At 70.3% G+C, this 115343-nt stretch carries 79 protein-coding genes and 1 pseudogene (2 of these 80 running past the window's edge); 39 read left to right on the forward strand and 41 right to left on the reverse strand.

The features are described from left to right. Window positions 1-501, forward strand: partial view of a M1 family metallopeptidase gene (locus ABZ803_RS17500; RefSeq protein WP_357038712.1) — the end only. 909 nt of this gene lie to the left of the window's left edge; 501 of the gene's 1410 nt are visible here — the last part of the coding sequence; its start codon lies off the left edge, out of view; its stop codon occupies window positions 499-501. Here the strand turns inward: ABZ803_RS17500 and ABZ803_RS17505 are convergent. Continuing rightward, window positions 494-1333 carry a hypothetical protein gene (locus tag ABZ803_RS17505; protein WP_357038715.1) on the reverse strand — a complete coding sequence of 280 codons (840 nt, stop codon included), beginning with the start codon at window positions 1331-1333 and terminating at the stop codon, window positions 494-496. The genes ABZ803_RS17500 and ABZ803_RS17505 overlap by 8 nt on opposite strands. Window positions 1334-1627: 294 nt before the next feature. On the opposite strand from ABZ803_RS17505, the gene ABZ803_RS17510 reads away from it, so the two are divergent. Beyond that, window positions 1628-2152 carry a hypothetical protein gene (locus ABZ803_RS17510; protein ID WP_357038721.1) on the forward strand — a complete coding sequence of 175 codons (525 nt, stop codon included), beginning with the start codon at window positions 1628-1630 and terminating at the stop codon, window positions 2150-2152. A 6-nt stretch (window positions 2153-2158) separates the two neighbouring features. Here ABZ803_RS17510 and ABZ803_RS17515 read toward each other — a convergent pair whose 3' ends face one another. After that, window positions 2159-4453 (reverse strand): helicase-associated domain-containing protein, encoded by a 2295-nt coding sequence (locus tag ABZ803_RS17515; protein ID WP_357038724.1) that lies wholly within the window; start codon window positions 4451-4453, stop codon window positions 2159-2161. Between the two features lie 95 nt (window positions 4454-4548). Between ABZ803_RS17515 and ABZ803_RS17520 the strand changes: the two genes are divergently transcribed. Beyond that, window positions 4549-4737, forward strand: coding sequence for a hypothetical protein (locus tag ABZ803_RS17520; protein ID WP_039795086.1), 189 nt, complete (start codon window positions 4549-4551; stop codon window positions 4735-4737). A gap of 83 nt (window positions 4738-4820) precedes the next feature. Here the strand turns inward: ABZ803_RS17520 and ABZ803_RS17525 are convergent, their stop codons facing one another. Next, window positions 4821-5450 carry a resuscitation-promoting factor Rpf1 domain-containing protein gene (locus ABZ803_RS17525; protein WP_357038727.1) on the reverse strand — a complete coding sequence of 210 codons (630 nt, stop codon included), beginning with the start codon at window positions 5448-5450 and terminating at the stop codon, window positions 4821-4823. A gap of 409 nt (window positions 5451-5859) precedes the next feature. Further along, window positions 5860-6102 carry a hypothetical protein gene (locus ABZ803_RS17530; RefSeq protein ID WP_357038730.1) on the reverse strand — a complete coding sequence of 81 codons (243 nt, stop codon included), beginning with the start codon at window positions 6100-6102 and terminating at the stop codon, window positions 5860-5862. Window positions 6103-6286: 184 nt separating this feature from the next. Between ABZ803_RS17530 and ABZ803_RS17535 the strand changes: the two genes are divergently transcribed. Next, on the forward strand, window positions 6287-6706 hold the full coding sequence (locus ABZ803_RS17535) for a cold-shock protein (RefSeq protein ID WP_040864801.1): 420 nt from the start codon (window positions 6287-6289) through the stop codon (window positions 6704-6706). Between the two features lie 352 nt (window positions 6707-7058). On the opposite strand, the gene ABZ803_RS17540 is transcribed toward ABZ803_RS17535, so the two are convergent. From ABZ803_RS17540 to ABZ803_RS17555, 4 genes are all read right to left on the reverse strand, one after another. Then, window positions 7059-7211 carry a hypothetical protein gene (locus ABZ803_RS17540; RefSeq protein ID WP_357038733.1) on the reverse strand — a complete coding sequence of 51 codons (153 nt, stop codon included), beginning with the start codon at window positions 7209-7211 and terminating at the stop codon, window positions 7059-7061. Window positions 7212-7354: 143 nt separating this feature from the next. Then, the gene (locus tag ABZ803_RS17545) at window positions 7355-7936 is read right to left on the reverse strand and encodes a DUF2771 domain-containing protein (protein ID WP_062968519.1); all 582 of its coding nucleotides are present in this window, start codon (window positions 7934-7936) and stop codon (window positions 7355-7357) included. Then, window positions 7933-9846, reverse strand: a complete 1914-nt coding sequence (locus tag ABZ803_RS17550; protein ID WP_357038736.1) for an MFS transporter — start codon at window positions 9844-9846, stop codon at window positions 7933-7935. Before ABZ803_RS17550 ends, ABZ803_RS17545 begins: the two co-directional genes overlap by 4 nt. Window positions 9847-9939: 93 nt before the next feature. Further along, entirely contained in the window at window positions 9940-10713 is a 774-nt protein-coding gene (locus ABZ803_RS17555) for a glutaminyl-peptide cyclotransferase (protein WP_357038739.1), read from the reverse strand. A 47-nt stretch (window positions 10714-10760) separates the two neighbouring features. Here ABZ803_RS17555 and ABZ803_RS17560 point away from each other — a divergent pair. Together ABZ803_RS17560 and ABZ803_RS17565 are read left to right on the forward strand one after the other, a co-directional pair. Next, window positions 10761-11465: pseudogene (locus ABZ803_RS17560) on the forward strand (DUF3027 domain-containing protein); the annotation flags it as partial. Window positions 11466-12634: 1169 nt separating this feature from the next. Next, window positions 12635-15760 (forward strand): ATP-binding protein, encoded by a 3126-nt coding sequence (locus ABZ803_RS17565; protein ID WP_357038742.1) that lies wholly within the window; start codon window positions 12635-12637, stop codon window positions 15758-15760. 8 nt (window positions 15761-15768) lie between these two features. On the opposite strand, the gene ABZ803_RS17570 is transcribed toward ABZ803_RS17565, so the two are convergent. Next, window positions 15769-16386 (reverse strand): TetR/AcrR family transcriptional regulator, encoded by a 618-nt coding sequence (locus ABZ803_RS17570; RefSeq protein ID WP_210749991.1) that lies wholly within the window; start codon window positions 16384-16386, stop codon window positions 15769-15771. 126 nt (window positions 16387-16512) lie between these two features. Between ABZ803_RS17570 and ABZ803_RS17575 the strand changes: the two genes are divergently transcribed. Then, window positions 16513-18573, forward strand: coding sequence for a neutral/alkaline ceramidase (locus ABZ803_RS17575; protein WP_357038745.1), 2061 nt, complete (start codon window positions 16513-16515; stop codon window positions 18571-18573). 9 nt (window positions 18574-18582) lie between these two features. On the opposite strand, the gene ABZ803_RS17580 is transcribed toward ABZ803_RS17575, so the two are convergent. Then, window positions 18583-18822: a DUF2530 domain-containing protein gene (locus ABZ803_RS17580; protein WP_357038748.1), complete on the reverse strand. Its 240-nt coding sequence runs from the start codon at window positions 18820-18822 to the stop codon at window positions 18583-18585. A gap of 115 nt (window positions 18823-18937) precedes the next feature. On the opposite strand from ABZ803_RS17580, the gene ABZ803_RS17585 reads away from it, so the two are divergent. Continuing rightward, window positions 18938-19375 (forward strand): MarR family transcriptional regulator, encoded by a 438-nt coding sequence (locus ABZ803_RS17585; protein WP_043686798.1) that lies wholly within the window; start codon window positions 18938-18940, stop codon window positions 19373-19375. Window positions 19376-19416: 41 nt separating this feature from the next. On the opposite strand, the gene ABZ803_RS17590 is transcribed toward ABZ803_RS17585, so the two are convergent. The 3 genes from ABZ803_RS17590 to ABZ803_RS17600 form a co-directional block, all read right to left on the reverse strand. Beyond that, window positions 19417-19656, reverse strand: coding sequence for a hypothetical protein (locus ABZ803_RS17590; protein ID WP_157113866.1), 240 nt, complete (start codon window positions 19654-19656; stop codon window positions 19417-19419). A 162-nt stretch (window positions 19657-19818) separates the two neighbouring features. Further along, a complete protein-coding gene (locus tag ABZ803_RS17595; RefSeq protein ID WP_357038753.1) occupies window positions 19819-20220 on the reverse strand; it encodes a YccF domain-containing protein in 402 nt (133 codons plus the stop codon). Between the two features lie 43 nt (window positions 20221-20263). Beyond that, window positions 20264-21466, reverse strand: coding sequence for a GNAT family N-acetyltransferase (locus tag ABZ803_RS17600; RefSeq protein WP_357038756.1), 1203 nt, complete (start codon window positions 21464-21466; stop codon window positions 20264-20266). 112 nt (window positions 21467-21578) lie between these two features. Between ABZ803_RS17600 and ABZ803_RS17605 the strand changes: the two genes are divergently transcribed. Together ABZ803_RS17605 and ABZ803_RS17610 are read left to right on the forward strand one after the other, a co-directional pair. Next, window positions 21579-22382 (forward strand): RNA methyltransferase, encoded by an 804-nt coding sequence (locus ABZ803_RS17605; RefSeq protein ID WP_357038759.1) that lies wholly within the window; start codon window positions 21579-21581, stop codon window positions 22380-22382. Further along, window positions 22379-22669: a DUF2537 domain-containing protein gene (locus ABZ803_RS17610; RefSeq protein WP_281218069.1), complete on the forward strand. Its 291-nt coding sequence runs from the start codon at window positions 22379-22381 to the stop codon at window positions 22667-22669. Before ABZ803_RS17605 ends, ABZ803_RS17610 begins: the two co-directional genes overlap by 4 nt. Here ABZ803_RS17610 and ABZ803_RS17615 read toward each other — a convergent pair. The 3 genes from ABZ803_RS17615 to serC form a co-directional block, all read right to left on the reverse strand. After that, window positions 22666-23409, reverse strand: coding sequence for a hypothetical protein (locus tag ABZ803_RS17615; RefSeq protein ID WP_357038763.1), 744 nt, complete (start codon window positions 23407-23409; stop codon window positions 22666-22668). The two genes, ABZ803_RS17610 and ABZ803_RS17615, sit on opposite strands and share 4 nt — an antisense overlap. 293 nt (window positions 23410-23702) lie before the next feature. Further along, window positions 23703-24746 carry a septation protein SepH gene (gene sepH, locus ABZ803_RS17620; protein WP_357038766.1) on the reverse strand — a complete coding sequence of 348 codons (1044 nt, stop codon included), beginning with the start codon at window positions 24744-24746 and terminating at the stop codon, window positions 23703-23705. A gap of 210 nt (window positions 24747-24956) precedes the next feature. Beyond that, window positions 24957-26081, reverse strand: a complete 1125-nt coding sequence (gene serC / locus ABZ803_RS17625) for a phosphoserine transaminase (protein ID WP_357038769.1) — start codon at window positions 26079-26081, stop codon at window positions 24957-24959. Between the two features lie 64 nt (window positions 26082-26145). Here serC and ABZ803_RS17630 point away from each other — a divergent pair, with 64 nt between their 5' ends. After that, complete coding sequence (locus tag ABZ803_RS17630; RefSeq protein ID WP_357038772.1) at window positions 26146-26784, forward strand: hypothetical protein; 639 nt, start codon at window positions 26146-26148, stop codon at window positions 26782-26784. A gap of 24 nt (window positions 26785-26808) precedes the next feature. Here ABZ803_RS17630 and ABZ803_RS17635 read toward each other — a convergent pair whose 3' ends face one another. Together ABZ803_RS17635 and ABZ803_RS17640 are read right to left on the reverse strand one after the other, a co-directional pair. Next, window positions 26809-27060 (reverse strand): hypothetical protein, encoded by a 252-nt coding sequence (locus ABZ803_RS17635; RefSeq protein ID WP_357038775.1) that lies wholly within the window; start codon window positions 27058-27060, stop codon window positions 26809-26811. A 220-nt stretch (window positions 27061-27280) separates the two neighbouring features. Beyond that, window positions 27281-28429 (reverse strand): citrate synthase 2, encoded by a 1149-nt coding sequence (locus ABZ803_RS17640; protein WP_357038778.1) that lies wholly within the window; start codon window positions 28427-28429, stop codon window positions 27281-27283. A 121-nt stretch (window positions 28430-28550) separates the two neighbouring features. On the opposite strand from ABZ803_RS17640, the gene pdxH reads away from it, so the two are divergent. The 4 genes from pdxH to ABZ803_RS17660 all read left to right on the forward strand — a co-directional run bounded on the left by pdxH (window position 28551) and on the right by ABZ803_RS17660 (window position 32484). Further along, entirely contained in the window at window positions 28551-29243 is a 693-nt protein-coding gene (gene pdxH / locus ABZ803_RS17645; protein ID WP_357038781.1) for a pyridoxamine 5'-phosphate oxidase, read from the forward strand. Between the two features lie 68 nt (window positions 29244-29311). After that, window positions 29312-30592, forward strand: a complete 1281-nt coding sequence (locus ABZ803_RS17650) for an MFS transporter (protein WP_357038784.1) — start codon at window positions 29312-29314, stop codon at window positions 30590-30592. 181 nt (window positions 30593-30773) lie between these two features. Beyond that, entirely contained in the window at window positions 30774-32087 is a 1314-nt protein-coding gene (locus tag ABZ803_RS17655) for a citrate synthase (RefSeq protein WP_083864068.1), read from the forward strand. Window positions 32088-32124: 37 nt separating this feature from the next. Further along, entirely contained in the window at window positions 32125-32484 is a 360-nt protein-coding gene (locus ABZ803_RS17660) for an FKBP-type peptidyl-prolyl cis-trans isomerase (protein WP_357038787.1), read from the forward strand. A gap of 88 nt (window positions 32485-32572) precedes the next feature. Here the strand turns inward: ABZ803_RS17660 and ABZ803_RS17665 are convergent, their stop codons facing one another. The 6 genes from ABZ803_RS17665 to ABZ803_RS17690 form a co-directional block, all read right to left on the reverse strand. Beyond that, window positions 32573-33742 carry a hypothetical protein gene (locus ABZ803_RS17665; protein WP_357038790.1) on the reverse strand — a complete coding sequence of 390 codons (1170 nt, stop codon included), beginning with the start codon at window positions 33740-33742 and terminating at the stop codon, window positions 32573-32575. A 68-nt stretch (window positions 33743-33810) separates the two neighbouring features. Then, on the reverse strand, window positions 33811-34221 hold the full coding sequence (locus ABZ803_RS17670; protein WP_357038793.1) for a nuclear transport factor 2 family protein: 411 nt from the start codon (window positions 34219-34221) through the stop codon (window positions 33811-33813). 470 nt (window positions 34222-34691) lie between these two features. Further along, a complete protein-coding gene (locus ABZ803_RS17675) occupies window positions 34692-36062 on the reverse strand; it encodes a HAMP domain-containing sensor histidine kinase (protein WP_357038796.1) in 1371 nt (456 codons plus the stop codon). Continuing rightward, on the reverse strand, window positions 36059-36772 hold the full coding sequence (locus tag ABZ803_RS17680; RefSeq protein WP_357038799.1) for a response regulator transcription factor: 714 nt from the start codon (window positions 36770-36772) through the stop codon (window positions 36059-36061). Before ABZ803_RS17680 ends, ABZ803_RS17675 begins: the two co-directional genes overlap by 4 nt. Before the next feature lie 130 nt (window positions 36773-36902). Then, a complete protein-coding gene (locus ABZ803_RS17685; protein ID WP_357038801.1) occupies window positions 36903-37289 on the reverse strand; it encodes a hemophore-related protein in 387 nt (128 codons plus the stop codon). Between the two features lie 123 nt (window positions 37290-37412). Next, a complete protein-coding gene (locus tag ABZ803_RS17690) occupies window positions 37413-39476 on the reverse strand; it encodes an AMP-binding protein (RefSeq protein ID WP_357038804.1) in 2064 nt (687 codons plus the stop codon). A gap of 320 nt (window positions 39477-39796) precedes the next feature. On the opposite strand from ABZ803_RS17690, the gene ABZ803_RS17695 reads away from it, so the two are divergent. The 6 genes from ABZ803_RS17695 (at window position 39797) to ABZ803_RS17720 (ending at window position 47781) form a co-directional block, all read left to right on the forward strand. Further along, window positions 39797-43819 (forward strand): ATP-binding protein, encoded by a 4023-nt coding sequence (locus ABZ803_RS17695; RefSeq protein WP_357038807.1) that lies wholly within the window; start codon window positions 39797-39799, stop codon window positions 43817-43819. Continuing rightward, window positions 43816-44229, forward strand: coding sequence for a roadblock/LC7 domain-containing protein (locus ABZ803_RS17700; RefSeq protein WP_011207200.1), 414 nt, complete (start codon window positions 43816-43818; stop codon window positions 44227-44229). Before ABZ803_RS17695 ends, ABZ803_RS17700 begins: the two co-directional genes overlap by 4 nt. A gap of 7 nt (window positions 44230-44236) precedes the next feature. Continuing rightward, the gene (locus ABZ803_RS17705; protein ID WP_014981573.1) at window positions 44237-44611 is read left to right on the forward strand and encodes a DUF742 domain-containing protein; all 375 of its coding nucleotides are present in this window, start codon (window positions 44237-44239) and stop codon (window positions 44609-44611) included. After that, window positions 44592-45194: an ATP/GTP-binding protein gene (locus ABZ803_RS17710; RefSeq protein ID WP_174186021.1), complete on the forward strand. Its 603-nt coding sequence runs from the start codon at window positions 44592-44594 to the stop codon at window positions 45192-45194. Before ABZ803_RS17705 ends, ABZ803_RS17710 begins: the two co-directional genes overlap by 20 nt. Before the next feature lie 51 nt (window positions 45195-45245). Next, window positions 45246-46841 (forward strand): carboxyl transferase domain-containing protein, encoded by a 1596-nt coding sequence (locus tag ABZ803_RS17715; RefSeq protein ID WP_357038811.1) that lies wholly within the window; start codon window positions 45246-45248, stop codon window positions 46839-46841. Between the two features lie 82 nt (window positions 46842-46923). Continuing rightward, a complete protein-coding gene (locus ABZ803_RS17720; protein WP_357038814.1) occupies window positions 46924-47781 on the forward strand; it encodes an aldo/keto reductase in 858 nt (285 codons plus the stop codon). Window positions 47782-47800: 19 nt separating this feature from the next. Here ABZ803_RS17720 and ABZ803_RS17725 read toward each other — a convergent pair whose 3' ends face one another. Further along, a complete protein-coding gene (locus ABZ803_RS17725; RefSeq protein ID WP_357038816.1) occupies window positions 47801-48904 on the reverse strand; it encodes an NAD(P)-binding domain-containing protein in 1104 nt (367 codons plus the stop codon). An 89-nt stretch (window positions 48905-48993) separates the two neighbouring features. On the opposite strand from ABZ803_RS17725, the gene ABZ803_RS17730 reads away from it, so the two are divergent. From ABZ803_RS17730 to ABZ803_RS17750, 5 genes are read left to right on the forward strand one after another with little or no spacing between them, the layout of a single operon-like run. Next, a complete protein-coding gene (locus tag ABZ803_RS17730) occupies window positions 48994-49722 on the forward strand; it encodes an enoyl-CoA hydratase (protein WP_357038819.1) in 729 nt (242 codons plus the stop codon). Continuing rightward, window positions 49722-50864: an MBL fold metallo-hydrolase gene (locus tag ABZ803_RS17735; protein ID WP_357039004.1), complete on the forward strand. Its 1143-nt coding sequence runs from the start codon at window positions 49722-49724 to the stop codon at window positions 50862-50864. The genes ABZ803_RS17730 and ABZ803_RS17735 overlap by 1 nt, the downstream gene beginning before the upstream one ends. A 38-nt stretch (window positions 50865-50902) precedes the next feature. Continuing rightward, window positions 50903-51109, forward strand: a complete 207-nt coding sequence (locus tag ABZ803_RS17740) for an antitoxin (RefSeq protein WP_062968466.1) — start codon at window positions 50903-50905, stop codon at window positions 51107-51109. 46 nt (window positions 51110-51155) lie between these two features. Continuing rightward, entirely contained in the window at window positions 51156-53453 is a 2298-nt protein-coding gene (locus tag ABZ803_RS17745; RefSeq protein ID WP_357038822.1) for an ATP-dependent DNA ligase, read from the forward strand. A gap of 43 nt (window positions 53454-53496) precedes the next feature. Continuing rightward, window positions 53497-53673, forward strand: coding sequence for an antitoxin (locus ABZ803_RS17750; RefSeq protein ID WP_245549109.1), 177 nt, complete (start codon window positions 53497-53499; stop codon window positions 53671-53673). Between the two features lie 41 nt (window positions 53674-53714). On the opposite strand, the gene ABZ803_RS17755 is transcribed toward ABZ803_RS17750, so the two are convergent. Further along, window positions 53715-54359, reverse strand: a complete 645-nt coding sequence (locus ABZ803_RS17755; RefSeq protein ID WP_357038825.1) for an isochorismatase family cysteine hydrolase — start codon at window positions 54357-54359, stop codon at window positions 53715-53717. Window positions 54360-54609: 250 nt separating this feature from the next. Between ABZ803_RS17755 and ABZ803_RS17760 the strand changes: the two genes are divergently transcribed. Next, window positions 54610-55866, forward strand: coding sequence for a lipase family protein (locus tag ABZ803_RS17760; RefSeq protein WP_357038828.1), 1257 nt, complete (start codon window positions 54610-54612; stop codon window positions 55864-55866). Between the two features lie 287 nt (window positions 55867-56153). Here the strand turns inward: ABZ803_RS17760 and ABZ803_RS17765 are convergent, their stop codons facing one another. The 4 genes from ABZ803_RS17765 to ABZ803_RS17780 form a co-directional block, all read right to left on the reverse strand. Next, entirely contained in the window at window positions 56154-56807 is a 654-nt protein-coding gene (locus tag ABZ803_RS17765; RefSeq protein WP_062968458.1) for a hypothetical protein, read from the reverse strand. 675 nt (window positions 56808-57482) lie between these two features. Next, the gene (locus ABZ803_RS17770) at window positions 57483-58220 is read right to left on the reverse strand and encodes an energy-coupling factor transporter transmembrane protein EcfT (protein ID WP_357038831.1); all 738 of its coding nucleotides are present in this window, start codon (window positions 58218-58220) and stop codon (window positions 57483-57485) included. Beyond that, window positions 58220-60337, reverse strand: a complete 2118-nt coding sequence (locus ABZ803_RS17775; protein ID WP_357038834.1) for an ATP-binding cassette domain-containing protein — start codon at window positions 60335-60337, stop codon at window positions 58220-58222. Before ABZ803_RS17775 ends, ABZ803_RS17770 begins: the two co-directional genes overlap by 1 nt. A 75-nt stretch (window positions 60338-60412) precedes the next feature. Then, window positions 60413-61879 carry an NAD(P)/FAD-dependent oxidoreductase gene (locus ABZ803_RS17780; RefSeq protein ID WP_357038837.1) on the reverse strand — a complete coding sequence of 489 codons (1467 nt, stop codon included), beginning with the start codon at window positions 61877-61879 and terminating at the stop codon, window positions 60413-60415. An 85-nt stretch (window positions 61880-61964) separates the two neighbouring features. On the opposite strand from ABZ803_RS17780, the gene ABZ803_RS17785 reads away from it, so the two are divergent. Next, window positions 61965-63026 (forward strand): AraC family transcriptional regulator, encoded by a 1062-nt coding sequence (locus ABZ803_RS17785; protein WP_357038840.1) that lies wholly within the window; start codon window positions 61965-61967, stop codon window positions 63024-63026. Here ABZ803_RS17785 and ABZ803_RS17790 read toward each other — a convergent pair. The 3 genes from ABZ803_RS17790 to ABZ803_RS17800 all read right to left on the reverse strand — a co-directional run bounded on the left by ABZ803_RS17790 (window position 63023) and on the right by ABZ803_RS17800 (window position 65159). Continuing rightward, window positions 63023-63700 (reverse strand): hypothetical protein, encoded by a 678-nt coding sequence (locus tag ABZ803_RS17790; protein ID WP_062968449.1) that lies wholly within the window; start codon window positions 63698-63700, stop codon window positions 63023-63025. The genes ABZ803_RS17785 and ABZ803_RS17790 overlap by 4 nt on opposite strands. Window positions 63701-63767: 67 nt before the next feature. Next, a complete protein-coding gene (locus tag ABZ803_RS17795; RefSeq protein WP_357038843.1) occupies window positions 63768-64553 on the reverse strand; it encodes a metallophosphoesterase in 786 nt (261 codons plus the stop codon). Window positions 64554-64721: 168 nt separating this feature from the next. Then, window positions 64722-65159 carry a MarR family transcriptional regulator gene (locus tag ABZ803_RS17800; RefSeq protein ID WP_357038846.1) on the reverse strand — a complete coding sequence of 146 codons (438 nt, stop codon included), beginning with the start codon at window positions 65157-65159 and terminating at the stop codon, window positions 64722-64724. Between the two features lie 51 nt (window positions 65160-65210). On the opposite strand from ABZ803_RS17800, the gene ABZ803_RS17805 reads away from it, so the two are divergent. Continuing rightward, complete coding sequence (locus tag ABZ803_RS17805; RefSeq protein WP_357038849.1) at window positions 65211-65813, forward strand: TIGR03086 family metal-binding protein; 603 nt, start codon at window positions 65211-65213, stop codon at window positions 65811-65813. Between the two features lie 378 nt (window positions 65814-66191). Here ABZ803_RS17805 and ABZ803_RS17810 read toward each other — a convergent pair whose 3' ends face one another. The 6 genes from ABZ803_RS17810 to ABZ803_RS17835 all read right to left on the reverse strand — a co-directional run bounded on the left by ABZ803_RS17810 (window position 66192) and on the right by ABZ803_RS17835 (window position 71861). Then, the gene (locus ABZ803_RS17810; protein ID WP_357038852.1) at window positions 66192-66959 is read right to left on the reverse strand and encodes an RNA pseudouridine synthase; all 768 of its coding nucleotides are present in this window, start codon (window positions 66957-66959) and stop codon (window positions 66192-66194) included. 48 nt (window positions 66960-67007) lie between these two features. Further along, window positions 67008-68018, reverse strand: coding sequence for an adenylate/guanylate cyclase domain-containing protein (locus tag ABZ803_RS17815; protein ID WP_357038855.1), 1011 nt, complete (start codon window positions 68016-68018; stop codon window positions 67008-67010). A 193-nt stretch (window positions 68019-68211) separates the two neighbouring features. After that, complete coding sequence (locus tag ABZ803_RS17820) at window positions 68212-69489, reverse strand: epoxide hydrolase family protein (RefSeq protein ID WP_357038858.1); 1278 nt, start codon at window positions 69487-69489, stop codon at window positions 68212-68214. A 342-nt stretch (window positions 69490-69831) separates the two neighbouring features. Continuing rightward, complete coding sequence (locus ABZ803_RS17825) at window positions 69832-70788, reverse strand: type IV toxin-antitoxin system AbiEi family antitoxin domain-containing protein (RefSeq protein WP_357038861.1); 957 nt, start codon at window positions 70786-70788, stop codon at window positions 69832-69834. 87 nt (window positions 70789-70875) lie between these two features. Further along, window positions 70876-71499 carry a TetR/AcrR family transcriptional regulator gene (locus ABZ803_RS17830; RefSeq protein ID WP_040870187.1) on the reverse strand — a complete coding sequence of 208 codons (624 nt, stop codon included), beginning with the start codon at window positions 71497-71499 and terminating at the stop codon, window positions 70876-70878. Between the two features lie 5 nt (window positions 71500-71504). Then, complete coding sequence (locus ABZ803_RS17835; RefSeq protein ID WP_040870186.1) at window positions 71505-71861, reverse strand: SPW repeat protein; 357 nt, start codon at window positions 71859-71861, stop codon at window positions 71505-71507. Between the two features lie 217 nt (window positions 71862-72078). Between ABZ803_RS17835 and ABZ803_RS17840 the strand changes: the two genes are divergently transcribed. The 3 genes from ABZ803_RS17840 to ABZ803_RS17850 all read left to right on the forward strand — a co-directional run bounded on the left by ABZ803_RS17840 (window position 72079) and on the right by ABZ803_RS17850 (window position 75462). Then, window positions 72079-73275, forward strand: a complete 1197-nt coding sequence (locus ABZ803_RS17840) for an FAD/NAD(P)-binding oxidoreductase (protein ID WP_357038865.1) — start codon at window positions 72079-72081, stop codon at window positions 73273-73275. Window positions 73276-73538: 263 nt separating this feature from the next. Further along, window positions 73539-74300, forward strand: a complete 762-nt coding sequence (locus ABZ803_RS17845; RefSeq protein WP_357038868.1) for an aspartate/glutamate racemase family protein — start codon at window positions 73539-73541, stop codon at window positions 74298-74300. Window positions 74301-74724: 424 nt separating this feature from the next. Continuing rightward, the gene (locus ABZ803_RS17850; RefSeq protein ID WP_357038871.1) at window positions 74725-75462 is read left to right on the forward strand and encodes a DNA alkylation repair protein; all 738 of its coding nucleotides are present in this window, start codon (window positions 74725-74727) and stop codon (window positions 75460-75462) included. Between the two features lie 70 nt (window positions 75463-75532). Here ABZ803_RS17850 and ABZ803_RS17855 read toward each other — a convergent pair whose 3' ends face one another. After that, a complete protein-coding gene (locus ABZ803_RS17855; RefSeq protein ID WP_062968428.1) occupies window positions 75533-76588 on the reverse strand; it encodes a ferredoxin--NADP reductase in 1056 nt (351 codons plus the stop codon). A gap of 61 nt (window positions 76589-76649) precedes the next feature. Then, a complete protein-coding gene (gene mftR2 / locus ABZ803_RS17860) occupies window positions 76650-77288 on the reverse strand; it encodes a mycofactocin system transcriptional regulator MftR2 (protein WP_357038874.1) in 639 nt (212 codons plus the stop codon). A 400-nt stretch (window positions 77289-77688) separates the two neighbouring features. Between mftR2 and mftA the strand changes: the two genes are divergently transcribed. The 7 genes from mftA to ABZ803_RS17895 form a co-directional block, all read left to right on the forward strand. Continuing rightward, the gene (gene mftA, locus ABZ803_RS17865) at window positions 77689-77787 is read left to right on the forward strand and encodes a mycofactocin precursor MftA (protein ID WP_157107015.1); all 99 of its coding nucleotides are present in this window, start codon (window positions 77689-77691) and stop codon (window positions 77785-77787) included. 16 nt (window positions 77788-77803) lie between these two features. Further along, window positions 77804-79345 (forward strand): mycofactocin radical SAM maturase, encoded by a 1542-nt coding sequence (mftC, locus tag ABZ803_RS17870; protein ID WP_357038877.1) that lies wholly within the window; start codon window positions 77804-77806, stop codon window positions 79343-79345. A 231-nt stretch (window positions 79346-79576) separates the two neighbouring features. Further along, window positions 79577-80977: a mycofactocin biosynthesis glycosyltransferase MftF gene (gene mftF / locus ABZ803_RS17875; protein WP_357038880.1), complete on the forward strand. Its 1401-nt coding sequence runs from the start codon at window positions 79577-79579 to the stop codon at window positions 80975-80977. Window positions 80978-81033: 56 nt separating this feature from the next. Beyond that, a complete protein-coding gene (mftG, locus tag ABZ803_RS17880) occupies window positions 81034-82485 on the forward strand; it encodes a mycofactocin system GMC family oxidoreductase MftG (RefSeq protein ID WP_357038883.1) in 1452 nt (483 codons plus the stop codon). Between the two features lie 124 nt (window positions 82486-82609). Then, window positions 82610-83977, forward strand: a complete 1368-nt coding sequence (locus ABZ803_RS17885) for a GAF domain-containing protein (RefSeq protein ID WP_357038886.1) — start codon at window positions 82610-82612, stop codon at window positions 83975-83977. A 478-nt stretch (window positions 83978-84455) separates the two neighbouring features. Beyond that, complete coding sequence (locus ABZ803_RS17890; protein WP_357038889.1) at window positions 84456-102272, forward strand: non-ribosomal peptide synthase/polyketide synthase; 17817 nt, start codon at window positions 84456-84458, stop codon at window positions 102270-102272. Continuing rightward, a protein-coding gene (locus ABZ803_RS17895; protein ID WP_357038893.1) for a non-ribosomal peptide synthase/polyketide synthase crosses the window boundary here: on the forward strand, window positions 102272-115343 show its 5' portion. Its footprint extends 12203 nt past the window's final position; 13072 of the gene's 25275 nt are visible here — the first part of the coding sequence; its start codon is at window positions 102272-102274; its stop codon lies off the right edge, out of view. Before ABZ803_RS17890 ends, ABZ803_RS17895 begins: the two co-directional genes overlap by 1 nt.

Here is a 115343-nt window from a genome sequence, read left to right on the forward strand (position 1 = left end):
CCGAGGACCGATCTGCAGACCGTCGTGCACGAGATCGCGCACCAGTGGTGGGGCGACTGGGTGTCGGTGCGTCAGTGGTCGGACATCTGCCTGAACGAGTGCTTCGCCAGCTATACCGCCGACTACCTGTGGCCGGAGCGGGTAGAGGGCAAGAACGTCGACGACGACTACCGCGAGACCATCCGGGAATATCACGACAACGAGAGGTTCTGGAACATCCCGCTGGAGAACCCCGGCGCCGGGCGGGAGTTCACCTCCGTCTACTACCGCGGCCCGCTGTTCCTGCACGCGCTGCGCAGGCAGATCGGCGACGAGGTGTTCTTCACCGCCGTTCGGGACTTCCTCGCCGCGCACGCCTACGGCAACGCCTCGATTCCGGAGTTCCGCGCCTTCGTGCAGTCCCGATCGCCCATGGACCTGACCGGTTTCTTCCACGCGTGGCTGAACACCACCGCGCCGCCGCCGCAGGAATACTTGTTCCCGGGCGCTCTGCTCAGCTGATCCGTCCGTCCTCCGCGCGCTGCCGGGCCTTCGCGACCCTGCGTTCGGCCCGCTCCAGCTGCCGTCGCGCGGCGCGGAGTTCGTCCTCGGCCGACCGCTCGGCCGACTTGCGGAACTGCCGCTGCTGTTCGGCGTGCTCGAGCTCGTCGCGCAACGCGGCGATGCGTTCCTCGACCGAGGACAGTTCACCGGCGGCGTCCTCGAGGGCGGAGCGGGCCGATTCCTCCGTGGCGCGGGCGTTTTCGAGCGCGTCCTGGGCGTCCGCCAGTTCACGGCGTGCGCTGTCGTCCTGTTTCGGCCGCGCTGCCGCTCGCCCCGGTCGGGCGGCCGGTTCGGGGACCGGGACCAGATCGGGTCCGCTCGGCCCGAAGCCTTCGTAGCTCGCGGCCGTGACGAGCGTTCCCGCGCGCAGCCGCTCGGCCACCTCCGGCTCGGCGAGCGCCGCGGTCAACGTCTGGCCGACCTCCCGGACGACACCCTCGCCGACCGGATGCCCGTGCCCGGCGGCGAGCGCGCCCGCCTTCGCGGCGAGCGCGTTGACCAGTTGCTGTCGCTGCGCGGTCAGGTCACGCAACTCGTCGGCCGAGAGGTTGCGCTGAGCGGCGGCCAGGGCGGCGCCGAGGCGCAGCAAGGCCGCCACGTCGTCCGGCGCCGCCCGGGACAGCAGGTTCGCCGTCCACCCGGTCAGGGTGGGTTTGCGCAGCTTGCCGATGGCGGCCGCGAGCCGCTTGTCGCCCGCCTGCTTCGCCGCGGCCGCCCGGTCGGTGCGCGCGGCGACGAACTGCGCGGGCGGCAGCCCGTACAGGTCGCGCGCGACGTCCTCGAGCGTCATACTGCCCAAGCGTAACGACCCGGTCTCGGGCGACGACACACTCCGCATACCGGACAAGGGTCCAGTTGCATCGAATACGCGAAAGGCGTTGCTAGTGAATTACTCTGCGTTCCTGCTGCTCGGCCGTCTGCTTCCCAGCATCCTCGGATACGCGCTCATGGGGCTCTACGGCACGCACAGCATCTAGCGCGCTGCTCGAGGTCCCGCGGTGAGCTGATGCGGCCGTCCTGGTCGTGCGGGTATTCTCACCGCGTTCACGAGCCCGTGAACGTGTTCGGTGAGAGAGGTTTTCAGGTGAAGTTTCCAGGAGCGAGGCTGCTGGCACGGGTCGTGCTCGCCCTCGTCGCGGTGGCCGCCGTGGTGGTCACGGTGACCGGCTGTTCGTTGATCGGCGACGCGAGCAAGTCGGACACCGCCAAGGCCGGGGTCGGTGACTGCATCAACGTCATCGAGGGCTCCGCGGTCGATTCCAAGACCGAGCCGGTCGACTGCTCGTCGGACAAGGCCGTCTACAAGGTGGCGCAGTCCTACGACAAGAAGACCGACTGCGCTGCCGACTACACCTCCTACGAGGAGACCCTGGGCGGCGGCACCACCGCGTTCCTGTGCCTGGCGCCGAACTTCAAGGAAGGCAGCTGCTACAACGAGAGCAGCACGACCGGATACAAGCACGTCGACTGCGCGTCCTCGGACGCCACCTTCAAGGTGCTGAAGCGGATCGACGGCAAGGCCGACGAACTGCTCTGCGGCGAGGACGCCGACAGCTTCCGGCTCATCGAAACGGACCCCAAGGTCACCTTCTGCACGAGCAAGCCCTGACACCGATCATTCGAGCAGGGCGACCGACGCGATCCGGTGCAGTGTGAAGTGCCGGACCGCGCCGGTGACCGGGTCCAGCGCGTCCAGCTGCCCGTTGCCCACCTTCAACGGTTCCACCACCCGCTGCGTGGCGACCCCTTGGGCGTCGACGTAGCCGATGTTCACCGACCGCCGCACCCGCGCCGCGAGCTGGAGCAGGGCGAGGGTGGCGGCGGTGTTGGTCCGCGTGCCGTCCGGGCGCACCGCGTGACTCGAGCGGGCGCTGGCGGCGCGTTCGCCCGCGCGCAGCTCGGTGACGAGCGATTCCAGCTGTTCGGTGCTGGGCGGTGTCGGCCGATACGGCTGCCGCGCGGCGGGCCGCACCGAGATCCGGGCGCCCCGCGGGCGCAGATCCACGATCGCACCGGCCGAGTCCTCGCCCGCGGGCGCGAAACCCGCCGCGCGCAGCTGCTCGAGCAGTTCGCCCAACGGCGCCTGGGCGATGGCGACGGTCGGCGCGATGGATCGCAGTGCCAGCGTGCGCGCCACCGGCGCGGACAGCACCTGGGCCAGCAGCGCCGGGTCGTCGCTGCGGATGAACGACTGCGCCATGCCTGCGCGCAACTGACCGTGCCGCCGGGCCACGTCATCGATCAGATAGGTCAGTGCCTGCGGGATCGGTGTCCGGGAATGCTCGGCGAACAAGGCGTGCAGTTCGGCCGCCGTCAACCCGGCGTCCAGAGCGCGCCGCACCGAGGACTCGCCGATCCGGTACACCGTCGCCGCGCCCGCGGATTCGACATCGGCGACCAGGGCGACGCGGTGTTGTAGATCGGTGGTCAGCGGCCCGGGCGCGATCACCGTCAGATCCGCCTGCACCAGCACGTGATCCACCGGCTCCGGCAGCGCCGCCTCCATCTCCGCCTCGGCGTCGGCCACGCTGGTCGGCGCCGCGTGCAGCAGCGCCCGCGCCGCCGAGCCGAGCGCGCCGCGGCCGACGAAACCCAGCGCCGCCGCCTCGGCCAGGGTCTGCTCGACCACCTCCGGCCGGAAGTTCCTGCGCCTGCGCGGCTGTTGCCAAGCCAGCATCCGGCCGATATCCGCAGGGGTCAGTGCCGTGCCGGACGGGTACTCCGCGAGCAGGGCGAGGATCGCGCGCCGATCGCGCGGCGCGTTCGGCGTGCGCAGCTCCAGCGACAGCGCCGCGAGCGGCTTGTCGTTGGCGTCGCGCATGCCGATCATCCACGGCATGCGATCCAGATCCAGCCAGGTCAGTCCCAGCGCGGCCCAGCGCCGCGCGGGCGGCGATTCCAGCCAGGCGTCCACCAGCGGCGTCGGCGCCCAGAAGTCGTCGGTCGTATCGAAGTCGGGTGGAGGGTCCGGCAAACCCTTCTCGATCAGTTTCGCGGCCGCCAGCAGTTCGACCAGCAAACCCGCTCTCGGCTCGTCGACACCGGCCTGCTTGGCGATGCGGCGCAGCTCCCGCACGCCCAGGCCGCCCGCGCGCAAGGCGGGAGCGGGAACTCGGCCGAGCACGTCCAGCACAGCGGCGCAGTGCCGGAGCAACTCGCCGACCTCACCCGCCGCGACCGCGTTCACGTCGGCGGGCGTGTGTTTGGCGGGCTCCGGGTGCGGCGATGTCAGCGCGTGCGGGTGGGTGACCGGTTCTCGGCGCAGCACCTGGCCGACGGTGACCGGAAGTTCGACGGTCTCGTCATCGATCCAGTGCAGCAGCCTGCGCGCCAGCAGCCGCTGGATCGGCCGGTCGGCCGGAGTGCCGGGTGCGGCGTCCCTGGTGCGGCCGCGCGGCCCCGTCGCGGCCAGTTTGTCCAGCAGCGCCCGCTCGGCGGGTGCGAGTTCGGGAAGCGCGGCGACCACCTCGGGTTCGGTGAGGGCGTCGGGGATCTCGGTCGCGGTGCCGATCGGCCACGGCAACGCCTCGGCGGCCGCCGGGATCAGATGAAGCCCCTGCTCGGCGTCGAGCCAGACCAGCGCGCGAGCGGTCAGCCGCTCCAGCGCTTCGTCGATCGCGGCGGCCGATACCCGTTCGCTCAATTGCACATGCAGTTCGGCGCGCTGGAGCGGACCGCTGTCGGGATGCGTGGTGCCGTGTACGGCAAGGGTTTCCACGAGGGCGAATTCGAGGGTGTTCAAGTCCTCCGTGGCGCGCAGCACCGACGCGCGCTGTTCGGTGCGGGCGGCGAGCACGGCCATGGAGGAAGGCAGCGGCACGGCCAGGTCGGGCCGAAGCTGCAGCAGCGTCACGAGCTGGGCATCACTGCGGGCACCGAGCCATCCGGCAAGGGAGTCGGTCGCGGTCATCCGATCCAGCCTACGATGCTGGGCGATCGCCCGCCGGGGTCAGGCGGTGTGGGCCGCGGCGCATCCGCGCGGAGCGGTCGTGCCAAAATGGGTCCGTGGTGAACAAATCGAAGAAATCCTATGTCGACAACGGCTGGCCGAAGGTCGCCGACGGTGACCACGCGGTCACCGAGCTCTCTTCGGCCCGCTCCGGTGGCCTCTCGCCCTACGGCGAGGACACCGAGTTCCCGGTCCCCGCTGAGCAGTTGCCCTACATGCACCCGAACACGGTGATCAACCGCTGAGCGCGCGACCGGAACGTTCTCGGCTACGAAGAAGGGCCCCGCATCCTTGATGATGCGGGGCCCTTCTTGACGATGTGTGGCGATCAGGAGGGCAGCAGGCCCTTGTTCGCCTCGTAGAAGTTCACGATCGCGGGGTCGAGGGTGGCTCCGCTGGACTTGGCTGCGTTGAAGAAGTCGAGAGCTTCCTTGGGCACCTGGACGCCCTGGCTCTGCACCACCTCGAGGGCCCGGTCGACGGCCGAGAAGATCTGCTGCGAGCTGTCCGCCGGCGCGGCCTGTGCGGCCTGCGGCGCGGGGTTCCAGCGCGGGGTCTCGGCGGGGGCGGGCGCGGAGCGCTGTGAGGGCGCGCTGCTCAGGCCCAGCTTGGACGAGCAGGAGGGCCAAGCGCCCCAGCCCTGCGAGGCGAGCACCTTCTCGGCGACCGCGATCTGCTGCTCGCGGCTGGCCTGGTTGGCCGAGGCGGCGTACTCCTGGCCACCGTGGGCGCGCCAGGTGCTGGGCGAGAACTGCAGCCCGCCCTGGAAACCGTTGCCCGTGTTGATGCCCCAGTTGCCGCCGGCCTCGCACTGAGCGAGTCGATCCCAGTCGGAGTCGGGTGCCGCGCTGGCGTTGCCTGCGAGAGCCACACCGGCGGTGCCGATGATGGCGCCGGTGACGGCAACCTTGGCTACCGTGCGGCCGGTCGAGCTTGGCTTGCGATGGCGTCCACTCATATCGGGTTCGTCTTCCTCTCGACGCACCTGCGACGTCTTCGGTTCTGGTTCGGACTGAGAGGTCGTCCGTTCCGCCCTCGCCCCTACGTTTCCGTCGGGGGTTCCGGTACCCGCGGGGCGAGGCTCGGTGCGGCGGGCCGGTGGTCGCCGGGGTGTCCCGGCTGGATAAGACCGTACGACGAACCGCGGGAAAAATCACTATTTGGTAACCGGCGTGTACCAACGGGTCTCGACGCGGTATCGGATGGGTACGGCGGCTTCGCGCAGCTAGGAGTGGCCGCGACCGCATGCGGCGCGCGTCGCCAACCGCCCGTGACCTACTCGTAATGTGACGAGGATCACACGTCCGAATGGGTAACGATGGATCGGGTAACCGGTTTACGCCGGATCGGAGGCGTGGTCTCCGGTTCTACCGGGACCTGCGCCCCGAGCGCAGCGCGAACACGACCGCGAGCACGAACCCCAGCGGCGCGAGCATCGCCCCGAAGTAGAGCCACAGCCCGGGCTCGCCGTCGGTCAGCAACGGGATCGCGAAGATGACGACGATCGCCAGCAATCCCAGCGCGAACAGGGCGAGCGCGAGTCGCAGCAACCAGTCGCCGCGCCGCCGAGGGGCGCTGCCGGGCGGGGTCGGAGTGGATGGGTTCGTCACGGTTCGACGGTAAAACTGATGTGCTTGCGTTATTCGCACCGGGGTAGACTCGATGGCAATCGCGTCCTGCAATCGTGCTGGGCGCGTTCTTTTCGCACAGGAGGGCCGGTCGCGGGATCGGCCCGGTAGACAAATGTGCTCGGGCCGTAGGGGTCCGAGTTTCGATGACGAACGGGTGAGCGCAGTGCCGACCGGCAGGGTGAAGTGGTACGACGTCGAAAAGGGCTTCGGCTTCCTTTCCCAGGACGAGGGTGAGGACGTCTACGTCCGCTCGTCCGCGCTGCCCCAGGGTGTCGAGGGCCTCAAGCCCGGCCAGCGCGTCGAGTTCGGCATGGCCGCGGGCCGTCGCGGCCCCCAGGCGCTGAGTCTCAAGCTGCTCGAGGCGCCGCCGTCGGTCCGGCAGGGCCAGGAACGCAACGCGCGCAAGGAGCCTGCCGCGCGCAATCACACGCCGGACGAGTTGCACGGCATGGTCGAGGACATGATCACCTTGCTCGAGGCGAAGGTGCAGCCGGACCTGCGCAAGGGCAAGTACCCGGATCGCAAGACGGCGCAACGCATCTCGGAGGTCGTCCGCGCGGTCGCGCGCGAACTGGACCGGTAGTCCGCGCCGCTGCGCGACGCGCTGTGTCCGGCTCGACGCGAGCCGACCGGACGCGGACGCGCAGCGGCGGATCACCCACCGGGCAGTTTCCCGGGCGACGAGGGTGTCGACGAGATCGTCGATCTGCTCGGCCAATTCGGCCGCGCCGCCGTTGTGGGCGAGGTTGCGCGACTCGAGCGGGACCGTCACCGACCTGGCAGCAGGTCGTCAGCCGGTTCGTGACGAGGCTCGGCTCCTACCCGCTGGTGTATCGAGTCCTCGCGGGTCACGAACCCGGGTTGCTCGTCCGGCTGGTCGACGGCGTTGTGCCGCATCGCATTCGGCACGTGCTCGAGGCGTCGCCGCGCGCCGGTCAGTAGTCCGGGGACATCGCCGCGGATCTCGACCCGCGCGACACCGCCATCGCGCTGGAGGCCGTCTGCACCGCGGTCATCATCACCGTGGTGCAAGTCGGCGGCAGCGGTTCCTCCGAACGCATCGATGCCGTCGCACGCTTGGTGCGCACCGCGCTCACGGGAAGCGTCCGACATGAGGGTATTGCGGCCGCCCACCTGAACGGGGCACGCGCCGGTGATCGCTACGCCACGGGCGAACCGCCGTCGGTAGTGGACGGTGGCCGATCGTCGAAATCGGCGCCCGGCATCGCCGCTACGCCGTGCTGATCGACCAGGTGGCGTGCGGCACGTAGAACTCCCGGCCGGTTTCGTCGCGGGCGAGGATCGGCAACTGGAACTCGACGCCGATGAGGCGCAGATCTGGTTCCGGCTTGGAATCGATGGTCAGGGCCAGTGCGCGATCGGGGTAGTCGTTGCGGCTGATCACCTGGTCCACCTTCTCGCCGTTGGGCAGGAGATAGACCAGCTGGGCGAGCCAGGGCGCGTCGGCGACCTTCTTCGGGAGCGACAGCTGCAACGGGTAACCGGCGGGCACTTCCAGCTCGGCGGTGCGGCCGCGGTGGCAGTCCGGCGTATCGGGGGCGCAGTTCAGCGTCGTGAACACCGTGCCGGGCACGTTGTCCTCGGGCAGGATGCGGCAGTCCCGCATGGTCACCGCGCAGTAGCTGAACGGCCGCACGGTGACCGTCTTGCCGTGCGCGTATGCGGTGAGGGTGACGTCGGGTTCGTCGGCGTTGCGCACCAGCACCGCCAGAACGCCCGCGAAGGCGACGGTGAGCACGAGCAGGGCGGCCGCGACCAGCGCGGCGATCGTGCGTGCGTTGAGCTTGCTCACCAGATCGGGTCTCCTTGCCCTCGTTGAAAGCGTGTCGTGTCATCGCCGCGCGGAGCGGGACCCTGCGCGCGAGGTGCGCTCGCCGGGTATCCGTGCGGCCGGGACGGCACCTCTTGCTCCGCGTGCTGGGGACGGTTGCCACCGAGGCCGGGCAGTAGTGAGTGGCCGCGGAAGCTGAGGAAAGTCTGCACCAAGCCCAGCACGAGTATCGCGGTGACCACCGCGAAGCCCTTCCAGTATTCCGTCGGCAGCAGCACCCCGGCCGCGCCGCCGATGACCCAGCTCAGCTGCAGCACGGTCTCCGACCGCCCGAAACCCGAGGCGATCGACTCCGGCGGCAGATCGTCCTGGATGGAGGCGTCCAGCGACACCTTCGCCAGCGCGCTCGTCGCGGACGCCACCAGGGCGGCGGCCGTCGCGCCGAGCAGATTGTTCGTGAACGTCGCGAACAGCGCCACCAGCGCGCACGCCGCCGTGCAGCCGAGCACGATCAGCGCGGGTCTGCCGAGTTTGAGCCGGGCGCCCGTGGCATTGCCCGTGAAATTGCCGATGGCCGCGGCCGCGCCGACCGTGCCGAGCATGAGGGCCTGCTGCACCGGCCGGTGCTCGGTCGCCTTGGCGACGAACGCGACGTAGAAGGTGAGGAACCCGGTCAGCACGCGGATGGCGCCGTTGCCCCAGAGCCCGGTCACCACGGAGCGGCCGAGCGGCTGCCTGCGTTTGCGTGGCGGAACCGGCGACTCGTTGCCCGAGGAGAGCACCTCGGTGTGCGCGTCGGCGCCGTGATAGCTCAACGTCGCGGGCACCTCGCCCTCGGTGACCTCGACCCAGGACGGGATGCGCAGGCTCAGATACGTTCCCGCGCAGGCGATCAGCGCGGCGAAGACCAGAGCGCCGTTCGAGCCCGCGATCGCCGCGATCAGCCCGGCCAGCGCTCCGGCGCCCAAGGTGCCGCCGACCAGCCCGAACACCGTGAGACGGGAGTTGGTGCGGACCAGATCGATATCCGGTGGCAGGACCCGGGGCGTGACCGCGCTCTTGAGCACGGAGAACGATTTGCTGCCGATCATCATGCACAGCGCGAGCGGATACAGCGCCCAGCTGTCGAACTGGAAGATCAGCACCACCGCGACCACCGTGCGCACCGCGAACGAAGTTGCCAGCGCCAGGCGGCGACCGCGTTGCAGCCGATCGAGCATCGGGCCGATCAGCGGGGCGATCACCGCGAACGGCGCGATGGTGATCAGCAGGTACAGCGCGACGTTCGTCTTGCTCTCCGCGGTGGCGCTGGCGAAGAACAAGGTGTTGGCCAGGGCCACGGCGATGGCGGCGTCCAGGGCGAAGTTCGCCATGGTCGCGTAGGTGAGCGCTGTCAGACCCGACTTGTCCGCGCCGTCGGCCTTGGCCGCGCGCTGGAAGGTCGCGATGCCCTTCTCGGTGAGTTCCCTGCCGCGCATGGCGGCCACCCGCGTGACCGTGAGTTTGCGCGGCATTCGTCGCGTCCCGGAGGGAGCCGGGCTTTCGGGGGGCTCGACCGGATCCTGGCCTGCGGTCGCGGGGTAGTCGGGTTCGGCCGGGCCCGGTGGTTCGGTGTGACGATGCCGCTCGGGGCGGCGCGGGAAGACGCGGCGGGGCGCGCGCTCGGAGGCCGTCGGTTGCTCGGGGTCACTTCCGAGCGGGAGGGGTTTGGTGCGCGGCGGTTGCGCGGGGCGGGGCGCCTCACGGCGCGGATTCGGCTGGTCGTGCCGCTCGGAAGCCCGTCCGGGCCGCAGCGGCGGCAGCGGCCCGCGCCGTCTCGGCGGGTCGGGCGGCGGGTACCGGTCGAAACCGGGATGCCGATCGAACAGTGGGGACTCCTCGCCTTCCCACCGATCACGGTCGGGACCGGAAGGTTCGCGGGGAGTAGTCACGACTCCAATTCTGGCGTACTTCCGTGCTGGACGTTCACGCGCGCTCCGAGGCGGCGGCGGAAAGTGACCATCGTCGCGGACGCGCGAACGCGCTCAGGCGGGTGCGAAGCGGACCTCGAACATGGTGGGCCAGTTCTTGCCCGTGATCAGGAACCGGTCGGTGCCGGGCAGTTGGGCGATGCCGTTGAGGGCGTCGGCTTCGGCCCGCTCGGTCGCGGGAAGGAGACCGGCAGCGTCGGCGGTCCCGAGCACCGCGCCGGAGTCCGGGTCGATGCGCAGAATCGTGTCGGTGGGCCAGTCGTTGGCATAGACCGACCCGTCCGCCGCGCACTCGAGTTCGTTGAGGCGCGCGCCGTTGTGGCTGGTCAGTTCGATCGAGCCGGTCGGTGCGAAGGTTTCCGGATCACGGAAGGTGAGCCGGTCGGTGCCGTCGCTCATGATCAGCCGTCCGGCCCCGGCGCACAGCCCCCAGCCCTCGCCGTCGTAGCTCACCCGGCCGCGCTCGGCGAGCGTGGCCGGGTCCCGGGCGATGGCCACGCCGTCATGCCAGGTGAGCTGCCAGAGTGTCGCGCCGGCGAGGGTGATGCCCTCGCCGAAGTACGGGGCGGGCAACTCGGTCCTGGCCAGTTCCGCGCCGGTCGCCAGCCGGGACGCGCGCACACTCGACGCGCCCACCAGGCCGGTGCCCTCGTAGAGGATGTCGCCATCGATCTCCAGGCCTTGGGTGAACGCCTTCGGATCGTGCGGCCGGGTGCCGAGTACCTCGATGTTCATCCTGGGTGTCGACTCGTCGGCGGGGCCGCATCCACCCGCGACCAGCAGACCGACCAGCACACCGATGGCCAACGCACGCCGATTGCGCTTCATACGGCAAAATGTAGGCCGTGAGCGCAGTTTCTGTTTCGGAGTCCGGCGTGCGGCCGATTCTTGCCGATGCCGTCGACTTGGCCCGCCGTGCGCTCCTGGAGTTGGAGCCATCGGGTGTGGGCGCGCATCTCGGCGTGATCGCCGAGGACGAGAGCGCGGCGACCCACCGTTTCGCGGCCACGTTGCCCGGCTATCGCGGGTGGCAGTGGGCGGTCGTGGTGGCCGCCCCGCCCGGCGCGGGCCACGCGACGGTCAGCGAGTCGGCGCTGCTGCCCGGGCCCGAAGCCCTGGTCGCGCCCGAGTTCGTGCCCTGGGAGCAGCGAGTTCGCCCCGGGGACCTCGCGCCGGGCGACCTGCTCGCCCCGCCAGCGGGCGATCCGCGCCTGGTGCCGGGCTATGTCGCGACCGGCGATCCGGTGGTCGACGAAGTGGCCTACGAAATCGGTCTCGGCCGCACCAAGGTGCTGAGCAGGGAAGGACGCGAAGAGGCCGCCGAGCGCTGGTACGCCGAGCACGGTCCCGACACGGAGATGGCCAAGGCCGCGCCCGCCACCTGCGGCAGCTGCGGCTTCTATCTGCCACTGGCCGGGGCGCTGCGCGCCGCGTTCGGTGTCTGCGGCAACGTCATGGGCGCGGACGGGCAGGTCGTCCACGTGGCCTACGGCTGCGGCGCGCACTCGGATACCGAGATCCCCACCGGCGGCGGCTCCCCGCTCTACGAGGCGTACGACGACGCGGCCATCGAGTTGATCTCGCTCGAGACGGAAAGCTCTCGCACTCAACAGGATTCGGCCAAGACGGCATCCACGCGCGGCGAGCGGCGCCGTGCGGCTGCCGAGCGGGCAGAGAAGGCGACGGAGATCACCGAGGGCCGTACGGACTCGGGAACAGCCGAGGTCGCCGCACCCGCCCGGGGTACTGCGGTTGCCGGGGAGGCCGAAGTCGCCGAAGGTGCAGCGGTGGTAGGGGACGCTGCGGACGTCGAGAACGTGGGAGTCTCCCAGGGCTCTGCGGACATCGAGACCGCTCCTGTCGCCGGGGAATCCGCGGTAATCGAGGTTGCGGGGGCCGCTGCGGTCGGGGAGGACGCCGAGGGAATTGCGGTCGCTGAGGGCGTTGCGGGCGGGGAGGACGCCGAGGGCGTTGTAGTCGCGGAGGTCGCGGAGGACGTTGCGGGCGCTGCGGTCGCCGAGGGCGTTGTGGTCGCGGAGGACGCCGAGCGCGTTGCGGTTGCGGAGGGCGCTGAGGCCGCTGCGATCAGTGAGACGCCTGGGGTTGCCGAGAATGCCGTAGACGCCCAGGACGCTGCCCTCGCGCAGGACGCCACCGAGGTCCCCACCGAGCACGGCGTCGCGGAAGGACCTGCGGCTCTCGAGAGTGACAAGAACACCGCTGTAGCGGAGGAAAGCGCCACCGTCGAGGCTCCGAGTGCGCCCCCCGCCCAGCCCACCGACACGACGGCGGCTGTGACCGGGGCCGAAGTCGGCGCCGGCGCGGTCGGCGACATAGATCCCACCGATTCGAGCGTTCGGTCCTCGGTGCGTGCGACGCCCGGCGCCGACGGCATCGCCGAGCCGCCGACCGCTCACGGCACCACGCCGGCCGCTGATGCGGGTCCGGTGGGCGCCGCCGAGAACGAGTCGGACGCGGCTAGGGGTGACATCGACACCAGCCGGGCTCTCGGCACCGGCGATGAGGCGGACAGCGCTGCTGCTGCCGATGAAAGTGGTTCGGACAGCGTTTCCGCCGACGCGCCCAGCCGCCCGGAGTCCAGCGCTGCGGACGTGCCGGTCGCCGAGCAGGACAGCGGCGCGAGCACCGAGGACGCGCCGGAGGCCGGGGCACGGCCGGAGATCCAGTCATCGCCGCGCAACTGAGCGAGGCCGCCGATCCGTTCGGCACTTCGGCGCTGCGCGCGGCCGTGCTGGCCGCCTGGCGTGATTCGCCGACGCGGTTGCGGGAGGACGCGGCCACCGAGAGCGACTTGGTGCGCGCGGGCTACCGCGACCGGTTGCTGACCGAGTTGGCGCAGAACGCCGCCGACGCCGCGCGCAAGGCGGGCGTGGCAGGCGCCGTCGTCGTCCGGCTCGACGGTCGTGACCTCCACATCGGCAATACCGGTGCGCCGCTGGACGTCTCCGGTGTGCACGCGCTCACCGCTCTGCGCGCCTCGGGGAAACACGGCGACGGTTCGGTCGGCCGGTTCGGCGTCGGTTTCACCGCGGTACTCGCGGTGAGCGAGGACATCGAGCTCCGGTCTTCCTCCGGATCGCTGCGGTTCTCCCGCACCGAGACCCGGGAAGCTCTGAAAGACAACGAGATCCGGACACCCGCCGTCGAAGCGGGTGAATTCGATCCTCCGGTACTGCGGTTGGCCTGGCCGACCGAGGCGCGACCGGCGGCTGGTCTCGACACCGAGGTGGTGCTGCGGCTGCGCGCGGACGTCGACGCCGACGCGCTGCTGGCCGCCATGCGCGCCGAAGCCGTCGATCTGCTCCTGGAACTGCCCGCCCTGCACCGCATCCACGTCGGCGCGGACGAATTCGTCAGCAGTGCCGAGGACATGGGTGACGGCATGCACGAGGTCTACGTCGACGGCCCGGGCAGCGAGCAGCGAACCTGGTGGCAGTACCGCACCCCACGCGCTCGCTGGCTGCTGCCGGTGCGCGACGGCAGGCCGGTGGCGGCCACCCCCGATGTGCTGCGGGCGCCGACCAGGTCCGACGAGGAACTGTCGCTGCCCGCGCTGCTCGTCGCCGACATTCCGATGCAGCCGGATCGCCGCAGGTTGCTCCCCGGCGCCCGGCTCGCCGATTTGGCTCGTGGCTACGCCGATTTCGCTCGCGCCCTGCCACCACGCGACCGGCTCGTGCTCGTCCCCACGCCTGGTTTCGCCCGCAGCGAGGCCGATGGTCTGCTGCGCGAAGCGCTCCTGCGCGAATTGCAAACGCGGCCATGGCTGCCCGTAGTCGTCAGCCACCGGCGCACACACGAAGGCCTCGTCGACGCCGAGCCGCTCGCCGCGGACCTCCAGCCCCGCACCGCGGGCTACGCCGGATCGAACACCCTCGCTTCGCACGAAGCGGACGACATACTGCCGCATGAACAATCGCCCGCGGCCGACCCAGAAGCACGGGGCACACTCGACGGTGCGGGGCAGCATGCGTCGATCGACTCGTCAGACCTGCTCAGCACCGAGCCGCGCGGTATCCGGACTGCCGGGGCGGCTGATGTGCCCGGCGATGGTCCGCATACGGCGATGGAGTCGTCGGATCTGCCGAGCACCTGGACGGCCGAAGACCGGACCGCCGGACCGAGCGGCACTTCGGTGTCAGGCGAACCGATTCCGTTCGACATCACCCGGTCGCCGTCGGCCACCGGAGTGGCGCACCCACAGGACGTGGCCATCCCCACTCGCGCCCACGTCTTCACCGGTCTGACTCCGGAATTGGCCGCCCTGCTCGATGAGGTGGCCGGTCCGCTGGTGATCCCGGACCTCTCCGGGCGGACGCACGCCGAGGCCATGGGTGCGCTGGACGTGCACCGGCTCGGGTTGGCGCGGCTCGCGGAATTGTCCGGGGGCCTGGAGCGGCCGCCGAGCTGGTGGCGGCAGTTCTATGCCGCACTGGAGCCGTTCGTGGTGGATCTCCTCGCGGCGGAGGAACTGGGCGCGCTGGCGGTGCCGCTGGCCGACGGCAGGCTCGTCACCGGACCGCGCACCGTGGTGCTGGACGATCAGCTCGAGGTCGCGATCCCGGTGCACTGGGCCAGGCTGGCGCATCCCGAGGCCGCGCATCCCCTGCTGGCTCGGCTGGGCGCGCGGTCGGCCACCGCCGAGGATCTCCTGACCGACCCGGGCTTGCGCGCCGAGTTGGAGGATCACCCGGACGACCCCGACACCGCCGATGCCATCCTGCGTCTGGCCGCCCACGCGGCTCCGGAGGCACTGCCGTCCTGGCTGGGGCTGCTCGAACTGCCCGACACCGAGGGTGAAGCGCGACCGGCCGACGAACTGCTGCTGCCCGGCGCGCCGCTGCGCGATCTGCTCGTGCCCGACGCGCCGTTCGGCACGGTGGACCCGGAACTGGTCGAGCGCTACGGCGCGGACGCGTTGCGCGCCATCGGCGTCGGCTGGGATTTCGGTGTGATCACCGAGGCCGATCCCACCGGTCCGGACCACGATCTGGACGACGAGGAACACTGGTGGTCCACGCTGCCGGACGATCCGCCGGAGCTGGTCGCCGTGCGCGACCTCGACCTGGTCGACGATGCCGCCTGGTCGGAAGCGTTGCGGCAGTTGGCCGCCGCGCCCCGCACCCGTCGCCTGCTGGCCGACGCCGACGGCTACACCGCATGGTGGCTGCGCAGATACGCGCGGATCGACAGCACTCCGCTGGGACTGTTCCGTCATCCCGCCGACACCGAGTTCGACGGGCTGTTACCGGCATTCGCCGTCGCAGGCGTCGATCCGGACGCTTGCCGCGCGATCCTCGCCGACCCGGAGACGATCACCGACGAGCTGGCCGCCGCGCTGTTGGAGGCGCTCGCGGACCCATCGAGAACGCCATCGCCGGAGGTGGTTTCGCGCACGCACGCTCGTCTGGCGGCTGCCGTCGCCGCGGGCTTGCTCGATCTCACCGACCTGCGACCACCCGACCGGGTGCGCGCGCTCACCGGCGCCGTGGTCGATCCGGCGGACACGTTCGTCCTCGATCGCGCGTGGTTCGGATTGGCGGTACCGCCGGACCGGTTGGTGGCGGGCGAGACCGAAACCGCCTCGGCCCTGGCGGCTCTGCTCGACCTGCCGCTGGTGTCCGAGGCCGTTACCGCCGAGGTGGCCGATACCGGCCGCCGCACGAGTTGGGCGGCGGAGCCGCTGGGCGTCGTGCTGCGGCAGCTGTTCGCGTTGCCCCCGCAAGCGGGCGAGCTGGTCGTGCACCACGAATTGACGGTGCGGCTGAGCGGCGCGATCGAGGCCACGGTCGCGGTGCCCTGGTGGCAGACCGGCTCGGCCGTGCACGTCCGCGCGCCGCATCCGCGCGGCTGAGCGGGCGGCTACTGGGCGGCGTTCTCGGTGAGCATCTCGCTCAGCAGATCGAGCTGTGCGCGCACGCTCTCGCTGTCGTTGTCCACCAGCCAGCGCAGTACCACGCCGTCGATGACGTTGAGCGTGAACCGGCTCAGCGTCTGCACCGGGACCGACCAGCGCGTGCCGGTCGCGTCGCGCGCGTGCTCGAGGATGTCGGCGACCGTGGAGTCGTTGAAGTTGTACTGCTCGCGCGCGATCGCGAGTTTCGCCGGGGTTTGCTCGCCTTCGCGCAACGCGTAAGTGGTTGTTTCGTAAGTGAGCAGCTGCCGTTCCGGAGTGGCTTCAATGTTGAGCCACATGAGTTCCAGTCCCGCGCGGATCAATTTTTGAAGGGCTTCTTTTCCACTTCCGACGTCCTGCCATACCGTTTCGTTTGCGTCGACAGAATCGCGTAATTCCATCGACAACGCTTTGACCAGCTCGGTCATCAGCGCGTCCTTGTTTTCGAAACAGTAATGCACCACACCGAGCGAGACACCGGCCGCCTGAGCGACATCGCGGGTGGTCACGCCCGCAACGCCCTTTTTCTCGGCAAGGCCGATCGCGGCCTCGATAAGGTGGGCCCGTCGTTCTTCGACGCTCAATCGGGAGGACACCCAAGGGAGTTAAGCGCCCAGCGCCCGCGCAGTCAATTCACGGGCCGGAAAAATTTTGACTGGACGAGTGACCAGTTGTGTGGTTCGCTGCATCGGGACAGAAGGGAGACGGGTATGCCGGTGTCGCGTAGAACTGTTCTGGCTCGGACCGCGATCGGGTCGGCCACGCTCGCGGCCGCGACGGTGCCCGGGATGACCGACGCGCTCGCCGCTCCGGCGGCCGCAGCGCCGGAATCCGGCGGTTACGAGATCGGCGTCGGACTCTCCGACATCACCGGCCCGGCCGCCGAATGCGGGATGATGGGCTACTCCCAGCTCGAACAGCAGACCGCGGGCATCCACCTGCGCCCCCGGGCGCGGGCATTCGTCATCGGCAGCGCGGGGCGGCGGATCGTCTTCGTGGTCGCCGAGAACGGGATGATCTTCCAGTCCGTGCACCGCGGCGTGCTCACCGAATTGGCCCGGCGCTTCGGCGATCTGTACACCGAGCAGAACGTGCTGCTCACCTCGACGCATTCGCACGCGACGTGTGGCGGCTCCAGCAACGACTACGCCTACAACCTGTCCATCCTCGGTTTCCAGCAGCAGGTGTACGACGCCGAGGTGAACGGGATCGTCGAGGCGATCGCCGCCGCGCACGCCGATCTCGGGCCCGGCCGGCTCGCGCTCGGCCGTGCCGAACTGCGCAACGCGAGCGTGAACCGCTCGCGGGTGGCTTGGGAGCTCAATCCGCCTGCGGACAAACAACATTTCCCGGACGCCATCGACCCCGCCGTGACCACCCTCGTCCTGCGCAAGGGCGGGCGGATGGCGGGCGCGATCACCTGGTTCGCCACCCACAACACGTCGATGACCAACGCGAACCGGCTGATCAGCTCGGACAACAAGGGCTACGCCTCGTTCTCCGCCGAGCACATCGAGCACGGTGTGCGCTATCTGGACGGCGAGCCCGCGTTCGTCGCCGCCTTCGCGCAGACCAACGCCGGTGACATGTCCCCGAACCTGAATCTGCGCCAGGGCTCCGGGCCGACCGAGGACGAATTCGAGAACACCCGCATCCTGGGTGAGCGGCAGTACGCGGCGTCGAAAGACGCGGCGGCGCGGGCGCGGCAGATCTCCGGCCCGGTGGACGGGATGCTCTGCTACATCGATCTGGCGGACATCGCCGTGGACGGCCGTTTCACACCGGACGGCTTGCCGCGGCGCACCGCACCGGCCGCGGCGGGTGTCTCGCTGATCGCGGGCAGCGTCGAGGACGGTCCGGGCCTGCCCGGCGGCCCGATTCCGGAGGGTGTGCGCAATCCGTTTCTCGAGGCGCTCGGCGATCCCGCTCGGCCCGCGCCGGCCTGGCTGGCGGACGCGCAGGCGCCGAAAGCGATCGCGGTGCCGCTCGGCCTGCTGCCTCCGGTGGCCTGGGTGCCGAATGTGCTGCCGATCCAGCTCGTTCGCATCGGTGAGCTCTATTTGGCCGCCGCGGGAGGCGAATTCACCATCACGTCGGGTTTGCGTATCCGCCGCGCTGTCGCCGCGGCGCTGAACGTCCCGCTGGAGCAGGTGCTCATGCAGGGATACGCGAACGCCTACCACGAATACGTCACCACGCCCGAGGAATACGACTCCCAGCAGTACGAGGGCGCCTCGACGCTGTTCGGCCGCTACACCCTGTGCGCCTATCAGCAGGAGTTCACCCGGCTGGCCACGGCATTCGCCGCCCGCACGCCGGTGCCGCGCGGTCCGGCGCCGCGCGATGTGTCCCATCTGCAACCGAACTTCCAGCCGGGCGCCGGTCCGGACGCCGCCGTGCCGGGGCGCGGGTTCGGTGACGTACTGGTGCAGCCGAATCCGTCCTACGGCCCCGGCGACCGAGTGGTGGCCGAATTCGTCTCGGCGCACCCGAAGCACGACAACCGCCGCAACGGGACGTTCCTGGAAGTGCAGCGCAGGAATGCGTCCGGCGAGTGGGTACGAGTGGCCAACGAGGGCGAGTGGGCGGTGCGATACCACTGGAGCAAGCGCGGTCTCGCCGAGTCGATAGCCCGATTCACCTGGGACATCCCCCTCGATGCCGAGCCGGGACGTCATCGCTTCCGGCACTACGCGACCCGTCTCGATCCCGGTGGCGCGCTCTATCCGATCACCGGCACGACCGACGAATTCGAGATCGGCCGACCGTAAGCCGATCGGCTACAAACCGGTCTGCGCGCCTTTGTCCCCGCGCCGCGCGCCGCGCCGCTGAACCAGATAGATGACGAGCGCGATCAGTCCGACCACCAGCCCCATCAGGCAGACCGGCCGGGCCGGGGCCCACCGGTCGCCGCCCGCCCACACCACCACGGTGGCGATCAGCCACAACGCGCTGCCGACCGCGAGCACGGGGCGCGGATCGGTGAGGCGCGGTGGGAGTTGCGGGACTTTCTGCGTCACGAGCTCAGCCTAATCGGCCCGGTTGGAGGAGCTCCGCCGACCGCGCGGCGACGAGTGGTCCGCCAGTGGCCGGAAGCCGCGACCGGCCGCCCCCGGTCCCGTATCGTTTGCCACTGTGACAACGCCATCGGATGTCAGAGCCCTTGCTGGTGAGCTCTCGCTGGCGGTCGTTCGACTGACGCGACACCTGCGCGGCCGTCGTGCCGACTCGCAGATCTCGCTGACGCAACTCTCCGCGCTCGCCACCCTCGCGCGCGAGGGGGCGATGACGCCGGGCGCGCTCGCCGCGAAGGAACGCGTGCAGCCCCCCTCGATGACCCGCGTGATCGCCTCGCTCACCGACCTCGATCTGGTGGAACGCAACCCGCATCCCACCGATGGCCGTCAGATCATCGTCTCGCTGTCCCCGGCGGGCCGCGCGCTCATCGCCGATGAAGCCAGCGCGCGTGAGGCGTGGATGACCGAGCAGCTGTCGACGCTCACCGAGGAGCAGCTCGTCGTGCTGACCCGGGCGGTGGCGATCATGAAGCAGATCGTCGCGGAGTCCGAGTAGCGCAACGGAATTCATCGACTCGCCGCCGATGGCGGCCCGGATCAACGGTTGGTGCGGACGAGCCGGAGAATGATCCCGCCGCCCCACCACAGCAGGCCGCCCGCGATGGTCAGGCAGAGGACGAAGGCCGGATAGACCAGGACGCCGTAGTCGTCGGCCCATCGGGGCAGATGGGTGAGGCGAGCGCCCGCGCCGATGAGCAGCAGCAGCCCCAGGGTCACCGCGATCGGCGCGAGCGGGGCGGTCTCCGAGTCGGGCCTGCGGGCGGTGCGGTCGGTCATGGTGGAGCCCTCCTGTGCGGTCGGCTCGGCACCCGCTCGGGGCGCGATGGGCACTGGAAAAGATCAGTTACCTTCTAGCTAACATTCGCACGGAGATGTGATTTCGTTAACACTCTGTGATGCAGATCACACAACTGTCGCGGGGTAACAGGGTCGGCGCGGCTACCGTTCCCCGAACGGGCGGTCGCTGTCCACGATCTCCCGGCCCAGCGGGAACAGCGAAATCGGGATGAATTTCAGGTTGGCCCAGCCGAACGGGATACCGATGATCGAGACGAACAGCGGGATGCTGGTGAGCAGGTGCCCCAGCGCCAGCCACCAGCCCGCGACGATGAACCAGATGATGTTGCCGATCAGTGAGCCCGCGCCCGCACCCGGCTTCTCCACAGTGGTCCGCCCGAACGGCCACAGCACGTAGGCGGCGATCCGGAACGACGCGATGCCGAAGGGAATCGTGATGATCAGGATGAAGCAGATGATGCCGGCCAGGATGTAGCCCAGCGCCAGCCAGAACCCGGCGAAGACCAGCCACAGGATGTTGAGAACCAGCTGAATCGGCTTCATGAGACCAGCATGCCAGCCCGCGGCGCCTGTGCGGTGCGGGTCGTCAGAAGAACCAGCCGAGCATCGCGTCGCGTTCCGCGCGGAAGGCGTCGTCGAGTGCGCGGATGTGGGCGGAATCTTTGGCCCGCAACCGGTTCGCCGCCGCGAACACCCGCGCGGGATACGCGCCCAGATACATGCTGCCGAGCACGTCGATGCCGAGTTCGAGATCGGCCGCGCGATCGGTCGGTTCGCATTCCGCCTGCCCGTTCCGCACGCGCAGCGCGAACGTGCCGCCCGCGTTCCGGAACGGGTCGGTCACCGCGAGCGTCACATCCAGGTCGTCCGCGTAGCCGCGCGCCGTCAACGCCGCAGGGACGTCCATCAGGCGGAGCCACAGTCCGTCGTAGCGGGCGGTGGTGCGCACCAGCCGTGGATCGGTCAGCAGATAGGGCAGCGGGTCGTGGTCGGTGAGCACGGCATCCACCCGTCGTACCAGATCGAGGCCCAGCAGGGCCCGCCACAGAGCCGCGTGCGCTTCGGCGGTGACCGTCCGCAGTTCGACTACTTCCACCGTCCGCGCCCTGCCGTCAGCGTGGTACCGGTAGAGCGCGTAGCCGTCGGCGTGCTGGAGTCCGAACAGCGTGCTGCCGCCCTCGCGATAACGCTCGGGATCGTCGAACACGAGGTCCCAGGCCGCCGCCGGGCGCACTTGTGCGCCGGGCACCAGCCTGCGCCAGCGGTCGTAGATCGCTTCCGCGGCCGCGCGCAGGTCGGCAGGCGGCCGCAGCGTGACACCGCCGGGATCGGGCGTCGACGGAAGGAACGCCGCGAACCGGCGGTCGATGCCGACCGCGTTCTCCCGCGTCGCGGTGCCGTAGCCGAACCGGCCGTAGATGCCGCCTTCGCTCGCCGTGAACATGGTCAGTGGCAGGCCTGCCGCCTCGACGCGCCGGTGCTGCTCGGTGTACATGGCGCGCAGGATGCCGCGCCGCCGGTGCGTCGGCGCCACGCCGACGCCCGAGATGCCGCACACCCGCACGGTCCGCTCGCCGGGCACCGTCACCGTCATGGTGGTGGACTGCGTGACCCCGACGACCTCCCCTGCCTCGACCGCCAAGATCGAGTTCTCCACCGGGAACAGCAGCGGTGTCCCGCGCATCTCGGCCGGGTCGTAGCGGGTGCCGAACGAGGTCTCGACCAGCGTCGTGATCGCGGGCGCGTCGTCCGCGGTGGCCGACCGAACCGTGATTCCCGGGGAGGTCATGCCTCGACGATCCCACGTACGGGCAACCGCACGCACCGGATTATCCGTGGCTCGCGACCGCCGGGCGAACACCGATTCGGCCCGTGCCGCGGCCGCCCGGCAGGATGGAGCGGTGGCCGAAGTGATCGATATCGATGACCCCGCGGATTCCAGGGTCGACGACTTCCGTGATCTCAAGTCGGCCGACCGCAGGCCCGATCTGCCCGGGCGCAAGGGGCTGGTGATCGCCGAGGGCGTCGTGGTGGTCCAGCGGATGCTCGATTCGCGCTTCGCGCCCACCGCGCTGCTCGGCGTGGAGCGCAGGCGAGTCGAACTCGCCGACGATCTGACGGCCGTCGACGTGCCGTACTACCGCGCGACGGCCGAGGTGATGGCCGAGGTGGTCGGGTTCCACCTCAACCGCGGCGTGCTGGCCGTCGCCCGCCGCCCTGCCGAGCTCGGCATGGACGAGGTGCTCGAGAAGGCGCGCACCGTCGCGGTGCTCGAGGGCGTCAACGACCACGAGAACCTCGGCGCCATGTTCCGCAACGCGGCCGGACTGGGAGCCGACGCGATCCTGTTCGGCGACCGCTGTGCCGACCCGTTGTACCGCCGCGCCGTGCGGGTATCGATGGGGCATGTGCTGCGAGTTCCGTTCGCGTCCGTGCCGCAGTGGCCCGCCGGGCTGGATATACTGCGGCGCAAGGGATTCCAGATCATCGCTCTTACTCCCGATCCGTCGGCGGCGAATCTGGCGGCGGCGATGACGGGGGAGCGGGTGGCGCTGTTGCTCGGAGCCGAAGGACCGGGACTGACCGAGGAGGCCATGCGGGCCACCGACGTCCGCGCGCGCATTCCCATGACGCCCGGCACCGATTCGCTCAATGTCGCGACGGCGGCCGCGATGGCGTTATACGAGCGGGTGAGAACGGCGTGACCGGACCGTATCGCCCGTATCCGTCCTACCAGGACCCGACGCCCTGGGGTGCGGGGCTGACCGTGGCGGTGATGGTGGCGCTGCTGGCCGCGGTCGCGGTGTATTCGTTCGGGGCCGCGCTGGCCGAAGTGCACCCGTTGCTCGCGGTGGCGGTGAATCTGGTCGCGGTCGGCGGCGCCGCGCCCACCGCTTGGCGCTGGCGTTTCGCTCCGGTGACGCGGTGGGTGATCGGCGGCGGTGCGGCGGGTGTGCTGCTCGGATGGATCGTGCTGCTGCTCGGCGGCTAGCCGACGGGGTCGTGTCCGCGCAGCCAGCCGAACAGGCCGCGCCTGCGCGCCGGGTTGTGCGCCCCGCCATCGGCCCCGCTGTGCACCGGCGAATCGGGCACCGTGCCCTTGGCGTGCAGCGCGAACTTGCAGACGGGGATGTCGCCCGGCGCGAGCACGCCGGGCGCGGCCGGCTCGCGATAGTGGAACCCGAGCCATTCGTCGTTGGCCGCGTCGGCGAAGTCCGGCGGATCGAACGGCAGCGAATGCGGGTCGGGCAGTTCGCCCGCGCGCCGGCGCACCGGATGCTCGCCTGCCCAGTACGGCCGCTCCCACACCAGCGGAAGACCCTCGTCCTCCAGGATGCGCACCCGGGTCGAGCTGAACGACCTGCGGAATTCGCCGCGCTCCCAATGGGCGAACGCGCCCCAGCCGTGCTCGACGTCGAACGACACCAAGTAGGTGTGCTCCGAGGCAAGCGGGCGCACCAGCAACTCCGGGATCTCGGTCGGGTGGATGCGCGCGGACTGGGCCGAGCACAGCACCGTCACGCCGGGAAAGCAGCCGATGCACACCTCATCGGCGGCCGGGCCCGCGCAACCCGCGAGTGTGCCGACCATGACCGGCCGCACATCGCGGTCCTCGTGCAGTTGCTTCGCCAGTGCCAGTGCGGCCGCGGGATCCGGATTGTGGTTCGCGCGCAGTACCGTACGGGGATCGGGTGCGTCGACGTACCAGAGCGACCAAGCCTTGGATAGCATTCCGGCACCTCCCGATAGTCGCACGAATCAACTCCGCGAACTTCGAGCAACGCCCGGAGGCGCCGACCGGCGCACCGCTGCGGTGACCTGCCCGGCGCCGACGCACGTTGTCGACCACACCGAAAATTTACTCGCCCCGCACCGGTCGCGGTGCGGCTTCGCGCCGCGAACATCGGTTCGTGATCACAGTTTTCGCGAGCGCACGGGCGCTGCACGGAACTGTCCGGAACTCGAACACGCTCGCGCGTCCGGGATCGGTACTACCCGCAAGACCGGGCGTGGCGGGGAAGGGCTCAGTGACCCGAGCTGCGCACCCCGAGCAGCACGTCCTCCCAGGACGGCATCGGAGCCTTGCCGCGCTTGGCGCGACTCGGCTTCGCCGGAGCCTTGGCCGCGGGCTTCGCGGGCTCCTCGGTGGCGGCGGGCGCGGGCGCGGTGGGCTCCGCCGTGGCGGTCGCGGTGGTCGCGGCGCCGTTGGCGGGCACCGAGTTACCGGCAGCTGCGGGGGTCGCGGTACCGGCCGCGGCGGGAGCGGCGCCGGTGGCTGCCGCCGGGATCGCGGCGGCGCTACCGCCGGCCGCGACGGCCCGCTGCTCGTAGTATTCGTCCAGCGTGGGCTGACTCTGCCTGCTCGCCGTCCGGGTGGGCGGCGCAGCTGGGGCGGGGGCGGGACGCGGTTCGACCACCGGTTCCGGCTGCGGCGGGGCCGGTTCGGGTTCGGGAGGCACGATCGTCGCCAGCCCGCGCAGTGCGCGCCCGAAGTCCGGATCGATCAGATCGGAAGCCGGATCGTCGAGCGGTGAGACCGAGCCGCCATGCGCGTCCGGCTGGTAACGCCAGTGCGCGGCGATCTCGGAACGCCCGTTCTGCCACTGCAACTGGGCGACCCAGTAGCCCTTCTCGTCCTTCCAGGCGTCCCATTCGGCGCCCTCGATGTTGTGTCCGCGCGCGGTGAACGCGGCGGTGACGACATCGATAAGGGTGTCCACGGCGGGACCGTCGGGGCGGACCGGGTGCGCCTTCTGGGCGAGTTCGGCGGCGCGGGCTCGCTCCAGCAGGACCGGATAGGCGAATCGCTCGACGCGACTGGCCGGCATTCCGGATTCTTCGGTGACCTGTTCTACGGAGGCCCCTGCGCGAATACGGGCCTGGATATCGCGGGGACGCATAGTTGCTTCCATTTCGATCTCAATCTGGCCGAATCGGGCAAGGTCTCCGCGCGCGGCGGCTCGCAGTTTGTCGTCGGCGGGCAGCCGGAACTTCTGACCGGACTCGGTGTCGATACACACGATGTGCGTGGAGTCGGGCGTCACCCCGATCACTCGAAGTTCACGCACCGTTACCTCCTTATCGCGTCGACTCGCGACACCGCCCACTTTCCGAAACAGTAGTGCACATCTGAGATTAATGGGGCAGGACACGCGGCACGGAAATCTCCGGAGAGACGTCCGCGCCCCGCTAATCTGCTCTGTTTGCTCCGCTGCGCCTAATTCTGCGGCGTGTCGATCCCGGGCGTGTTGCGGCCGTCGGATCCGATTACACGGCGCTCAGCCGAGATTCTGCACGACCCAGTCGATGGCGCGGGTCAGCTGGCTGACGTCGTCGGGATCGATCGCCGGGAACATGCCGATGCGCAGCTGGTTCCGGCCCAGTTTGCGGTACGGCTCGGTGTCCACGATGCCGTTGGCGCGCAGAATCTTCGCCACCGCTGCCGCGTCGACCGAATCGGCGAAATCGATGGTGCCCACCACCTGCGAGCGGTGCGCCGGGTCGGTGACGTACGGAGTGGCGTACTCGCTCGACTCGGCCCAGGAGTACAGCCGCGACGACGAGTCCAGCGTGCGCTTGACCGCCCAGTCCAGGCCGCCGTTGCCGTTGAGCCATTCGATCTGGTCGGCGAACAGCAGCAGGGTGCCCAGCGCGGGGGTGTTGTAGGTCTGGTCCTTGGTGCTGTTGTCGATCGCGATCGGCAGCGACAGGAAATCGGGCGTCCAGCGGCCCGACGCCTTGATCTCCTCCACCCGGGCCAGCGCGGCCGGGCTCATCAACGCGACCCACAGGCCGCCGTCGGAGGCGAAGCACTTCTGCGGGGCGAAGTAGTAGACGTCGGCGTCGGTGATGGTCACCGGGAGGCCGCCCGCGCCGGAGGTGGCGTCGATGGCGATCAGCGCGTGGTCCGAGCCCGCCGGACGCCGGACCGGGATGGAGACACCGGTCGAGGTCTCGTTGTGCGCCCAGCCGATCAGGTCCGCCGACGGGTCCGACACCGGCTCCGGCGCGCTGCCGGGCTCGGACGAGACCACGATCGGATCGCCGATGAACGGGTTGCCCTTGGTCACCGCGGCGAACTTCGAGCTGAACTCACCGTTGGTCAGGTGCAGGGAACGCTCCCGGACCAGACCGAACGCGGCGGCGTCCCAGAACGCGGTGGTGCCGCCGTTGCCGAGCACCACCTCGTAGCCGTCCGGCAGGCCGAACAGCTCGCGCAAGCCCGAGCGCACGCGCGCCACCACGTCTTTGACCGGTTTCTGCCGATGCGAGGTTCCGAACACCGAGGCGCCGACGTTCACCAGCGACTGCAGCTGCTCCGGACGCACCTTGGAGGGGCCGCAACCGAACCGTCCGTCGGCGGGCTTGAGATCGTCGGGAATGGTCGGAAACGCAGAGGTCATGGCGAACAGGGTAGTCGGTGGTATCGCTGTGGCGACGCCCACACTCCGGCTAACGTAAGCGCCCATGAGCATGGCGTCAGCTAACTCGGGGTGGCGACTGCGCGAGCGGGCACGGAATTTCCGGCTGCGCGGTGCGACGGTCTCGGACGCGATGCGGCGGGAGTTGCTGATCCGGGGGGAGTCGGGGACCGCGACGATCCTCGGCGTGCGTCCGCGGCGCACCGAACCAGGGCACGTGTTCTGGGTGCGGGTGCAGCTGGCGGGGGAGTTCCCCTACGAGAGCAGGGTGCGGCAACGGGTGGCCGACGCGGATCTGGAATGGATGCGTGCGGGCGATGTCGTGTGCTGCCGGGTCGACCCCCGCGACCGTGATCGCCTCGTGCTGTACGTGCCCGACCTGGAGGAATCCGGCCGGGCGAGCATCGCGAAGATCCTCGCCGACGGCCGCCGCGCCGACGCCACCGTGCTCGCCGCCGCGCCGGTCGCGGCCGACTACTCCGGTCGCGACGACCCGGTGCTGCGTCTGGACCTCGAACTGCGCGCCTGGGACGAGGCCAAACCGTGGCGGGTGCGGCTGGTCCAGCCGGTGCCGTTGAACGCCATCCGTCTCGTCGACCTCGGCCAGCATCTGGAGGTCGCCTTCTTCGAGGTGGACCACGGCGAAACGGTCGCCGTCGACTGGATCGCATCCCTCGAGGAGTGAACCGCGGGCGAATCGGCCGAGCCGCTATGGATGCACGAAGGTGAAACCCATCGCGCGGATCTTCGGCAGCGCCGCGGCCATACCCTCCGCGGTTCTCGAACGCGGCCGGTGCATATGCGCCAGCGCAATACGCCCGGCGCGGCGGCATTCGTCGCCGCTTGCACTTCGGCGGCCGGCGCGGTCGCCGAAATCGGCGTTGATACCGAAACCGACCGGAGTTTCGCCCAATTCGTTGACGATGGACATCGCGACATCGCCGTAATGCGCGGTGCCCACGCGGAAGAATCGCGGCGGCGCGCCGGTCGGCGCGGCCAGCGACTCGTGGTCGGCCCACACTTCGTCGGCGGCCTCCCGCGCCGACCCGGTTCCCGCGATCCATAGGCTTCGCGGCCGTTCACCTCTGGCTCCCCTGGATGCCACGTGAGCCGGACGTGACAGCGGCACAACGTCTTCCGCGGTCACGCCCGGCTCGCGGCCGTGCGTGTGTGGCCTTCGGCTACGTGTGCGCGATGGTCGCCCAGCCCGCGACCTCTTCGGGCTTGCGGGGGCCAGGGCCGGTGTAGATGGCCGCCGGGCGCACCAGCTTGCCCAGCTGCTTCTGCTCCAGGATGTGCGCGCACCAGCCCGCGGTGCGGCCGCAGGTGAACATGGCGGGCATCATGTGCGCGGGCACCTCGGCGAAGTCCAGGATCACCGCGGCCCAGAACTCCACGTTGGTCTCGATGGCGCGGTCCGGACGACGCTCGCGCAGCTCCGCCAGGGCGGCCTGCTCGAGCGCGGCGGCGACCTCGTAGCGCGGCGCTGCCAGCCGCTTCGCGGTGGCGCGTAGGACGCGGGCGCGCGGGTCCTCGGCCCGGTAGACCCGGTGACCGAAGCCCATCAGCTTCTCCTTGCGGTCCAGGATGCCCTTGACCAGGGCTCGCGCGTCACCGGTCCGCTCGACCTCCTCGATCATCGGCAGCACCCGCGCGGGCGCGCCGCCGTGCAGCGGACCGGACATGGCGCCGATCGCGCCGGACAGCGCGGCCGCGACGTCGGCGCCGGTCGAGGCGATCACCCGGGAGGTGAAGGTGGAGGCGTTCATGCCGTGCTCGGCGGCGGAGACCCAGTAGGCGTCGATGGCCTCGGTGTGGCGCGGGTCGGGGTCACCCTTCCAGCGGGTCATGAAGCGCTCGGTGACCGTGGTGCACTCATCGATCTTCTTCTGCGGGACCGCGGGCTGGTAGATGCCGCGCGCGGACTGCGCGACGTAGGACAGCGCCATGACCGAGGCCCGGGCGAGGTTCTCGCGGGCGGTCTCGTCGTCGATGTCCAGCAGGGGCTGGTAGCCCCAGATCGGCGCGAGCATGGCCAGCCCGGCCTGCACGTCGACGCGCACGTCGCCGGTGTGCACCGGGAGCGGGAAGGGTTCGGCGGGCGGCAGGCCGCGCCCGAACGATCCGTCGACCAGCAGCGCCCACACGTCACCGAAGGTCACCCGGCCTTCGACCAGGTCCTCGATGTCGACGCCGCGATAGCGCAGCGCGCCGCCGTCCTTGTCGGGTTCGGCGATGTCGGTGGTGAACGCCACCACGCCCTCGAGGCCGCCGACGAAATCACTGGGGACGGTGGCCTGCCCACCGGAAACCGCGGGGCTGGTAGTCATGTCGCGACTCTCCTTGCACTTGGTTCACACGTTCTCGCCGATGGGAAGATGTCGGATTTGACGAGCACATGCCGATCATCAAAACCTTAGCTCGCTACTACCGGGGAGTAACGTCTGGCCCATGCGCGACCTGGACACTTCATCGGATCTGGCGGCCATGCGGGTCGACTACGGCGGCCTTCCGCACGGCGGCAACGACGACGTCGACCTGGACGAGACCTGGCTCGCCGGTGGCTGGGAGCCGTTGCTGCGGCACTGGATCGAACAGGCCACCGCGGTGGGCATCGCCGAACCCAACGCCATGGTGCTGGCCACGGTGTCGGTGGCCGACGGCACACCACGACCGGTCGCGCGGACCGTGCTGTGTAAAGGGCTCTCGCCGGAGGGTGTGATCTTCTACACCAATTACGACTCCGCCAAGGGCGCGCAGCTGACCGCCGTGCCGTACGCCGCGGTCACCTTCGGCTGGCCCGCGCTGGGCAGGCAGGTGCATCTGCGCGGCGCGGTCGAGCGCGTCCCCGCCGAGACGACGGCGGCGTACTGGCGTTCCAGGCCGCGCGACTCGCAGCTGGGCGCCTGGGCGTCGCGCCAGTCCCAGCCGATCGGCTCGCGCGCCGAACTGGATCGCACACTGGCCGAGGCGACCGCGCGGTTCGCCGATGTCGACGAGATCCCCGTACCGCCGCACTGGGGCGGCTTCCTGGTGCGTCCCGACGAGGTCGAGTTCTGGCAAGGGCGGCGCGGCAGGCTGCACAACCGCATCCGGGTGCGGATCGAGGACGGGACGACCACGGTCGAGCGCTTGCAACCCTGACGTATTCCCGGCGCGCCCGTGACAATTGTCGCGTCGAACCGGTCGCGACGACTGCGTACGCTGCGGCGGTGAAACTGCTCGCCGACATCACTCCGCTGCGAAATCCGGACTACCGACGCCTGTGGAGTTCGGGCATCGTCACCATGATCGGCGCGCAGCTGTCGGTGGTCGCGGTGCCGCAGCAGATCTTCCAGATCACCGGCAGTTCCGGCTACGTCGGACTGGCCGGGCTGTTCGGCTTGGTGCCGCTGATCGTGTTCGGCCTGTGGGGCGGCGCCCTCGCCGACGTACTGGACCGGCGCAGACTCCTGCTGATCACGAATTCGGGCACCGGGCTCACGGCGCTGGCCTTCTGGCTGCAAGCGGCGGCCGGGGTGCGGAACGTGTGGCTCGTGCTCGGCCTGTTCGCCGTGCAACAGGCGTTCTTCGCGGTGAACCAGCCCACCCGCAGCGCCACCATTCCCCGCCTGCTGCCCGAAGGCCAACTGGCCGCGGCGAATTCGCTGAACATGACGGTGATGCAGTTCGGCGCCATCGCCGGGCCGGTGCTGGCCGGTGCGCTCATTCCCGTGGTCGGCCTCGCCACGCTCTACCTGATCGACGCCGTCGCGCTGCTGGCCACCCTCTGGGCGGTGTGGCGGCTGCCCGCGCTGCCGCCAACCGGAACGGCGCGCCGCGCCGGATTCCGCACGGTGCTGGACGGTTTCGGCTACCTCGCCACGCAGCGGGTGCTGCTCGCGTCGTTCGCGGTGGACGTGATCGCGATGGTGTTCGGCATGCCGCGTGCGCTGTTCCCGCAGATCGCGCACGAGACCTTCGGTGACCCGGCGACCGGGGGTGTCGCACTCGGCCTGCTGTTCGCCTCGATGTCGGCGGGCGCGGTGCTCGGCGGGGTGTTCTCCGGCTGGATTCCGCGCATCCGCAGGCAGGGCCTCGCCGTACTGGTGTGCATCGCGCTGTGGGGGCTGGCCATGGTCGGCTTCGGCATCGCCGTCGGATGCACCGGCGACGGCCTCGCCCTCGGCGCGGGCTTGTGGATCGCGCTGGCCTGCTCGGCCTTCGGTGGCGCGGTGGACATGGTCTCGGCCGCGCTGCGGGTCACGATGCTGCAGACGGTGGCCACCGACGATCTGCGCGGGCGGTTGCAAGGGGTGTTCACCGTGGTCGTCGCGGGTGGCCCGCGCGTCGGTGATGTTGCCCACGGTTTCGCGGCTGCGAGCCTGGGTACAGCTGTTGCCGCTGCCGGTGGAGGCACGCTCGTGGTGGTGGGCGTGGTGCTCGCGGCGGTCGCGTTTCCGGCTTTCACCCGTTACCGTGTCGGGCGCGCTCACGCCGAAATCGCCGTGTGACGTGCACCGCGACCGCTCCGCTCCGTGCCTGCGGGACCTCACCGCGCCGGGATGTGTTTGTGAGCCGCCGCAGGACTACCCTCCGGTATTGTCCGCGTCGGTGAACGGCTAGCGTTGAGGCAAGCGCATCGTGTGCCGACCGCGCCGGTGCCTGTGGTTCTAGCCTGAGAGGGATCCTTCCGTGCCCGCTGAGAACATCATCAACGTCGACGACGACGCCAAGCCGGTCCTTTCCTACCCCGGCGGCGAGTTCCCGATGACGGTCACCAGGGCCGCCGAGGGCAACGACGGGATCGAGCTGGGAAAGCTGCTGGCCAGCACCGGGTACGTGACATACGACCCGGGTTTCATGAACACCGCCCCGACCAAGTCGGCGATCACCTACATCGACGGTGAGGCGGGCATCCTGCGCTACCGCGGCTACCCGATCGACCAGCTCGCGGGGGCCTCGACCTTCATCGAGGTCAGCTACCTGCTGATCTACGGCGAGCTGCCCACCCAGGCCCAGCTCGAGGACTTCACCGACCGCATCCGCAGGCACACCCTGCTGCACGAGGACCTGAAGCGGTTCTTCGACGGCTTCCCGCGCAACGCGCACCCGATGCCGGTGCTGTCCTCGGCGGTGAACGCGCTGTCGGCCTACTACCAGGACTCGCTGGACCCGCGCGACCCCGAACAGGTCGAGCTGTCCACCATCCGGCTGCTGGCCAAGCTGCCCACCATCGCGGCCTACTCCTACAAGAAGTCCGTGGGCCAGCCCTTCCTCTACCCGGACAACTCGCTGAGCCTGGTGGAGAACTTCCTGCGGATGACCTTCGGCTTCCCGGCCGAGCCCTACGAGGTGGACCCCGAGGTCGCAGCGGCGCTGGACATGCTGCTCATCCTGCACGCCGACCACGAGCAGAACTGCTCCACCTCGACCGTGCGCCTGGTCGGCTCGTCCGACGCCAACCTGTTCACCTCGGTGTCCGGCGGCATCAACGCGCTGTGGGGCCCGCTGCACGGCGGCGCGAACCAGGCCGTGCTGGAGATGCTCGACAGCATCAAGGCAGGCGGCAGCGACGTCAAGGAGTTCATCCGCAAGGTCAAGAACAAGGAAGACGGTGTGAAGCTCATGGGCTTCGGGCACCGCGTCTACCGCAACTACGACCCGCGCGCCTCGATCGCCAAGAAGCACGCCGACGCCATCCTGAGCAAGCTCGGCGGCCACGACGAGCTGTTCGACATCGCCCAGGCCCTGGAAGAGGCCGCGCTCACCGACGACTACTTCATCGAGCGCCGCCTGTACCCGAACGTCGACTTCTACACCGGCGTCATCTACAAGGCGATGGGCTTCCCGACCCGGATGTTCACCGTGCTGTTCGCCATGGGCCGACTCCCCGGCTGGATCGCGCACTGGCGTGAGATGCACAGCGAACCGCTGAAGATCGGCCGTCCGCGCCAGATCTACACCGGCTACGGCGCCCGCGACTACCGCGAGATCACCAATCGTTGACGAAATCCATCCATCACCTATCGAAGGGGATAGCCGAATGACCAAACCGGAGATCGAGTTCCAGGCAGGGCCCGCGCCCGCCGAGCTGGTGATCAAGGACATCATCGAGGGCGAAGGCAAGGAAGCCGTGCCCGGTGGCACCGTGGAAGTGCACTACGTGGGTGTCGAATTCGAATCCGGCGAAGAGTTCGACTCCTCCTGGAACCGCGGTGAGTCCATCACCTTCCCGCTGCGCGGCCTGATCCAGGGCTGGCAGGACGGCATCCCCGGGATGAAGGTCGGCGGTCGTCGTCAGCTGACCATCCCGCCGGAGCTGGCCTACGGCCCGGCGGGAGCCGGTCACCGGTTGTCCGGCAAGACCCTGGTCTTCGTGATCGACCTGCTGAACGCCAACTGATTCGGCGGCGCGGCACAGTGCCCGCCCGCGAATCGTGAGATGTATGGCCCGTGTTCCGCTGAGGAACACGGGCCATCGTCGTATCCGCCTATCGCCGGACGATCTCGACGGGGTCGGTGAGGGCGGAGGCCAGTGCGGATTGCTGGCTGCCGCTGCGCTGGGGGAGGGCGGCTACGGCCTGGTCGGTCTGGGTGTTGAGGTTGCGGACGATGCTCTGCAACTGGTTCACGCCGCCGGTGAGCCGGCCGATGGCGTCGACCAGCTGGGGGCCGCCCTGTTCGGCGAGCTGGGGTAGGCCCTCGGCGAGCTTCGCGCCCTCCGACAGTTGCGCGCTCGCACCGGTCAGGCGGTCGACGACGGTGCGAAGCAGAGTACCGAGATCGGTGTCCGGGTCGACCGCGCCGCCGACGAGCGAACCGAGGCCCGTCAGTTGAGAGCCCGCCTGCGCGGACACGCTGCGCAGCGCGTCCAATTTCCCGATGATGTCGGCCAGCGCCGGATCGTTCGCGAACGGCAGGGCACGCAACAGCGGCAGGATCTGGTCCAGACCGCCGCTCACCGTGTTCGCCGTGCGTTCCACCTGCGCGATCGTGACGCCGGTCGAGTCGAGGGCCGCGGCGAGCCGGCCGGCTTGCGCGGCGGCGCCGTCGACGGTGGAATTCAGCAGCGCGATGGCCGAAGTGAGCTGCGCCGAACCCGATCTGGCTGACTCGAGGAAGCCGAGCAGCTGGTCGGCGCCTGCGCTGAACTGGTCGGCCCCCGCGGCTGCCGCGCCGACGCCCGCGTCGAGCAGCTGGGCGGTGAACCGCACCTGGGACAGCTGGGTCCTGGCCTGGGTGACGGCGGTGAGGGCGGCGTCGACGCCCACCGCCCCGATCCGATGCGTCACCTCGGTTACCGCGCCGTGCACCAGGTCGGCGTCGGCGTCCTCGTTGGTGTCCACGGTGACCTCGGCCCGCTTCGGCTCGGGGCCGGCCAGGGTGCCCAGCGATTGCGTGAGATCGGCGGGCAGCGTGATGACCGCGGCGTAGTCGCCGGTGCTCGCCTCGCCCGGCGCGGCGGCGGTCCATTCGTAACCACCCGCGTCCTGCAACGCCTCGACCACGCGCGCACCAGTGGGCCCGGTATCGGCGTTGACCAGAGCGATTCCCGTCGGCCCCCGATCATTCCCGGTACACGCGGTGATTCCGGCGCCGAGGGCACCGGCCGAGAGGAGCGCGACGGCGAGAATGCCCCAGCGGGCCCGTTTTTCGATCACGTCGCAGACCATAAACGCGAGTTATGGCGCGCCCCTGGGCGTTTCTCTGAGGGTTGAGTAAGGGTCGATCAGTCCTTGCGCGTCCAGGCGAGCGTGATCCGTGTCTCGCGCAGCCGCCAGCCCGCGGGCGTGCGTACCACGGTGCAGGTCATGCGCAGTCCGCTGGTCTGATGGGGCGGTTGGCCGTCGCGGTAGAAGTACACGAACGAGTTCGCGGAGGCCGCGGCCCGGTCGCCGTCGACGTCCACCAGCAGGTCGGTGGTCGTGTGCTGGGTGAGTTCCCCTTCGACCTCGGACTGTCGCATGAATTCCACGACCTTGTCGATGCCGCGAACTCGGATTCGCGGCGAATGGACCTCCACATCGTCGGCGAAGACGGTGCCGGCGTCCGCCAACCGCTTCTCGTCGAGCAGGCGGGCGAAACGAGTGAACAGGTCGGCGATCTCGATGCGGTCGGCGAGCAGGGTATCGGTGGACATGACGGCCCTTTCGTTGGCGTTCCCAATGTTGGGATAACCAACTGTACAGCTAATAATTGGTTGCGCCAACTATTTCTTCGCGATAGTCGCACCCGTCGGCGTCTCTCATGCCGCAGTGCAGTGGCGTGGCAGGCCGCACAGCCGGCGAACTTCCTGGTCCAGGCCGCGTTGATGTACCCCGTCGAGCGGATCGCGCACACGGTCGATGATTCCGGCGTTGCCATCCGAATTTGCCGAGCATCCACCCTGCCGCGGTGGTCGGCCACCGTGTCGGCGAAGTCGCCTCGGCCTACGCCCCCAGCTCGTCGGCTCAGCTCCCGGTTTCGAGCGAAGCGAGACCGAGCATGTTCCGTTCGCGGCCCGGCTCGCGTCCGAGTGGCCGCCGCGTCCGCGACGAAGTCGCCAGCGGCGGCCACTCGGACGCGAGCCATAAAGGGGCCGCGAACACGCAGCGCCGCAGGCGCTGGAAATCAAACAGAGCCGGGCAGATCCAGGACCAAGCGGATTCCGCCGAGCGTGCCTTCGTCGAAATAGGCTCGGCCACCATGCAATTGGGCCTGCTGGGCCACAAGTGCCAAGCCGAGGCCCGAGCCGCCCTTGCTCGCCTGGCTGCCGCGGAAGAAGCGGTCGAACACGGCTTCGCGCTCCTCCGGCGGGATGCCGCGGCCGTTGTCGTCGATCGAGATCACGATGTGACCGCCCCGCCCGCGGTGCGCGGAGACCAGGGCCTCGGTGGCTCCGCCGTGTTTGACCGAGTTGGCCAAGGCGTTGTCCACCGCCAGTCGCAGCCCGGCGGGCAGGCCGCGGGTGACCAGTTCGGCGTCGGAATCGATGCGCACGGTGAGGCCGGGGAAATGCCGCATGGCGTCGTGTGCAGCCTGGTCGCACAGGTCGCCGACGTCGGTGGCCACGTGGTCGCGCTCGTTGGTCAGGTCGCCGGTGGCCAGCCGCTCCAGCGCCGCGAGCGTGGTCTCCACCCGGCCCTGGCTGCGTTGCAGGTCGTCGAGGATCTCGGCCCGCTGCGCCTCGTCCAGGTCGAGGGTGCGCAACACCTCGAGGTCGGTGCGCATCGCGGTGAGCGGGGTGCGCAGCTCGTGGGCGGACACGGCGGCGAAATCGCGGGCGGTCTCCAGTGCCGCGGCGGTCTGGGCATGCGCCTGGTCGACCCGCTGCAACATGGTGTTCACCGCGTCGGCCAGTTGCTCGGCCTCGTGCACGCCCGCGCCCTCCACCCGCGCCTGTGGATCGCGGGGATCGGGATACGCGCTGCGCGCGCCCACCTGCCGGGTGAGCCGCACGATCGGACGCACCGCCGCGCCCGCGAGCAACCAGCCCAGCCCCGCGGCGGCGGCGATGGCCAGCAGAGCGCCGCCGAGCACCCACCGTTGCTGCTCGGCGGTGGCCTCGGCGGCGCCCGCGGCGGGGATGCCGAGCGAGACCACCCGGCCCGCGGGTTGATTCTCGGTGGTGGTCAGGATCCGGTACGGGGTGCCGCTCACCGCGACGGTGCGCGAACCGGTCGGCTGCGAGGGCAGTTCGGTGGGTGTGCTCGCGACGACATCGCCGTTGTCCCGGACGGTCACGGCCATGTCGTTGTTCAGCCCGGTCAGGCTGATGAACCGGACCGCGAGCTGCGGCTCGATCAGCACGATCCGCGCCGCGACGGCGAGCTGCTGGTCGGACTGCTGCACGTTGTTGCGCTCGATGGCACGGATGCTGATCAGGCTGATCAGGGTAACGATGATGACCGCGCCCGCGGCCGCCGCGCCCGCGACCCGGGTGCGCAGCGAAAACGACCGGCGCCGACGGGGTTCCGGCGGTGCGGCGGCGGGCACGGTCATTTCGGTGCTCGGAGCACGAATCCGACGCCGCGGATCGTGTGCAGCAGCCTGGGAGTGCCGTCCACCTCGAGTTTGCGGCGCAGGTATCCGACGAAGACGTCCACCACGTTCGTGTCGGCGGCGAAGTCGTACCCCCACACCAGTTCCAGCAGACGCTCCCGGCTCAGCACCACGCCCACGTTCCTGGCCAGCGTGGACAACAGCTCGAATTCCCGCTTGGTGAGCTCGATCTCGCGGCCGTGCAGCAGCGCGCGATACCCCGCGACGTCCACCTCGAGCGGGCCGACGGTGACCGCGCCCGGTGTGGCGGGAGCGGGTGCGTCGGACCGTCTGCGCAGCAGCGCCCGGATCCGTACCACCAGCTCCCTCAACACGAACGGTTTGACCAGGTAATCGTCGGCGCCGGACTCCAGTCCGGAGATGCGGTCGTCCACCGACGCACGGGCGCTCAGCACACAGATCGGCACCTCGTTGCCCATGGCGCGCAAGGCGGTGACCACCCCGGCCCCGTCGAGCACGGGCATGTTCATGTCCAGCACGATGGCGTCGGGCGCGTTCTCGTTCACGCTGCGCAGCGCTTGCGCGCCGTCCCTGGCCACGAGGACTTGGAAGCCGGACAACCGCAGCCCGCGCTCGACCGAGGCGAGCACGTCCTCATCGTCGTCGACAACGAGGACCGTCGGATTCGGAGTCGAGGTCACGTCATCCATTCTGCTCCCCGCCTCCGGTGAAACCTCGCGTTGTGCGAGTCGGGCGCGCGGGCCAAGGGGTTCACATCCCGCGCGACGACCCGCCGGGGTGCCGGAGCGAACCCGGCGAGTCGTTCATGTCCGCGCGGGATCAGTAGCTGTGGCAGGTCTCGGCCACGACCCGGATCGTGTCGCGCAACTGCGCGGTCCGCGGGTCGTTCTCCGCCTGGCGCACCGCGTCCGGGTTCTCGTCGATGGCCCGCCGCAACTCGGCCCGGCGCTGCTCGACCGGCTGGTCGAACCTGCGCTGCAACTCGGCCTTCTGCCTCGGGTTCGCGTCGAGCACCGCGGCCAGCTGCGGCGCCTTGTCGTGCAGCGCCGCGTCGACCTGGGCGAACGAGCAGTCCGAGGTCAGCAGCGGCTCTGCGTATTCCATCGGGCCCGCGCCTGCGATGGCGGGGCTCAGGAACAACGTGACCGTGGCGAATCCACCTGCGGCGAGAGCGGCGACGGCGGGGCGGCCTACGGAACGTTTCATGATGTGTTGCCTCCAGATCATCGATTTGGTTTCGGGGCGGTCTCGAGGCTATTTCGAACGGTTGGCACCGATCTGAACATCCTCTGAGGAAACTCTGAGGACGTTGTACCGGCGATATGGAACCTAGGACGGCACAACCGGATCCACGCCGGGCGCCACCACGTCATCGGCGTTGTCGCTGTTGTCCTGCGCCGGGTCCCGCCACTCGGGACGCGCCGCGCGGATCTGCTGCTCCAGCGCCGCGAGCACGCCCGGGTCCTCGATGGTGGAGGGCACTTCGAACGTCTCACCGGAGGTGATCTGCCGGATGGTCTTACGCAGGATCTTGCCCGACCTGGTCTTGGGCAGCGCCGTCACGACGACGGCGTCGTGCAGCGTGGCGATGGCGCCGACCTGGGTGCGCACCCGCTCGATCAGCTCGTCGCGCAGGCGGTCCGGATCGATGTCGACACCGGACTTGAGCACCACGTAGGCCAGCGGCCGGTGCCCCTTGAGTTCGTCGGGCAGCCCGATCACGGCGCATTCGGCGACCGCCTCGTGCCCCGCGATGGCCGCCTCGATGCTTCCCGCCGAGAGCCGGTGCCCGGCCATATTGATCACGTCGTCGCTGCGGCCTAGGACATACAGGTAGCCGTCCTCGTCGAAGTAGCCGGAGTCGCCGGTGAGGTAGTGACCGGGATAGGCGGAGAGATAGGAGCGCTCGTAGCGGGCGTCGTCGCGCCAGAGTCCGGTCAGCGTGCCGGGCGGCAGCGGAAGGCCGATGACGATGTTGCCCTCGGTGTTCGGCGCCACCGCGTTGCCGGAGGAGTCGAGCACGCGTAGTCGGTAGCCGGGGATCGGTACCGAGGCCGAGCCCGGTTTGATCGGCAGGCGCTGTAGGCCGAGCGGGTTCGCGCAGATCGGCCAGCCGGTCTCGGTCTGCCACCAGTGATCCACCACGGGGCAGTCCGAGCGACCCGCGAGCAGGGTTTCCTCGGCCCAGGTGTAGGTGGCCGGATCCAGGCGTTCGCCCGCGCAGAACAGGGCGCGCAGTGAGGACAGGTCGTGGCGGTGGGCCAACTCGGCGCGCGGGTCCGCCTTGCGGATGGCGCGCAGCGCGGTCGGGGCGGTGAACAACACCTCGACCTTGTGCTTGTCGACCACCTCCCAGTACGCGCCAGCGTCCGGCGTTCCGACCGGCTTGCCTTCGTACAGCAGCGTGGTGGCTCCGACCAGCAGCGGCGCGTAGACGATGTAGGAGTGACCGACCACCCAGCCCACGTCGGAGGCGGCCCACATCACCTGCCCCGCGTGGATGTCGTAGATGTTGCGCATCGACCAGGCGAGGGCGACCGCGTGCCCGCCGTTGTCCCGGACCACGCCCTTCGGCTTACCGGTGGTGCCGGAGGTGTAGAGGATGTAGAGCGGATCGGTGGCGGCGACCGATACCGGATCGGCCGCGGGCGCGTCGCGCACCGCGTCGTCCCAGTCCAGCCACTGCGCGGCCACGGTCTGCGCCGAACTCGGCAGGTACTCGGTGGCGGGCTGCGGCGCGGGGAAAGGGATCGTGTCGAATTGCGGGCGCTGCTTGACGATCACCGTGCGCGGCGCGGTCGTCTCGGCGAGATCAAGCGCCTGCAACACGATGGGCGGGTATTCGATCTTCTTGCCCGGTTCCAGGCCGCCGGAGGCTGTGATGATCAGCACCGGCTCCGCGTCATCGATGCGGGCGGCCAGTTCCGGGGCCGCGAAGCCGCCGAACACCACCGAGTGGACCGCGCCGATGCGAGCGCAGGCCAGCATCGCGATCACCGCCTCGGGGATCATCGGCAGGTAGATCACCACCCGATCGCCCGCCGAGACGCCCAGCCGGGCCATCGCACCGGCGAACCGCGACACCTCGTCGAGCAGCTCGGCGTAGGTGTAGACGACGGTGGAGCCGATCATGGCCGAGTCGTAGATCAGGGCGGGCTGATCGGCGAGATCCGGAGCGCCGGGGGTGGTGGGGTGCACGTGCCGGTCGAGCGCGTTGAAGGAGGTGTTCAGGCGAGCGCCGGAGAACCACCTGGCCACCGGGCGGGCGCCGGTATCGACGATCTGCGCCGGAGGCACGTCCCAGTCGATCGCTTCGGCCGCGCCGGCCCAGAACTCGGCGGGATCCACCAAGCTGGTCTGATAGGCCGGTCGATACTCGTGCCGCACGTTCAACCCCGTGACTCCCTAGCCTCGCCTCGATGCCCGCCTCGATAGATCTGGTTGATTGTGGCAGACTTCACGCGACGCCCGGGTGGGTGCCGCTACCTTTGGTTTTGCCTGGAACCGGCAGGTCAATGATCGCGACATCACGCCCAGTCACCCAAGAAGTTATTGATCCGTTAGAATCTGATGTCACTTATTTGGGCCGTCGTAGACGCAATTTCTCGGCCAGCCGCAGCTCTCGGCCAGCTCCACCTGTCGAGCCAAGCACGCGAATGTGGAGGTTCGGTTGATGGCGCGTGGTAGAGGCCAGTTTGGAAAGTGAGTGGGAGATGCGTGACGCCGCTAGGTCCGGCAGCAGCCGCTGGGCTCTGGGCAACTGGGACCTGCGCTGGAAGGTGACGGCGGTGCTCGCCGTGCCTCTGGCGGTCGCGGTCGGGCTCGGCGTGTCCAGGATCTCATCGGAGTTCGCGGACTCGAACCGGCTCGCCGACATCTCGGAGAATGTCGCCGCGATCCCCTCGGTCACCGCGCTCAGCGCGCAGACCGCCACCACCGCGGGCTCGCAGATGATCTCGCTGGGCTCCAACCAGTCCGTGGTGACCGACCAGAACCTCGCGGATCTCGACAAGGCCATCGCCAATGCCGAGAAGGCGGTCACCAGGCTCGACGGCGTGCCCGGCGCGCGCACCGCCATCGACAGCATGCTCACCCAGGCCAAGGGCGTGCGTGCCCAGGGCAAATCGGTCTCCACCGGCCCGCCGTCGGACACTCTCGCCCTGATCGACCGCGTCCGCAGCGACAGCGTCCGGATCGTCGAGACCACGGTCGGCCAGGTCAGCGACACCGCCGTCGACGCCGCCAAACTGCGGCTGGTCGACTCGCTCAACACCCGTGCCACCCTGGTCAGCGAACTCGCCGCCTTCCCCGAGGTGCTGCGCTCCCAGCAGTCCGGCGTCCAGAACTTCCTCATCGCCTCCAACACCGAGCGCGCGCTGCTCAACGTGCTCGCGCATCGCTTCTCCGACGGCGACACCTCGATCGCCGACCTGCGCGCGGGCATCGACACCAGGATCGCGCTGTTGACCAGCCCGCAGGCGCAGGCGGGCCAGCTTCCCGTCGGCGACTTGAAGAAGTCGCTGACCGACAGCCTCGCGGTCTACGAGCATGTCGTCGGCAAGGCGACCAAGGACATCGACTCCGCGATGAACTCGCTGGTGACCACCGCCCAGCGCGACGCGTGGACCTACACCGCCGTCGTCATCGCGACCATCCTCGCCGCCCTCCTGCTCGCGGTCTTCGTGGCCCGCTCGATGATCGTCCCGCTGCACCGGCTGCGGTTGGCCGCGCTGCGCGTGGCCGAGAGCGACCTGCCGCACGAGGTCGCCCAGCTCCGCACCGGCGCCTCGCCGGAAGAGGTGCCGCTCGAGCCGATGCCGGTGCGCAGCACCGAGGAGATCGGCCAGCTGGCCCGCGCGGTCGACGACATCCACGGCCAGGCGCTGCGCCTGGCGAGTGACCAGGCGAAGATGCGTTCGCAGGTCAACGACATGTTCGAGACCCTGGCGCGGCGCTCGAAGTCGCTCGTCGACCATCAGCTCACCCTCATCGAGGCGATGGAGTACGACGAGAAGGACCCGCGCCTGCTGGAGAACCTCTTCCGGCTCGACCACCTCGCCGCCCGCATGCGCCGCAACGGCGACAACCTGCTGATTCTGGCCGGTACCAGGCAGCGCCGCGCCAAGTCCGCCCCGGTCGAGATCGCCGACGTGCTGCGTGCCGCGATCTCCGAGGTCGAGGACTACGAGCGCGTGAAGCTCGGCGCCACGCCGCGCGGTTCGCTGAAGGAACCCGCCGCCTCCGACCTCGCGCACCTCTTCGCCGAGTTGCTGGACAACGCGCTGCGCGCCTCGCCGCCGGAGACCGACGTCAAGTTCACCTTCGCGCAGGCGCACGATCAGGGCCTGCTCATCGAGGTGGCCGACCGCGGCATCGGTATGCCGCCCGCCGAGATGGCCGACATCAACCACCGCTTGGAGCAGACCGCCGAGCCGGGGCCGGACACGGCCCGCCACATGGGTCTGTTCGTGGTCGGCAGGCTCGCCGAGCGGCACGGCCTCACCGTGCGGCTGCGCCCGACCTTCGACACCGCGCGCGATCCCGGTGTCACGGTGACCGTGCACGTGCCGGTCGGCCTGATCGTCGCGGGCAAGCCGAGCGCGGCGCAGGCCGTCACCGCGCAGCCGCAGCCCGTCACCCCGCAGCCCTCGCCGCAGGCCGCCGCGCCGCAGCGTCCGTCGTCCATGCAGATGCGGGCCGTCACCCGGACTCCTGGGGGCAATGTCATGGTCACTGTCGATCCCGGGGTGAGCGGCCCGATTCCGGTGGCCGCCAAGCCCACCGGCACGCCCAGCGGTCCGATCCCCACCGGCCCCGGCGGACTGCCGCAGCGGCAGCCGGGTTCGGCGATGTCGTCGAGCGGTATGCGCTCGGAGGCGCAGCAGTCGGCGACCAGCCTGCGGCCCGCGCCAGGACAGCAGGCGCCGAGCGGTCCGCAGCGCGGCAAGCTGGCCGCGGCCAACCTGCCCAAGCGCAATCTCACCCCTGGCGGTCCGCCGCCGCGCCAGCCCGGTGGTCCCGCGGAGCAGTCCGGTTCGGGCCTGCCGCCGCGCGACCCGAACTCGGGCGAACTGCCCCTGCGTCAGCCGGGTGCCAATGGTGTGCCGCAGCCGAGCACCGGTCTGCCGCAGCGGCAGCCGGGCACCAACGGCGTGCCGCAGCGGGACGCGTCCAGCGGCCTGCCGCAGCGCGAAGCCGCTTCCGGCGGTCTGCCGCAGCGCGACCCGGCGAGCGGTCTGCCGCAGCGCGAGACCGGTCTGGGTGGTCTGCCGCCGCGGGAAAGCGGTTTGGGTGGTCTGCCGCAGCGTGAGTCCGCCGGTGGCCTTCCGCAGCGTGAGCCGGGTTCCACCGGTCTACCGTCGCGTGAGCCGGGTCCGACCGGCCTACCGCAGCGGCAGCCGGGTTCGAACGGTGCGCCGCAGCGTGACTCGGCCTCCGGTGGGTTGCCGCAGCGTGAGTCGGCTTTGGGCGGCTTGCCGCAGCGTGAGCCGGGATCGACCGGTTTGCCGTCGCGTGAGCCGGGATCGACCGGTTTGCCGTCGCGTGAGCCGGGTTCCACGGGTTTGCCGTCGCGTGAGTCGGCCTTGGGTGGTCTGCCGTCGCGTGAGCCGGGTTCCACCGGTTTGCCGTCGCGTGAGTCGGCCCTGGGTGGTCTGCCGTCACGTGAGCCGGGTTCGACCGGTCTGCCGCAGCGTGGCTCCGCCTCCGGTGGATTGCCGCAGCGTGAGTCGGCTCTGGGCGGCTTGCCGCAGCGTGAGCCGGGATCGACCGGTTTGCCGTCGCGTGAGCCGGGTTCCACCGGTTTGCCGTCGCGTGATTCGGCCCTGGGTGGTCTGCCGCAGCGGGAGCCCGGCTCGACCGGCCTGCCGCCGCGGCATCCGGCGCCCGACCTCCCGCAGCGCGACGCCGCGCCCGGTGGGCTGCCGCAGCGCGAACCCACCGGCGGTCTTCCGCAGCGGGATTCCGGCGCCCATCGCCTTTCGCAACGCGATTCCGTCAACGGCTTGCCGCAGCGTGAGCCGGGCTCCGGCGCGCTGCCCGCTGTGAACGGTCTGCCGCAACGGGATTCGGCTTCGAACGGTCTGCCGCAGCGTGAGGCGGGTGCGGTGAACGGTCTGCCGCAGCGTCCGCCCGCACCGTCGAGCCCGCCGCAGCGCGAGAGCGGGCTGACCGGTCTGCCGCAACGGCAGCCGGGCGCGCAAGCGCCGCAGCGCCAGCCGGTGCCGCCGGGTATCGCGCTGCCGCAACGTGGCCAGCACGCCGCGAGCGAAGAGCAGCCCGCCACCGCGCCGGGACGCGATCCGGGCAAGCACAGCTTCCGGTCCAACCCGGCCAAGACGGCCTCGTTCTTCCAGACCAGGTTGCAGCCCGCGGACGAGTCGGGTGCGTTGATGGGCGGAACGCCGATCTTCGCCGAGATGATGTCGGCGTGGCTGTCGGATCCCAACGCGGATCGGTCCCAGGTGGCCGCCTCCTTCGAATCGCCGGGTGACGAAGGTTGGCAAGCGGCTCGGCGTGCCAGCGAGGCGCAGCCCGAGACGAAAACGGCTGCCGGCTTGCCGCAACGCAATCCGGGCGGAAGGCTTGTCCCCGGCGGCGTAAGCGGTGCGGCGGATCGGGCGCCGCGCCGTGACCCAGAAACGATCAGGTCCAGCTTGAGTCGTCACCAGCAGGGCGTCCGGGATGGCCGCGCAATGAGAGCAATGAACCTAACCGGAGATAAAGGAGACCGATGAACCCCGATCTAGGTGGTACGAATCGTCAGCTGGATTGGCTGGTTTCGAACTTTGCCAACGAGGTTCCTGGCGTAGCCCATGCCGTCCTGGTCTCGGCGGACGGCCTACTCATGGCCGCGAGTGCCCAGCTGCCCGTCGACCGCGCCGAACAGCTCTCGGCCGTCACGGCCGGTCTGGCCAGCCTGTCGGTCGGCGTCTCGAATCTGTTCGAGGGCGGCACCGTGCTCCAGTCCGTCGTGGAGATGGAGCACGGCTACCTGCTACTCATGGCTGTCGGCGACGGTTCCTATCTCGCGGTGCTGACCAACACTTCGTGTGACATCGGTCAGGTCGGTTACGAGATGGCTCTGTTGGTCGAGCGTGTTGGCCAGACTGTTCAGGCCACGCCACGCGTCACGATGGGTTCCTGATGGTGGGATGGACATAGAAGATCACCGCGTGGGGAGCGCCGAGCCGAGCCTCGTACGCCCATACTCACTGACCGCAGGCCGTACCAGGCCCGCGGTCGAGTTGGCGTTGGAGGCTCTCGTCGCATCGCATCCGGTCGCCCTCGAGCGGCAGTTCGAACTGACCAACATCGAGACGTCAATCGTGGAGTTGTGCAGAGAATCGCCGTCCGTTGCCGAGGTAGCAGCCCGATTGGGCATCCCTATCGGGGTGGCCCGTGTGCTCGTGGCCGATTTGATCGAGGCCGGGCACGTACGCGTATCGGCGACTTTGAAAGACGATTCCAGCGACGATGAGCGTCGCGAGCTGATCGAAAGGGTTCTCAGTGGACTCCGGCGTATTTGATTCGACGGCGCAGGTCGACACCCGTACCAGCAAGCCGACATCGGCGAAGATCGTGGTCGCCGGTGGCTTCGGCGTCGGGAAGACCACGTTGGTCGGTGCTGTGTCGGAGATCGTTCCGCTGCGCACCGAGGCGTTGGTGACCAATGCCAGCGCCGGGATCGACAACCTGACCGGCATTCCGATGAAGTCGACCACCACGGTGGCGATGGACTTCGGCCGGATCAGTCTCGCCGACGATCTGGTGTTGTACCTGTTCGGCACGCCTGGCCAGTATCGGTTCTGGTTCATGTGGGACGACCTGATCCGTGGCGCCATCGGCGCCGTCGTGCTGGTCGACACCCGCAGGTTGGAGGACAGCTTCGCGGCCGTCGACTACTTCGAAGCGCGCGGCCTGCCGTTCCTGGTGGCGCTCAACGAATTCGACGACGCGCCGCGGTACCCGATCGAGGACATCCGGCAGGCGCTCGCCGTGCCCGCCGATGTGCCGATCCTGTCCATCGACGCGCGTCGTCGTGAGCCGGCCAAGCAGGCGCTGGTCGCGCTCACCGAGTACGCGCTGCGCAAGGTGATGCAGGGCTACTGAGTGCTCGCGCGGCTCGCCGGAGCACCGGGTAGGGCCGGATAGGCTCGCCCGGTGCGTACCTCGGCGCGAGAGTTGCTCGAGCAGCTGCTCGACACGGACTCGTTCGTCAGCTGGGATCGGCCGCCGGTGACGGTGGCCGCTTCCCCGCGGTACCGCGATGCCCTGCGAAAGGCGGCGGTCGCGGCGGGTACCGACGAATCGGTGCTCACCGGCGAAGGGCTGCTGCGCGGTCGCCGCGTGGCCGTGATCGCCTGCGAGTTCGGGTTCCTGGCCGGCTCGATCGGCGTGGCCGCGGCGGAGCGGATCGTCTCGGCGGTCGAGCGCGCCACCGAACTGGGACTGCCGCTGGTCGCTTCGCCGACCTCCGGTGGGACCAGGATGCAGGAGGGCACGGTCGCCTTCGTGCAGATGGTGAAGATCGCCGGTGCGGTGGCGGCCCACAAGTCGGCGGGTCATCCCTACGTGGTCTACCTCCGCAACCCGACGATGGGTGGCGTTTTCGCTTCCTGGGGCTCGTTGGGCCACATTACCTTCGCCGAGCCCGGTGCGCTCATCGGGTTTCTCGGCCCACGGGTCTATCAAGCGTTGTACGGCAGGCCTTTTCCGGAAGGCGTACAGACCGCGGAGAACTTGTATCGCCGCGGCGTCATCGACGGGGTCCTGACGATCCCGGTCTTCCGCCGCATCGCCCATCGCGCACTGAGCGTGTTCAGCGGCATCGAGCTGCCTGATTCCGCTGCGGCGCAGTCGAATTCCGAGCCGGTCGCAGAGCGGTCGCGGAGCTCGGTCGCGCCGGTCCATGCTCAGGATTCCGAAAGCGTTGAAGCAGAAAGACTTCGGCTGGATGAAGGGCGAAGCCACGCTGCGGACGATCGGGTGTGGCAGTCGGTCCTGATCTCCCGCCGTCCAGAGCGCCCCGGCATCCGGGAGCTCTTACGTCATGTGACGCAACGAGTTCCGCTCAGCGGCACCGGTCAGGGCGAGTCCGATCGCACCGCCGTGCTCGCCCTCGGTCGTTTCCGGGGCAGGCCGTGCGTGGTGTTCGGGCACGACCGGCGCGGCCAGCAGGGCGAGAACACCATGGGCCCGGCGGCGCTGCGTGAGGCGCGGCGCAGTATGGCGCTTGCTCGGGAGTTGCGGTTGCCGCTGGTGCTGGTCATCGACACGGTGGGCGCGGCACTGTCGAAGGAGGCGGAGGAGCGCGGACTGGCACCCGAGATCGCCCGCTGCATCGCCGATCTGGTGACGCTGGACACCCCGACCGTCTCGGTGCTGCTCGGCCAGGGCACCGGCGGCGGCGCGCTGGCGCTGCTGCCCGCCGACCGGGTGCTCGCCGCCACGCACGCGTGGCTCGCCCCGCTGCCGCCGGAAGGAGCGAGCGCCATCGTCTTCCGCGACACCGACCATGCTGCGGAATTGGCCGCGACACAACGGATCGGTGCCGCCGACCTGCTGGACGACGGCGTGGTGGACCGGATCGTGCCGGAGTTTCCCGACGCGGCGGACGAACCGGTGGACTTCGCCCGGCGGATGGTCGCCGCGATCGCGCACGAACTGGCGACCTTGCGCGCACGGCCGGAACCGGAGTTGCTCGCGGCGCGCCAAGCGCGGTACCGGCGGCTCGGTCTGCCCGGTATGACGGGCTGACCTCAGGTTTACCAGCAAATTGCAGGCCAACACACCAGAGCGCGTGATTGACGGTTCGCCGCCACACTTCTACCGTCGGAATGTGACCTTCAAAAGCGAGACCAGCACCGTTCCCTCGATCGTGCTGAACGACGGGAACGTGATCCCGCAGCTCGGCTTCGGCGTGTTCCAGGTACCCGCCGAGGACGTCTTCTCGGTCGTCACCACCGCGCTCGAGGTTGGCTACCGCAGCATCGACACCGCCGCGATCTACGGAAACGAGGAGGGCACCGGCCGGGCGATCCGGGAATACGGCCTGCCCCGCGACGAGATCTACGTCACCACCAAGCTGTGGAACTCCGACCAGGGCTACGATTCGACGCTGCGCGCGTTCGACGCCAGCATGCAGCGGCTCGGCCTCGACTACCTCGACCTCTACCTCATCCACTGGCCGGTGGCCGTGGCCGACCGCTTCGTGGACACCTTCCGCGCCTTCCAGGCGCTGAAGTCACAGGGCCGGGTGCGGTCGATCGGCGTCTCGAACTTCACGGTCGCGCACATCCGGCGGCTCATCGCCGAGACCGGTGAGATCCCGGTGGTGAACCAGATCGAGCTGCACCCCAGCTTGGCGCAGCGCGAACTGCGTGAGTTCCACGCCGCCAACGCGATCGCGACCGAGGCGTGGAGTCCGCTCGGACAGGGCACACTGCTCGACGATGCCACCATCGCCCGGGTGGCCGCCGAGGTCGGTCGCACGCCTGCGCAGGTGATCATCCGCTGGCATCTGCAACTGGGCAACGTCGTCATCCCGAAGTCGGTGACGCCGTCGCGGATCGCGGAGAACTTCGACGTGTTCGGCTTCGAGCTGACCGCGGAGCAGATGGACGCGATCAACGGCCTGGACAGCGGTTCACGCATCGGCGGGGACCCGGATACCCTCACGCTCGGGCTGATCGACTGACGACTCGGACCGCGCACCGTCAGCGCAGTCCGAGGTGCCGGGTGAGTTCCAGCGCCGCCGTGCGCCCCGCGCGATTGGCGCCCACGGTGCTGGCCGACGGCCCGTAGCCGATCAGATGGATGCGCGGATCGGCGGCTACCTGGGTGGCCAGCCGTCCCGCCATGGTGATGCCGCCGCCGGGCCCGCGCAGTCGCAGCGGCGCGAGGTGGTCGAGGGCGCTGCGGAAGCCGGTGGCCCACAGGATCACGTCCGCCTGCTGAAAGGTTCCGTCGGCCCACCGCACGCCGTCGGGCTCGATGCGCTCGAACATCGGCAGCCGGGTGAGCGCGCCGCGCGCTCGTGCCGCTCGTAACCGGTCGTCGAGCGGCAGCCCGGTGACCGAGACCACCGATCCCGGCGGCAGCCCACGCCGGACCCGGTCCTCGACCAGCGCGACCGCGGCTCGCCCCGCCTCTTCGGTGAACGGGCCCTCGCGGAAGCGCGGCGGTGTTCTCGTGACCCAGGTCGTCGTGGTGACCCGGGAGATCTCGTCGAGCAGCTGAACGGCCGATATGCCGCCGCCGACCACCACGACGTGCTTGCCCGCGAATTCCGCGGCACTGTGATAGTCGTGGGTGTGCAGCTGGCGACCGGTGAAAGTCTGCGCTCCGGGATAGTGCGGAACGAACGGATTCTCCCAGGTGCCGGTGCAGTTGATCAGGCCGCGAACCCGGATGAGGCCGGCCGCGTCGGTCTCCGCGCCGAGCACGGCGCCGCGCTCGGCCGGGTCGCCTTCCTCGGTGCGATCACAGACCACGGTGACCGATACCCGGCGGTGAACGCGCAGGTCGAACCGCTTCTCGTACAGCTCGTAGTAGTGCGGCACGGCGGATGCCGCGGGCGCGGACGACGAACCCGGTGGCAAGGTCTCGGCGAACGACATGCCGGGCAGGTCGTGCACCCGGTTGACCGTGTCCAGGGTGAGGGAGGGCCAGCGGAACTGCCACGCGCCGCCGGGCCCGGGGGAACGATCGACGAGCAGGAAGTGCCGTTCGGGCCGCAGCCCGAGGCGCTGGAGGTGATAACCGGCCGACAGTCCCGCCTGACCAGCGCCGATCACCAGGATGTCGAAGTCGGTCGGCACAGCCGGTGATCGTATCGCCCGGCGCGGAATGGGTAGTCCCCTGTGGCAGAGTGAAGAGATCAGACGGACCGTTCAGTCGGGGAGGTCGCATGCTCGGGGTCAGCCGGGACGGTGACGTGGTCACCATCGAACTTCAGCGGGAAGAGCGCCGCAACGCGCTCAACCACGAACTCGTGACGCTGCTGCGCGAGGCCGTGCTCGCCGCTGTCGCCGACCAGGCGCGAGTCATCGTGTTGACCGGGCGCGGCCCGGTCTTCAGTGCGGGCGCCGATCTGTCCGGGGTGTACTCCGGCGATTTCCTGTCCGAGTGGCTGGAAACGCTGCACACCATCGAATCCGCGCCGATCCCGGTGATTTCGGCGATCAACGGCGCCGCGATCGGGGCGGGCGTGCAGCTGGCGCTCGCTTCGGACCTGCGGGTGGTCTCGCCGGAGGCGTACATCGCCATTCCCGCGGCGAAACTGGGCATCAGCGTGGATCGGTGGACTGTGCGCAGATTGGTCGCCTTGATCGGCGGCGGTCCGGCGCGCACGGTGCTGCTGGGGGCCGAACAGATATCGGCCGTGGACGCCTACGCCTTCGGGTTCGCCAACCGGATCGGTACGGCGTCCGACGCGCAAGCCTGGGGCAAGCAGATCGCGGCATTGGCTCCGCTGTCCCTGCGGCATATGAAGCTGGTGCTCAATGATGACGGAACGCGTGATCCGGAGACCGCGCAGCAGCGCGCCGCGCTGGAGGCCGCGTGGACGAGCGAGGATGCCAAGGAGGGTCGTTTGGCCAGGCAGGAAAAGCGCGCCGCGAAATTCGTGGGGCGATGATGGACATCAGACGCATGGCGGGCGCCGCGGCGGGCACGCTCGGCATCACCTGGGTGGTCCGGGCGGTATGGGACATCCCTTCGGCGATGGGCGCTTCGATCTCGGCGATCCAGCCGTACGCGGTGGGCGCGGCGACCTATCGCGACCGCCAGTTCCACAACACCGAACCCAGTAGCCAGGTGGTGGCGGGTTCGGCTCCCTCGCTGCTGGTCTCGGCGTTGACCCAGCGCAACGCGGGCAGGCCGCGGCGCCCCATCCCGCTGCGGACGCCACAGCAGCCGACCGCGGCGTCCGCGCTCGCCGTCACCTGGTACGGCCACGCCACGACGTTGGTCGAGGTCGACGGGTACCGCATTCTCACCGATCCGGTGTGGAGCGAGCGAGTTTCGCCGTCGGCGCTGGTCGGGCCCGCGCGGATGCATCCGGTGCCGCAGCCGCTGGCCGACCTGCCCCCGATCGACGCGGTGCTCATCTCGCACGATCATTACGACCACCTGGACAAGTGGACCGTGCGGGAGCTGGTGGCACGCCAGAGCGCGCCGTTCCTGGTGCCGATCGGTATCGGCGCCCACTTGCGGCACTGGGGTGTGCCGGAGGATCGCATCGTCGAATTGGACTGGGGCGGTTCGGTGTCGCTCACCGAACTCGGCCGGGACCGCGACGGCGTGGATCTCGTGCTCACCTGCACGGAGGCGCGGCATTTCTCCGGGCGCGGCCTGCTGCGCAACACCACGTTGTGGGCCTCGTGGTCGATCGTCGGGCCGACGCGGCGCGCCTACTTCGGGGGCGACACCGGCTACACCAAGGCGTTCGCCGAGGCGGGCGCGGCGCTCGGTCCGTTCGACCTGACGCTGCTGCCGATCGGCGCCTACGACGAGCGCTGGCCGGATGTGCACATGAATCCCGAGGAGGCGGTCCGGGCACACGCCGATCTGTGCGGCGGGAATGCCGGTTACGGATTGCTGGTGCCCATTCACTGGGCCACCTTCAATCTCGCCTTCCACGGCTGGTCCGAGCCGGTCCGGCGCATGGTGGCCGCGGCGCGGGCGGCGGGCACCGAGGTCGCGGTGCCCGTGCCCGGGCAGCGTGTGGACCCGTCGAGTGCCCCACCTGCGGATTCTTGGTGGGAGAATGTGGAGTGAACGACTTCTGTTAGTTGGCGACAGGAAGGATCACGGCGATGAGTTTCGCGGATACGGTCAAGGGCCTGGTCGACAAGGGTAAGGACGCGGCGGCCAAGAACGCCGACAAGATCAATTCAGCGGTGGACAAGGCCGGTGACTTCATCGACCAGAAGACGCACGGCAAGTACACCGACAAGATCGCCAAGGGCAAGGAGGCCGCCAAGAAGGTGGTCCCGCCGGACCAGTCCGGACCGCACGCCTGAGCGAGCGGCGGAGACCACGACCGGTCTCCGCCGCTACACTTCGGATATGGTGGCCCGCCGCGAGTTCGGTGGTATCGAGGTTGACCTGAGCAACCTCGACAAGGTGTTGTACCCGGCCACCGGAACCACCAAAGGCGAAGTCATCGCCTACTATTCGGCGATCGCGCCTGCCATGCTGCCGCATGTCGCCGGGCGGGCGGTCACCCGCAAGCGCTGGCCCAACGGCGTCGACGAACCGTCCTTCTTCGAGAAGAATCTCCCGTCGCACGCCCCCTCCTGGATACAGCGGCGCACCCTGCGGCATTCCGATCGCAAGGTCGTCTACCCCCTGATCGATTCCGAGGCCGGGCTGGCCTGGCTCGCGCAGCAGGCCGCGCTGGAAGTGCATGTGCCGCAATGGCGTTTCGACGGCGACGAGATGGGCCCGGCCACCAGGCTGGTCTTCGATCTGGACCCCGGCGAGGGAGTCGGGCTCGCCGAATGCGCCGAGGTGGCGCTCGCGGTTCGCGAGATGGTCGAGGGCATCGGTCTGCGCACGTTCCCGGTGACCAGCGGCAGCAAGGGAATTCACCTCTACGTGCCGCTGGACCGCGAACTGAGTTCGGACGGCGCGTCCACCGTGGCGAAACAGGTGGCCACCAATCTGCAACGGCTGCGCACGAACCTGGTCACGGCGACGATGGCGAAGGCGGCTCGCGGCGGCAAGGTCTTCCTCGACTGGAGCCAGAACAACGCCGCCAAGACCACCATCGCGCCCTACTCGATGCGGGGGCGGCCGGAGCCGAACGTCGCCGCTCCACGCACCTGGAAAGAGATCGAGAACCGGAAGAAGCTGCGGCATCTGCGGTTCGACGAAGTACTCGCCAGATACCGGTCGGACGGTGATCTGCTCGTCGAACTGGATGCGCAAGCAGCGGGAAACGGCTCGTCCGCGGCGGGGGCGGGCCCGGACGCGTTGACGAAGTATCGATCGATGCGGGATCCGTCCCGCACGCCCGAGCCCGTTCCCGCGCAGCCACCCGCGCCGGGGGCGGACAACCGCTACGTCGTGCAGGAGCACCACGCACGGCGCCTGCACTGGGATGTGCGGCTGGAGCGCGACGGGGTCCTGGTGTCCTGGGCGGTGCCGAAGGGCCCGCCGACCTCTCCCGAGCAGAACCGCCTCGCCGTGCACACCGAGGACCATCCGATCGGGTATCTCGACTTCCACGGAGCCATCCCGAAGGGCGAGTACGGCGCGGGCGAGATGACGATCTGGGACTCCGGCACCTACGAGACCGAGAAGTGGCGCGACGACGAGGTCATCGTGCGATTCCACGGCGAGCGCCTCACCGGCCGGTACGCGCTGATCCAGACCAACGGCAACCAATGGTTGATGCATCTGATGCGGGAGGGGAACGGCGCCGAGGAACCGCACGTGCGGCAGCCGCCGGGCCGGATCATTCGTCCCGCCGACGGGCCCTCGCCGCTTCCGCGCGGCCTGTCGCCGATGCTCGCGACGCACGGTGACGTCGCCGATCTCGGCGCGGACGAGTGGTGCTTCGAGACGAAGTGGGACGGCTTCCGGCTGATCGCCGAGATCGACTCCGGCGCGATCACGTTGCACAGCCGGGCGGGCAACGTCGTGACCGACCGCTATCCGCGCATCGCGGCGCTGCGGCGGGAATTGTCCGGGCATCAGGTGGTGCTGGACGGCGAGGCCGTCGTCTTCGACGATCACGGCGTCGCGAACCTCGGCCTGCTGCAAGCCGACGCGGCGCGGGCGGTGTTCGTCGCGTTCGACGTGCTGTACCTGGACGGTACGTCGCTGCTGCGCAAAAGGTATTCCGATCGTCGCAGGGTGCTGGAGGCGCTCGCCGCGAACGCGCCGTCGATGGTGGTGCCGCCGCGACTGGACGGCTCCGGCGCCGAGGCCTTGCGCTACAGCCAGGAGCACGGGCTGGAAGGCGTGGTCGCGAAACGCAAGGATTCGGTGTATCTGCCGGGTAAGCGCGGGCATGCCTGGGTGAAGCAGCGCAACTGGCGCACTCAGCAGGTGCTGATCGGCGGGTGGCGGCGCAGCACGGCGCGAGAGTTCAAATCGCTGCTGGTCGGTATTCCGCACGACGGCAGGCTGGTCTACGTCGGACGGGTCGGCACCGGGTTCGACGACTCGGCCATGCGGGAACTGGCCGCGCGACTGCGCAAGCTGGAGCGCAAGACCTCGCCGTTCGACAACGACCTCACCGCCGAGGAACGCAAGGAGGCGGTGTGGGTGACGCCGAAACTCGGTGGCACCGTGCGGTTCATGAACTGGACCGAGACGGGCCGGTTGTGGCATCCGGCTTGGCTGGGCGCTGGGTAGGGTTGTCTCGCGGTTGTTCCCAGCGCGAAACGAGGAGTGCACGGTGGACTTCAAGAACCTGGCGGGTAAGGCGATGGACCTGGCCCAGAAGAACGCGGACAAGCTGGACGCGGTCATCGACAAGGCGGGCGACCTCGTCGACGAGAAGACGGGCGACAAGTTCACGAGCCAGGTCGACGCCGCCCAGGACGCGGCGAAGAAAGCCCTGCGGGAGAAGTGAGCGTCGAACGGGACCCGGTCGTGGCCGGGTCCCGTTCCGGGTCAGTTGCCGCCCGCGAGCAGCGGGGTGATGGTGGCGATATCGGTCACCAGCGCGTGGCCCTGGAATTCGAAATCCGCGTAGGCCCGAGCCATGGCCTCCTTGTCCCGGCCGCCGACCGCGTCGCTGATCACCACAGGGACGAACCCGAGATCGGTGGAATGCGTGACCGTGGGCGCGATGCCGATCTCCAGGGCGACGCCCGCGATCGCGTAGGCGCCGATGCGCAGATCGCGCAGCGTAGAGGCCAGCGGAGTCCCTTCGAAGGCCGACATCGACGTCTTGTCGAACACCACCTCGTCCGCGCGCGGCCGCAGCTCGGGAACCAGCTCGAATGCCGGGGTGTCGCGCTGCAGGATGAAGCGCACTTCGTCCACCGAATCCACCTGCTGCCAGCTCATGGCCATGCGCAGTGCGAATGCTCCGCTCAGCCGCTCCGGCAGGAAGAAATGGCGCAGGAAGATCACCGGGTAGCCACCCGAGCGCGCCGCGTCGACCACCCGAACCACCCGCTCGATGATCTCCGGGCCGTCCGGCAACTGGCTGAGCACGCCGACCTGCATGTCGTAGACGATCACCGCCATCCGATCGGGCGCGCACACGTCGGCGAGTCCCTCGGGGATGTCCAGTCCGTTGCCATGCCGCATGCTCGGGTGCTCCTTTTCGTTGCGCTCGCGCTGTGGGCGGGGTAACGCCGGACAGCTATTCGATTGCGCCAGGGACGTTTTGGCCAACACTGTAGCCAGCCCCGCGGACAGCGGCGGCGGTGGGTGTGACCTGCGATCGTCCGTTGCCGGGTCCGCCCGCCCCGCAGTACCGTTGAAGTCTGGAGGCCAGGTGAACCGGCGTCGACCGCACCGGGACACTCACCGCCTCGCCGGGACTGGGGAGGCCCTGATGAAGGATGTGCACGCAGCGCCCGTCACCGCGCGGGCGAGCAACCGCCCGGTGCGCACCGCGATCCTGGGGATCGCGCTGTCCGCGCTGATCGCTCTTGCCGCCGTTCCGGCGGCACACGCCGAGCTACCCTCGCCGGACCACGACCCGTTCTACGCGGCTCCCGCGGACCTCGAGCGCTACCCCAACGGCGCCGTGCTGGATTCCCGCCCGATCGCGTTGTTCGGGCTCCCTTTGCCTGTTTCGGCATGGCAGGTGAAGTATCGCAGCACCGACGCGAGCGACGATCCCGTGGCCGACGTGGCGACCGTGATGGTCCCCATGCTGCCGTGGTTCGGCCCGGGCGCCCGGCCCCTGCTGTCGTATCAGGTGCCCGAGGACAGTCTCGGCACGCGGTGCGCGCCGTCGTTCGCGCTGCGCGGCGGCTGGGACAGCGGCGCGGTGAACACCCTCATCGACACGCCGTTCATGGCGGAGGCACTGCGGCGCGGGTGGGCGGTGGTGGCCGGCGACTACGAGGGTCCGCGGTCCCGGTTCCTGGACGGGGTGAACTCCGGACACGGAGTACTGGACGGCATCCGGGCGGCCCGTGATCTTCCGCAGGCCGGGCTCGGGCCCGCGACGCCCATCGGCGCCTGGGGCTATTCGGGCGGCGCGTTCGCCACGCTGTGGGCGGCGCAGATGCAGCCGTGGTACGCGCCGGACGTCCGGTTCGCGGGCATCACCTCGGGTGGCGTTCCGGCGGACTGGCCCGCCATAGCGCGCGAGGCGGACGGCACCGTGCAGGCCGGGCTGGCGTTGCTGATCCTGTTCGCCATCGCGCGCAACGACCCCGGCAACGGCGTGCTGGCGTTGCTCAACGATCGGGGGCGCGCGGCGCTGGCCGAGAATGCCACCATGTGCGGGTCCGACCTGGTGCCGAAGTATGTCGGCGCGCGGGTCGACGACTTCGCCCTCGTCCCGGATCTGCTGTCGCATCCGGCTTTCCGCGCCGCGACCGACGCCCAGGAACTCGGCGGCAGTGCGCCGGAGACGCCGATGTACCTGTACCACAGCCGCACCGACGACGTGATTCCCGTGGCGGGCTTCACCGACCTGGTCGGCCGGTACTGCGCGCGGGGAGCGGCGATCACCTCGGTGCATTCGATGCTGCCCACCCACAATCCGGCGGCGATCGGTGAGGCGCCGGGCGCGATGAACTTTCTGGGCGACCGGTTCGCGGGTCTGCCGGTGGCCGCCGGATGCCGGGAGCGGTAAGGACGACCGGCTGATCGTGGGCGCTGGTCGGCGCGCACCGTATCCGTCGACCAATGTGGTTGCGTGAGGGCGGCGTTGATCTCGGAAGCCATCGACGGTGCGTCTTCGTCGACGGCGCGGGTGTATGACGGCGGTATTCGTGTCGGGGAGCCGCCGACGGTGCGGCACCGTATCCCGTCGGCGGCCGCGGATACGTCGGGCGCTTCGGGCGAACCATCAACTGTCCGCACAGACGAAAGCGCACCGAATCGCGGTCGATTCGGTGCGCGTAGCGCCAGGGGCACCGGTCAGTTCTGCGAACGCCCGGTGGTGTCCATCCACTTGGTGCTGCCGGGCGGGGCGGCCAGCGTGCTGATCAGATCGATACCGGCGATGATCAGGGCCGGTCCGCCGACGACGATGGTGCCGATGATGCCGCCGATACCCGCGCCGGCGAGCACGGTGGCAATACCGACGGGTCCGCCGATGATGCCCGTCAGACCGACGAGCGCTCCGATCACCGTGCCGATGAATCCGCCGACCGCGGTGGCGATGCCGAACTGCGAGAGGAAGGCGTCCATCGCGCGCTGGTTCTCGAACGGCGACGCGACCGGCGTGGCCGCGGGGCGCGCCTGCGCCGCGTCCTTGACGACGGTCAGCTCCAGCACCCGGCCCGCGTCCCGCACCACGTGCGACATCGGGTATTCGAGCCCGTCCTGCCGGAAGGCGAGCGGCAGCGTGACCGCGACCGCACCCGCCGCGTCCTTGATGTCGACGGCGTCGCCGCGCACCTCGAACGTGCCCGCGGTGAGCGTCGTGACGACCTTGTTCCCGATCAGCTCGGCTTGGTAGCCGATGTCCGGAACCGCTGTCGCGCCCGGTTCCGCGTGCGCGACAGCGGACCCCACCGTGAGCGCGGCGACCAGTGGCACGACAGCGGCAGTGACTTTCCGCAGAATCATTTCTCGGTTTCCAATCTTCATCAGGCTTCGAGCAATAGAGAACGCGGCGCACACCGAATTTCCTTCCCCCATCGGCGTGTACATCCGTGATGTGATCCAAAAGACAGTTACTTCCGAGTGATAACTGTACTGTGGCCGAAGGGGTTTGGGACACGAATTCAGAGGGTAATCTTCCGTCTTTGTCCAGCGACGCTGTTATAGCTTTCCGCTATTTATCGATCGAGCAATACCGGCGTTCGAAGGGGTCCGTTCGGGCTTCATTCGGGCGGTGGGGTGCGATCTTCGAATCGAAGCATTGCATCCGAAGCACGCGTACGCGGTGGTGCGCCGGGTGGAATCTCCAGCACGGCAGTGTCTTTCGCGACGCTCGGGACGCGTGTGAGGAGGGGCGCGGCGTGGCCGTGATCCGGGCGGCCGAGCCGTGGCGTGAGCAGGTGGCCGGGCGTCACCGGACTGAGTCGACGGCTACCGCTCCCGCCGAAGCACGGTACGTGAACCGCCGGCAGTGCGTTCCGCGTCATCGATCGGGTCTTATCTCGCGTGATGCCGGGCGGTCTGCAAATATTCGGCGAATCCGGGGCCGGAATTCCGCCCGTGAACAGCTAGGGGCCGCGACCGACCGGGACCCGGTTCTTCACCTGTTCCCGCTCGGCACCGTCACTTCCCTCGCGCGTATCAGAGCAGCGAGTGCAGTGCGACGGAGCCGAGGCAGACGCCGAAGACGAGCACGAGAGCGAGCGCGTCGCGCAGGCCGGGAGCGTTGGGATGGGCGGTGAGTTGCCCGGTGCCGCCGCGTGCGGTGATCGCCTCACCCAGTTCACCGGCCCGGCGGGTGGCCACCGCCATGGCCGCGGTGAGGATGTCGATGAGCGGGTTGTCGACCGCGCGGGCGAGCATACGGTCCTTGGGGCGGAGGCGACGGGCGGCACGCAGCACCCGGATCTCCTCCATGAGTAACGGCAGACCGCGGAGGGTGAGCGCGACGACGACAGCCCATTCGTCCACCGGCATCCTGAGCCTGCGCAACGGCGCGCCCAGTTTGGCGAGGGCGGGCGCGACGTCACCCATCGGTGTGGTCCACGCGATCAGGAACGAAGCGGTCACCAGGATGAGGGTGAAGATCGCGATCTGCGCGTAGCGCAGCACCGCCGCACCGCCGACGGGGACGGTGAGCAGGCCGCCGACGACGAACAGCGCCCAGAACCACCAGGGCGGGCGCGGCAGCGTGCCGAGCGGCAGTCGGGCGACGAAGCCCACGATCACCAGAAACCCCGTCATCACGGCGAGCACCGGCCAGGACGGCAGGAACATCAGCACCAGGCTGATCAGGAAAACGCCGATGATCTTGGTGCCCGCCCACAGCCGGTGCACCGGACTGGCGACGGGCACTTGACGCAGCAGAACGGTGCTCATCATCGACCTCCGTGCTCGAGCCGCCAGGCCGATTCACCGGGCGCGCGCAGTGCTCCGGAGTCGGCTCGCGCGGCCGCCTCGCTCGGCACCGGGGTGGCCGCCCACGCGGATTCCGCGCTCAGGATGCGTCCCGAGCGCAGGTGCACCGTGCGGTCGCACACCGCCGCCATATCGGCCACGTCGTGCGAGATGACGATCAGCGTCAAACCGGCATCCCGGAGCCGGGCCAGCAGTTCCACGATGTCGGCTCGGCCCTCGGGGTCGAGTCCGGCCAGCGGTTCGTCGAGCACGACCACTTGGGGATGGCTGGCCACGATCGCGGCCAGCACCACCCGTTTGGCCTGCCCGCCGCTGAGTTCCTCGATCGAGCGCGCGGCCAGCGACCGGTCCAGCCCGACCGCGTCCAGCGCGCGCCCGACCGCGCCGGAGCCGGTGGCGCGTCCGCCCCAGTCCGCGATCTCCGCGCCGACGGTCTGCTTCTGCAATTGCAGGCGGGAATGCTGGAACGCGAGCCCGACCCCGCCGATCTGCTTGCCGACCGGCTTCCCGCGCAGTTCGCACCGGCCGGAACTCGGTTCGATCAGGCCGGCCATGATCCAGGCCAGGGTGGACTTGCCGGAGCCGTTCCCGCCGACGACGAGCAGCGCTTCGCCCTGCCGGACGGACAGGTCGACGCCGTGCAGCGCGGGCGCCTCCCACGGCGTCGCGCGGTTGTAGGTGTGCCGGACATCGCGCAGTTCGAGGACCGGTTCACCCATCGGCCTGCGGCGCGCGGCGCGTGCCGGACGGGGCCACGCGGGCAGGTGCGCGACCGTCCGTCCACCGGACAGGTGCACGACCCGGTCCGCGGCCGCGGCATCGGCTTCGTGGTGGGTCACCAGGACCACCGCCATCGGGTGGCGTTTGGGCAGGCCCGCGAGCAGTTCCACCAGTTCCCCGCGTCCGTCCGGATCGATCATGGAGGTCGCCTCGTCGGCGATCAGCAGTGCGGGCCGCCGGGCCAGTGCCGCCGCGACCGCCAGCCGCTGCTGCTGACCGCCGGAGAGCGTCGCGGTCTCCTTGCCGCCCATTCCGGCCAGACCGACTTCGCTCAGCAGTCCTTCCACGTCGACCTCGGCGGCCAGGTCCGCGGACAATCCCCACACCACGTCGTCGGCGACGAGCACGCCGAGGGTCTGGCTCTCCGGTCGCTGCAACACCAGCGCCGTGCCGTCCAGCCGCCCCAGTCCGGCCGAGCCGGGCCGGCGCACCGACCCCGAGGTGGGCGGCAGACCGGCCAGCAACCGGGTCAGCGTGGACTTGCCCGAGCCGTTGTGCCCCACCACGGCGACGAATTCCCCGACCGCGACGGTGAGGTCGACGTCGCTGAGCGCGTCGCGACCGGCGCCGGGGTAGCGGAACCCGGCGTGTTGCAGCGTGACCGGCAGCGGCCCGACGGGCCGGTCGTCGAGCGGTGCGTCGAGCCGGTCCCGGCCGGGCAGCCAGTCGAGCCGGTCCAGAACCGAGCCCAGGACATACCAGGAGCACACCCCGGTGGCCATCATGCCTAGCGCGACGCCGCTGCCCAGCCACACCCACCACGAGCGCAGCACGGCGTCGGCCAGATCCGCCACGACCCGCCCGAGCGGGGTCACGCCCACCTGGGCGGCGAGATCCTGCAGGCCGCGCGCGCCGTTGCGGATGTTGTCGAAGACCAGCTCGCGCGCGCTCGACAGCACGAGCAGCGAACCGACGGCGAGCGCGGCCCACACCAGCCCGGTGAGCAGCGAGAGTCCCAGCACCGCGACGAGCCCGCCGCCGCGCCGCTTCACGGTGCCGATGATGCCGCCCATGGTGGCCGAGGCGACCAGCACCGTCGCCGACGCCATACCGGCCGCCACGAAGGTGACCAGCGTGGCGGCGATGGTCGCGGTGATCAGGGCGCGCGGCCGGAAGCGATGGGCGATCAGCCCGATCGGGACCGCCGCGACCAACTGCAGCGCGCCGGCGAACGGGATCACCGATCCGATGGTCACCAGCCCGACGGTGGCTCCACCGAGCACGGCGCCGGTGGCCAGCTCGATCGGACGCAGCGGCCCGCGCTGCTCCGATGCGCCCGGACGGGCCAGTTCATTCACAGCACAAGTCTGCCAGCCCGGCGGGCGGTGCCGGGTCGAGTCGAATCCGAGCCCGGCCGGCAGCCGTGCGATTCGTCACGAGACCGGGTCGAGGGTGTAGTGGCGGGGGTCGAAGCGCCGGGTGCGGCGGCGGTAGCTGGTCTGCGAGCCGGGCCAGTTGTTGGTGATGCGGCCCGCGGAATTGCGGTACCAGCTCGCGCAGAAGTTCCACGGGGTGCGGGCCAGGCGTTGCTGGAGCGCGGCGTTGTAGTCCTCCTCCAGGTCCGCCCGGACGTCGGCACAGTGGCCGGGGTGGTCGGCCAGCCACCGCACCGCCTGACGGATGTAGCGGGTCTGCGACTCGATCATGTAGATGATCGAGCCGACGCCGAGGTTGGTGTTCGGCCCGTAGACGAGGAAGAGGTTCGGGAAGTCGGGCACCGCGATGCCGTAGTACGCGTGCGCGCCGTCGGCCCAGGCGTCGGCCAGCCTGCGGCCCCCGCGACCGTAGACCTCCATCGGCCACAGGAACTCCGTGCCCTTGAAGCCGGTGCCGTAGATGATCACGTCCACCTCGTGCGTCGCACAGTCGGCGGTGCGTACGCCCCGCGGAGTGATCTCGCTGATGGCGGTGGTCTCCACCCGCACGTTCGGCTGGGTGAGCGCGGGGTAGTAGTCGTTGGAGAACAGCGCGCGTTTGCACCCGATGGGGTAGTCCGGGGTGAGCTTCGCGCGCAGCTGTGGATCCTCGACCTGCTCGGCCAGGTGCCGGGAGGCGATGCGGGCCACCCACCGGGCGATGGCGGGGACCTCGACCAGTCCGAGCGAGACGAACTCCGCGATCGACCACCACCCGAATCGTTCGGCCAGCAGCGCGCCGGGCATCCGCGCGAACAGGTTGTGCTGGATCGGCGAGTAGTCGGTGTCGAACTTGGGGATCACCCAGGCCGGTGTGCGCTGGAAAAGCGTGAGATGGGCGACCTCGGGCTGGATCTCGGGGATGTACTGGACAGCGCTCGCTCCGGTGCCGACGCAGGCGACGCGTTTGCCGCGGAGGTCGACGTCGTGGTCCCACTCGGCCGAATGGAACGACGGTCCCGCGAAGGTGTCGATGCCGGGTATGGCGGGCAGGGACGGACGCGACAGCTGACCCACCGCCGAGATCAGCACGTCCACGACGCGGCTGTCCCCGTCGGCGGTGCGGACGGTCCACCGGCCGGTGGCGTCGTCGAATTCGGCGTCGGTGACACTCGCGCCGAAGCGAATCGCCGACAGCACGCCGTGCCGCTCGGCGACGCCGCGCAGGTAGGCGTGGATGGCGGCACGCCCCGAGTACCGCTGCGGCCAGTCCGGCTTGGGTTCGAATGAATACGAGTACAGCGGTGAGGGGACGTCGCAGGCCGCGCCGGGGTAGGTGTTCTCCCGCCACACCCCGCCGAGGTCGGCGGCCCGTTCTAGCACGGTGATGTCGTCGAAGCCGCTGCGGCGCAACTCGATCGCCATGCCGATGCCGCCGAAGCCCGCGCCGATGATGAGGATCGACGGCCGACCGCGCGTTGTCATGTGAGACTCCTCACTCCGACCGTAGTTATCTCCACTGTAGGAGCCGCCGTGCCGTCGCATAGAGAAATTCGGCCATAATGTCCGCGTGGAGCGGGTACAGGATCCGGATATCCGCGATTGGAACTTTCCGCGCGGCGTGGCCAGCGTGGCGCTGATGGTCGGCTACGCGGCCGAACACGGCGTGCCCGCGGCGCGCATGCTGCACGGCACCGCGCTGACCGAGCAGCAACTGCGCGATCCGGACGCGCAGATCGATGCGCACACCGAACTGGCGGTCATCCGCAACCTCGTTCGCGAACTCGCCGGCCGTCCCGCGCTGGGCGTCGAGGTGGGGCGCCGCTACCGGATCACCACCTTCGGCATCTTCGGCTTCGCCTGCGTCAGCAGTCCGACGCTGGGGGAGGCGATCAGCTTCGCGCTGCGCTACCTGGACCTCAGCTTCACCTTCTGCCTACCGGTGGCCGAGTGGGGCGAGAACGAGTTCGTCGCGGTGGTGCACGACGAGTCGGTGCCGACGGATGTGCGTCAGTTCCTCGTCGAACGCGACGTCACCGCGATGCATCAGGTGATGAGCGATCTGCTCGGTACGCGCCTGCCGCTGACCAGGGCCGAATTCCGTTTTCCCGCACCGGGCTACGCCGATCGGATCGCGGACGTCACCCTCGTGGCACCGCGGTTCGACATGCCGCGCAACCTGTTCGCCATCGAACCCATGCTGCTGGAGCAGCCGTTGCCGCAGGCCAACGAGCACACCTGGGCGATGTGCCTGGCGCAGTGCCGGGAGTTGGTGCACCGCCGCAGGGCCCGTACGGGCATCGCGGCCGAGGTGCGCGAGCGCTTGGTCCCGCGCGGCGGCGCGGACGGGTTCGCCGCGCCGCCCGGCATCGACGCCGTGGCGAACGATCTCAACATGAGCACGCGCACGCTGCGCAGGCATCTCGACGCGGCGGGCACCAGCTATCGGGCGTTGCTGGACGAGGTGCGGCGTGCTCTGGCCGAGGAAATGCTCACCGCCACACCGCTGTCGGTGAGCGATGTCGCGATCCGCCTCGGTTACGCAGAAGCCTCGACGTTCATCTTCGCCTTCAAGCGGTGGACCGGTAACACCCCGGCCGCCTATCGCCGCGAACGCGTCGTCCGGCGCTAAGCCCCTTCGCCGCGGCCGCTGCGGCTGCCGGTGTAGGCCAGTTCGCGGATCTTGCCGATGGCTTTGGGGAACAACTCCACCTCGGCCGGGTGGTTGAGCATCGGATCGAAGTAATCCGTGCGGTGCTCGGCGGATTCGGCGGGCCGCAGCGTGATTTCGGCGACCCGCCAGGTGGGTCCGCCGAGACGGCCCGCGCTGAGGGTGAAGCTCACCAGATCCTCGTTGAGATGGGCTTGCATCGCCTCGAGCGACGCCGACGCGGGCTGCACACCGTCCGGCTCGGCGAAGAACCAGGTCGGCGCGGAGTTGCTGATCCGGTAGGGCATCAGGCAGCCGTAGCGCGCGCTGGCCCAGCCGCGCGCGGGGGTGATCACCAGCCGGCCCAGCGCTCCCTGCCCCGTCGTGGCCAGCGCGAAGTCCCAGGGCTCGTCGTCCCGATCGAGTACTCGGAACGCAAGGCCGAGCACGTCGGGCAGGCCGTTCGGTAGTCCGACGCCCTTGGACAGCCGCGCGATCACCGCGCGTTCGCCGCTGCCGAACAGCGGCTCGAACTCGGGTTCGGCGTGCAGACGACCGGCCAGGTGCAACCCGTTCGGGTGGAACACCCGCGCATGCCGGATCCGCGCTCCGGTCGCGAACGCGCTCTTCACCACTGCGGCTGGCAGGTCGACCATGGTGCATCCTCCCGGGTAGGCGTCTCGTGCCTCCCGATTGCCCCGGCTGGTGCCGGGTAAACCGCGCTCAAGCCGGTTGCACGCCGATCCGGCCGCCCATCGGAACCGTTCGGAAATGGGTGGTGAGCCGGTGATCGTCGCCGATAACGTGCAGCGAGATCGTCGGGTCCGGCGCGTAGTCCATGACGTGGTCGGGCAGGTCGAGTTCCCACTCGCCGCTGAGCACCGACGCGGTGCTCGGGCCGACCAGCAGCGGGCGTCCGCCGAAGGTGGTCGTCGCGGCGGAATGCGCGTGCCCGGTGAGCACGGCGACGATCCGGTCGTCACCCGCCACCAGGTCGGCGAGCCGCTGGGGATCGGCGAGGGAGATCCCGTCGACGATCGGGCTGTACAGGTGCGCGGGCGGGTGGTGCAGGGCGAGCAGGATCGGTTCGGCCGGGGGCGCGGCGTCGAGTACGCCGCTCAGCCAACGGTAGGTCTCCTCGGCGAGCCGTCCGCCGGGCTCCCCGGGAATGCTCGAATCCAAGAGCGCGAGGGTGAGATCACCGATTCGGTGCGAGCGGTTGATGGGGGCGTCGGAGGCGGGCTCGCCGAGTAAGGCGGTACGGAAGCCCGCGCGGTCGTCGTGGTTGCCGGGGATGGCGTACACCGGGATCTCGGTGTCGAACGCGAGCTTGGCCTCCGCGTACTGCTCGGCTTTGCCGGAATCGGTGATGTCGCCGGTCACGAGGATGGCGTCGGGCTTGTGGCGCAACCCGGCGAAGAACTCCATCACCCGCTGGACACGCTGGGCGTTGCGGGCGCCGAGATCGAAATGGGTGTCGCTGACCTGAGCCACCAGGATCATCGGCATTCGCTTTCGCTAGGGGTTCGCTGCATTGCGTCAGACTGTGCGCGCGCTGCGGCTGCCGCACGTCATCAGGCTAGTTGACCTGCGCATTACGAGTCGTCATGACGCTCGCCACCCTGTGAATGGTGCTCGGAGATGTGTGTCCCAGGACACAATGCGTGAGGTTCGCGGTCAGGATTTGGACTGCTCGGATACCGCGGCGGAGAGGGTGCGCAGGGCGCGCACGAACACTCGGCGGTCCTGGGCGGGGAGTTGCTCCAGCAGTTTCTCCTCGCCGGTTTGGATGTCGCGCTGGACGCGGTCGCGGAGGGCGCGGCCCTCGTCGGTCAGCGACACCAGGTTGACCCGCCGGTCGGACGGGTCCGGTTCGCGCCTGATCAGGCCCCGGCGCTGCAACTCGTCCAGCACGCCGATGATGCGGGTCTTGTCCGCGCCGATCGCCTTGGCCAGCGCCGCCTGGGTGTAGACCGGTTCCGCATCCAGGCCGAGCAGGACGGAGTAGCCCCACATGGAGAGTTCGTGGCGCTCCAGGATGGGCGTTTCCGCGGCGATGAGCGCCCGCACGAGCGGCACGATCATCGCGGCCAGATCGGGACGAGCGTTGGACATGGACCGACGATACTGCTTGGAAATTCGTAAGCTTAAGCATACGATAGGCGCATGCTTACTGATTCCCTGAAAGAATTGCGCGACCAGCACGCCCGGTCGGTTCGAGCGAGTGTCGAGGCCGTGGCCCGCGTGCGTCCCGATCAACTGGATTCCGGAACACCCTGCGCCGGCTGGCGCCTTCGTGACCTGCTGGAACACATGATCGCGCAGAATCACGGCTTCGCCGCCGCCGCGCGGGGCAGCGGCGATGCCGATGCCTGGGCCGTTCGCGCGTCCGACGATCCGGTCGCCGACTATCGCGCCTCGGCCGACGACGTGCTCGCGGGCTTCGCCGCGGAGGACGTCTTCGAGCGAGCACTGCTGCTGCCGGAAGTACTGCCCGATCGCGGCATCCCGGCCCACTTGGCGATCGGCTTCCACCTCGTGGACAGCGTCGTCCACGCCTGGGATGTAGCGCAATCGATCGGCGAAACCGTCACCCTCGATCCCGACGTGGCCGAAGCGGCGCTGCGCATCGCCCTCGCCGTCCCCGACGGGCCCGAACGCACCGCCCCCGGCGCAGCCTTCGCCCCGGCACTGTCCGTTCCGGAGGAAACCCCGACCCTCGATCAGATCCTCCTGCTCCTCGGCCGCTCCCCGAACTGGCCGAACTGACCCGCTGACGCGGATTTCCACTCGCGGCCGCGCGCCGACTCGACCGAATTCACCTGCTGATGCGGATCTTCGCTCCTCGGCACCGCGTCGAACTGACCTATCGACGTGGACCTCCACGCGGCTGCCCTTACCGGCTGTGTGGGATCCGGGCGTTGCCTGGGGATGACTGTGGACCGATCGCTAGCCGCCGTTCATCGCTCTGGGGTGAGCGGCGGGACGGTTGGTTTGCCCGAACCACCCCTCCCCGGGGGCAGCCGCCGGCAAGGTCGCGGCCGTACCAGCCGGAGACCGGGCACGGAGAAGGCAGGCACGAGGAAGCGGTTCGGCGGTCGACGATCAGGCGAGGAGGCCGTGGTCGGTGCGGAGGGGAAGGCGGCGCTAGCCGAGCGTCCGCAGCGAGTGGGCAGCGCGTTCGAGGGCGGCCGGTTCGGCGGGTGCGTCCAGCGGGCGCCAGAAATCGGGGTCCGGCTCGGCGGTCAACGTCAGTTCCGGCGGGGTGCGCCACGAGGCGGCGAGGCCGAGACGCCAAGAGTGCAGGTAGGTCCGGGCATGGGCGCCGGAGCGGTCGAACAACGGGTCGCCGACTATCGGGTGTCCGGTCCAGGCCAGGTGGACACGGATCTGGTGGCGGCGGCCGGTGACCGGGCGCAGCGCGAGAACGGTGTGCTCCGGGCCGCGCAGCACCGTCGCGAACCGGGTGAGCGAGGGATAGTTCTTGGCGGGCAGCAGGTCGGCGTCGTCGACGAACCATCGGCCCGCCTCGTGGCGGATGCTTTCGCGGGGCGCCGCGATCCGCACCCGGTTCTTGCGGCCCACGCTCAGCGGCAGATCGAATACGCCGGTATCGGGCAGGCCGGTGGCGGCCACGACGGCCAGATACGCCTTCCCGGCGGTCTGCTTGTTGAACTGCCTGGTCAGCTCGCCGTGCGCGCGCAGTTCCTTCGCGAACAGGATCAGGCCGGAGGTCACCTTGTCGATCCGGTGCACCGGATACAGCGTTTCCCCCGCTTCGGCGGCCAGTTCGACGAGGTCGGTGTCGTGGCGCTCGCCGGTGACGGAGATCCCGGCAGGTTTGTTCAGGGCCAGGATCGTCGCGTCCTCCTCGACGAGACAACGGGCGCGCAGCTGTGACCAGTCCTTGTCCACCGGACGAGCCTAGGGCGGCCGCCCCGGGCGGGCGGCACGCGGTCTCGGCTACCTGCCGTTCTTGTCGTTGCGGCGCAGCAGGTGCGGGCGCAGCCGGTTGAAGCCGCGCACCCGGACGCTGCGCAGGTGCCTGATGGCGAATGCCGGGTCGCCCTCCAGCGCGGCGGCGGCGTGGTCGTCGATCAGGACGGTGCCCGGCCGGGCGACGCCGGTGAGCCTGGAGGCGATGTTCACGACCGAGCCGTACAGGTCCCCGAAGCGTTGCAGGACCGGGCCGTAGGCGACAGCGACCCGCAGGTCCGGGGTGCCGCCGACCATCATGGTGGACTCCTGGATGGCCAGCGCGATGCGGGCGGCCTCGGTGGCGGTTTCCGTGGCGAACATGACTTCGTCGCCCACGTTCTTGATCACCCATCCGCCGTTCTCGGTGATGGCGGCGGTGGTGGTCGATTCGAACGCCTCCAGCAGCATGGACAGCTCGTCGGGATGCAGATGCCTGGTCAGCCTGGTGTAGCCGACCATGTCGGCGAAACCGACGGCCAGTTCCCGTACCGTCTCACCGGCGCTGGTCCCCGGGTCGAGTGAGCGCGACAGCGCCGCGGCGAGATGGCGCCGCCAGGCGTAGATGTTCAACTGCTCCAGCGTGGCGATGGCACCCTCGGTGGCGGTGCGCACCGCCTGCTCGGGGTCGGTACCGGGCTCGGCTCGGGCGATCCGCTCCTCGATCTCCGCCAGCACCAGGTCGACCTGCCATTCCGCCAGGCGTGCCATGCCCTGGCCGAGCGTGCGCACGGTCGCCGACTGTTGCTTGGTGTCGGCCGAGGACAACACGTTCAGCTGCTCGAAGTCGCGCACCGCCGCGACGTCGGCGTCGGCGTAGTCGACCGCTTCGTCGCCGATGCTCGACGGAAAACCGAGCGCGATCCACAATCGCTTGGTGAGCGCCGTCGTCGCCCCCGACTGCTCGGCGACCTCGGTGCGGTTGTACCGGCGCGCTCCGTCGAGCAGGTAGGACTCGACGACCGATCGCACCAACTCGGACCTCTCGGTGGGCACCATGATCGGTACCTTACGGGGCGAATCCGGTGAGCCGGCTTTCCTTGGGGCAGTTCACATACTCACCGCCCCGTCTTGGGTCCCGCGCCGCCGGTAGGCACATCTCGGTGACACCCGGAACCGGCGCCCAAGAGTGGTGCGGCCGGGTCCGCGTGTGCGCGCATGCCAGGGCGCGTCGGGTTGCGAACGACTTCGCTCAGCCCCTGATTCCGGACGTGGATGGGGTGCGCCCACGGAAGGTGCGGCGCAGATCCTCGACCCATCGGTCCGGTATCTCCCACGGGATGAAGTGACCACCTCGATCGTGAACGGTGAGGTTGACGTGGTTGTACCAATCGCCCCGGTCGCTGTCGACGAAGGCCTGCACACGACGGTCGGTGGTGACGCCGGGCGGGTTCTCGTAGCCGACGAAGGTGATGCCGGTGGGGGCCTCGATCGGGGGCTGCCGGTCGTGCGACGGCGTCCACGGATAGCGATTGTTGTTGGCGTAGGTGCGGATCGACGTGCCGATGGAATTGGTGACCCAGAAGATCATCGCGTGGGTGAGCAGGTCGTCCTTGTCGAAGACGGACTCGATGTCGCCGCCGTTGTCGCTCCAGCTCACCCAGCGTTGCAGGATCCAGGCGAGCAGCCCGGCGGGTGAGTCGGACAACCCGTAGGCGAGCGTGCTCGGTTCGAGCACATGTGCGGCCAGATGGACCGCGAAACGTCGTTCCAGTTCGATGATCCGGTCGCGCACGGCCGCCGGTATGCCCTCCGGGATGGGTCTGCCGCCACTGATGTCCCAGCCCCGGTCGCCGTCGAACAAGGTGAGTTTCTGGCCGGAGCCGATGTGGATGCCGTACAGCTCGTCGGCGTACTTGTGCCCGAGCTGCCCGGTGACCAGGGCGCCGACGTCGCAGCCCGCCGCGGCGTATTTCGTATGCCCGAGCGTCTCGGTCATGAGGAGGTGCCAGAGGTCGGCGACCTTCCAGAAGTTCATGTCCGGGTTGTGCGGCAGCGGTGCGGAGAAGCCGAATCCCGGAAACGACGGGACGATCACATCGAAGGTGTCGGCCGGGTCGCCACCGAATGCGGCGGGGTCGGCCAGCGGATCGACCACCTTCGCCCAATGCCAGAAGGTCCAGGGCCACCCATGGGTGAGGATCAGCGGCGTCGGGTCGGGCCCCACGCCCGGCTTCCGCATGAAATGCACCGGTACCCCGTCGACCTCGACGAAGTAGTGCGGATAGGCATTGATCGCGGCCTCGGCGGCACGCCAGTCGTAACCGGTGCGCCAGTACTCGACCAGTTCCTGTAGATAGCCTCGCGACACACCGTATGACCAGTCCTCGTTGCCCGCGTCGACCGGCCAGCGCGTCAGTTCCAGCCGTTGCCGAAGGTCGGCGAGCACGTTGTCGGATACCTGAATGGGTGTGGGGAGCAGCGGGAACGGCCGCGTCTCGACTCCACGCGCGGAAGGCTCGTGACTCACCGGACCAGTATGCTCCGGGCGTTTTCCGCGTTCGGCGCCACTGCGTGGTGGGCGACCGGTGCGATCGAGCACGGAGGTGCGCGATCCCCGGTGCGCAGCCGACGGTCCGCGCGACATGGTGCCGGTGGTCGAGACCCGCACCGCTACTCGATGTTCCCCATCGAGCGACTCGGCGGCGCGCAGGGGACCATTCGGCCCCGGCATGTCCCCGCCACATCCTCGCCGCAGACCGAGACATCGCAGCCCCTTGGCGTGGCCGGTACGCCGCCGGTTGCCGCAGCGGCCCGGGCTCTGGCCGGGCGATGGCTTCCGGACGTTCGGTCGGTCCGGTGGGCGGGCTGCTCATGGCTTGGGGGTGGGGGTCCAGTAGCCGGTGCGACGCTTGTCGGCGGCTGCGCGGATGGCCGCGCGGAAGCGGTCGGCCAGGCGGGTTGGAGCCGAAAGGTCGTCCCAGCGCCAGCGGACCACTACCCAGCCGAGGGCACGGAGCCGCGCTTCGCGCTCCTGCTCCGCTGTGCTGATCTGTGCGGCGGGCACCGGGCCGCGGGGTGTGGCTCGACGGTCGATCGTTCCGTCGAACTCGCCGATCACGCCGAGGTCCGGGAACAGGAAATCCACGCGGCCGACGCAGATCTCGTCGTCGGAGAAGACCCGAGCCTGCACCTGCGGAGCGGGGAGACCGGCCTGGTGCAGCAGGATCCGGCTGCGGGATTCGCCGACGTCCTCGCTGCGGCCGTCCAGGAAATCGAGGACGAGGGCGGCTCGGCGGCAGCCGGGCCGGTGCCGGGCGCGGCGAAGGTGTTCGCGCAGTTCCGTCGTGGTCGTCAGTCCTCGGCGCAGCGCGGAATCCCCGACCGCGACCGACTGTTCGAACCCTTCCGAGCGAGCGATATCGAGGACCGTCCGCGCCGGTGTGGTCACTCGTATGTCGTCGACCAGGGTGATCTCATCGGGTTCGACCTGCGCCGAATGGACAACGACCCGTCTGCTCAGCCGGCCACCGTTGATCCGATTCCTGGTCAGGTGGACGCGGTCGAGCGAGATGCCCCAGAGCGCAAGGCCGTGCAGAACCGCCGCCGAACAGTGGCTCGTGATGGCGGAGTCGGACGTGGACTCCGCGGTCGCCAGCGTCATCAGCAGATGCCTGCCGGCCTCGCCAAGACCGGAGCCCGGCGAGTTCAGATAGTGCCCGGCGCGCAGGCGCTGCCATTGCCCGGTTCGGCACAGCCGGTGCAGCGATTTGTCGGACAGCCCGGAGGCCAGTGCTTGCCGGCGTGAGATCAGTTGCGGTGCTTCCATACCGACGATCGTGATCGTCCGGCGCCCCCGGAGTACCCGCCGCGGCAGTGAATGTGGATAACACACCGGCTGTGGACAACTCCGGCGTCACCCCATCTGGGTCATCCCGGCGGCGACCACCTGCGCGACGTTCAGCACCTCCTCGGCGGTGGGCAGTGGCAGGCCGTCGAGCGCGTGCAGCCGGTCGGTGCTGGCTATGGCGAACATCGCCGAGACCCAGGCCGCCGCACACGCGCGCAGGGTGCCCGGCCGCACCGGGGCGGGGGCGCTCGCCTGCAGCACCTTGGTGGTGACCTCGAGCAGTTGGACGCGCAGGCGGCGCAGTTGTCGTCGCACGTCGGGATGGGTGTCGGCTTCCCGCCACAGGATCACCCGCAGCACCGACGAGTGGTGGTCGCGCAGGTTCAGTGCGGCATCGAGGTTGACCAGGCTGGTCGCCGGATCTCCCGGGGCCACCACCGTGCCGATGTCATCGATCGGCTGGGCGGGCACCCGTTCGGACATCAAGGCGGACAGGATCGAGTCCTTGGTCGGGAAGTAGTAGAAGACGAGTCCTTTGGGGACGCCCGCCGCGGCGGCGATGGCCGCCGTCGCGGTGGCGTCGTATCCCTGTGCCGCGAAGAGTTTCTCCGCGGCGTCGAGGATGAGTTGCCGCGCGTCGCCGTCGGCTTTCGCGCTGCGGCGACGCCCGGCCCGCCGGGTTCCTGGCATCTGCGTCAGTGATGCGGCGCCATGTCGTGCAGACGTCCCGACACCGTCGGCAGCGCCGCTACCGCGACCACCGCCGTCACCACGCCGACTACCCATGCGGTCCAGGATGCGCTGCGGTACTCCGTGAAGTCCATGACCCACGGGGACAGGAACAGCAGTGCGCCGCACAGGCCCATCACGTAGTCCGCCGCCGCCATGTCGGGGCGGGCCATCTGTGCCAGACCGGTGAGAGCGATGAGCACGCCGAGCACGATCAGCGACCACATGGCGTTGTCGTTGGTGTCCACCCAGAGGGGGGACAGCGCGGCGAAGGCTCCGAGCACGACAGCCAGGAAATCTTGCGCGCGGCTCTCGGTGAACATGGGTACCTCCTGAGGCTGTGAGTGTGTGCTTTCCTCGGTATAGCTCTGATTGACCGCCCGATCAATATCGGAACGAACACGATTGCGCGGCTGTTGCCCGACCATTGATGCGTGATGGTCGTCACAGGGCAATGCAGCAAGCAGAGGTTAGGGTGAGCTTCGTCGCACCGCCGGTTCCGTGGGATCGGCTGCCGGGTTCCAAGGAAGGGATGGCCGCATGACCGCGCCGATCGTGATCGTCGGAGCAGGCCTCGCCGGCCTGCGCACCGCGGAGGAACTGCGCCGCGCGGGCTACGCCGGTGAACTCGTGCTCATCGGTGACGAGCCGCGGCTGCCCTACGACCGGCCGCCGCTGTCCAAGCAGTTCGTGCGCGGCGAGACCGACGACACCACATTGCGTCCGAGCGAGTTCTTCGCCGAGAAGCGGATCGATTTGCGTGCGGGCACCGAAGCCGTCGGGGTCGACACCGGCGCGCGCCGGGTCCGCCTCGCCGACGGAACGACGCTGGACTACGACCAGCTGATCATCGCCACCGGCTTGCGCCCGCGCCGCCTTCCCGGCCTGCCCGATCTCGCCGGGGTGCACGTGCTGCGCGGTCATTCCGACGCCGTCGCCCTGCGCGCCGACCTCAGCGGCGCCGGGACGGCGCTCGTCGTCGGCGCCGGATTCATCGGCTGCGAACTCGCGGCGAGTTTCCGGGCCCAAGGGGTGGATGTCGTGCTTGTGGAACCGCAGGCGACGCCGCTGGCCTCGGTGCTCGGCAGCGAAGTGGGCGAACTGGTGGCGCGGATGCACCGCGCGGAAGGGGTCGATCTGCGCTGCGGCATCGGTGTGGACACGCTGGTCGGCGACGACGCGGGGCGGGTGCGCGGCGCCCGATTGTCCGACGGTGGTGAGATCGCCGCCGACCTCGTCGTGATCGGGGTCGGCTCGCGCCCGGCGATCGAGTGGCTGAGCGATTCGGGGATCGCGCTGGCGGAGCCGTCGGCCGGTGGCGGCGTGCTCGCCGACGAGGTGGGGCGCACCTCGGCCGAAGGCGTGTGGGCGGTGGGCGATGTGGCGGCCTGGCTGCACGACACCGGCTCCCGCAAACGCGTCGAACACTGGACCAACGCGGGCGAGCAGGCCAAATTGGTCGCCTGCGCGCTGCTGGGGGCGCAGCCGCCGACGGCCGCCCGCGTCCCGTATTTCTGGAGCGACCAGTACGACGTCAAGATCCAGGCCCTCGGCACCCCCGGCGCGGCCGACGAGGTGCACATCGCCTCCGACGACGGCCGCAAGTTCCTCGCCTACTACTCCCAGGGAGGCAACCTCACCGGCGTCGTCGGCGCCGGCATGACCGCCCAGGTGATGAAGGCGCGCGCCAAGATCGCCGCGGGCGCTCCGGTGACCGAACTGCTCGCGCCCAGCTGATCTCGCGTCGGCTGCCGGGTGAGACGGGGCATTCCGGCGAAACGCGGCTGCCCCCCTCGGCTCGACGGCCGGCAGACCTCCGGTCGAATGCGGCGCGGCTTGCTGCCGGGCTCGGTAGGGCATTGCCGTCCGAGGAGCGGCCTTCGCGGCAGGCGCGAACGAACTCCTACGCGGTCGGCGAATCGGTCGCGGCTGTCGTGGGGATGTTCGCCGGGCCACGAACGGCTGGCGGCGCTGTCATGAGGCTGTAATACGGTGGTGCGGTGATCGTCGCGCTCATCGACTCGGGTCTGGGGTTGCTGCCCACCTCCGCTTGGTTGCGCAAATTGCGGCCGGATGTGGATCTGCTGCTGCAACTGGACCCGGACGGCGCGCCGTGGGGGCCGAAGCCGGAGGACTGGGTGGTCGAGCGGGTGGTGAATGCCGCGCGCACCTCGCTTCGTTCCGGGGCCGAGGTGATCGTCCTGCCGTGCAACACCGCCAGCGTCACGGCGCTGGAGCACGTGCGCGCGGACGTCGGGCCCGACGTTCCGGTGATCGGCACCGTGCCCGCGATCAAGCCCGCGGCGGCCGTGTGCCGATCGGTGGCGGTCTGGGCCACCGCGGCGACCACGGCGAGTAGGTATCAGGCCGATCTGATCGCGAAATTCGGCGGGGAGGCCGACGTGGTGGGCGTGGCATGCCACGGGTTGGCGGACGCGATCGACCGCGGTGATCTGGCCGCCGCGCACGACGCGATCGCGGGCGCCGCCGCGCGGACTCCGCCGGACGTGGAAGGCGTGGTGCTCGGTTGCACGCACTACCCCCTGGTGATCGACGCGATCGTCGCCGCGCTGCCGAACGGGGTCCGTCTGTTCGACAGCGCGCAAGCCGTTGCGGCGCAGACGATCCGGCGTATCGAGGCGCTGGGCCGCCCGAGCACCGGCAACGGCGAGGTCCGGGTGCTGAACAGCGGACGCCCCGGTGCGCTGCCCGCCAGCGCGTCCGCCTTCGAGTCGGGCCGTGTGCTGGGCGCGCAGGGATGAACCGCGGTCCGGCATCGCGCCCGCCGCGTTGACGATTGGCGCCACGTTGGCGACTGGGGCCGAGTCGGCGGTCGGGCGTGCCTCGAAGGACGAGGCGGCGTTGGCGATGGGGGGTGTCATTGGCGACTGTGGTCGCGCCGAAGGACGGGGTCGCGCCGACGGCTGGGGCGGCGTTGGCGGCTGGGGCGGCGTTGGCGGCTGGGGCGGCGTTGGCGATGGGGGTGTCATTGGCGACTGGGGTCGCGCCAAAGGATGGGGTCGCGCCGACGACGGGGGCCGCGCCCGATGACTGGGGCCGCGTCTGCGACTGGGGCGGGACGACCGGGTCCGCGTCGACGGATGGGGCGGCATTGACCACCAGGCACGCGCCGACGGACGGGGCCGCGGTGAGCGCACGGAGCGATCGGAACGGGAGCGTGGTTCGATGGGCGACTCGGTGACCGCGGCGGACGTGCGGACGGCTTTGCGGGAACTGGCGAATCCGGACGACGCGACGCACTTGCAGCGGTTCTTCAAATCCGGGCCCGGTGAGTACGGCGAGGGTGACGTGTTCCTCGGCGTGCGGGTCCCGGTGAGCCGTGGTGTCGCGAAACGATTCGCGGCGCTTCCGTTGGACGAGATCGACAAGCTGCTCGACAGCGACGTGCACGAGGACCGGTTCGTCGCGCTGGTCATCCTGAACGCGCGCTTCGCCGCGGCGTCCCGGCCGCGCTCCTTCGACGACGCCGCGCGCGCCGCCGTGGTTGAGCTGTATCTGGCGGCCGTGCGGCGCGGCCGGGTGAACAACTGGGATCTCGTGGACGTGTCCGCGGAGAACATCGTCGGCCCGTGGCTGCTGGACAAACCGCGTGACCTGCTGTTCCACCTGGCGCGGTCCGAATCGCTCTGGGAACGGCGGGTGGCGCTGCTGTCCACCTTCGCCTTCATCAAGGCGGGTGACGCCTCGACCACCTTCGCGCTGAGCGAGCTGCTACTCGGCGATCGGCGCGATCTGATCCAGAAGGCGGTGGGCTGGATGCTGCGCGAAGTCGGCAAGCGCGTCGACCGGAGCCTGCTGACCGCATTCCTCGACCGGCACGCCCCGGCCATGGGACGCACCGCGTTGAGCTACGCGACCGAACATCTACCGCCCGAAGTGCGCGCCGAATACCGCGCGCGATAGGCGGCGCAATCGATCGGCTAATGGCCCGATTTCGGGCGAACGCAAAATTGCGTTCGAAATGGCGGATGGTTCAGAACTGAATCTTCAGGTGGTCGGTCACCGGATGCGCCTGGCAGCCGAGAATGTAGCCGTTCTCGATATCCTCCGGGTCGAGGATTTCGGCGTTGTCCATTTCCACCTTGCCCTCCAGCACCGTGCACGCGCACGAACCGCATTCGCCCTCCTGGCAGGAATAGGGCACGTCCAATCCCTTGGCCAGCATGATGTCCACCAGCGTCTGCTTGCGCGGCCATTTCAGCTGGTGGACTTCGCCGTCCAACTCGACCTCGACCGTCGCCGCGTCGGCCGCCTCCTCGTCGGAGACCTCGACCGGCGCCTGGTCGGCGAACGGGTCGCCGGCCAGCGAGTTGAACACCTCGGCGTGCGTGCGGGCGCGCGGCACGCCCAGTTGCGCGAGTGCGTCGTGTACCCGGTCCATGAACGGCTTCGGGCCGCACATGAACGCGTCGTAGCCGCGATAGGGGGCGACCAGGGTGGCCAGCGCGTCGGCCGTCGGCAAGCCCTGCAGGTACTCCAGCCAGTGGATCACGGTGAGCCGCTGCGGGTGCTTGTCCGCCAGATCGCGCAGCTCACCGGCGAAGATCACCGACTCGTGGTCGCGGTTGGCGTAGACCAGCACGATGCGGCCGGTGCCGCGGGCCAGTGCCGACTTCAGGATGGACATCACCGGCGTGATGCCGCTGCCGGCGCCGAACAGCAGTAGATCGTCGTCCAGGTCCTTCGGAGTGAAGACGCCCGAGGGCGGCAGCACCTCGATCCGGTCGCCCTCTTTCACGTTGTCGCACACCCAGTTCGACCCGTAGCCGCCCTCGGTCCGCTTGACGGTCACCTTCGGGCGGTCGTCGGTGTGCGGGGAGCTGGCCAGCGAGTAGCACCGCGCCACCGAGCCGGTCCGGTCGCTGGGGATGCGCAGGGTGAGGAACTGCCCCGGCTGGTAGCGGAACTTCTCGGCCAGCTCGTCGGGAACGTCGAAGACCAGCGAGCGAGTGTCGGCCGTCTCGGTGATGACCGCGGACACCCGCAGCACGACCGAGCGCGAGCCGTGTGGAACCTCGACAGTCGTCATGTCGTCCTCTCGAACCTGGCACGGGCTACCCGCGACGCAAAAACTAGAACGTGTTTCAGTTTCATCGTACGTCGGGCGTCGCCTGGCGGACAAGCTGGGCCTCCAGCCCGGCGATCAGCACCTCCATGCCGAAGTCGTAGGAGTAGCGTCCGCGCAGGTCGCCGATGTGCCGCGTGGCCCGCTCGACCACGGGCGGCAGTGTGACGTCGGCGGGGGCGGAGCGGTCGCGCGGGTTCACCCGGCTGCGGCCGAACAGGTAGGTGTGGATGGTCGCGTAGGCGGCCAGGATGTTGCGGTCGCCGAAGCCCGCGTCGTCCAGGATGTCCATGATCGCGGCGATCAGGTCCAGCTGTTTGCCGAGCATCTGCTCGATGAGGATGTCGCCGAGACCGGGATGTTTGCGCAGCTTCTCGTCGATCTGGTCGACCAGGTCGCGCAGCCGATGCTGCCACGACCCGGATTCGGCCGGTGGCGTGCGCACTCCGGTCAGCGCCGCGCTGGCGACGAGGTCCAGCAGCTCGCGTTTGTCGGCGACGTAGTAGTAGGGCGCCATCGGGGAGACGCCGAGTTCGCGGGATAGTCGCCGCATCGACAATTTCTCCACGCCGTCTTCGCGCACCACCCGCAGCGCGGCCTCGACGATCTCGGACTCCGACAGCGTTCGACTCGTGGTGCTCGCGGGCCCACCGTGGTTACGCAAGCTTCCGCCTCCAGGCCTGATGCGCACACCACTGTGTGCCGCCGCCCCCGTTCGCCCGCATTCGTCCGACTCCCATGCCACCTCTACCACCGCGGGCTTGTGCTGCCCGTCACATTCTGTTCCGCTGCTTGCCATCCGCAGTCTAGAGCGCCGGGTATCGCTCCCGTCGCCGCCTGTTGTACTCGGCGAGCGGCGAACGGGCCGGTCGCGCGGGTCGAGCGGCGGCCGGAATCTCGGGCCGCACGGATTCGGTGACTGAAACCTGTTCTTTTGTCAGTTGATGACGTTATTGTGTGAGCACGAACTGCACCGAGCAGTTCGCACACGGATCGTCCTCACGGAGGTAGCCATGCCGGAATACGGGTCCAACGGACACGCCGACACCGACAACACCGGACGGATGGAGACCGCCGCCGCGCGGTCGGCCGAAGAGGCGCCGCTGGTCGAGGAGAGCCTCATCGAAGAGGTGTCCATCGACGGCATGTGCGGCGTCTACTGACGGGCGGCGGACCACGATGCTCGATCTCGATACCCGCTGGCAGCTGCACCCGCGTGTGGCGCTGCGCCCGGAGCCGTTCGGCGCGCTGCTCTACCACTTCGGCACGCGCAAGCTGTCCTTCCTGAAGAGTCCGCGGATCGTCGAGATCGTCCGCTCGCTGCCGGAGCACGCCTCGGCCCGCACCGCCTTGCACGCGGCAGGCGTGCCGGAGGCGGGCGCGGGCGTCTACGTCGACGCGCTGACCCAGCTCGCCGATTCGGACATGATCATCGGTGTGCCGGAAGGCGCGCCGATGCCGGCGGCGATCACGAACGCCGCTCCGGTGGCGGAGGCCGTCGCGTCCGGCGGGGCGGTGCGCCTGGTCGATCGCTTCGAGTCCGGCTTGGCCGCGCCGATCTGCCTGACCTGGGAACTCACCTACGCCTGCAACCTCTCCTGCGTGCACTGCCTGTCCTCCTCGGGCCGCCGGGACCCGCGCGAGCTGAGCACCGAGCAGTGCAAGGCGCTGATCGACGAGTTCGAGCGCATGCAGGTGTTCTACGTGAACATCGGCGGCGGCGAGCCCACGGTGCGCCCGGACTTCTGGGAGCTGGTCGACTACGCGACCGCGCACCACGTGGGCGTGAAGTTCTCCACCAACGGGGTGCGGATCACGCCCGAGGTCGCGGCCCGGCTGGCGGCCAGCGACTACGTCGACGTGCAGGTGTCGCTGGACGGCGCCGACGCCGCGGTCAACGACGCCGTGCGCGGGCCCGGCTCCTACGCCATGGCCATTCGCGCGCTGGAGAACCTCGCCGCGGCGGGTTTCCGGGACGCGAAACTGTCGGTGGTGGCGACCAGGCACAACATCGGACAGCTCGACGAGTTCCGCGCCATCGCCGAAAGGTACGGCGCCACCTTGCGACTGACCAGGCTGCGGCCGTCGGGGCGGGGTGCGGACGTATGGGACGAACTGCACCCGACGCCCGATCAGCAGCGGGTGCTCTACGACTGGCTGCTGCGCAACGGGGAGGGTGTGCTCACCGGCGACTCGTTCTTCCATCTCTCGGCGTTCGGTCAGACGCTGCCGGGGTTGAACATGTGCGGCGCGGGCCGGGTGGTCTGCCTGGTCGATCCGGTCGGTGACGTCTATGCCTGCCCGTTCGCCATCCACGATCGATTCCGTGCCGGAAACGTCGTGGCCGACGGTGGTTTCGGCGCCGTGTGGCGGTCCTCGGACCTGTTCGGGGAGCTGCGCGAGCCCAGCGGCGGCGGCGCGTGCGCGTCGTGCAATTACTACGACGCCTGCCGGGGCGGCTGCATGGCGGCGAAGTTCTTTACCGGGTTGCCCGCCGACGGTCCGGATCCGGAGTGCGTCCAGGGCTACGGCGAGGCGGCGCTGGCCGACACCGCGCGGATGATCCCGCGTTCTTCGGTCGACCATTCCCGCCGGGTCGCCCCCCGCGCGGGCGGGCGTAAGAGTACACCGGTCCCGTTGACGTTGAGCGCGACGCGCCCGGCCGGCTTCGCGCCGGAACGCCGCCCGTCGCGGGCTTGCGACGAGAGTCCGCTGGCCTGAGGCAATGATGTTTGCCAAAAGTGTGCTAGCAGTGCGGTCATGGCTATCGTCCGGTCCACGACCGGGCGATAGCCGTCGCGTTGCCGGATGCTGGGAAACGGCTGTCGGCGAACTCTCGGCATCGGGTGCGGCGCAGGCCGCTTCCGGTGGCGGGCCGGTTTCGCCCGGAAATCTGCCGTTTTTTCCGTACTGTTGATGTCCGGCCGCGAAACTCCGCCTAGCATGCCAAGAATGCGCCATGATCGCCTGCCCGATGGATTCGGGGTGCGGATCGATCCCCGGGTACGCGCATACTCCGGCGGGCGGGTTCTGATCGGCGGTTCGCCGGCCAGGTTGCTGCGACTTGCCCCGGAGGCCGCCGAGATGATCGGCGACGGGTACCTCGAGGTGACCGGCCCGAAGTCCGCCGTCGTTGCCAGACGGCTGCTCGACTCCGGAGTGGCCAATCCCCGCCCCCGGCTGCTGCCGTCGCCGGAGGACGTCACCGTCATCGTGCCGCTGCACAACAACGCCGAGGGTCTGGCCCGCCTGCTCGCCGCGTTGCGCGGGCACAACGTCATCGTGGTCGACGACGGGTCCGACCAGCCGGTCCGGATCCCGCGCAACCGAGGGACCCGCTGCCGGGTGACCGTGCTGCGGCACGACCGCAAGCAGGGGCCCGCGGCCGCGCGCAACGCCGGCTTGCGCGCGGCGACAACCGACTTCGTCGCGTTCCTTGACTCCGACGTGGTGCCGCGCAGCGGATGGCTGGAAGTGATGCTCGGCCACTTCAGCGACCCCGGGGTGGCGTTGGTCGCCCCGCGGATCGTCGCGCTGGACCCGGAGTCCAACGCGCTGGCGCGCTACGAGCACACCCGCTCCTCGCTCGACCTGGGCAGGCGCGAGGCGGCCGTGCACTCGGGTGGGCTGGTGTCCTACGTGCCGAGCGCGGCGCTGCTGGCGCGGCGCAGGGCGCTGCTGGAACAGGGCGGTTTCGACGAGTCCATGCACGTCGCCGAGGACGTCGACCTGTGCTGGCGGCTGGAGCGGGCGGGCTGGCGGCTGCGCTACGAGCCCGCGGCGCACGTGGCGCACGACCACCGGGTCCGCTTCCGCGCCTGGTTCGGCCGGAAGCTGTTCTACGGCACCGGCGCCGCGCCGCTGGGCGATCGGCACGCGGGCACGGTGTCACCGCTGTCGGTGCCGTCCTGGACGTTGCTGGCCGCGTTCCTGTTCGCCACGCTGACCAAATGGGGGCTGCTCGGCGGCATCGGCACCCTGATCACCGCGCTGGCCCGATTGCGGCGCGTTTTCGCCGAACTGGACAACCCCACCCGGATCGCCGCGATCTACCTGGCGCGCGGTTTCTTCGCCGGGCTCTGGCGGATGGCCTCGGCGATGTGCAGGCACTACTGGCCGATCACGCTGGTGGCGATGGTCCTGTCGCGGCGCGTCCGGCGCATCGCGATCACCATGGCCATCGCCGACGGCCTGGCCGACTGGTTCACCCACCGGGACGCGGGCGGCCTCGATCCCGTGCGCTACGTGGCATACAAGCGTCTCGACGACATCGCCTACGGCACCGGCCTGTGGCTCGGCGCGTTTCGCGCGCGCAGCGTGGAAGCGCTGAAACCCACCACGCCCGCACGCTGATCGACTCGTACGACCCGCGACGACCTGTGGATCTTGGCTACTGAACGGGAGTCCGAATGGCCGACACACTCATCGTGGGGGGCGGTACCGCCGGGTGTGTCCTCGCCGAGCGGTTGAGCGCCGATCCGGCGCACGCGGTGTGGCTGCTCGAGGCCGGTGCGCTGTGGACGGACCTCGACGCGATGCCCGCCGAGTTGCTGGACGCGGCGGCGTTGCCGATCGGTCCGGAAGTGGGGTGGCTGTGGCGCTACGAGGTCGTTCTCGCCGAGGACCCGCCCGTGCCGGGAACCATCGTGCGCGGCAAGGTGATCGGCGGGTCGGGCGCGGTCAACGGCGGCTACTTCGTCCGCGCCACGGCGGCGGACTTCGAGGACTGGAGCCGGGTGCTCGGCGGCTCGCAGACCTGGTCGTCGGACGCGGTGCTGCCGTTCTACTGCCGGACCGAGCGCGACCTGGACTTCGGCGATCGGCCTTGGCACGGTGATCATGGCCCGATTCCGGTGCTGCGCACCGCGGATCCCGCCCCGGTCAGCGCGGTGTTCACGGATGCCTGCCTCGCCGCCGGGTTCGCCGAGGTGCCCGATCTCAATGCCCCCGACAGCGGCGAGGGTGTCGGCGCCGTGCCGTGCAATTGCGACCACGGCAGACGGATCGGCCCGGCCATCGGCTATCTGCTGCCCGCTCTGGGCCGCCCGAATTTGACGGTGCGCGGAGAAACGTTGGTCACGCGCATCCGTTTCGACGGGACGCGGGCGGTCGGCGTCGAGTGGCTCCGCGACGGCGAGAGCGGAGTCGAATGGGCCGACCGCATTGTGCTCTGCGCGGGGGCGATCGAGTCGGCCGCGCTGCTGCTGCGTTCGGGCATCGGCGACCCGCGGCAGCTTCGACCGCTCGGCATCCCGGTCGTGCACGCCGCACCGGTCGGCGCCTGGCTCGGCGACCATCCGGAAGTGGGGATCTCCTACCTGCTCGACCTGGCCGAACCGCCGACCGTCCCGCTGGAGACCGTGCTGGAGGTCGGTGATGTCGAAATCCGCCCGTACGCCGTGTCCTTCACCCCCGGGGTGCGCAGGCTCGGCGTCACGCTGATGCGCCCGCGGTCCTCCGGGACGCTCCGCTTGCGATCGGCCGAGCCGGGCGTCGCGCCGCTCATCGATTACCGATACCTCGCCTCGGAGACCGATCGTGTCCGGCTGGGCGAAGCGGTGGCGACCGCGGGCGAGCTGCTGCGCCGGATGAACGCCCGGCCGGTCGATCCGATTCCGCGGACCGGGGATCTCGACGCTTGGTTACGCGCGAATCTCGCCACTTCGCAACATTTATCCGGCACCTGCCGAATGGGCCGGGAAAACGACGCGGCGGCCGTGGTGGACGAGCTGTGCCGGGTGCACGGAGTAACCGGGTTGTCGATAGTGGATCTGTCCGTCGTGCCGGTGCCACTGGGGCGTGGTCCGCAGGCCACAACCATGATGATCGCGGAAAAGGCGGCCGCGCATCTGGTCTCATAAGTGAAAGACGGTTAGGTCACAATTTGCCGGGGTCGTCCTCGGGTGTGACCTGGCGGACAAACCCGAACATCGATCGGTGCCGCCCGGTATGCGCCGGTACAGTTTGGGGCGGAAAGAAAGGCAAATGGTCAGCAACATCGCAGGTGGGCGACCCCCACGGCCGGGCGTCGAGCCGGGCGCCCAACTCGGTGCGCTCGAAGTCTACGCCGCGCAGGCGCACGGATATCTCAGCGCGGGCGGCGATCACCTTGCCCGGCTCGCCGGTTTGTTGCGCCCTGCCGTGCTGGAGTCCTGGCTGCGCAGCGTGCGTGGCGGGATCGATCCGATGGACGCGGTCGACGGTCGCGGCTTGCGCGGGGCCGATTTGCAGCGCTATCTCCAAGCCCATCCGATTGCCGCCCTGATGCCGCTGATCGACAAATTGCTCGTACAGGACACGGCCAGAACGGGTTTGATCGTCGTGGTCGCCGATCAGTTCGGCCGGGTGCTCTCGGTGCACGGCGGCGCCGAGCAGGTCGCGGCCGCCGCGGAGATCGGCCTGCGCGCGGGCGACGATCTGAGCGAGCGCCGGATCGGCACGAACGCGGTCGGCCTGGTGGTGCGCACCGGGCGCGCCGCCTGGATCCACGGTCCGGAACATTTCCTGCACCGGATGCACCAGCTCACCGGCGCTGCGGCGCCGGTGCACGATCCGGACGGGCGGCTGGTCGGCGTGCTGATGATCGCCGGCGGCGTCCGCGTGGCCAAACCGGAGATCCTGGCGCTGGTCAAGGCCACTGCCACCGCCGCGGAGATGGACTTGCTGCTCACCGCGATGCGGTCCGGGGAGCGCGGAACGGGTCGCGGCCGACGCGACCCGGCGCCGCCGCACCCGGCGGGCCGGCTCGCGCTCGACGTGCTCGGCCTCGGGCAGCCGCAATTGAGCGTCGCGGATGATCGGGTGCCCTTGTCGCAGCGGCATGCCGAGATCCTGTTGCTGCTGGCCGAACATCCGGAGGGGCTCGGCGCCGATCACCTCGCGCTGCTGCTCGATGACACCGATCTGGACAACGGCACCATTCGGGCGGCCGTGTCCCGATTGCGGGCGGTGGTCGGCCCGACCGTGTTCGGCTCCCGGCCTTACCGTCTCTGCGTTCCCGTCGCAACCGATGTGGAGGCGCTGCGCGCCGCGCTCGACTCCGGTGATGTCGATTCGGCATTACGGCTCTATGCCGGGCCGGTGCTGCCGCGTTCGACCGCGCCGGGAATCATCGACATTCGCGACGAACTGCGGGTGCGATTGCGCACCGCGGTGCTGGGATCGGGAGACGCCGCGGCGCTGCGCCGGTGGACCGCTTGCCCGGAGGGGCGCGACGACGCCGCGGCATGGGCGGCCTACCGGGCTACGGTGGATCGTGACTCTCCGCTGTATGCGCAGATCGAGGCCAAGATCCGGGTGCTGGATCGCCGCCTCGGCGCCGATGCAACGCGAATGCAACGTTTCGGCCCATAATCTGCACAGCCATCGGTGTGCGCACGCTTCGCCGTGATCGAACACGGTCGCGCGTCCAGGTCTGTCCTGGACTTCCGCCGCTGGTAGCCGCATTGGACGTCTGTCCAGAAGTTTTTAGTGCAAATAGTTCCTTTTTATTACAGAAGCGCCTAATGTTCGCACTGCACGGATGACGACCGTGTGACGTAGCTGACATAACCGTGGCGTCCGCTCCACGGCGATGACGTTGGAGGATCGATCGAACGCTAGGCGAGAACGTCGGCGGACGCGACGCTCGCCGCGGCGGTGACCACCCGGTCGCCGATCTCGCGTAAATCTGCCGAATTCCGCGCGATGCCCTTCGCATCGCTCGCGCTTCTCATCGAATCGCACGTGGTGTTCACGCCATGCGCCCGGACTGGGCAGCCGGGTGTAGCGGCTTGTTCGTGCTGCCCAAAAGCGTTCGGACAGCGGTTCTTTCGCCGAGTAGGAGGCTCTGGTGCACGATACGGAGTTGGGTGGGTACAGCGCGTTGCCGCAGCGTTCCGTCGAGCCGAAGCCGTCCGAGGCCGCACCCGAGCCGTTCGCCCTGGCGCCCGCCCAGCTCGGCGTCTGGTACGCCCAGCTGCTCGAGCCGGACGTGCCGATCAACGTCGCCCAGTACGTGGACGTGCGCGGCGAGCTGGATGCCGCTCTGCTGCAAGAGGTCTCGGGCGAGGCGGCGCGCGAGTACGAGTCGGTGCTGGTGCGGCTCGGCGAATCCGGCGGCGTCCCGCATCAGTACGTCGACTCCGGGCTCTCGGTCGACATTCCGTTGATCGACCTGCGCGACCAGGCCGACCCGGTGGCCGCGGCGCACGACTGGATGCGCGCCGACGCGAGCGCGCCGGTCGACCTGCGCGCCGACCGGCTGTTCGCGGGCGCCGTGCTGCGCGTCGCCGAGCGCCGGTACTTCTGGTACCTGCGGGTCCATCACATCGTGCTGGACGGCTACGGCGCGCTGACCAACACCATGCGGGCGGCCGAGCTGTACACCGCCCGGGTGCTCGGGGCCGAACCCGAGGCGGTGCGGCCAGGGACGCTCGCCTCGCTGACCCAGGCCGAACTCGCCTACCGGGAAAGCCCCCGTTTCGAGTCCGATCGCGCGCACTGGGCGGGGCGGGTGGCCGGGCTTGACGGCGCGACCAGCCTCGCCGGTCGCTGCGCGCCGCGCTGCGCGACCAACCGGATCGCCGGGCGAGCGCTCGCCCCCGAGCTGGTCGAGCGGATCGGCTCCCTTGCCGCGAGCCAGGATTCGACGATCGCGGTGGTGCTGCTCGCGGCGTTCGCCGCCTACCTCGGACGGCTGACCGACCGGGACGAGGCGGTGCTGAGCCTGCCGGTGACCGCGCGCACCACCGCGGCGCTGCGGCGCTCGGCGGGCATGCTGTCGAACATCGTGCCGCTGCGGTTGCCCGTCGGCGGGAGCTGGGGCGATTTGCTGCGCGCCACCCGCGTCGAGGTCGCGGGCGCGCTGCGCCACCAGCGTTACCGGCACGAGGACATCCAGCGCGACGCCGAGCACGTCGCCGGTCTCGCGCACCGCGGGTTGTTCGGGCCGCTGGCCAACATCATGCTGTTCCGCACCGATCTCACCCTCGGCGCGACCGTGGGGCGCTACCACGTGCTGTCCACCGGCCCGGTGGAAGACCTCGGACTCAACGTCTACTACGGCGACCGCGACCGGGTGCACGTCGACTTCGAGGCCAACCCGCGCCTGTACACCGCCGACGACATCGCACGGCAGCACGCCCGGTTCCTCCGCTACCTGGAGCGCCTTGTCGCCACCGAGCCGGATACCGCGCTCGCCGCCGTCGACGTCGCGACCGAGCTGGAACTCGAGGTCAGCACCCGGATCTGGAACGAGACGGATTTCGACGTGGAAGCGCGGCTGCCGGGCCGCTCGGCGGGCTCGGCTCCCATGGCGACGCTGGTGTCGATGTTCGAGGCGCAGGCGGCCCGCACGCCGAGCGCGGTGGCGCTGCGGGCCGCCGGTGCGCCGGACCTGACCTACCGTGATCTCGCGGAGCGCAGCCACCGGCTCGCGCGCGCGCTGATCGCGCTGGGTGTGGGACCCGAAACGGTGGTGGCGCTGCACCTGCCGCGCTCGCCGGAACTGGTGATCGCGATGTACGCGGTGCTCGCGGCGGGCGGTGCCTACCTGCCGCTGGACCCGGACCACCCGCCGGAGCGCACCGCGCACATCCTGGCCACGGCCCGTCCGGCCTGCGTGCTGACCGCGGGGGACGCTCATCCACCCGTACCTGCCGGCCTGCCGGTGCTGCGGGTGGACCGGGTCGATGAAGCCGTCGCCGCCGCGCCGGTGTGGGACCGGGAACGCGTCGCGGCCCTGCGACCCGAGCATCCGGCGTATGTGATCTTCACCTCGGGATCGACCGGTCTGCCCAAGGGCGTCGCGATCACCCACCGGGCGATCGTGAACCGATTGGTGTGGATGCAGCAGACCTATCGACTATCCGCGAAAGACGTTGTGCTACAGAAGACCCCGGCGACGTTCGACGTGTCGGTATGGGAATTCTTCTGGCCGCTGCAGATCGGCGCGACGCTGGTGCTCGCCCAGCCGGACGGGCACCGCGATCCCGCTTATCTGCGCCGGGCGATCGACGAATTCGGGGTCACCACAGCACATTTCGTGCCGTCTATGCTCGCGGCCTTCCTCGCGGACCGGCATGACGCGTATCGAACGTCGCTGCGCACGGTGTTCGCCTCCGGGGAGGCGCTGCCCGCCGCGCTCGCCCAGCGGCTGCGCTCCCTGACCGGCGCGCGGCTGCACAATCTGTATGGTCCCACGGAAGCGGCGGTGGACGTCACCTTCCATGAAGTCACCGACACCGATACCCTCTCGGTGCCGATCGGCGCGCCGGTGTTCAACACCAGGCTCTACGTCCTCGATTCGCGGCTGCGGCCGGTACCGGTCGGGGCGCCGGGTGAGCTGTATCTGTCGGGGGTACAGCTCGCCCGGGGCTACGTCGCGCGACCGGAGCTGACCGCGGCGCGGTTCGTGGCCGACCCGTTCGGCGACCGGCCCGCGCGGGCGGGCGGGCGGATGTATCGCACCGGTGACCTGGTGCGGTGGACTCCCCACGGCGAACTGGAATACCTCGGACGCACCGACTTCCAGGTGAAGCTGCGCGGCCTGCGCATCGAACTCGGCGAGATCGAGGCCGTGCTCGGCCGGGTGGACGCGGTGGACCGCGCGGTGGTCGTACTGCGCGACGACGCGGGCGTCGGCGAGCAGCTGGTGGCCTACGTCGTGGAAGCGGAGCCGGGTGCGGTGCGCACGGACCGGCTGCGCGCCGCGGCGGCCGAGGCGCTGCCCGGATATATGGTGCCCGCCGCCTACGTGGTGCTCGACACACTGCCGGTGAACGCCTCGGGGAAGCTGGATCGCCGCGCGCTACCCGCTCCCAGCAGGGTTTCGACCGGCTACACCGCGCCCGCCACCGCCGTGGAACTCGCGGTCGCGCGGGTGTTCGCCGAAGTGCTCGGTAACGAGCCGGTCGGTCGCGACGACGACTTCTTCGCACTCGGCGGAAACAGTCTGGTGGCCACGCAGGTCGCCGCCCGGCTGTCCGCCGACCTGAACTGCCCGCTCGGAGTCCGCGACGTGTTCGCCGCCTGCACGGTGGCCGAACTCGCCGCACTCGTCGAGCGGGCCGGTGGATCCGGCGGCGCGTCCTTGGTCGCGCAGCTGCGGGCACGGCCACGGCCGCCGCTGGTTCCGCTTTCTCCGGCGCAGCAGCGCATCTGGTTCCTCAACCGGTTCGAGCGATCCGGCGCGAGCTACAACATGCCGTTCGTGGTGCGCTTGCGCGGCGCGGTGGACGTCACCGCCCTGCGGCAGGCGCTCGAGGACGTGGTCATCCGGCACGAGGTGCTGCGCACGATCTTCCCCGCGCTGCCGCCCGGCGACAGCGGCGGCCCGGCCGCACGGCAGATCGTGTTGCCGGTGGCGGAGGTGGCGGGCGCGCCGGAGGCGATCGGCGCCGCCGAACTCGACGGGCGCCTGAGCGCGATCGCCGCGCGGGGCTTCGACCTGGAACGCGAGATTCCCCTCCGCGCCCGGATCTTCGCGGTGGACGACGGCGGTTACGCGCTCGCGCTGGTCCTGCACCACATCGCCGCCGACGGTCTGTCGCTGCGCGTGCTCGCCCGCGACGTGATGAGCGCGTACGCGGCGCGCCGCGGCGGCGTCGCGCCCGCCTGGGCCCCGCTACCGGTCCAGTACGCCGACTACAGCCTCTGGCAGCACGAACTGCTCGGCTCCCCGGACGATTCGTTCGCGGCCACCCAGCTGGCGTTCTGGACCGGGACGCTGACGGGCGCGCCCGATCAGCTCGACCTGCCCGCCGATCGCCCCCGCCCGGCGGTCGCCTCCGGCCGGGGCGCGGTGTTCGGCTTCGAGCTACCCGGCGAACTGGCCGCTCGGATGAGCGAACTCGCTCGCGCACAAGGCATCTCGACCTTCATGCTGACGCACGCCGCGCTGGCCGCGCTGCTGTCGCGACTGTCCGGCAGCGGCGACATCGTGATCGGCACCCCGGTCGCCGGTCGTGGCGAGCGCGCCCTCGACGACCTGATCGGCATGTTCGTCAACACCCTGGCACTGCGCACCCGGGTCGACGCCGTCGAGCCGTTCTCCGCCCTGCTCGAGCGGGTCAGGGAACAGGACCTCGCCGCCTTCGGGCATGCCGAGCTGCCGTTCGAGCAGGTGGTCGCCGCGCTGGATCCGCCGCGCTCGCAGGCGCGCCACCCGCTGTTCCAAGTGCTGCTCGCGTTCGACAATGCCGAGCCAATCGCCTTCGAACTGCCCGAACTGTCGGTCGCCACCAGTACCCTGGACACCGGAGTGACCAAGCTGGATCTCCAGCTCACGGTCACCGAGAACTCCGCCGGCGCCGGACTCGGGGAAGGTCCGGCACCGGCGGGGGTTCCCGCGGAATTCGGCTACGCCACGGATCTGTTCGACGAAGACACCATCGCCGGCTACGCCCGCGCGCTGATCCGCTTCCTGTGGGCGGCCACCGCCGATCCCGGGATCGCGATAGGCGATCTGCCCCTTCTCGACCACGCGGAGCAAGCGCGCGCCCTCGCGGCGGGGCAGGCCGAGGCGGGCGCCCGCGACCCGGCGGCGACCTTGCTCACCGCCTTCGAGGCGCAGGTGCGGCGCACCCCGGACGCGGTCGCGGTACTGGACGATGAACGGCGGCTGACCTACGCGGAGTTCGCGGGCGCGGTCAACCGATTGGCGCGCAGGCTGATCGTCGCGGGCGTCGGCCCGGAGCGGACGGTCGTCCTGGGCATGCGGCGTTCGGCCGACCTCGTGGTGGCCGCGTACGCGGTGCTGACCGCGGGCGGCGGATACGTGCCGGTGGACCCCGACCAGCCCGCGGCCCGGATAGCGCAGGTGATCGCGGAGGCTCGCCCGGTCTGCGTGCTCGCCCGTTCCGGTGACGACCTGGGGGCGGAACTCGCCGATCGGTGCGCGCTCGCGGAGCGCCCGGCGACACCGATCATCACCGCCGACTCCCCGGATCTCGCGAACTACTCCGACGCCCCGGTCACCGACGCGCACCGCCTGGACCCCTTGCACCCCTCCGGCATCGCGTACGTCATCTTCACCTCGGGTTCCACCGGCCGTCCCAAAGGCGTCGCGGTGCAACATGACTCGGCGGTGAACCAGATCGGGTGGATCGCGGGCGAATACCGGATCGACGCGAACGACGTGGTGCTGTTCAAGACCCCGGCCACCTTCGACGTCTCGGTGTGGGAGCTGTTCGCCCCGCTCACCCGTGGCGCGCGGACGGTCGTCGCCGCCCACGACGGGCACCGCGACCCCCGGTACCTCGCCGCGACCATCGCCGCGCACCGGGTGACGATGACCTCGTTCGTTCCGTCCATGCTCACGGTGTTCGCCGCCGCCGCGGCGCCGGACGCGATCGCGTCCCTGCGCACCGTGCTGGTGGCGGGCGAGGCGATGACCGGTGAGGCCGCCGCCGCGTTCGCCGCGGTGAGCCCCGCGCGGCTGCACAACCTCTACGGGCCCACCGAATTCACCGTGCACGCCACGCACGCCCCCGTCGACCCGGCCGCGAGCGGTCCCGCGCCGATCGGGCGTCCGGTGCCGGGCAGCCGGGCCATGGTCCTCGACGCGCGGCTGCGACCGGTTCCGGACGCCGTGGTCGGCGAGCTGTACCTGTCCGGCGCGCAGCTGGCGCGCGGCTACCACGGCCGCGCCGACCTGAGCGCGGAGCGTTTCGTCGCCGACCCGTACGGGCCTGCGGGCAGCCGGATGTACCGGACCGGCGATCTGGTGCGTCGCCGCCGCGACGGCGCGCTGGAGTATCTGGGCCGCGGCGACTTCCAGGTGAAGCTGCGCGGCCAGCGGATCGAACTCGGCGAGATCGAGGCCGCCCTGCTCGCCATGGACGACGTGCGCGCCGCGGCGGTGCGGGTCGTCGCGCAGCCGTCCGGCGAGACGCTGGCCGCCTACGTGGTCGGCGCCGTCGCGCCCGAACGGCTCGCCGCGGAGTTGGCGCGACGGCTGCGCCGGGTGCTGCCCTCGTACATGGTGCCCACCGCGTACGTCCCGCTGGACGCCATGCCACTGACCGCCTCCGGCAAGCTCGACCGCCGTGCGCTGCCGGATCCCGCGCCGGTCACCGAGACCTTCCGCGCGCCCGGCACGCCACAGGAGCGGACCGTCGCCGCGGTGTTCGGACAGGTGCTGAGCGTCGATCCGGTCGGCGCGGACGACGACTTCTTCGCACTCGGCGGGAATTCCCTGGTCGCCACGCAGATCGCGGCCCGCCTGGCGGACGCGCTGGACACCGAGGTGCCGGTGCGGGCGCTGTTCGAGTATCCGACCGTCGCGGCGCTGGCCGCGCACCTGTCCGGCGGCCGCGCGGCGCGTAACCGGGGGCAGCTGGTCGCCGGGCCGCGCCCGACGCTGGTCCCACTGTCCTACGCGCAGCAGCGCATGTGGTTCCTGAACCAGTTCGACGCGGCGTCGGTGGCCGACAATCTGGTCGCCGCCATCCGGCTGCGCGGCGCGCTCGAGCAGACGGCGCTGGCCGAAGCGGTCGCCGACGTGCTCGTCAGGCACGAGTCGCTGCGCACCATTTTCCCCGCGGCGGAGGGTATCCCGTATCAACTGGTGCTGCCGGTCGACGAGGCGCGGGTCGAGCTGGTCGTGGAAACGATCGGCGAACAGGCGCTGATGCATCGGGTTCGCGAAGCGGTGGCCACACCGTTCCGGGTGGATCGCGAGCCGCCGGTGCGCCTGGTGCTGCTGCGCCTCGGCCACGACGAGCACGTGCTCGTCGTCGCGCTGCACCACATCGGCGCCGACGGCTGGTCGCTCGCACCGCTCACCTGTGATCTCATGCGCGCCTACCATGCGCGCCGCGCGGGCGTCGCGCCCGACTGGACGCCACTGCCCGTCCATTACGCCGACTACGCACTGTGGCAGCGGGCCAGCCTGGGCTCCGAGGACGACCCGGATTCGATACTGGCCGAACAGATCCGGTTCTGGCAGGAAGAACTGGCCGGCCTGCCGGACGTGTCGGCGCTGCCGACCGATCGACCGCGCCCGGCCGCCGCGTCGGGTCGCGGCGCGCGCCACGCCTGCACCATCGACGCCGCGACCGGGCGCCGGTTGCGCGAGATCGCGGACGGGGCGAACGCCTCGCTGTTCATGGTGCTGCACGCCGCGTTCGCCACGCTGCTGGCCACATTGTCCGGGCAGCGGGACATCGTGATCGGCACCCCGGTGGCCGGTCGCGGCGACCGCGCGCTCGACGACCTGGTCGGCATGTTCGTCAACACGGTCGTGCTGCGCGCCGACGTCCGGGCCGATCTGACGTTCACCGACTTGGTCGCTGCGGTGCGCGATCGCGACCTGGCCGCCTTCGCCCACGCCGACGCGCCGTTCGAGCGCTTGGTCGAGGTGCTCGCGCCGGAGCGGTCGGCGGCCAGGCATCCGCTGTTCCAGGTGATGCTCGACTTGCAGAACACCGCGCGGACCGAACTCGAGCTGCCCGGCCTCACCGCGACCGGACTCGATATCGACACGGGCACAGCCAAATTCGATCTGCACCTGTCCGTGGTGGAAGCGGCGGACGGTTCCGGGCTCGCCGCGGTGTTCGAATACGCGACCGATCTGTTCGACCCCGCCACCGTCGAGACGTTCGCGTGGCGCCTGCACCGGGTGCTCGACGCGGTGGTCGCCGATCCACGGGTGTGCCTCGGCGCGATCGATGTGCTGAGTCCCGGCGAACGCGCCCTCGTCCTGGACGCGTGGAACGCCACCCGGCACCCGGTGGATCCGGCCGCGACGCTGGTGTCGATGTTCGAGGCGCAGGCGGCCCGGACGCCCGAGGCGATCGCGCTGAGGTTCGAGGGCGAATCGCTCAGCTACGCCGAGTTCGCGCGCCGGGTGCACCGGATGGCCAGGCTGCTGGTGTCGGTCGGTGTGCGCCCGGAGAAGCCCGTAGCGGTGGGCATGCGCCGGTCGGCCGATCTCGTGGTGGCGCTGTACGCGGTGCTCGCGGCGGGAGGAGCCTATGTCCCGATCGATCCGGAGCATCCGGCCGAGCGGGTCGCCGATGTCCTGCGGACGGTGCGTCCGGTCTGCGTGCTGACCCGCTCCGAGGACGGGCTCGAGCTGCCCGATCCGGCCACCGGCAGTGGGCTGTGGGCGGTGCTGGATGTCGACCTGTTCGACACCGAGGACTACGCCGAGGAACCGCTGACCGATGCGGACCTGCTCGGGACGGTCACCGCGTCGAACACCGCGTATGTGATTTTCACGTCGGGTTCGACGGGTCGTCCGAAGGGTGTCGCGGTCTCGCATGCGGCGATCGTGAACCGCTTGGTGTGGATGCAGACCGCCTACCAGCTGACCGCCGATGATGTGGTGTTGCAAAAGACGCCTGCGACGTTCGATGTGTCGGTGTGGGAGTTCTTCTGGCCGTTGCAGGTGGGTGCGCGGTTGGTGGTGGCAAAGCCGGACGGGCATCGTGATCCGGCGTATCTGGCGGAGGTCATCGGCGCCGAGCGGGTGACGGTTACGCACTTCGTACCGTCGATGCTGGCGGTGTTCGTGGCGGATGCCAGGGCCGCGCAGTGTGATTCGTTGCGGTTGGTGTTCGCTTCGGGTGAGGCGTTGCCGCCGAAGCCCGCGCATCGTTTGCGTGAGTTGACCGGTGCCGCGTTGCACAATCTTTACGGTCCGACGGAAGCGGCGGTCGACGTCACTTTCCATGAGGTCGTCGATGCGGATACCGAGACGGTGCCGATCGGTACGCCGGTGTTCAACACGCAGGTTTATGTGTTGGATGCGCGTCTGCGTCCGGTGCCGGTGGGTGTGGCGGGTGAGTTGTATCTGGCGGGTGTGCAGCTGGCGCGGGGTTATTTCGCGCGTGCGGATCTGACGAGTGACCGGTTTGTGGCCAACCCGTTTGGGGTTCCCGGCGCGCGGATGTACCGCACGGGTGACTTGGTGGCGTGGACCGAGCACGGTGAGCTGGAGTACCTGGGCCGTACCGACTTCCAGGTGAAGTTGCGTGGTCTGCGCATCGAGTTGGGTGAGATCGAGCAGGCGCTGACCGGCCTGGAAGAAGTCGCCCAAGCGGTCGTACTCGTGCGCGACGACGCCGGAGCCGGTGAGCGCCTCGTCGCCTACCTGATCGAAGCGTCCGGCGCGCGAGTCGATCTCGGCGCGGTCGAAGCGACGCTCACCCGGCGGCTACCGGCGTACATGATGCCCTCGGCGTACGTCGTGCTGACCGAGTTCCCGGTCAACGCCTCCGGCAAGCTGGACCGCCGCGCGCTGCCCGCACCAGCGGTCGAGTCCGCGCGATTCCGCGCGCCCGCGACACCGGTACAGAAACTCGTCGCCGCCACGGTCGGTGAGCTGCTCGGCGTCGACCGGGTAGGGCTGGACGACGATTTCTTCGCCCTCGGCGGCAACTCGCTCACCGCCGCCCGGCTGGTGGCCCGGCTCGGTGCTGCGCTCGACACCCGATTGCCGGTGCGGGCGCTGTTCGACGCGCCGACGGTCGCCGCGCTGGCCGCGCGGGCCGAATCGCACCGCGGCGATGGCGGTCGGGCACCGCTGCGCCCGCTCCCGCGGCCGGACCGGATTCCGCTGTCCCCGGCCCAGCAGCGCGTCTGGTTCGTCAACCGCTTCCACGCCGACGGGCAAGCAGGCGCGATCGACAACATCCCGGTCGCGCTGCGCCTCTCGGGTGATCTCGACCTCGCGGCGATGACCACGGCCTTGGCCGACCTGGTGGCCAGGCACGAGACCTTGCGCACCGTCTACCCGGACGGCCCCGACGGCCCCGAGCAACGGGTCCTGCCCTCCACCGCGCCTGACGTCCCGGTTGTGCGGGTGACCGAAACGGCACTGCCGGAACGGCTTCGGCAGCTGGCCGCCGCGCCCTTCGATCTGGTGACCGAGACACCCCTGCGCGCAGTGCTGTTCGTGATCGACGACGCGGCGCAGGAGTATGTACTCGCCCTGGTGCTGCACCACATCGCCGCGGACGGATTCTCCCTCGGACCGCTGGCCGAGGATCTGATGACCGCCTACCTGGCGCGTCGCGCCGCCGCAGCGCCCGCATGGGACGCCTTGCCGGTGCAGTACGCCGACTACACGCTCTGGCAGGCCGATTCCGCCGACGCCGAGCGGCAGCTCGACTACTGGCGCAGCGCCTTGGACGGCCTGCCGGAACAGCTCGAACTGCCCACCGACCGTCCACGCCCGCCGGTCTCGTCGCATCGCGGCGCGACACACCGCCTGCGCATCGACTCCGATCTGCACAGCGAACTGGGCGAGCTGGCGCGCAAGCGGGAGACCACGCTGTTCAGCACGGTGCACGCGGCGCTGGCGGTGCTGCTGGCCCGCCTGTCCGGCGGCTCGGACATCGCGATCGGCACCCCGGTCGCCGGACGCGGCGACGCGGCACTGGACCGGCTCGTCGGCATGTTCGTCAACACGCTGGTGCTGCGGACCGCCGTCGACTCCAGAGCCCGCTTCGAGACCGTGCTGGACGCGACCCGCGACCAGGACATCGACGCGCTCTCGCATGCCGACGTGCCGTTCGAACGCCTCGTCGAAGTGCTCGCGCCCACCCGATCGCGCAACCGTCATCCGCTGTTCCAGGTGGCGCTGAGCTTCCAGAACTTCACCCTGCCCGAGTTCGAGCTGCCGGGCCTGCGGGTGAGCGCGCAGGAGTTCGACGCGCCGGTCGCCGAATTCGACCTCCAGTTCACCGTGCTGGAGTCCAATGACCGGGACGGTCGCGCCGACGGCATGCAGGTCGAGATCCGTTACGCCACGGACCTTTTCGACGCGTCGGCGGTCGCCGTGCTCGGCAGGCGGTTCACCCAGGTGCTCGCCGCCATCGCCGCCGATCCCACGGTGGTCGTCGGTGACATCCAGTTGCTCAGCGCCGAGGAACAGCACCGCGCGCTGTACGAATGGCCGGTCGGCGGGGACGACGTCGCCGATGTGGCGGGCAACCTGGCCGAGCGTTTCGCGCGGGCCGCCGCGCTGGACCCGGACGCCGTCGCGGTGCGTGACGGTGCGCGGTCGCTGTCCTACGCCGAACTCGACGAGTGGTCCAATCGGTTGGCGCGGCGGCTGGCGGCCGCGGGCGTCGGGCCGGAAACGCTGGTGGCCGTCGCGCTGCCCCGCTCGGCGGAACTGGTGGTCGCCCTGCTCGCCGTGCTCAAGGCGGGCGGCGGGTACCTGCCGATCGACCCGGCCTACCCGGACGACCGGATCGAATACGTCCTCGACGACGCCCGCCCGATCTGCGCGATCGCCGGAGCCGCCACCGAGTTGCCGCGCGGCTGGTTCGGCGGGCCGGTGATCGACGTCGACGCGCCGAACCTCACGGAGTTCAGCGGCGCGCCGGTCACCGACGCGGACCGGCGCGCCCCGCTGCATCGCGCACACACGGCCTACGTCATCTACACCTCCGGCTCCACCGGCAGGCCCAAAGGCGTCGTGGTGCCGCACCGCAACGTGCTTCGGCTGCTGGACAACACACGGCGGCGCTTCGGTTTCGGGCCTGCGGACGTGTGGACCCTGTTCCACTCGTACGCCTTCGACTTCTCCGTGTGGGAACTGTGGGGCCCGCTGTCGACCGGCGCCACGGTGGTGGTGGTCGACTACTACACCTCGCGCTCGCCGCAGCAGTTCCGCGATCTGCTGATCGCCGAGCGGGTCACCGTGCTCAACCAGACGCCGTCGGCGTTCTACCAGCTCGTCGCCGCCGATGCGGCCGGACCGGAAGCCGGATTCGCCCTGCGCACCGTGATCTTCGGCGGCGAAGCGCTGGAGCCGCAGCGCCTGGCCGGTTGGTTCGCCCGCTATCCGGACGCGCCCCGCCTGGTGAACATGTACGGCATCACCGAGACCACGGTGCACGTGTCCTATCGCGAGATCGACCGGCACACCGGGTCGTCGAGCGTGATCGGTACGGCGCTGCCGGGACTGACCGTTCGCCTGCTCGACGACCGGTTGCGGCCCGTGCCGGTGGGTGTGCCGGGGGAGATCTACGTATCCGGCGGCCAGTTGGCGCGCGGCTACCTGCACCGTCCCGCCCTGACCGCCGCCCGTTTCGTCGCGGACCCGTACGCGGGCGACGGCTCGCTCACCTACCGCTCCGGTGATCTGGCCCGCTGGACCTCCGACGGTGAGCTGGAGTACCTCGGGCGCGCCGACCAGCAGGTGAATCTGCGCGGCTTCCGTATCGAGCTGGGCGAGATCGAGGCCGCGCTGCTCGACGCGTGCGACGCGGTGCGGGAGGTGGCCGTGGTGGTGCGCGCCGACCTGGTGGACGAACCGCGCATCGTGGCGTACGTGGTGGCTGTCGACGACTCGGACGACTCGGACGACTCGGACGGCTCGATCGATGCCGCCGCGCTGCGGCAAGCCGTGGCCTACCGCCTGCCCGAGCACATGGTGCCCGCCGCGATCGTGCCGGTGCGGCGAATCCCGTTGACCGTCAACGGAAAGCTCGACCGTGCGGCGCTACCCGCGCCACGGTTCGAATCGACGGTCTACCGGCCGCCGTCCACCCCGAGCGAACGCGTCGTGGCGGAGGTGTTCGCCGAAGTGCTCGGCGCGGCACGCCCCGTGGGCGCCGACGACGACTTCTTCGCGCTCGGCGGCAGCTCCTTGCTGGCCGCCAAGGCGGTCAGCCGAATCGGCGCGGCGCTGGGCCGGACGGTCGGGGTCCGGGCGCTGTTCGAAGCTCCCCGGGTCGCGGACCTGGCCGTCGCGGCGAGCACGGTGGCCGTGGGCGGCACCCGGCCCGCGCTGGCGCCGGCGCCGCGTCCGGAGCGGATGCTGTTGTCGCCCGCGCAGCAGCGGATGTGGTTCCTGAACCGGTTCGACCCGTCCTCCACCGCCTACAACATTCCGGTGGCCCTGCGGATGTCCGGGCGGCTGGACGTGGCCGCGTTGCAGGCCGCGCTCGGCGACGTGGTCGCCCGGCACGAGGCGCTGCGCACCCGTTATCCCCAGGTCGACGGCGAACCGGTGCAGTTCATCGCCGACGCCGCCGACGCCACCCCGGTGCTGCGGCCGATCGACATCGCGGAAGACGAGGTACCGCGGCGCATTCGGGAGCTGGCCGAGACGACCTTCGACGTCACCGCCGAGGTCCCGCTGCGGCTGCGGCTGCTGCGGGTGGTCAGGGCGGGTGCGCGCCCCGCGGACGGGCACGGCGACTTCGTGCTGGCCGGAGTGCTGCACCACATCGCCGCCGACGGCTCGTCCATCGCGCCGTTCGTGCGGGACCTGATGCTCGCCTATACCGCGCGCCGCGGCGGCACGCCGCCGGAGTGGACGCCGCTCGCCGTGCAGTACGCCGATTACGCCCTGTGGCAACGCGCTCTGCTCGGCGCCGAGGACGACCCCGATTCGGTGGCGGCCCGCGAGATCGCGTTCTGGAGCGAGACCCTCGCCGGACTGCCCGACCAGCTGGCGCTGCCCACCGACCGCCCCCGTCCGGCGAAGCCGAGCCTGCGCGGGGACAAGGTGCCGCTGACGATCGGCGCGCGGCTGCACGCTGACCTCGTCGCGCTCGGCAGGCGGCACGGCGCGACGCTGTTCATGGTGGTGCACACCGCGTTCGCGGTGCTGCTCGCGCGCTGGTCCGGCGCCGGTGACATCGCCATCGGCACGCCGGTGGCCGGGCGCGGCGCGGCCGAACTCGACGACGTCATCGGGATGTTCGTCAACACCCTCGTGCTGCGCGTCGGCGTCGACGGCGGTGAGCCGTTCGCCGGACTCCTGGCGCGGGCGCGGGCCGCCGACCTCGCGGCGCTCGAACACGCCACCGTGCCGTTCGAGCGCCTGGTGGAAGTGCTCAACCCGGTGCGCTCGACCGCGCGGCACCCGCTGTTCCAGGTCGGCTACTCGTTCCAGAACCACGAGCGTGGACAGCTGCGGCTGCCCGGCCTCGAGGTCGACGAACTCGACTTCGACAACGGCGTGGCGCAATTCGACCTGCACCTGTTCGCGGTGGACGCCTACGACGCCGACGGCGCGCCCGACGGCATCGAGCTGGCGCTGCGTTACGCCACCGATCTGTTCGAGCGGCCCACCGCTTTCCGGTTCGCCGCACAGCTGCGCAGGGTGCTGGAAACGGTCGCGATCCGCCCGGACCTACCCGTCGGCGACATCGATCTGCTCGGGACCGACCGGTCGCTGGTGCTGGCCGAATGGAACCGGACGCGGCAGCCGGTCCCGCGCGCCACGCTGGCGGATCTGATCGCCGCGCAGATCGCGCGCACCCCCGGGGCGGTCGCGCTGGTGGACGCGACGACCGGAGCCGAGCTGCGCTACGCCGAGTTCGGCGAACAGGTGAACCGGTTGGCGCGCAAGCTCATCGCGCACGGTGTCGGCCCGGAGTCGACGGTCGTGCTGGCGATGCGCCGTTCGCCGGAACTGGTCGTCGCCATGTACGCCGTGGTGTGCGCCGGAGGCGCGTACGTGCCCATCGATCCGGACCATCCGGCCGAGCGGATCGCCCACATCATGTCCACCGCCGCGCCCGCCGTGCTTCTGACCACCTCGCGCGACGGCTTACCGGCCGGAACGAACCGCACGGCGATGGAAGTCGACCGACTCGACCTCACCGAATTCGCCTCGACCCCGATCACGGACGCGGAGCGGGTGCGAGCGCTGCGTCCGGAGCATCCTGCCTACGTCATCTTCACCTCCGGTTCGACGGGCCTGCCCAAAGGTGTGACGATCCCGCACGGCGCCATCGTGAATCAGCTGGCCTGGCTGACCAGGGAATTCGGTCTCGGCGCGAACGATGCCGTGCTGCTGAAGACGCCCGCGACCTTCGACCTGTCCGTGTGGGAGTTCTGGTCTCCGCTGGTCACCGGAGGACGCCTGATCATCACCGCACCCGGCGCGGAACGCGATCCGGACCAGCTGCGTGCGCTGCTGCGCCGCCACGGCGTGACCGTGTTGTACGCCGTTCCCGCCTTGATCGGCATGCTGCTGGCGGTGGAGCCGGGAGCCGCGCTGCCGGAAACCCTGCGCGGAGTGCTCGCCATCGGCGAGGCGCTGCCGCCCGGCACGGCCGCGGACTTCCTGCGCCGCCACCGTGCCGGGACCGCGCTGGACAACCTCTACGGTCCCACCGAGGCGGCGGTGTCGATCACCGCGTTCCCGGTGCGCACACCGCCGGAGCACACCGTTCCGATCGGGTCGCCCGTCTGGAACAGCCGGGTCTACGTGCTGGACGCGCGATTGCGGCCCGCGCCGGTCGGCGTGCCCGGCGAGTTGTATCTCGCCGGCGCGCAGCTGGCGCGGGGCTACCAGCGGCGTCCGGCGCTGACCGCGGACCGCTTCGTGGCCGATCCGTTCGCGGTGGAACTCGGCGCCGCGGCGGGCGAGCGGATGTACCGCACCGGCGACATCGTGCGCAGGCGTCCCGACGGCACGCTGGAATACCTGGAGCGCGCCGACTTCCAGGTGCAGCTCGGCGGCTTCCGCATCGAACTCGGCGAGGTGGAGGCCGCTCTGCGGCGGCAGCCCGGGGTGAGCGCGGCGGTCGCGGTGGCGCGGGCCGACGAACGCGCCGGAACGCGGCTCATCGCCTATGCCGCTGTGCCCGAAGCGGATCCGGAGTCGTACGCCGACTCGGCCGTTTCGCTGCGCACAGCCGTGGCCGCGCACCTGCCCGGGTACATGGTGCCCGCCGCCGTGGTCGTGCTGGCGGCGCTGCCGCTCACCGCCAACGGCAAGATCGATCGCACCGCGCTGCCGGAGCCGGTGTTCGCCGAGGGGGCTTCCCGCGCACCGGCCGGTGCGCTGGAGCGGCTGGTCGCGGATGCGTTCGCCGAGGTCATCGGCCTGCGGACGGTGAGCGTGGACGACGACTTCTTCGCCAGGGGCGGCAACTCCCTGATGGCCACCCGGCTCGCGGCCCGGCTCGGCGCGGCGCTGGGCGGCCACGTCCCGGTGGCCGCGGTGTTCGACGCGCCGACGCCGGCCGCGCTCGCCGAACGCCTCGCGCACACCGAGCGCGGCGCGGCCCCGCCCGCGCTGGTTCGCCGCGCGGATACCGGGCCGGTGCCGCTCGCGCCCGCGCAGCAACGCATGTGGGTGCTCGACCGGCTCGCGCCGGACTCCTCGGCCTATCACATCCCCGCGGCGCTGCGGTTGCGCGGCGAGCTGGACGTGGCGGCGCTGTCGGCGGCCATCGGCGATGTGCTCGACCGGCACGAGACGCTGCGCACCAGGTACCCCGATACCGAAGCGGGACCGGTCCAAGAGGTCGTGGCCGCGCCGCCGGTCGACCTGACGCCGATCCCGGTTCCGCGAGCGGAACTGAGTGCGCGCATCACGGAATTCGTCTCCCTCGGATTCGATCTCGCCGCCGCGCCGCCCGTGCGCGCCGCCCTGTTCGCCACCGCCGCCGACGAACACCTCCTGGTCGTCGTGCTGCACCACATCGGCGCGGACGGGTATTCGATCGCGCCGTTGACCGCCGACCTGGTGCGCGCCTACCTGGCCAGATCCGCCGGTCGCGCGCCGGAGTGGGCCCCACCGGCGATCCGGTACCGCGACTACAGCGCCTGGCAGCACGAATTGCTCGGCGATCCCGCGGATCCGGACAGCCTGGTCGCCCGCCAACTCGCCTTCTGGCGAACCGAATTGGCCGCAGCGCCGGAATCACTGTCCCTGCCCACCGACCGCCCGCGCCCGGCGCGCCGGGACATGCGGGGCGCTACCGTCGTCCGCGAGATCGACGCCGAGCGCACCGCCCGGCTGGAGCGACTGGCCCGCGAACACGGCGGCACGCTGTTCACCCTGGTGCACAGCGCGCTCGCGGTGCTGCTGGCGAAGCTGTCCGGCGCGGGGGACGTCACGGTGGGTGTCCCGGTCGCGGGGCGCGGCGTCCGCGAACTGGACGAGCTGGTCGGCATGTTCGTCAACACCGTGGCGCTGCGCACCGAGGTCGACCCGCGCACGAGCTTCGGCGAACTGCTGCGGCAGGCCACCCGGCGCGATCTGGCGGCGCTCTCGCACGCCGACGTCCCGTTCGATCAGGTGGTCGATGCGCTGGGCGTCACCCGTTCCGGCTCGCACGCGCCGCTGTGTCAAGTGCTGCTCACCTTCCAGAACATGCCGCAGGCCGCCGTGGAGCTGCCCGGACTCGCGGTCGAGGCGGTCGATCTCGCCTCGGCGGAGGCGAAATTCGATCTCCAGGTCACCGCGCTGGAGCGCTCCGGCGCCGGTCTGGAGCTGCGCGTCGGATACGCGACGGACATCTTCGACGAGCCGACCGCGCGGGCGTTCGGCGACCGGTTGCTGCGCGTGCTGGAGACGGTGGCGGCGGATCCGGCGGTGACCGTTCGCGCGATAGACATCCGGTCCGCGCACGAACGGCGGCCGAGGCCGACCGCGACGGACCTGCCCGCTCTGATCGCTCGGGCGGCGCAGGCCGCGCCCGGCGCACCAGCGTTCGAGCACGGTGATCGGTGGGTCCGCTTCGGCGAACTGGACGCGAAACTCGCGACTGTCGCGAGGGCGATGGGCGCGGCGGCCAAACCCGAAGCACTCATCCATGTCTCGCTCGCCGGGCTGGTGCCCGGCCTGCTCGCCGAACTCGGTGGCAGTGGCCTGACGGCCTTGCTGCGCACCCTGGCCGCCACCGCCGAGGCGCTGCTCGCCGACTCGGCGCGGGCTCTCGATTCGGAAGGAAACCGCTGATGACCCACGCAGACGCCGTCCGTCGCGCCTACGGCATCGACGACCTGCCCGGCCTCATCGCGACCGTCGCCGGACGGGAGCCGCACCGGGTGGCGCTGCGCCACGGCGAGGTCACCCTCACCTACGCGGCGCTGGCCGCGGAACTCGCGGCGCTGTCGGAGATCATGAGCGCGGATGCGCTGGTCCCCGTGGTGGTCTCCGGCAGGCTGCCCGCGCTGCTGGAGTCCGGTGACGGCGCGCTCGGCGCGGTGCTGGACGCACTGCTCGAGGACGCGCTCGCCGCCGTGCCCGATGCCCCGGCCCCCGCCGCCGCACCGGTCGAGACGCTGGTGAGCCTGTTCGAGGAGCAGGCACGCCGCACCCCGGACGCGATCGCGCTCGACTACGCGGGCGTCACCCTGACCTACGCCGAATTCGACGGCCGGGTCAACGCGCTGGCCCAGCACTTGGTCGAACGCGGCGTCCGGCCGGACACGCTGGTGGGCCTGGCGGTCCGGCGCTCGATCGACCTGATGGTCGGCATGTACGCGATCCTGAAGGCGGGCGGTGCGTACGTGCCGATCGACCCGGATCATCCGGCCGACCGCATCGCCTACGTGCTCGCGGTCGCCGATCCGGTGCTCGTGCTGACCACTACGCACGACGAACCCGAGTTCGGGCGTCCGGTCGAGACGCTGCGGATCGACGAGTTCGCGGGCCCGCCCGCACCTGCCGCCCCCGCGGTCACCCGGTCGGCCGACGACACCGCCTACGTGATCTTCACCTCCGGCTCGACCGGCAGGCCGAAGGGCGTCGCCGTGTCGCATCGCTCGATCGTGGCGAATCTGCGCTGGCGGCAGCGGATGTACCGGCTGCGCGCCGACGACGTGGTGTTGCAGAAGACGCCGTTCACCTTCGACGTGTCGGTGTGGGAGTTCTTCTGGCCGTTGCAGGTCGGCGCCCGGCTGGTCGTGGCGGAGCCGGACGGCCATCGCGACCCGGCCTACTTGGCGCGCGTGATCGGCGAGCGCGCCGTCACGGTGGCGCATTTCGTGCCGTCCATGCTCGCGGTCTTCGTCGCCGAACCGTGCGCGGCCGCGGTGGACTCGCTGCGGCTGGTCTTCGCCTCGGGTGAGGCGCTCCCGGCCGCCACCGCCGCGGCGTTCCGCGACATCTGCGGCGCGACCCTGCACAACCTGTACGGGCCCACCGAGGCCGCCGTCGACGTGACCGCGCACGAGGTGACCGGCGCGGACGTGGCCGGAGTGCCGATCGGCGTCGCGGCCGACGACACGGAGTTGCTGGTGCTCGACGACAGCCTCCGCCCGGTGGCACGCGGTGTCGTCGGCGAGCTGTACCTGGCGGGCGTGCAACTGGCCCGCGGCTATGTGGCCCGCCCTGGCCTGACCGCCGAGCGATTCGTCGCCAACCCCGACGGCCCGGCGGGGGAGCGGATGTACCGCACCGGCGACCTGGTGCGCTGGGCGCCCGGCGCGGAGGGCGGCCCGGACGAACTGGAATATCTGGGCCGCAGCGACTTCCAGGTGAAGCTGCGCGGCCTGCGGATCGAGCTCGGCGAGGTCGAGGCGGCGCTGTCGCGTCATCCGGCGGTGGCCCAGGCGGCGGTGACACTGCACCGCCGGACCGGCGGTGATCATCTGGTCGGTTATGTCGTCGGTGACTCGATCGACGCCGCCGATGTGCTCGAGCACGTCCGGCGCGAGCTGCCCGAGTACATGGTGCCCACGCTGCTGACCCCGCTGGACGCGATGCCGCTCAACGCCAACGGGAAGCTGGACCGCCGGGCGTTGCCGGAGCCGGAATTCGGTTCCGGCGCACCGGCCTATCGGGCACCGGAGACCGAGGCGCAGGTCGCGGTGGCCGCGGTCTTCGCCGAGCTGCTCGGCCTGCCACGGGTGGGCGCCGACGACGATTTCTTCGCGCTCGGCGGCAATTCGCTGCTCGCCACCCGCGCCATCGCCCGGATCGCCGCGGCCCTCGGCGCGACCGTCGACGTGCGTGACTTCTTCGACCGCCCGACCGTGGCCGCGGTGGCCGCGGTGTCGCGTCCCGGCCCGGCGCGCCCGCCGCTGGTGGCCCGACCGCGCCCGGAGCACGTTCCGCTCTCGCCCGCGCAGCGGCGCATGTGGTTCCTCAACCGGTTCGACGCCGACCTCGAGCAGGCCCGCGACCTGGGCGCCGCCGCCGTGGACAACATCCCGGTCGCATTGCGCCTGCGCGGCCCGATCGAGGTCTCCGCGCTGTCGGCGGCGATCACCGATCTGGTGGCCAGGCACGAAGTGCTGCGCACCGTGTATCCGCAGACCGCCGACGGGCCCGCGCAATCCGTGCGGCGGGTGCACGCGGTGTTCGACTTGACGCCCGCCGACGTGCCGGAGGACCGGCTGGTCGCGGCGATCCGCCGGGCGGCGGGGCAGGGCTTCGACGTCGCCGAGGAGATTCCCGTGCGGGTGCGCCTGCTGCGCTGCGGGCCCGAGGACCACACGCTGGTGCTCGTCGTCCACCACATCGCGGCCGACGGTTTCTCGCTCGGTCCGCTGATGCGCGACCTGACCACCGCCTACGGAGCGCGGCGCGAGGGCCGGGCGCCGGAGTGGGCTCCGCTGCCGGTGCAGTACGCCGATTACGCGCTCTGGCAGCAGCGGGTGCTCGGCGCGGAGACCGAGGCGGACTCCGTGGCCGCGCGCCAGCTCGCCTTCTGGCGCGCCGAATTGGCCGAACTGCCCGCGCAATTGGAGCTGCCCGCGGATCGGCCGCGCCCGCCCGCGGCCTCCTATCAGGGCGCGACCCACGAGTTCGCCCTCGACGCCGCCCTGCGCGCCGACCTCGAGACGGTCGCGGCGCGCGTTCGCGCCACGCCGTTCATGGTGCTGCACGCCGCGCTGGCGGCCCTGCTGGCCCGGCTGTCGGGCACCGCCGACATCGCGATCGGCACGCCGGTCGCGGGCCGGGGCGAGGCCGCGCTGGACGATCTGGTCGGCATGTTCGTCAACACGCTCGTGCTGCGCACCGAAGTGGACGCCGCGCGCAGCTTCGCCGAGTTCCTCGCGTATACCGCCGATCGCGACCTGCGCGCCTTCGCGCACGCCGACATCCCGTTCGAGCAATTGGTGGAAGCGCTGAACCCGGCGCGGTCGGCCGCGCGTCACCCGCTGTTCCAGGTCGCGTTGTTTATGCAGAACATCGGGCCGATCGCGCCCGTCATGCCCGGTCTGGACGTCGAGCCGGTCGACTTCGATCCCGGTTTCGCGAAATTCGATCTGCAGCTCACGGTCTCCGACGCGGCCGACGGATATCGTGCCGAATTCACCTATGCCACCGACCTGTTCGACGCGACGACCGTGCGGGAGTTCGCGGCGAAGTTCGTCCGGCTGCTGCGCGCGGCGGTGGACGACCCGGACGCGCCGGTCGGGGATCTCCCGCTGCTCGACGCGGGCGAACTGGACTACGTCACCGCGAGCTGGAACGCCAGCGGGCACAAAGTGGCGGACCGTTTCCTGCACGAGGGCTTCGACGCGCAGGTACGCCGCACGCCGGATGCCGTCGCGCTGGTCGCCGGTACCGAGCGGCTGAGCTACACCGAGCTGTCGGACCGGGTCGACCGGCTGGCCAGGATGCTCATCGGGATCGGCGTCGGCCCGGAGGCGCTGGTCGTGCTGGCCCTGCCGCGCTCGATCGAGCTGGTCGTGGCCATGTACGCGGTGGCGCGGGCGGGCGGTGCGTACGTCCCGGTGGATCCGGCGCATCCGGCCGAACGCATCGGTCACATCCTCGACACCGCGCGCCCGCACGCGATCCTGACCAGCCGGGCGGCCGGATTCGATGCGGAGACCGCTTCCGCGCCGGTGTATCACCTGGACGAACTGGATCTCTCCGCCTACCCCTCCGGCAAGATCGGCGACCGTGAACGCCGCGGCGTGCTGCACCCGCAGCACCCGGCCTACGTGATCTTCACCTCCGGGTCCACCGGCAAGCCGAAAGGCGTGGCGGTGAGCCATCAGGCCATCGCCAACCAGCTGGCCTGGATGCACGCGGAGTACCGTCCGCGGGTCGGCGATGTGTACTTGCAGAAGACCGCGAGCACCTTCGACGTCTCGCTGTGGGGGTACTTCCTGCCACTGCGGGCGGGCGCCACTTTGTTGCTCGCGGCGGCGGACGGGCACCGCGATCCGCGCTACCTCGCCGAAACCATTGCCCGCCACCAGGTGACGCTCACCGACTTCGTGCCGTCGATGCTCACGGTGTTCGCCGCGCACGCGCAGCCGGGCGAACTGGACTCGCTGCGCGAGGTGTTCGTCATCGGCGAGGCGCTGCCTCCGCACACCGTCGCGGCGTTCCGGCAGGTGTGCGCCGCGGGCCTGCACAACCTCTACGGCCCCACCGAGGCGGCGGTGTCCATCACCAACCGCGAGGTCACCGACGCGGACACACCGTACGTGCCGATCGGCGAGCCGGAGTGGAACGCGCAGGTCTACGTGCTGGACGGACGGTTGCGGCCCGCGCCGATCGGCGTGCCGGGCGAGCTGTACCTGGCGGGTGCGCAGCTGGCGCGCGGCTACCACGGGCGCGTCGACCTCACCGCCGATCGTTTCGTCGCGAACCCGTTCGGCGCGCCGGGCGCGCGCATGTACCGCACCGGTGACCTGGTGCGCTGGAGCGGCGACGGCGAACTGATCTATCTGGGCCGCACCGACTTCCAGGTCAAATTCCGCGGCAGGCGCATCGAGCTCGCCGAGATCGAGACCGCGTTGCTGGCGGTGCCCGAGGTCGGGCAGGCCGCGGCACGGCTGGTCACCGGACCGGCGGGTGACTTCCTGGCGGGTTACCTGGTCGCGGCGCCCGGCGTGACAGTCGACCTCGACGCGGTGAAAGCCGTTGTGGCGCAGCGGCTTCCCGCTTACATGGTGCCGACGGCACTGGTCGAACTGGACGAATTCCCCGTGAACACCAGCGGCAAGCTCGATCGCGCGGCACTGCCGGTCCCGGTGCTCGCCGCCGAGCGTTTCCGCCCGCCCGTAGACGCCGCGCAGCGGCTGGTCGCCGCGGTGTTCGCGGAGGTGCTGGGAGCCGAGCGAGTCGGGCTGGACGACGATTTCTTCGCCCTCGGCGGCAGCTCACTGGACGCCACCCAGGTCACCGCCCGCACGGGCGAGGCCGCGGGCGTGCGCGTGCCGGTGCGCGCGCTGTTCGACGCGCCCACGGTGGAGGGGTTCGCCGCCGCCGTCGGACGGCTCGGCGCGGAGGGAGCCCAGCGGCTCGCGCTGGTCCGCCGGGAGCGGCCCGAACGGGTGCCGCTTTCGCCCGCGCAGCAGCGACTGTGGTTCCTCAACCGGGTCGAGAGTCAGGACGGCGTCGACAGCGTCTACAACCTGCCGATCGTGCTGCGGCTGACCGGTCGCCTGGACGTGGCCGCGCTGGAGCGCGCCGTGCTCGACGTGCTCACCAGGCACGAGACGCTGCGCACCACCTACCCCGAAACCGACGGCGGCCCCTACCAATCCGTCCTCGACGCGGCCGACATCGGCTTGAGCCTGCATCCGGTGCCCATCGACCGCTCCGCGGTGCGCGACGCCGTGATCGGCATCGTCCGTGCCGGGTTCGACGTCACCGCCGAACTGCCGTGCCGGGTCGCGCTGCTGGCCGTCGACCGGGTGGACGAGGCGCGCGGCGTCACCGGCGACGAATACGTGCTGGTGTTCGTCGTGCATCACATCGCCGCCGACGCCTTGTCGATGGCGCCGCTGGTCACCGATCTGGTCCGGGCCTACCTCGCGTGCCTGACCGGTTTGCGCCCGGACTGGGACGAGCTGACCGTGCAGTACGCCGACTACAGCCTCTGGCACCGGGAACTCCTCGGCGCCGAGGACGTCCCCGGCGACCTGGCCTACCAGCAGTTGCGCTTCTGGCGCGACGTGCTGGACGGCGCTCCGGCGCAACTGCCGCTCCCCGCCGATCGGCCGCGCCCCGCGGTCGCGTCGCACGAGGGGGCGGCCGTCGATTTCGTGATCGAGCCCGAGGTGGCCGTGGGCCTGCGCGCGCTCGCGCGGCGCAGCGGCGCGACACTGTTCATGACACTGCACGCGGCCTTCGCCGCCACCTTGGCCAGAATGAGCGGCAGCGCCGACATCGTGATCGGCTCGCCCGTCGGCGGGCGCGGCGAGCGGGCCCTGGACGCCCTCGTCGGCATGTTCGTCAACACCCTCGCACTGCGCACGCGGGTCGCCGCCGACGCCTCCTTTGCCGGGCTGCTCTCCGAGGTCCGCGACGCCGACCTGGCCGCGTTCGCCAACGCCGATCTGCCGTTCGAGCGGCTGGTGGACGCCATGGCCGTGGATCGCTCCGCCGGCGCGCACCCGCTGTTCCAGGTGATGCTCAGTTTCGAGGCGGCGACGTCCGCCTTCGACGGACAGGCCGTGGAGGTGCCGTGGCTGTCGGTGCGCCCGGTCGAGATTCCCGACAGCGGTGCGAAGTTCGATCTGCACCTGGTGGTGGCGGAGCGGTCGGAATCGGCGGGCCTGTCGGCCACCCTGCGCTACGCCACCGACCTGTTCGACGCCGTGACGGCCGAGTCCTATGCCGATCGGTTCCGGCGCATGCTCGCCGCCGCCACGGCCGATCCGGGGGCGCGCATCGGTGACATCGAACTGTTGTCGGACGCCGAACGCGCGCGGGTGCTGCGGGAATGGAACGCCACCGCGCATCCGCTGCCCGAATCCGACACGCTCGCCTCGCTATTCGCCGCGCAAGCCGAACGCACACCGGACGCCGCGGCGATCACCTTCGACGTGCCGACACCGGCCGACTCGTCGTCGGACCACCACTCCTCGACACTGACGTATGCCGAGTTCGCCGGGCGGGTCAACCGTTTGGCGCGGTGGCTCGTCAGCCGGGGCGTCGGCCCGGAAACGCTGGTGGCGCTTGGCATGCGCCGTTCGGTCGACCTGGTGGTCGGCATGTACGCGGTGGTCGCGGCGGGCGGCGGCTACCTGCCGATCGACCCCGACCATCCGGCCGAGCGCACCACGCACATCCTCGAGACGGCCGCGCCGGTGTGTGTGCTGACCGCGGGCGCGGAGCTGAATTGCGGCCTGCCCGAGACGCGGATCGATCGGCTGGACCTGTCGGGCTACCCGGACACCCCGCTCACCGACGCCGACCGGCGCGCTGCGCTGCGCCCGGACAACACCGCCTACGTACTGTTCACCTCCGGCTCCACGGGCACGCCGAAGGGCGTGGCCATGAGCCATCGCGGCATCGTCAACCGGCTGCGCTGGATGCAGTCGGCGTACGTCGCGCTCGGGCCGGGGGATGTCCTGTTGCAGAAGACGCCCGCCACCTTCGACGTGTCGGTGCCGGAGTTCTTCTGGCCGTTGCAGGTCGGCGCACGCATGGTGCTGGCGCGGCCGGACGGGCATCGCGACCCGGCGTGCCTGGCGCGCCTGATGCGTGCCGAGGGCGTCACCGCGGCGCACTTCGTGCCGTCCATGCTGGCCGTCTTCGTGGCGGGCGAGTTCGACGCGCCTTCGCTGCGCGAGGTGTTCTGCTCCGGTGAGGCGCTGCCGGTCGGCGTCGCCCACCGGATGCGCGAACTCACCGGTGCCCGGGTGCACAACGGCTACGGGCCCACCGAGGCCGCGGTGGAGGTGACCTTCCACGCGGTGTGCGACACCGACTTCGAGTCCGTCCCGATGGGCAAGCCGATCTGGAACACCCGGACGTATGTACTCGACGCGCGGCTGCGGCCGGTGCCGGAAGGTGTGCCCGGCGAACTGTATCTCGCGGGTGTCCAGCTGGCGCGCGGCTATCTGGGCCGTCCGGGCCGCACCGGTGACCGGTTCGTCGCCGACCCGTTCGGTCCGTCCGGCGAACGGATGTACCGCACCGGCGATCTGGTGCGGTGGACCCGCGCGGGCGAGCTGGAATTCCTCGGCCGCACCGATTCCCAGGTCAAGCTCCGCGGCCTGCGCGTCGAACTCGGCGAGATCGAGTCGGCGCTGCTCGCGATGCCCGCCGTGACCCAGGCCGCCGTTGTGGTACGCGACGATCGCGGCGCGGGTGACCAGCTGGTCGCCTACCTCGTGACGGACGAGCCGGTCGAGATCGCGACGGTGCGTGACGCGGTGGCCCGGCGGCTTCCCGGCTATATGGTGCCGCAGACGTTCGTGGTGCTGGACCGGTTGCCGGTGAACGCCTCCGGGAAGCTGGACCGATCCGCGCTGCCCGCGCCCGTGCTCGCGCCCGCGACCTTCCTGCCCCCGGCCGGCGCGGCGGAAACGCTTGTCGCCGAGACCTTCGAAGCCCTGCTCGGGGTGACCGAGGTGGGCGCAGAGGACGACTTCTTCGCCCTCGGCGGCAACTCCCTCAGCGCCACCCAGCTGGCCGCGCGGCTGGGCAAGGCCCCCGGCGCCGAGGTGGCGGTGCGGACGATCTTCGACGCGCCCACGGTGCGGGCGCTGGCACGGCGGATCACCATCGACGGCCCCGCCGAGACCGCCGCGGTCGCGCTGCCGCCGCTCACGCCGCAGGAGCGCGGCGGCCCGATCCCGTTGTCGATCGCCCAGCAGCGCATGTGGTTCCTGAACCGGTTCGACACCACCAGCGGCGCGTACAACATCCCGTTCGCGCTGCGCCTCACCGGGGCGCTGAACGTGCCCGCGTTGGAGGCGGCGATCGCCGACGTGATCGCCCGGCACGAGACGCTGCGCACGATCTATCCCGAACACGATTACGGCGCGACCCAATTGGTGCTTCCCGCCGGGACGAGACTGGTCGAACTGGTCACACGGCCGGTTCCCGCGCAGCAGGTGCCCGAACTCGTCACCGCCGCCGCGCGCACCGGCTTCGATGTGACCGCCGAGGTGCCGCTGCGCGTCCGCCTGCTGCGCGTCGAGGACGACCGGCCGGGCGCGCAGCAGGTCCACATCCTGCTGTTCGTCGTGCATCACATCGCCGCGGACGGTTGGTCTTTCGCGCCACTGACCAGGGACCTGGCCAACGCTTACGTCGCACGGTGCGCGGGCATGGCGCCCGCACCGAGTTCCCTGCCGGTGCAGTACGCCGACTTCGCGATCTGGCAGCGCGCCGCGCTCGGCTCGGCCGACGACCCGGCCTCGGTGCTGTCGCGTCAGCTGGCCTACTGGATCGATCGGCTGGCCGGGCTGCCCGAGGTGCTGACGCTTCCGTCCGACCGGCCGCGTCCGGCGGTGGCCACCAACCGGGGCGGCGCGCTGACCGGCCGGCTGGACGCCGCACTGCACGAGCGGATCCACGACCTGGCCGCCGCGCACCGGGTGACGCCGTTCATGGTGCTGCACGCCGCGCTGGCCGTGCTGCTGAGCCGCTATGGCGCGGGCGCGGATGTGGTGATCGGCGCGCCGGTCGCGGGGCGGGGCGAGCAAGCGCTGGACGAGCTGGTCGGCATGTTCGTCAACACGCTGGTGCTGCGCACCGAGGTCCGCCCGGACGCGACCATGGGCGAACTGCTGGCGTCCGTGCGCGCGGCCGACCTGGCCGCCTTCGACCACGCGGCGGTGCCGTTCGAGCAGTTGGTCGAGGTGCTGAACCCGGTTCGCTCGCAGGCACACGCACCGCTGTACCAGGTCGCGCTGACCTTGCAGAACCAGGCCGCGCCGGAGTTCCGGCTGCACCGGCTGGCCATCGCGGCGCTCGAGGTGGGCGCGGCGCCGATCCAGCTCGACCTGGACTGGACGTTCACCGACCGCTACACCGCCGACGGCGCGCCGGACGGTATCGACGTGCACCTGCACTACGCGCTCGACCTGTTCGACGAACCGACCGTCGCCGGATTCCTCGCCGCGTTCGAACGAGTGCTGTGCGCGATGGTGCGCGACGCCCGCATCCCGGTCGGCGCGGTCGAGCTGATGTCGCAGGCCGAACGCGGCATGCTGCTGTCGGACCGCAACGCCACCGCGCACGCGCTGCCCGCCGAGACGCTGGACGATCTGCTCACCGCCCGCGTCGCCGCCACGCCCGAGCGCGTCGGCGTGCGGTTCGAGGACGCGGCGCTGACCTACGCCGAGTTCGCCTCCCGGGTGAACCGGCTGGCCCGCGGGCTGATCGAGGCGGGTGTGGGCCCGGAGGACATCGTCGGCCTGGCCGCCGCACGCTCGATCGACATGCTCGTGGCGATGTACGCGATCGTGCGCGCGGGCGCGGCGTACCTGCCGATCGATCCGGCGCACCCGGCCGAACGCCTGGCGCAGATCGTCGGAAGCGCCGCGCCGCGGCTGGTGCTGATCGCGGGCGGCGCGACGCTGCCCGCACTGGACGGTGTGGCCGTCCTCGATCTCGCCGATCTCGACCTCGACGGCGTCGCCGACGGCCCGGTCGCCGATGCCGAGCGCGTCGCCGCGCTGCGCCCGGACAACACCGCTTACGTGCTGTTCACCTCCGGCTCCACCGGGCGGCCGAAGGGCGTGGCCGTCACGCACCGCGCGATCATGAACCAGCTGCGGTGGCTGGAATTCCGCTACGGGGTCACCGCGTCCGACCGCATCCTGCAACGCGCGCCGCTGACCTTCGATGTGTCGGTGTGGGAATGCTTCCTGCCGATCGCCGTCGGCGCGCCGCTGGTGATCGCCCGCCCCGGCGGGCACCTTGACCTGACCTACTTCGCGGACCTGTTGCGCGAACACCGCATCACCATCGCCGAGTACGTGCCCTCGGTGCTGGCCGCGCTGCTCGGCGAGGGCATGGGCGACGCGCTGCGGTCGTTCCGGCACCTGCACTGCGGCGGCGAAGCGCTCACCCCGGACCTGCTCGCCGCGCTGCGCGGCAGCTTCGACGGCGCGGTGCACAATGCCTACGGCCCCACCGAGGCGGCGATCTCGGCGATCTACCACGAGTTCACCGACGCCGACGCGGGAGCAGGCCGGGACGTGGCCATCGGCCGCCCGTGCTGGAACACCAGGGCCTACGTGCTGGACGCCCGGTTGCGCCCGGTGCCGATCGGCGTCACCGGAGAGCTGTATCTCGCGGGTGACCAACTGGCGCGCGGATATCACGCCCGCCCGGGACTGACCGCCGAACGATTCGTCGCCGACCCGTTCGGGGTGCCCGGCCGCACGATGTACCGGACCGGTGACCTGGTGCGCTGGAACCGCGACGGCGATCTGGTGTATCTGGGCCGCAACGACTTCCAGGTCAAACTGCGCGGCCAGCGGATCGAGCTGGGCGAGATCGAGGCGGTTCTCGCCGCCGCGACCGGCGTGACGAACGCGGCGGTGCGCGTGGCCCGCGACAGCGCGGGACAGGAATGCCTGGTCGGTTACGTCACCGGGGCGGACGTGGCGCCGGAGGCGGTGCTCGACGAGGCGCGCGCCCAGCTGCCCGCGTACATGGTGCCCACCCACGTCGTCGTGCTCGACGAGATGCCGTTGACCACTGTGGGCAAGCTCGACCGCTCGGCGCTACCCGCCGTCGAGCTCACCTCCGCGGGGGAGTTCCGTGCACCGCGGGAGGGGACCGAGGCGGTGCTCGCCACGCTGGTCGCCGACCTGACCGGTGCGACGCGGATCGGCGCGGACGACGACTTCTTCGCCCGCGGCGGCAATTCGCTGCTGGCCATGCGGCTGGTCGCCAGGGTCAACGCCGCCTTCGGGTGCGCGCTGACCGTGCGCGAGGTGTTCGAGACGCCGAGCGTGGCGGGGCTGGCGTCGCGGGTCGCCCGGTCGGAGCGCCCGGACACCGCAAGGCCCGCGCTCGCCCCGGCCGAGCGTCCAGCTCGAATCCCGTTGTCGCTGGCACAGACCCGTATGTGGCTGCTGCACCGGCTCGATCCGGATTCGGCGGTGTATCACATTCCGATCACCATCCGGCTCACCGGTGCGCTGGACGAGGCGGCGTTGCGGGCTGCCGTGCGCGACGTGATCGATCGGCACGAATCGCTGCGCACCGTCTTCCCGGCGGATGCCGACGGCCCGACCCAAGTGGTGCTCAGCGGCGCGGATGTGCCCGAGCTGCCGCTGCACCCGATCGAGGTGACCGAACCGGACCTGCGCGGCGCGGTACTCGCGGTGACCGCCGAGAGTTTCGACCTGTGCGCAGGTATCCCGGTGCGGGCCACCCTGTTCCGCGTCGCGCCGGACGATCACCTGCTCGCCGTCGTGGTCCACCACATCGCCGCCGACGGCGTCTCCACCGCCCCGCTGGCCCGCGACCTCATGACGGCCTACACCGCGCGCGCCGCAGGGGAGGCGCCGTCGTGGCGTCCGCTGCCCGTGCAATACGCCGACTTCACCCTCTGGCAGCGCGCCGCGCTGGGCTCCGCGGACGATCCGGACTCGGCGCTGTCGACCCAGATCGCCTACTGGCGGGCCGAACTCGACGGACTCCCGCCGGTGCTGGAGCTGCCCGCCGACCGCCCCCGCCCTGCGGTGGCCTCCGGGCGCGGCGCCACCGTCGAGTTCGCGATCCCCGCCGACCTCACCGACTCGATCGCCGAACTCGCCCGGCGGCGCGGGGTCTCGATGTTCATGGTGCTGCACGCCGCCTATGCCGCGCTGCTCGCACGGCTGGCCGGAGTGGACGACGTCGCCATCGGCACCCCGGTCGCGGGACGCGGCGAACAAGCGCTGGACGACCTGGTCGGCATGTTCGTCAACACCCTCGTGCTGCGCACGCCGATCGCGGCGGACGCGTCCTTCGCCGAACTGCTCGCTCGCGTGCGCGAGGCCGATGTGCGGGCCTTCGCGCACGCCGACCTTCCCTTCGAGCGCCTGGTCGAGGAGCTGAACCCGGTTCGCTCGCAGGCGCATTCGCCGATCGTGCAGACGCTTCTCACCTTCGAGCAGTACGACGACACCGTGCTGCGCCTGCCCGGTCTCACCGTGTCGGCCTATCCGCTGGACAATCGCGTCGCCCAGTTCGACCTGGCGGTGGAATTGACCGAGCACCGCGCGGAGACCGGTTACGCGCTGCGCGGCGTGCTGCGCTACGCCACGGACCTGTTCGACCGGGCCACCGTCGAGACGTTCGGGGCTCGCTTCGCGCGGGTGCTGCGGGCCGCGGTGGCCGATCCTTCGGTGCGGGTCGGAGACCTCGAACTCCTGG

The organism is Nocardia sp. NPDC047648, assembly GCF_040642815.1.
GTDB lineage: Bacteria > Actinomycetota > Actinomycetes > Mycobacteriales > Mycobacteriaceae > Nocardia > Nocardia gamkensis.

Bases quoted from the DNA above. Each gene is read 5' to 3' on its own strand.
- ABZ803_RS17505 (WP_357038715.1), bottom strand. From the start codon at position 1,333: ATGACGCTCGAGGACGTCGCGCGCGACCTGTACGGGCTGCCGCCCGCG.
- ABZ803_RS17515 (WP_357038724.1), bottom strand. From the start codon at position 4,453: ATGACCGCGACCGACTCCCTTGCCGGATGGCTCGGTGCCCGCAGTGAT.
- ABZ803_RS17525 (WP_357038727.1), bottom strand. From the start codon at position 5,450: ATGAGTGGACGCCATCGCAAGCCAAGCTCGACCGGCCGCACGGTAGCC.
- ABZ803_RS17555 (WP_357038739.1), bottom strand. From the start codon at position 10,713: ATGAAGCGCAATCGGCGTGCGTTGGCCATCGGTGTGCTGGTCGGTCTG.
- ABZ803_RS17575 (WP_357038745.1), top strand. From the start codon at position 16,513: ATGCCGGTGTCGCGTAGAACTGTTCTGGCTCGGACCGCGATCGGGTCG.
- ABZ803_RS17590 (WP_157113866.1), bottom strand. From the start codon at position 19,656: ATGACCGACCGCACCGCCCGCAGGCCCGACTCGGAGACCGCCCCGCTC.
- ABZ803_RS17595 (WP_357038753.1), bottom strand. From the start codon at position 20,220: ATGAAGCCGATTCAGCTGGTTCTCAACATCCTGTGGCTGGTCTTCGCC.
- ABZ803_RS17600 (WP_357038756.1), bottom strand. From the start codon at position 21,466: ATGACCTCCCCGGGAATCACGGTTCGGTCGGCCACCGCGGACGACGCG.
- ABZ803_RS17615 (WP_357038763.1), bottom strand. From the start codon at position 23,409: ATGCTATCCAAGGCTTGGTCGCTCTGGTACGTCGACGCACCCGATCCC.
- serC (WP_357038769.1), bottom strand. From the start codon at position 26,081: ATGACCTCTGCGTTTCCGACCATTCCCGACGATCTCAAGCCCGCCGAC.
- ABZ803_RS17630 (WP_357038772.1), top strand. From the start codon at position 26,146: ATGAGCATGGCGTCAGCTAACTCGGGGTGGCGACTGCGCGAGCGGGCA.
- ABZ803_RS17640 (WP_357038778.1), bottom strand. From the start codon at position 28,429: ATGACTACCAGCCCCGCGGTTTCCGGTGGGCAGGCCACCGTCCCCAGT.
- pdxH (WP_357038781.1), top strand. From the start codon at position 28,551: ATGCGCGACCTGGACACTTCATCGGATCTGGCGGCCATGCGGGTCGAC.
- ABZ803_RS17660 (WP_357038787.1), top strand. From the start codon at position 32,125: ATGACCAAACCGGAGATCGAGTTCCAGGCAGGGCCCGCGCCCGCCGAG.
- ABZ803_RS17670 (WP_357038793.1), bottom strand. From the start codon at position 34,221: ATGTCCACCGATACCCTGCTCGCCGACCGCATCGAGATCGCCGACCTG.
- ABZ803_RS17675 (WP_357038796.1), bottom strand. From the start codon at position 36,062: ATGACCGTGCCCGCCGCCGCACCGCCGGAACCCCGTCGGCGCCGGTCG.
- ABZ803_RS17680 (WP_357038799.1), bottom strand. From the start codon at position 36,772: ATGGATGACGTGACCTCGACTCCGAATCCGACGGTCCTCGTTGTCGAC.
- ABZ803_RS17685 (WP_357038801.1), bottom strand. From the start codon at position 37,289: ATGAAACGTTCCGTAGGCCGCCCCGCCGTCGCCGCTCTCGCCGCAGGT.
- ABZ803_RS17695 (WP_357038807.1), top strand. From the start codon at position 39,797: ATGCGTGACGCCGCTAGGTCCGGCAGCAGCCGCTGGGCTCTGGGCAAC.
- ABZ803_RS17700 (WP_011207200.1), top strand. From the start codon at position 43,816: ATGAACCCCGATCTAGGTGGTACGAATCGTCAGCTGGATTGGCTGGTT.
- ABZ803_RS17705 (WP_014981573.1), top strand. From the start codon at position 44,237: ATGGACATAGAAGATCACCGCGTGGGGAGCGCCGAGCCGAGCCTCGTA.
- ABZ803_RS17730 (WP_357038819.1), top strand. From the start codon at position 48,994: ATGCTCGGGGTCAGCCGGGACGGTGACGTGGTCACCATCGAACTTCAG.
- ABZ803_RS17735 (WP_357039004.1), top strand. From the start codon at position 49,722: ATGGACATCAGACGCATGGCGGGCGCCGCGGCGGGCACGCTCGGCATC.
- ABZ803_RS17740 (WP_062968466.1), top strand. From the start codon at position 50,903: ATGAGTTTCGCGGATACGGTCAAGGGCCTGGTCGACAAGGGTAAGGAC.
- ABZ803_RS17745 (WP_357038822.1), top strand. From the start codon at position 51,156: ATGGTGGCCCGCCGCGAGTTCGGTGGTATCGAGGTTGACCTGAGCAAC.
- ABZ803_RS17755 (WP_357038825.1), bottom strand. From the start codon at position 54,359: ATGCGGCATGGCAACGGACTGGACATCCCCGAGGGACTCGCCGACGTG.
- ABZ803_RS17760 (WP_357038828.1), top strand. From the start codon at position 54,610: ATGAAGGATGTGCACGCAGCGCCCGTCACCGCGCGGGCGAGCAACCGC.
- ABZ803_RS17765 (WP_062968458.1), bottom strand. From the start codon at position 56,807: ATGATTCTGCGGAAAGTCACTGCCGCTGTCGTGCCACTGGTCGCCGCG.
- ABZ803_RS17770 (WP_357038831.1), bottom strand. From the start codon at position 58,220: ATGAGCACCGTTCTGCTGCGTCAAGTGCCCGTCGCCAGTCCGGTGCAC.
- ABZ803_RS17780 (WP_357038837.1), bottom strand. From the start codon at position 61,879: ATGACAACGCGCGGTCGGCCGTCGATCCTCATCATCGGCGCGGGCTTC.
- ABZ803_RS17790 (WP_062968449.1), bottom strand. From the start codon at position 63,700: ATGGTCGACCTGCCAGCCGCAGTGGTGAAGAGCGCGTTCGCGACCGGA.
- ABZ803_RS17795 (WP_357038843.1), bottom strand. From the start codon at position 64,553: ATGCCGATGATCCTGGTGGCTCAGGTCAGCGACACCCATTTCGATCTC.
- ABZ803_RS17800 (WP_357038846.1), bottom strand. From the start codon at position 65,159: ATGTCCAACGCTCGTCCCGATCTGGCCGCGATGATCGTGCCGCTCGTG.
- ABZ803_RS17805 (WP_357038849.1), top strand. From the start codon at position 65,211: ATGCTTACTGATTCCCTGAAAGAATTGCGCGACCAGCACGCCCGGTCG.
- ABZ803_RS17815 (WP_357038855.1), bottom strand. From the start codon at position 68,018: ATGGTGCCCACCGAGAGGTCCGAGTTGGTGCGATCGGTCGTCGAGTCC.
- ABZ803_RS17825 (WP_357038861.1), bottom strand. From the start codon at position 70,788: ATGGAAGCACCGCAACTGATCTCACGCCGGCAAGCACTGGCCTCCGGG.
- ABZ803_RS17830 (WP_040870187.1), bottom strand. From the start codon at position 71,499: ATGCCAGGAACCCGGCGGGCCGGGCGTCGCCGCAGCGCGAAAGCCGAC.
- ABZ803_RS17835 (WP_040870186.1), bottom strand. From the start codon at position 71,861: ATGTTCACCGAGAGCCGCGCGCAAGATTTCCTGGCTGTCGTGCTCGGA.
- ABZ803_RS17840 (WP_357038865.1), top strand. From the start codon at position 72,079: ATGACCGCGCCGATCGTGATCGTCGGAGCAGGCCTCGCCGGCCTGCGC.
- ABZ803_RS17850 (WP_357038871.1), top strand. From the start codon at position 74,725: ATGGGCGACTCGGTGACCGCGGCGGACGTGCGGACGGCTTTGCGGGAA.
- ABZ803_RS17855 (WP_062968428.1), bottom strand. From the start codon at position 76,588: ATGACGACTGTCGAGGTTCCACACGGCTCGCGCTCGGTCGTGCTGCGG.
- mftA (WP_157107015.1), top strand. From the start codon at position 77,689: ATGGAGACCGCCGCCGCGCGGTCGGCCGAAGAGGCGCCGCTGGTCGAG.
- mftC (WP_357038877.1), top strand. From the start codon at position 77,804: ATGCTCGATCTCGATACCCGCTGGCAGCTGCACCCGCGTGTGGCGCTG.
- mftF (WP_357038880.1), top strand. From the start codon at position 79,577: ATGCGCCATGATCGCCTGCCCGATGGATTCGGGGTGCGGATCGATCCC.
- mftG (WP_357038883.1), top strand. From the start codon at position 81,034: ATGGCCGACACACTCATCGTGGGGGGCGGTACCGCCGGGTGTGTCCTC.
- ABZ803_RS17885 (WP_357038886.1), top strand. From the start codon at position 82,610: ATGGTCAGCAACATCGCAGGTGGGCGACCCCCACGGCCGGGCGTCGAG.